Source organism: Pseudomonas phytophila, assembly GCF_025643095.1.
Taxonomy (GTDB): Bacteria; Pseudomonadota; Gammaproteobacteria; order Pseudomonadales; family Pseudomonadaceae; genus Aquipseudomonas; species Aquipseudomonas quasicaspiana.
On record NZ_CP081201.1, the window covers coordinates 398205 to 512623 of the forward strand.

At 57.2% G+C, this 114419-nt stretch carries 105 protein-coding genes, 1 tRNA gene, 1 pseudogene and 1 riboswitch (2 of these 108 cut by a window edge); of the genes and pseudogenes, 61 read left to right on the forward strand and 46 right to left on the reverse strand.

The window, feature by feature from the left end:
- On the reverse strand, positions 1 to 1163 hold the 5' portion of the coding sequence (locus K3169_RS01820; RefSeq protein ID WP_122395387.1) for an adenosylmethionine--8-amino-7-oxononanoate transaminase. It extends 244 nt beyond the left edge of the window; 1163 of the gene's 1407 nt are visible here — the first part of the coding sequence; it begins with the start codon at positions 1161 to 1163; its stop codon lies beyond the left edge, outside the window.
- 379 nt (positions 1164 to 1542) lie between these two features.
- Here K3169_RS01820 and K3169_RS01825 point away from each other — a divergent pair, with 379 nt between their 5' ends.
- The gene (locus K3169_RS01825) at positions 1543 to 3402 is read left to right on the forward strand and encodes a flavin monoamine oxidase family protein (RefSeq protein WP_263269736.1); all 1860 of its coding nucleotides are present in this window, start codon (positions 1543 to 1545) and stop codon (positions 3400 to 3402) included.
- A gap of 284 nt (positions 3403 to 3686) precedes the next feature.
- Here K3169_RS01825 and K3169_RS01830 read toward each other — a convergent pair whose 3' ends face one another.
- Positions 3687 to 4037, reverse strand: a complete 351-nt coding sequence (locus K3169_RS01830) for a hypothetical protein (RefSeq protein ID WP_164581488.1) — start codon at positions 4035 to 4037, stop codon at positions 3687 to 3689.
- Positions 4038 to 4513: 476 nt separating this feature from the next.
- On the opposite strand from K3169_RS01830, the gene K3169_RS01835 reads away from it, so the two are divergent.
- Both K3169_RS01835 and K3169_RS01840 read left to right on the forward strand, forming a co-directional pair.
- A complete protein-coding gene (locus tag K3169_RS01835) occupies positions 4514 to 5062 on the forward strand; it encodes a cytochrome b (protein WP_027902550.1) in 549 nt (182 codons plus the stop codon).
- 27 nt (positions 5063 to 5089) lie between these two features.
- A complete protein-coding gene (locus K3169_RS01840) occupies positions 5090 to 5668 on the forward strand; it encodes a YceI family protein (protein WP_027902551.1) in 579 nt (192 codons plus the stop codon).
- Between the two features lie 234 nt (positions 5669 to 5902).
- Here the strand turns inward: K3169_RS01840 and K3169_RS01845 are convergent, their stop codons facing one another.
- The 3 genes from K3169_RS01845 to ahcY all read right to left on the reverse strand — a co-directional run bounded on the left by K3169_RS01845 (position 5903) and on the right by ahcY (position 10670).
- Positions 5903 to 7810 (reverse strand): DEAD/DEAH box helicase, encoded by a 1908-nt coding sequence (locus tag K3169_RS01845; protein ID WP_231676101.1) that lies wholly within the window; start codon positions 7808 to 7810, stop codon positions 5903 to 5905.
- 420 nt (positions 7811 to 8230) lie between these two features.
- Positions 8231 to 9076 (reverse strand): methylenetetrahydrofolate reductase [NAD(P)H], encoded by an 846-nt coding sequence (gene metF, locus K3169_RS01850; protein ID WP_027902554.1) that lies wholly within the window; start codon positions 9074 to 9076, stop codon positions 8231 to 8233.
- 184 nt (positions 9077 to 9260) lie between these two features.
- On the reverse strand, positions 9261 to 10670 hold the full coding sequence (gene ahcY, locus K3169_RS01855) for an adenosylhomocysteinase (RefSeq protein ID WP_027902555.1): 1410 nt from the start codon (positions 10668 to 10670) through the stop codon (positions 9261 to 9263).
- Positions 10671 to 10692: 22 nt separating this feature from the next.
- Positions 10693 to 10798: riboswitch (S-adenosyl-L-homocysteine riboswitch) on the reverse strand.
- A gap of 272 nt (positions 10799 to 11070) precedes the next feature.
- On the opposite strand from ahcY, the gene K3169_RS01860 reads away from it, so the two are divergent.
- Entirely contained in the window at positions 11071 to 11475 is a 405-nt protein-coding gene (locus K3169_RS01860) for an acyl-CoA thioesterase (protein ID WP_122806071.1), read from the forward strand.
- 195 nt (positions 11476 to 11670) lie between these two features.
- On the opposite strand, the gene K3169_RS01865 is transcribed toward K3169_RS01860, so the two are convergent.
- From K3169_RS01865 to K3169_RS01905, 9 genes are all read right to left on the reverse strand, one after another.
- Positions 11671 to 12732 carry an alpha/beta fold hydrolase gene (locus K3169_RS01865; protein ID WP_263269740.1) on the reverse strand — a complete coding sequence of 354 codons (1062 nt, stop codon included), beginning with the start codon at positions 12730 to 12732 and terminating at the stop codon, positions 11671 to 11673.
- A 56-nt stretch (positions 12733 to 12788) separates the two neighbouring features.
- A complete protein-coding gene (gene otnI, locus K3169_RS01870) occupies positions 12789 to 13577 on the reverse strand; it encodes a 2-oxo-tetronate isomerase (RefSeq protein ID WP_027902558.1) in 789 nt (262 codons plus the stop codon).
- A 21-nt stretch (positions 13578 to 13598) separates the two neighbouring features.
- Positions 13599 to 15059 (reverse strand): SLC13 family permease, encoded by a 1461-nt coding sequence (locus tag K3169_RS01875; RefSeq protein ID WP_263269743.1) that lies wholly within the window; start codon positions 15057 to 15059, stop codon positions 13599 to 13601.
- An 85-nt stretch (positions 15060 to 15144) separates the two neighbouring features.
- Positions 15145 to 15798 (reverse strand): aldolase, encoded by a 654-nt coding sequence (locus tag K3169_RS01880; protein ID WP_099267870.1) that lies wholly within the window; start codon positions 15796 to 15798, stop codon positions 15145 to 15147.
- A complete protein-coding gene (gene otnK / locus K3169_RS01885) occupies positions 15795 to 17087 on the reverse strand; it encodes a 3-oxo-tetronate kinase (protein ID WP_263269744.1) in 1293 nt (430 codons plus the stop codon). The genes K3169_RS01880 and otnK overlap by 4 nt, the downstream gene beginning before the upstream one ends.
- Positions 17088 to 17097: 10 nt before the next feature.
- Positions 17098 to 18048, reverse strand: a complete 951-nt coding sequence (ltnD, locus tag K3169_RS01890; RefSeq protein ID WP_255880163.1) for an L-threonate dehydrogenase — start codon at positions 18046 to 18048, stop codon at positions 17098 to 17100.
- A gap of 248 nt (positions 18049 to 18296) precedes the next feature.
- Positions 18297 to 18587, reverse strand: a complete 291-nt coding sequence (locus K3169_RS01895; RefSeq protein WP_231676109.1) for a DUF2845 domain-containing protein — start codon at positions 18585 to 18587, stop codon at positions 18297 to 18299.
- Positions 18588 to 18590: 3 nt separating this feature from the next.
- Positions 18591 to 19412 (reverse strand): DeoR/GlpR family DNA-binding transcription regulator, encoded by an 822-nt coding sequence (locus K3169_RS01900; RefSeq protein ID WP_027902564.1) that lies wholly within the window; start codon positions 19410 to 19412, stop codon positions 18591 to 18593.
- A 172-nt stretch (positions 19413 to 19584) separates the two neighbouring features.
- Complete coding sequence (locus K3169_RS01905; RefSeq protein WP_411567039.1) at positions 19585 to 21414, reverse strand: sigma 54-interacting transcriptional regulator; 1830 nt, start codon at positions 21412 to 21414, stop codon at positions 19585 to 19587.
- A 297-nt stretch (positions 21415 to 21711) separates the two neighbouring features.
- Here K3169_RS01905 and cynS point away from each other — a divergent pair, with 297 nt between their 5' ends.
- Positions 21712 to 22152, forward strand: a complete 441-nt coding sequence (gene cynS, locus K3169_RS01910; protein ID WP_027902566.1) for a cyanase — start codon at positions 21712 to 21714, stop codon at positions 22150 to 22152.
- A 59-nt stretch (positions 22153 to 22211) separates the two neighbouring features.
- Positions 22212 to 23024, forward strand: a complete 813-nt coding sequence (locus K3169_RS01915) for a formate/nitrite transporter family protein (protein WP_122705822.1) — start codon at positions 22212 to 22214, stop codon at positions 23022 to 23024.
- Between the two features lie 61 nt (positions 23025 to 23085).
- Here K3169_RS01915 and K3169_RS01920 read toward each other — a convergent pair whose 3' ends face one another.
- On the reverse strand, positions 23086 to 24354 hold the full coding sequence (locus K3169_RS01920; RefSeq protein WP_263269749.1) for a cation:proton antiporter: 1269 nt from the start codon (positions 24352 to 24354) through the stop codon (positions 23086 to 23088).
- 367 nt (positions 24355 to 24721) lie between these two features.
- Between K3169_RS01920 and K3169_RS01925 the strand changes: the two genes are divergently transcribed.
- Positions 24722 to 25468, forward strand: coding sequence for a response regulator (locus tag K3169_RS01925; protein WP_263269750.1), 747 nt, complete (start codon positions 24722 to 24724; stop codon positions 25466 to 25468).
- 29 nt (positions 25469 to 25497) lie between these two features.
- Entirely contained in the window at positions 25498 to 26838 is a 1341-nt protein-coding gene (locus K3169_RS01930) for an ATP-binding protein (protein WP_263269752.1), read from the forward strand.
- A 336-nt stretch (positions 26839 to 27174) separates the two neighbouring features.
- On the opposite strand, the gene K3169_RS01935 is transcribed toward K3169_RS01930, so the two are convergent.
- Positions 27175 to 29145, reverse strand: a complete 1971-nt coding sequence (locus K3169_RS01935) for a TonB-dependent receptor domain-containing protein (protein ID WP_263269754.1) — start codon at positions 29143 to 29145, stop codon at positions 27175 to 27177.
- Positions 29146 to 29482: 337 nt separating this feature from the next.
- On the opposite strand from K3169_RS01935, the gene K3169_RS01940 reads away from it, so the two are divergent.
- From K3169_RS01940 to K3169_RS01950, 3 genes are all read left to right on the forward strand, one after another.
- Positions 29483 to 30322 carry an EamA family transporter gene (locus K3169_RS01940; protein ID WP_263269756.1) on the forward strand — a complete coding sequence of 280 codons (840 nt, stop codon included), beginning with the start codon at positions 29483 to 29485 and terminating at the stop codon, positions 30320 to 30322.
- A gap of 10 nt (positions 30323 to 30332) precedes the next feature.
- A complete protein-coding gene (locus K3169_RS01945; RefSeq protein ID WP_027902573.1) occupies positions 30333 to 30734 on the forward strand; it encodes an MAPEG family protein in 402 nt (133 codons plus the stop codon).
- Positions 30735 to 30803: 69 nt separating this feature from the next.
- On the forward strand, positions 30804 to 31259 hold the full coding sequence (locus K3169_RS01950) for a c-type cytochrome (RefSeq protein ID WP_263272187.1): 456 nt from the start codon (positions 30804 to 30806) through the stop codon (positions 31257 to 31259).
- Positions 31260 to 31409: 150 nt separating this feature from the next.
- Here the strand turns inward: K3169_RS01950 and K3169_RS01955 are convergent, their stop codons facing one another.
- Together K3169_RS01955 and ligB are read right to left on the reverse strand one after the other, a co-directional pair.
- Positions 31410 to 31820, reverse strand: a complete 411-nt coding sequence (locus K3169_RS01955) for a DUF1090 domain-containing protein (protein ID WP_027901294.1) — start codon at positions 31818 to 31820, stop codon at positions 31410 to 31412.
- 56 nt (positions 31821 to 31876) lie between these two features.
- Positions 31877 to 33550 carry an NAD-dependent DNA ligase LigB gene (gene ligB, locus K3169_RS01960; protein WP_263269762.1) on the reverse strand — a complete coding sequence of 558 codons (1674 nt, stop codon included), beginning with the start codon at positions 33548 to 33550 and terminating at the stop codon, positions 31877 to 31879.
- A gap of 187 nt (positions 33551 to 33737) precedes the next feature.
- On the opposite strand from ligB, the gene K3169_RS01965 reads away from it, so the two are divergent.
- Positions 33738 to 34358, forward strand: coding sequence for a LysE family translocator (locus K3169_RS01965; protein ID WP_263269763.1), 621 nt, complete (start codon positions 33738 to 33740; stop codon positions 34356 to 34358).
- Positions 34359 to 34537: 179 nt separating this feature from the next.
- On the opposite strand, the gene metK is transcribed toward K3169_RS01965, so the two are convergent.
- Both metK and K3169_RS01975 read right to left on the reverse strand, forming a co-directional pair.
- Positions 34538 to 35728, reverse strand: coding sequence for a methionine adenosyltransferase (metK, locus tag K3169_RS01970; RefSeq protein ID WP_027901297.1), 1191 nt, complete (start codon positions 35726 to 35728; stop codon positions 34538 to 34540).
- A 20-nt stretch (positions 35729 to 35748) separates the two neighbouring features.
- On the reverse strand, positions 35749 to 36744 hold the full coding sequence (locus K3169_RS01975) for an ArsR/SmtB family transcription factor (protein WP_099267885.1): 996 nt from the start codon (positions 36742 to 36744) through the stop codon (positions 35749 to 35751).
- A 259-nt stretch (positions 36745 to 37003) separates the two neighbouring features.
- Between K3169_RS01975 and tkt the strand changes: the two genes are divergently transcribed.
- From tkt to K3169_RS02015, 8 genes are all read left to right on the forward strand, one after another.
- Positions 37004 to 39001, forward strand: coding sequence for a transketolase (tkt, locus tag K3169_RS01980; RefSeq protein WP_099267886.1), 1998 nt, complete (start codon positions 37004 to 37006; stop codon positions 38999 to 39001).
- 138 nt (positions 39002 to 39139) lie between these two features.
- Positions 39140 to 40189, forward strand: coding sequence for an erythrose-4-phosphate dehydrogenase (gene epd, locus K3169_RS01985; protein WP_099267887.1), 1050 nt, complete (start codon positions 39140 to 39142; stop codon positions 40187 to 40189).
- Positions 40190 to 40205: 16 nt separating this feature from the next.
- Positions 40206 to 41369 (forward strand): phosphoglycerate kinase, encoded by a 1164-nt coding sequence (locus K3169_RS01990; RefSeq protein ID WP_027901301.1) that lies wholly within the window; start codon positions 40206 to 40208, stop codon positions 41367 to 41369.
- Between the two features lie 28 nt (positions 41370 to 41397).
- Positions 41398 to 41622, forward strand: a complete 225-nt coding sequence (locus tag K3169_RS01995) for a hypothetical protein (protein ID WP_027901302.1) — start codon at positions 41398 to 41400, stop codon at positions 41620 to 41622.
- Between the two features lie 90 nt (positions 41623 to 41712).
- On the forward strand, positions 41713 to 41910 hold the full coding sequence (locus K3169_RS02000) for a hypothetical protein (RefSeq protein WP_099267888.1): 198 nt from the start codon (positions 41713 to 41715) through the stop codon (positions 41908 to 41910).
- Positions 41911 to 41963: 53 nt separating this feature from the next.
- On the forward strand, positions 41964 to 42290 hold the full coding sequence (locus tag K3169_RS02005; RefSeq protein WP_263269766.1) for an MliC family protein: 327 nt from the start codon (positions 41964 to 41966) through the stop codon (positions 42288 to 42290).
- Positions 42291 to 42406: 116 nt separating this feature from the next.
- Positions 42407 to 43471, forward strand: coding sequence for a class II fructose-bisphosphate aldolase (gene fba, locus K3169_RS02010; protein WP_027901305.1), 1065 nt, complete (start codon positions 42407 to 42409; stop codon positions 43469 to 43471).
- Positions 43472 to 43698: 227 nt separating this feature from the next.
- The gene (locus K3169_RS02015; protein ID WP_099267889.1) at positions 43699 to 44226 is read left to right on the forward strand and encodes a hypothetical protein; all 528 of its coding nucleotides are present in this window, start codon (positions 43699 to 43701) and stop codon (positions 44224 to 44226) included.
- A 49-nt stretch (positions 44227 to 44275) separates the two neighbouring features.
- Here K3169_RS02015 and K3169_RS02020 read toward each other — a convergent pair whose 3' ends face one another.
- From K3169_RS02020 to K3169_RS02065, 10 genes are all read right to left on the reverse strand, one after another.
- On the reverse strand, positions 44276 to 44653 hold the full coding sequence (locus K3169_RS02020) for a hypothetical protein (RefSeq protein WP_263269767.1): 378 nt from the start codon (positions 44651 to 44653) through the stop codon (positions 44276 to 44278).
- 586 nt (positions 44654 to 45239) lie between these two features.
- Positions 45240 to 46772 (reverse strand): amidase, encoded by a 1533-nt coding sequence (locus K3169_RS02025; protein ID WP_263269768.1) that lies wholly within the window; start codon positions 46770 to 46772, stop codon positions 45240 to 45242.
- 219 nt (positions 46773 to 46991) lie between these two features.
- Positions 46992 to 47474 carry a hypothetical protein gene (locus K3169_RS02030; RefSeq protein WP_263269769.1) on the reverse strand — a complete coding sequence of 161 codons (483 nt, stop codon included), beginning with the start codon at positions 47472 to 47474 and terminating at the stop codon, positions 46992 to 46994.
- 257 nt (positions 47475 to 47731) lie between these two features.
- The gene (locus tag K3169_RS02035; RefSeq protein WP_231677333.1) at positions 47732 to 48490 is read right to left on the reverse strand and encodes a DUF1828 domain-containing protein; all 759 of its coding nucleotides are present in this window, start codon (positions 48488 to 48490) and stop codon (positions 47732 to 47734) included.
- Positions 48480 to 49031, reverse strand: a complete 552-nt coding sequence (locus K3169_RS02040) for a hypothetical protein (protein ID WP_263269770.1) — start codon at positions 49029 to 49031, stop codon at positions 48480 to 48482. The genes K3169_RS02035 and K3169_RS02040 overlap by 11 nt, the downstream gene beginning before the upstream one ends.
- Before the next feature lie 202 nt (positions 49032 to 49233).
- A tRNA-Phe gene (locus K3169_RS02045) sits at positions 49234 to 49309 on the reverse strand.
- Positions 49310 to 49410: 101 nt separating this feature from the next.
- Complete coding sequence (locus tag K3169_RS02050) at positions 49411 to 49683, reverse strand: oxidative damage protection protein (protein ID WP_027901312.1); 273 nt, start codon at positions 49681 to 49683, stop codon at positions 49411 to 49413.
- Positions 49680 to 50747 (reverse strand): A/G-specific adenine glycosylase, encoded by a 1068-nt coding sequence (gene mutY / locus K3169_RS02055; protein ID WP_263269773.1) that lies wholly within the window; start codon positions 50745 to 50747, stop codon positions 49680 to 49682. Before mutY ends, K3169_RS02050 begins: the two co-directional genes overlap by 4 nt.
- A 144-nt stretch (positions 50748 to 50891) precedes the next feature.
- Positions 50892 to 53111: an AsmA family protein gene (locus K3169_RS02060; RefSeq protein ID WP_263269775.1), complete on the reverse strand. Its 2220-nt coding sequence runs from the start codon at positions 53109 to 53111 to the stop codon at positions 50892 to 50894.
- Between the two features lie 108 nt (positions 53112 to 53219).
- Complete coding sequence (locus K3169_RS02065) at positions 53220 to 53618, reverse strand: PanM family protein (RefSeq protein WP_263269777.1); 399 nt, start codon at positions 53616 to 53618, stop codon at positions 53220 to 53222.
- A 255-nt stretch (positions 53619 to 53873) separates the two neighbouring features.
- On the opposite strand from K3169_RS02065, the gene K3169_RS02070 reads away from it, so the two are divergent.
- From K3169_RS02070 to hisF, 6 genes are all read left to right on the forward strand, one after another.
- Complete coding sequence (locus K3169_RS02070; RefSeq protein WP_027901316.1) at positions 53874 to 55535, forward strand: OFA family MFS transporter; 1662 nt, start codon at positions 53874 to 53876, stop codon at positions 55533 to 55535.
- A gap of 264 nt (positions 55536 to 55799) precedes the next feature.
- A complete protein-coding gene (hisB, locus tag K3169_RS02075) occupies positions 55800 to 56393 on the forward strand; it encodes an imidazoleglycerol-phosphate dehydratase HisB (protein ID WP_027898918.1) in 594 nt (197 codons plus the stop codon).
- Positions 56393 to 57031 carry an imidazole glycerol phosphate synthase subunit HisH gene (hisH, locus tag K3169_RS02080; protein ID WP_027898919.1) on the forward strand — a complete coding sequence of 213 codons (639 nt, stop codon included), beginning with the start codon at positions 56393 to 56395 and terminating at the stop codon, positions 57029 to 57031. The genes hisB and hisH overlap by 1 nt, the downstream gene beginning before the upstream one ends.
- A gap of 5 nt (positions 57032 to 57036) precedes the next feature.
- Positions 57037 to 57297, forward strand: a complete 261-nt coding sequence (locus K3169_RS02085; protein ID WP_027898920.1) for a DUF2164 domain-containing protein — start codon at positions 57037 to 57039, stop codon at positions 57295 to 57297.
- Between the two features lie 106 nt (positions 57298 to 57403).
- Positions 57404 to 58141, forward strand: coding sequence for a 1-(5-phosphoribosyl)-5-[(5-phosphoribosylamino)methylideneamino]imidazole-4-carboxamide isomerase (gene hisA, locus K3169_RS02090; RefSeq protein ID WP_027898921.1), 738 nt, complete (start codon positions 57404 to 57406; stop codon positions 58139 to 58141).
- Positions 58142 to 58272: 131 nt separating this feature from the next.
- Positions 58273 to 59043, forward strand: a complete 771-nt coding sequence (gene hisF, locus K3169_RS02095; protein ID WP_231672185.1) for an imidazole glycerol phosphate synthase subunit HisF — start codon at positions 58273 to 58275, stop codon at positions 59041 to 59043.
- Between the two features lie 410 nt (positions 59044 to 59453).
- On the opposite strand, the gene K3169_RS02100 is transcribed toward hisF, so the two are convergent.
- Positions 59454 to 60512 (reverse strand): IS110 family transposase, encoded by a 1059-nt coding sequence (locus tag K3169_RS02100; RefSeq protein WP_231678247.1) that lies wholly within the window; start codon positions 60510 to 60512, stop codon positions 59454 to 59456.
- 258 nt (positions 60513 to 60770) lie between these two features.
- Entirely contained in the window at positions 60771 to 62279 is a 1509-nt protein-coding gene (locus K3169_RS02105; protein ID WP_263269782.1) for a trypsin-like serine peptidase, read from the reverse strand.
- Positions 62280 to 62488: 209 nt separating this feature from the next.
- On the opposite strand from K3169_RS02105, the gene K3169_RS02110 reads away from it, so the two are divergent.
- On the forward strand, positions 62489 to 63265 hold the full coding sequence (locus K3169_RS02110) for a substrate-binding periplasmic protein (protein ID WP_099267900.1): 777 nt from the start codon (positions 62489 to 62491) through the stop codon (positions 63263 to 63265).
- Between the two features lie 166 nt (positions 63266 to 63431).
- Here K3169_RS02110 and K3169_RS02115 read toward each other — a convergent pair.
- The 4 genes and pseudogenes from K3169_RS02115 to gpmI all read right to left on the reverse strand — a co-directional run bounded on the left by K3169_RS02115 (position 63432) and on the right by gpmI (position 68579).
- Positions 63432 to 64224, reverse strand: a pseudogene (locus tag K3169_RS02115) (divergent polysaccharide deacetylase family protein).
- A gap of 3 nt (positions 64225 to 64227) precedes the next feature.
- Positions 64228 to 65550 carry a S41 family peptidase gene (locus tag K3169_RS02120; protein WP_099267902.1) on the reverse strand — a complete coding sequence of 441 codons (1323 nt, stop codon included), beginning with the start codon at positions 65548 to 65550 and terminating at the stop codon, positions 64228 to 64230.
- Positions 65551 to 65580: 30 nt separating this feature from the next.
- Positions 65581 to 66903 carry a murein hydrolase activator EnvC family protein gene (locus K3169_RS02125; protein ID WP_027898926.1) on the reverse strand — a complete coding sequence of 441 codons (1323 nt, stop codon included), beginning with the start codon at positions 66901 to 66903 and terminating at the stop codon, positions 65581 to 65583.
- A 143-nt stretch (positions 66904 to 67046) separates the two neighbouring features.
- Entirely contained in the window at positions 67047 to 68579 is a 1533-nt protein-coding gene (gpmI, locus tag K3169_RS02130) for a 2,3-bisphosphoglycerate-independent phosphoglycerate mutase (protein WP_263269783.1), read from the reverse strand.
- A 206-nt stretch (positions 68580 to 68785) separates the two neighbouring features.
- Between gpmI and K3169_RS02135 the strand changes: the two genes are divergently transcribed.
- Genes K3169_RS02135 through secB form a run of 3 tightly spaced genes read left to right on the forward strand, consistent with a single transcriptional unit; the run spans position 68786 to position 69987 of the window.
- The gene (locus K3169_RS02135; protein WP_027898928.1) at positions 68786 to 69199 is read left to right on the forward strand and encodes a rhodanese-like domain-containing protein; all 414 of its coding nucleotides are present in this window, start codon (positions 68786 to 68788) and stop codon (positions 69197 to 69199) included.
- Between the two features lies 1 nt (position 69200).
- Entirely contained in the window at positions 69201 to 69449 is a 249-nt protein-coding gene (gene grxC / locus K3169_RS02140) for a glutaredoxin 3 (protein WP_027898929.1), read from the forward strand.
- A gap of 49 nt (positions 69450 to 69498) precedes the next feature.
- A complete protein-coding gene (secB, locus tag K3169_RS02145) occupies positions 69499 to 69987 on the forward strand; it encodes a protein-export chaperone SecB (RefSeq protein ID WP_027898930.1) in 489 nt (162 codons plus the stop codon).
- A 179-nt stretch (positions 69988 to 70166) separates the two neighbouring features.
- On the opposite strand, the gene trmL is transcribed toward secB, so the two are convergent.
- Positions 70167 to 70622 carry a tRNA (uridine(34)/cytosine(34)/5-carboxymethylaminomethyluridine(34)-2'-O)-methyltransferase TrmL gene (gene trmL, locus K3169_RS02150; protein WP_027898931.1) on the reverse strand — a complete coding sequence of 152 codons (456 nt, stop codon included), beginning with the start codon at positions 70620 to 70622 and terminating at the stop codon, positions 70167 to 70169.
- On the opposite strand from trmL, the gene K3169_RS02155 reads away from it, so the two are divergent.
- From K3169_RS02155 to K3169_RS02185, 7 genes are all read left to right on the forward strand, one after another.
- Complete coding sequence (locus K3169_RS02155) at positions 70621 to 71061, forward strand: hypothetical protein (protein WP_099267904.1); 441 nt, start codon at positions 70621 to 70623, stop codon at positions 71059 to 71061. The two genes, trmL and K3169_RS02155, sit on opposite strands and share 2 nt — an antisense overlap.
- 896 nt (positions 71062 to 71957) lie before the next feature.
- The gene (locus tag K3169_RS02160; protein ID WP_263269785.1) at positions 71958 to 73322 is read left to right on the forward strand and encodes an OprD family porin; all 1365 of its coding nucleotides are present in this window, start codon (positions 71958 to 71960) and stop codon (positions 73320 to 73322) included.
- A gap of 167 nt (positions 73323 to 73489) precedes the next feature.
- Entirely contained in the window at positions 73490 to 74128 is a 639-nt protein-coding gene (locus K3169_RS02165; RefSeq protein ID WP_263269786.1) for a peroxiredoxin, read from the forward strand.
- 341 nt (positions 74129 to 74469) lie between these two features.
- On the forward strand, positions 74470 to 75435 hold the full coding sequence (locus tag K3169_RS02170) for a sulfonate ABC transporter substrate-binding protein (RefSeq protein WP_231677317.1): 966 nt from the start codon (positions 74470 to 74472) through the stop codon (positions 75433 to 75435).
- A 27-nt stretch (positions 75436 to 75462) separates the two neighbouring features.
- The gene (ssuC, locus tag K3169_RS02175; protein ID WP_027902267.1) at positions 75463 to 76260 is read left to right on the forward strand and encodes an aliphatic sulfonate ABC transporter permease SsuC; all 798 of its coding nucleotides are present in this window, start codon (positions 75463 to 75465) and stop codon (positions 76258 to 76260) included.
- Complete coding sequence (gene ssuB, locus K3169_RS02180; RefSeq protein WP_027902266.1) at positions 76257 to 77072, forward strand: aliphatic sulfonates ABC transporter ATP-binding protein; 816 nt, start codon at positions 76257 to 76259, stop codon at positions 77070 to 77072. Before ssuC ends, ssuB begins: the two co-directional genes overlap by 4 nt.
- Before the next feature lie 38 nt (positions 77073 to 77110).
- Positions 77111 to 77326, forward strand: a complete 216-nt coding sequence (locus K3169_RS02185; protein ID WP_020291765.1) for a molybdopterin-binding protein — start codon at positions 77111 to 77113, stop codon at positions 77324 to 77326.
- 256 nt (positions 77327 to 77582) lie between these two features.
- Here the strand turns inward: K3169_RS02185 and K3169_RS02190 are convergent, their stop codons facing one another.
- A complete protein-coding gene (locus K3169_RS02190) occupies positions 77583 to 78428 on the reverse strand; it encodes an alpha/beta fold hydrolase (protein WP_122705721.1) in 846 nt (281 codons plus the stop codon).
- A gap of 236 nt (positions 78429 to 78664) precedes the next feature.
- On the opposite strand from K3169_RS02190, the gene K3169_RS02195 reads away from it, so the two are divergent.
- On the forward strand, positions 78665 to 79552 hold the full coding sequence (locus K3169_RS02195; protein WP_263269791.1) for a LysR family transcriptional regulator: 888 nt from the start codon (positions 78665 to 78667) through the stop codon (positions 79550 to 79552).
- Positions 79553 to 79555: 3 nt separating this feature from the next.
- Here the strand turns inward: K3169_RS02195 and K3169_RS02200 are convergent, their stop codons facing one another.
- Positions 79556 to 80200, reverse strand: a complete 645-nt coding sequence (locus K3169_RS02200) for a TetR/AcrR family transcriptional regulator (RefSeq protein ID WP_263269793.1) — start codon at positions 80198 to 80200, stop codon at positions 79556 to 79558.
- A 211-nt stretch (positions 80201 to 80411) separates the two neighbouring features.
- Positions 80412 to 81788: a glutamine synthetase family protein gene (locus K3169_RS02205; protein ID WP_099267909.1), complete on the reverse strand. Its 1377-nt coding sequence runs from the start codon at positions 81786 to 81788 to the stop codon at positions 80412 to 80414.
- A gap of 275 nt (positions 81789 to 82063) precedes the next feature.
- Here K3169_RS02205 and K3169_RS02210 point away from each other — a divergent pair, with 275 nt between their 5' ends.
- The 8 genes from K3169_RS02210 to K3169_RS02245 all read left to right on the forward strand — a co-directional run bounded on the left by K3169_RS02210 (position 82064) and on the right by K3169_RS02245 (position 91432).
- Positions 82064 to 82840, forward strand: coding sequence for a gamma-glutamyl-gamma-aminobutyrate hydrolase family protein (locus K3169_RS02210; RefSeq protein WP_263269796.1), 777 nt, complete (start codon positions 82064 to 82066; stop codon positions 82838 to 82840).
- Positions 82841 to 82874: 34 nt separating this feature from the next.
- Complete coding sequence (locus K3169_RS02215) at positions 82875 to 84233, forward strand: glutamine synthetase family protein (RefSeq protein ID WP_027900697.1); 1359 nt, start codon at positions 82875 to 82877, stop codon at positions 84231 to 84233.
- Between the two features lie 216 nt (positions 84234 to 84449).
- The gene (locus tag K3169_RS02220; protein WP_263269798.1) at positions 84450 to 85814 is read left to right on the forward strand and encodes an aspartate aminotransferase family protein; all 1365 of its coding nucleotides are present in this window, start codon (positions 84450 to 84452) and stop codon (positions 85812 to 85814) included.
- Positions 85815 to 86009: 195 nt separating this feature from the next.
- Positions 86010 to 87107 (forward strand): polyamine ABC transporter substrate-binding protein, encoded by a 1098-nt coding sequence (locus K3169_RS02225; RefSeq protein WP_263269800.1) that lies wholly within the window; start codon positions 86010 to 86012, stop codon positions 87105 to 87107.
- Between the two features lie 233 nt (positions 87108 to 87340).
- Positions 87341 to 88435 (forward strand): polyamine ABC transporter substrate-binding protein, encoded by a 1095-nt coding sequence (locus K3169_RS02230; RefSeq protein ID WP_263269802.1) that lies wholly within the window; start codon positions 87341 to 87343, stop codon positions 88433 to 88435.
- Positions 88436 to 88491: 56 nt separating this feature from the next.
- A complete protein-coding gene (gene potA / locus K3169_RS02235) occupies positions 88492 to 89634 on the forward strand; it encodes a polyamine ABC transporter ATP-binding protein (protein WP_027900693.1) in 1143 nt (380 codons plus the stop codon).
- Positions 89631 to 90551 carry an ABC transporter permease subunit gene (locus tag K3169_RS02240; protein ID WP_122397864.1) on the forward strand — a complete coding sequence of 307 codons (921 nt, stop codon included), beginning with the start codon at positions 89631 to 89633 and terminating at the stop codon, positions 90549 to 90551. The genes potA and K3169_RS02240 overlap by 4 nt, the downstream gene beginning before the upstream one ends.
- A complete protein-coding gene (locus tag K3169_RS02245) occupies positions 90548 to 91432 on the forward strand; it encodes an ABC transporter permease subunit (protein ID WP_027900691.1) in 885 nt (294 codons plus the stop codon). Before K3169_RS02240 ends, K3169_RS02245 begins: the two co-directional genes overlap by 4 nt.
- Positions 91433 to 91568: 136 nt before the next feature.
- Here K3169_RS02245 and K3169_RS02250 read toward each other — a convergent pair whose 3' ends face one another.
- Positions 91569 to 93956 (reverse strand): penicillin acylase family protein, encoded by a 2388-nt coding sequence (locus K3169_RS02250; protein ID WP_231678203.1) that lies wholly within the window; start codon positions 93954 to 93956, stop codon positions 91569 to 91571.
- A gap of 194 nt (positions 93957 to 94150) precedes the next feature.
- Between K3169_RS02250 and K3169_RS02255 the strand changes: the two genes are divergently transcribed.
- Entirely contained in the window at positions 94151 to 95092 is a 942-nt protein-coding gene (locus tag K3169_RS02255) for an alpha/beta hydrolase (protein ID WP_231678204.1), read from the forward strand.
- A 58-nt stretch (positions 95093 to 95150) separates the two neighbouring features.
- On the opposite strand, the gene K3169_RS02260 is transcribed toward K3169_RS02255, so the two are convergent.
- Entirely contained in the window at positions 95151 to 95903 is a 753-nt protein-coding gene (locus K3169_RS02260) for a DUF2059 domain-containing protein (RefSeq protein WP_027900687.1), read from the reverse strand.
- 149 nt (positions 95904 to 96052) lie between these two features.
- On the opposite strand from K3169_RS02260, the gene K3169_RS02265 reads away from it, so the two are divergent.
- From K3169_RS02265 to K3169_RS02280, 4 genes are all read left to right on the forward strand, one after another.
- Positions 96053 to 96676 carry a 2OG-Fe(II) oxygenase gene (locus tag K3169_RS02265; RefSeq protein ID WP_263269805.1) on the forward strand — a complete coding sequence of 208 codons (624 nt, stop codon included), beginning with the start codon at positions 96053 to 96055 and terminating at the stop codon, positions 96674 to 96676.
- A 221-nt stretch (positions 96677 to 96897) separates the two neighbouring features.
- Complete coding sequence (locus K3169_RS02270; protein ID WP_255878477.1) at positions 96898 to 97335, forward strand: DUF4399 domain-containing protein; 438 nt, start codon at positions 96898 to 96900, stop codon at positions 97333 to 97335.
- Positions 97336 to 97425: 90 nt separating this feature from the next.
- The gene (locus tag K3169_RS02275) at positions 97426 to 97722 is read left to right on the forward strand and encodes a transposase (RefSeq protein ID WP_095096866.1); all 297 of its coding nucleotides are present in this window, start codon (positions 97426 to 97428) and stop codon (positions 97720 to 97722) included.
- A complete protein-coding gene (locus K3169_RS02280) occupies positions 97638 to 98552 on the forward strand; it encodes an IS3 family transposase (protein ID WP_231677976.1) in 915 nt (304 codons plus the stop codon). Before K3169_RS02275 ends, K3169_RS02280 begins: the two co-directional genes overlap by 85 nt.
- Before the next feature lie 193 nt (positions 98553 to 98745).
- On the opposite strand, the gene serA is transcribed toward K3169_RS02280, so the two are convergent.
- Positions 98746 to 99975 carry a phosphoglycerate dehydrogenase gene (serA, locus tag K3169_RS02285; protein ID WP_027900684.1) on the reverse strand — a complete coding sequence of 410 codons (1230 nt, stop codon included), beginning with the start codon at positions 99973 to 99975 and terminating at the stop codon, positions 98746 to 98748.
- A 169-nt stretch (positions 99976 to 100144) separates the two neighbouring features.
- Here serA and K3169_RS02290 point away from each other — a divergent pair, with 169 nt between their 5' ends.
- From K3169_RS02290 to K3169_RS02305, 4 genes are all read left to right on the forward strand, one after another.
- The gene (locus tag K3169_RS02290) at positions 100145 to 101539 is read left to right on the forward strand and encodes an FAD-binding oxidoreductase (protein WP_122394627.1); all 1395 of its coding nucleotides are present in this window, start codon (positions 100145 to 100147) and stop codon (positions 101537 to 101539) included.
- Between the two features lie 52 nt (positions 101540 to 101591).
- Positions 101592 to 102257, forward strand: a complete 666-nt coding sequence (locus K3169_RS02295) for a fumarylacetoacetate hydrolase family protein (RefSeq protein WP_027900682.1) — start codon at positions 101592 to 101594, stop codon at positions 102255 to 102257.
- A 175-nt stretch (positions 102258 to 102432) separates the two neighbouring features.
- A complete protein-coding gene (locus K3169_RS02300; RefSeq protein ID WP_263269809.1) occupies positions 102433 to 103353 on the forward strand; it encodes an SdiA-regulated domain-containing protein in 921 nt (306 codons plus the stop codon).
- 300 nt (positions 103354 to 103653) lie between these two features.
- Positions 103654 to 104556, forward strand: coding sequence for an SdiA-regulated domain-containing protein (locus K3169_RS02305; protein WP_027900680.1), 903 nt, complete (start codon positions 103654 to 103656; stop codon positions 104554 to 104556).
- A 166-nt stretch (positions 104557 to 104722) separates the two neighbouring features.
- Here the strand turns inward: K3169_RS02305 and rpiA are convergent, their stop codons facing one another.
- Entirely contained in the window at positions 104723 to 105394 is a 672-nt protein-coding gene (rpiA, locus tag K3169_RS02310) for a ribose-5-phosphate isomerase RpiA (protein WP_027900679.1), read from the reverse strand.
- A gap of 232 nt (positions 105395 to 105626) precedes the next feature.
- Between rpiA and ilvA the strand changes: the two genes are divergently transcribed.
- Complete coding sequence (gene ilvA, locus K3169_RS02315; protein ID WP_263272191.1) at positions 105627 to 107141, forward strand: threonine ammonia-lyase, biosynthetic; 1515 nt, start codon at positions 105627 to 105629, stop codon at positions 107139 to 107141.
- A gap of 159 nt (positions 107142 to 107300) precedes the next feature.
- On the forward strand, positions 107301 to 107729 hold the full coding sequence (locus tag K3169_RS02320; RefSeq protein WP_263269811.1) for a DUF2269 domain-containing protein: 429 nt from the start codon (positions 107301 to 107303) through the stop codon (positions 107727 to 107729).
- A gap of 155 nt (positions 107730 to 107884) precedes the next feature.
- On the opposite strand, the gene K3169_RS02325 is transcribed toward K3169_RS02320, so the two are convergent.
- The gene (locus K3169_RS02325; RefSeq protein ID WP_231678184.1) at positions 107885 to 108541 is read right to left on the reverse strand and encodes an HAD family hydrolase; all 657 of its coding nucleotides are present in this window, start codon (positions 108539 to 108541) and stop codon (positions 107885 to 107887) included.
- Positions 108542 to 108683: 142 nt separating this feature from the next.
- Here K3169_RS02325 and K3169_RS02330 point away from each other — a divergent pair, with 142 nt between their 5' ends.
- Positions 108684 to 109163 carry an RNA pyrophosphohydrolase gene (locus K3169_RS02330; protein WP_027898512.1) on the forward strand — a complete coding sequence of 160 codons (480 nt, stop codon included), beginning with the start codon at positions 108684 to 108686 and terminating at the stop codon, positions 109161 to 109163.
- Positions 109164 to 109184: 21 nt separating this feature from the next.
- A complete protein-coding gene (gene ptsP / locus K3169_RS02335) occupies positions 109185 to 111464 on the forward strand; it encodes a phosphoenolpyruvate--protein phosphotransferase (protein WP_231678185.1) in 2280 nt (759 codons plus the stop codon).
- Between the two features lie 1104 nt (positions 111465 to 112568).
- Here ptsP and K3169_RS02340 read toward each other — a convergent pair.
- Positions 112569 to 113315: an NRDE family protein gene (locus tag K3169_RS02340; RefSeq protein WP_231677868.1), complete on the reverse strand. Its 747-nt coding sequence runs from the start codon at positions 113313 to 113315 to the stop codon at positions 112569 to 112571.
- 203 nt (positions 113316 to 113518) lie between these two features.
- Here K3169_RS02340 and lgt point away from each other — a divergent pair, with 203 nt between their 5' ends.
- Together lgt and K3169_RS02350 are read left to right on the forward strand one after the other, a co-directional pair.
- Positions 113519 to 114331 (forward strand): prolipoprotein diacylglyceryl transferase, encoded by an 813-nt coding sequence (gene lgt / locus K3169_RS02345; protein ID WP_027898510.1) that lies wholly within the window; start codon positions 113519 to 113521, stop codon positions 114329 to 114331.
- A 52-nt stretch (positions 114332 to 114383) separates the two neighbouring features.
- Positions 114384 to 114419: the start of a thymidylate synthase gene (locus K3169_RS02350; protein ID WP_263269816.1), read on the forward strand. It continues 936 nt past the right edge of the window; the window shows 36 of its 972 coding nt (coding positions 1-36); the start codon lies at positions 114384 to 114386; the stop codon falls past the right edge of the window.

Sequence of the window (114419 nt, forward strand, 5' to 3'; positions counted from 1 at the left end):
GTGGCTTTGTCCTGAACCATCTCGATGGCCAGCGCCATGCCGGTCTGACGCACTTCAGCCACATGCGGATGATCCACCAGATGCGCGGTGGCGGTGGCCATACGCTGGGCCAGGGCTTTGTTGCTTTCGATGACGTTGTCTTGCTCGAAAATATCCAGTGTCGCCAATGCCGCTGCGCACGCCAACGGGTTGCCGGTGTAGCTGTGCGAATGCAGAAAGGCGCGAAGCGTCGGGTAGTCGTCGTAAAACGCGTCGTACACGTCGTCGGTTGTCAGCACGGCCGCCAGTGGCAGATATCCGCCGGTGAGCGCCTTGGACAGACACAGGAAGTCCGGGCGGATACCGGCTTGCTCGCAGGCAAACATGGTTCCGGTGCGGCCGAAACCTACGGCAATCTCGTCGTGGATCAAATGCACCCCGTATCGGTCACAGGCCTCACGCAGCAGCTTGAGGTACACCGGGTGATACATGCGCATACCGCCTGCGCCCTGAATCAATGGCTCTACGATGACGGCAGCTACCGTGGCGTGGTTCTCGGCCAGCGCATGTTCCATTGCAGCGAACATATTGCGCGAGTGTTCTTCCCAGCTCATGCCTTCGGGGCGGTGGTAGCAATCCGGGCTTGGCACCTTGATGGTGTCCATCAGCAGCGCTTTATAGGTTTCGGTGAACAACGGCACGTCGCCCACTGACATCGCGGCCATGGTTTCGCCGTGATAACTGTTGGTCAGGGTGACGAAGCGCTTCTTGTCCGGCTGGCCGCGGTTGAGCCAATAGTGAAAGCTCATTTTCAGCGCGACTTCGATGCAGGACGAACCGTTGTCGGCATAGAAGCAGCGGGTCAGACCATCAGGCGTCAGTTTGACCAGCCGCTCGGACAGTTCAATCACCGGCTGGTGGCTGAAACCGGCAAGGATCACATGTTCCAGTTGGTCGACCTGATCCTTGATGCGTTGATTGATACGCGGGTTGGCGTGGCCAAACACATTGACCCACCAGGAACTGACGGCGTCCAGATAGCGTTTGCCTTCGAAGTCTTCCAGCCACACACCCTCACCACGTTTGATCGGAATCAGCGGCAGGCTTTCGTGGTCTTTCATCTGGGTGCAGGGGTGCCACAGAACCTTGAGGTCGCGCTGCATCCACTGATCATTCAGGCCCATTGGTTTTCTCCGGATAGCGACTCGCATGGTGCGAGGACGAGCAATCGCGCAAGCCTATGCAATGCCCGGCTACGGGACAACCTTTAGTGCCAATTGGTTTTGGATGCGAACGCTTTCGTGCAGAAAACACAGATCCCGTAGGAGCGCGCTTGCCCGCGATGCGGTGTGTCAGCAAAAAACGTATTGCCTGAATTGTCGCCATCGCGGGCAAGCGCGCTCCTACAGAAAAAACCATTCATTCAGATAGTTTTTTTATGTTTGACAGGCGCCCGATGGACATCACTGGTAGCCCTGCTGCGGCTGGCGTATCCTTCGCGCCTCTGTGACGTATCGAGCGTCATTTACCGAAACCTCCCCTGCTTTTTTCGGAGTCTGCTGAATGCTTTCTGGTTGGCTGCGCGCCTGTGCGCTCGTTTTAGTTGGGCTGGTCAGCGTTTCGGCGCTCGCTAATGAAAAACAAAAGACTGCGATCGTGGTTGGTGGTGGGCTTTCGGGCCTGACAGCGGCGTACGAGCTGCAAGCCAAAGGCTGGCAGGTCACGCTGCTGGAAGCCAAACCCGCGCTGGGCGGCCGCTCCGGTCTGGCTACCAGCGAATGGATCGGCAATACCAAGGCGCAGCCTGCGTTGAACCAGTATCTGGAGCGCTTCAAGCTGGCCACGGTGCCTGCGCCGGAGTTTGTCCGCACGCCGGGTTACCTGATTGATGGCGTTTATTTCAGCAAGGCCGATCTGGCGCTCAAGCAACCGGCGACCGCCGAGGCGATCAAGCGCTACGAGGAAACCCTCGACAATCTGGCGCGCTCCATCGACAACCCGGAAAACCCGGCGGCCAACAGCACGCTGTTTGCACTGGATCAGATCAACGTGGCGAACTGGCTGGATCGTCTGACCCTGCCAGCCACCGCTCGCCAGTTGATCAATCAGGAAATTCGTACCCGCTATGACGAGCCGTCGCGCTTGTCGCTGCTGTATTTCGCACAGCAATCCCGGGTTTATCGCAACGTTGACGACCGTGATCGCCGTGCAGCGCGTCTGCCAGGTGGCAGCGCGGTACTGGCTGAAGCGTTCGCCAAGCAAATCAAAACCATCAAGACCAACTCACCGGTTTCCGCCATCGTTCAGGATAAGGACGGCGTAACGGTCAAGGCGGGCGCAGTCGGTTACAGTGCTGATTACGTGGTGCTGGCCGTGCCGCTTCGCGCATTGAGCAAGATTCAGATGACGCCTGCGCTGGATGCCCAGCACATGGCGGCGATCAAGAGCACCAACTACGGTTGGCGCGACCAGATCATGCTCAAGTTCAAGACGCCTGTGTGGGAAAGCAAGGCTCGCATGTCTGGCGAGATCTTCAGCAACACCGGTCTGGGCATGCTGTGGATCGAGCCAGCAACCAAGGGCGGCGCCAATGTGGTGATCAACCTGTCCGGCGATAACGCGCGGATCATGCAGGCCTTTGGCGACAAGCAATTGGTAGATCAGGTACTGATTCGCCTGCACACGTTCTACCCACAGGCTCGCGGCGCTTACACCGGCTACGAGATCCGTCGTTACAGCGTCGACCCGTCCACTGGTGGTTCCTATCTGGCATTCGGACCGGGGCAGATCAGCAAGTTCTGGCGTGTGTGGGAAAAGCCGATTCTGCGCGTAGCCTTTGCCGGTGAGCACACTGATACGCTTTACCCTGGCACGGTAGAAGGCGCTTTGCGCACAGGCCAGCGTGCCGCCAGTCAGGTCCAGGATCTGGCCGCTGGCAAGTCGTTCGAACCTGTGAAAATCGTCCCTGCGCCAGCACCTGCAGTGAAGAAGGACGAAGGTGGTTTCTTCAGCAATATGTTTGGCGGTTCGTCTGACAAGGCTGAAGCCAAAAAGCCTGAGCCAGCCAAAGCGGCTGATGAGGCCAAAGCTAAGGAAAAAGGTGGTTTCTTCTCGTGCTGGTTCGGTTGTGCTGAAGAGCCTGTCGCCAAGCCCGTCGAGAAAGCTCCTGAGCCAGCACCTGCTCCCGCTCCTGAGGCTGTAGCTCCGGTGGTTGCACCTGTCGTCGCACCGGTCAAGGCCGAGCCTGCCAAGGTCGAACCCGCTAAAAAGGCACCGGTGAAAAAGGCTGAGCCTGCCAAGAAAGCTCCAGCTAAAGAAGCTGCGAAAAAGGCCCCTGCCAAAACCCCGGCCCAGATTGAAGCTGACAAGAAAGCAGCTGCTGCCAAGGCGAAGGCCAAAGCCGCTGCTGAGGCTAAAAACTGATCGGACTGAAGTAGCAAAAGAAAAGGGCGCGATCTTGAGATCGCGCCCTTTTTCGTTTTGCTATTTTTAGGTTTGTTACCGGCAAACTCAACTTCTGAAAGAAATGCCCCTTCTCCCTGACTTTGCGCTGTCTTGCAGAAAACGGATACCTGTAGGAGCGCGCTTGCCCGCGATTGGGTTTTCAGTCGATGAATATATCGCCTGTGCTCACGCGATCGCGGCAAGCGCTCCTACGGGTCGGTGTTGGCGGGAGGAGGCAATGCCTACAAAAATCTGGAAACCGCTTATTTTGCGCCCGTCGTCGCGAAGCTCTTGGCGCCTTCAACGCGCCGATCTTCTTTGAGAACCCACTGCGGCTCGCTTCTGCACTTGTACTTCACGCCTTTACGTCGCGTGATAGTGCTCACCTTGGTCATGCATTCTTCCCGGGATGCGTAGGCGTCTCCTGCCTTTCGCTCTTCCACACAGCCTTCCATACCACTGCACATTGTCATAACGACAAAATAAACAGTCATCATCGCGGTGTTGCTCCATTGATCGATGCGATCTAAAAGTCCTGCTCCGGTACTCGTTACTGTCTGAAGACGGGTTGCAGTGATTGATTTGGGCTTGGTGCAAGAGAGGCACAGGCTCATCCCTTGTAGGCCTGTGGGAGATGCTGAGGCTTATTCAGGTCGGTAACAATGGCCTAATGCTTCCATCTGTCGGAATAACGTCACTCATTGCGAATTCATTGGATGGTGTCATTTTAATGAACATGGTTTTAGTCATTAATTTGACCTTTTGAGGGTTTTTAGCCTTCTTTGACGGGAGGTCAAGCAGGTAGTGCATCGGCCGAGGATTTAGGGCGAAGTGCCGCTCATCGCAGTTGAAAGGCCGATGGTCATGGCAAGGTTTTGTTACGAAGCAATTCTCGCGATGCTGGGCTTGAGTAATACGCGGGTTATCGCTTTTTCGTCTATCAATGACAGTCAGCATTGAATGCGGACGCGGCGATGGAGCTGATGAAAAACGTAACAATCGTATTATTCGATACTTCAAAGCGAAATTTTGCGCTTTCATTCGATAGATAAAAAGCTAGTCTGGCATCAACTCCTACAGGGTAATGGCAATGCAGTTACGCAACTCATCCTCTCGCTACGGTCTGGTCAGCATGGTGCTGCACTGGGGCGTTGCTGTTGCAGTGTTTGGTTTGTTCGCGCTAGGGCTGTGGATGGTAGGTCTGGATTATTACGACACGTGGCGTAAGGCCGGGCCCGATCTGCACAAAAGCATTGGCATCACGTTATTCGCCTTTATGTTGTTCCGCATTGTCTGGCGCCTGCTCAGCCCGCCGCCGCCGTCTCTCGCCAGCTATGGCAAGTGGACGCGAATCGGCGCGCACGTTGGGCATATGTTTCTTTATGTCGGTCTGTTTGCTGTGATGTTCGCCGGTTACCTCATTTCCACCGCCGACGGCGTGGGGATCCCGGTATTTGGCCTGTTTGAAATACCTGCGCTGTTCAGCGGTTTGCCTGATCAGGCCGAAACCGCTGGCTGGATTCACTTGTACCTGGCTTGGGTACTGGTGGTCTTCGCAGGGCTGCATGGTCTCGCTGCACTGAAACACCACTTCATTGATCGCGATGTGACCCTCAAGCGTATGCTGGGTCGCGCTTAATTGTTCAACCAAAACGGGAATAAAAGCATGTTGAAGAAGACTCTCGCCGCACTGGCTCTTGGTACTGCACTGTTGTCTGCCGGTCAGGCGATGGCCGCTGATTACGTGATCGACAAAGAAGGCCAGCACGCTTTCGTTGACTTCAAGATCAGCCACCTGGGCTACAGCTTCATCCACGGTACGTTCAAGGACTGGAGCGGCAAGTTCAGTTTTGACGCTGCCAAGCCTGAAGCCAGCAAAATCGACGTTGAGCTGAAAACCGCCAGCCTGTTCACCAACCACGCTGAGCGCGACAAGCACATCAGCAGCAAGGACTTCCTGGACGTTGCCAAGTTTCCTGAAGCCAAGTTCGTCTCTACCGCGGTCAAGTCTACCGGCGCAAAAACTGCTGACGTGACGGGCGACCTGACCCTGCACGGCGTGACCAAGCCGATCGTGATCAAGGCGACTTTCAACGGCGAAGGCAAGGATCCATGGGGCGGCTACCGTGCCGGTTTCAACGGTACTTCGACGCTTAACCTGAATGACTTCGGCATCAAAGGCCCAGGTCCTACCTCGCAAACTCTGGACCTGGAAATCAGCTTCGAAGGCGTTCAAGCCAAGTAAGCTTTCCGGTTGATCAAAAACGCCGACCTCAGGGTCGGCGTTTTTTTGTCTGAAATACAACGATTGACTGTGGGAGCGAATTCATTCGCGAAGGCGGCGTCTCAAACGACGAATATGCATTGGATGTACTGGCCTCTTCGCCAATGAATTCGCTCCCACAAGGATCGGCTTCAACAGGGTTTCACACACAAAAACGCCCCGAACCAGTCGGGGCGTTTTTTGTTCCGGCCTTGCTTAACCTTCGCGGTTGCGGGTCAGCAGGGCTGGTTTTTCACCGCGTGGGCGGGTTGGCAACTGATCGAGTTGTTCAGCGGACGGGAACCGGTCGCTTTTCGACTCTTTGTGCATGATCTTCGGTTGCGGCTGGCTCTGGCTGTCGCGAGGACCGCGAACTGCCGGTTCCTGACGGGCCGAGTCATCGCGTGCCGGACGGCGGTTGCGCGGGTTCTCGTCACGGCGAGCCTGACCATCGCGTGGAGCACCGTTACGAGGGCCGTTGCGCTTGGCTGGTGGCGTACCGGTGGATGCACCACCGCCACTACTGCGCGGACCACTTGGGCGCGGGGCGCGAGCGGCTGGAGCAGCGCCGGTACCCGTGCTGGCTGCCGGAGCGCCAGGACGACGACCGCGGCTCTGGTTCTTGTCCTTATACGGACTGACGTAATCAGCGCGGTTGCCGAAGTTATCCACTTCGTCATCCAGAAACTCGTCCGGGGCGCGATCTGCAGCCGGGCGCGGTGCAGCTGCGCGAGGATTTGACGCACGCTGTTCGCGAGCCGGAGCACCTTCACCGCGAGGCTTCTGTTGTTCACGCGGCTTGCGGGCCGGACGTTCACCAGCAGCGGCTGCCGGTTTTTCCTTGCCCTTATCTTTGCCTTTGTCTTTGCGACCACCGCCACCGCCGTTCGGACCATCGCCACGAGGGCCGCGCGGATTGCGTGGGTTACGCACGTCCGGACGCTCGCGAACTTCAGGCTTCTCGGCTTCTACTGCGGACATGTCGAAGCCCATCAGATCGCCATCGGCAATCTTCTGCTTGGTCATGCGCTCGATGCTTTTGAGCAGCTTTTCTTCGTCCGGAGCAACCAGCGAAATCGCTTCGCCGTTACGGCCTGCACGGCCTGTACGACCGATGCGGTGAACATAGTCTTCGTCTACGTTCGGCAGTTCGAAGTTGACCACGTGCGGCAACTGGTCGATATCCAGGCCGCGAGCGGCGATGTCAGTCGCAACCATGATGCGTACTTCACCGGCCTTGAAATCGGCCAGCGCTTTGGTGCGAGCGTTCTGGCTCTTGTTACCGTGGATCGCCACAGCGGTAAGACCGTGTTTGTCCAGGTACTCGGCCAGACGGTTTGCGCCGTGTTTGGTGCGAGTGAAGACCAGCACTTGCTCCCAGGCACCCTGAGTGATCAGGTGCGCCAGCAGCGAACGCTTGTGGTTGGCGGGCAGGCGGAACACGCGTTGCTCGATACGCTCGACCGTGGTGTTCGGCGGCGTGACTTCGATGCGCTCCGGGTTGTGCAACAGCTTGCCTGCCAACGCCGTGATGTCGTTGGAGAACGTCGCCGAGAACAGCAGGTTCTGACGCTTGGCGGGCAGACGTGCGAGCACTTTCTTCACGTCGTGTACGAAGCCCATGTCGAGCATCCGGTCGGCTTCATCGAGCACGAGGATTTCAACGTGGGACAGGTCGACACTGCCTTGACCGGCCAGATCGAGCAGACGGCCAGGGCAGGCCACCAGCACGTCTACGCCACGGGCCATGGCTTGAACCTGTGGGTTCATGCCGACGCCACCGAAGATGCAGGCGCTGACGAACTTCAGATCGCGGGCGTACAGCTTGAAGCTGTCATGCACCTGAGCGGCGAGTTCGCGAGTCGGGGTCAGGACCAGTACGCGCGGTTGGCGCGGGCCGTGACGTTGAGATTTGTCCGGATGACCGTTGGGAAACAACCGTTCCAGAATCGGAAGGGCGAAACCACCGGTTTTACCAGTACCTGTCTGGGCGGCAACCATCAGGTCGCGACCTTGCAACACGGCGGGAATGGCCCGCTGTTGCACCGGAGTAGGCTGGGTATAGCCCGCTGCCTCGATGGCGCGAACTAGAGCCTCGGAGAGACCGAGGGAAGCAAAGGACATGAGTAATCCTGTTTTAGTTAGAGCTTATGCTCAAAGGGAAGTCTTGCCTGGCGCGAATGGCGTTCAGGCTTCGTCGAAACTGCCTGAGCGTCGACCATGCTGTTCGGTGAACAGGGTGATCGCGGCTCGGTGTTTTCGTTCAAGCTTTGGAGAACGCAGTCCCGTCCGGTCCTGCTGGGCCTTCAGTGCATCTCGTGACGCTGCGCAATAAAAGAAGATGCGCTATTGGCGTGATCGAGGAGCCTGAAACAAGACCGAGCATCCGGGCGTAAGCCTGGCGGGAAGGCCGGAGTATAACAGAGCAAACGCCAAGCGCTGCTTTCCTGCTGCTCAACGGTGTCTATACCGGTGAATGCGGCAGTTGTCTGGAAGCGCTGGCAGGTCACAATGCGCGAAACCTGCCAGCCACGCAACCTCCGCTTAACGCGGCAACTTCAGGTTGTTCCAGACCGCCAGGCTCGGTTCAGCCTGGTTCAGGGTATAGAAGTGAAGCCCTGGCGCGCCACCTTGCAGCAGGCGTTCGCACATCTCGGTGATGACTTGTTCGCCAAACGCCTGGATGCTTTGCACGTCGTCGCCGTAGGCTTCCAGCTGCTTGCGGATCCAGCGCGGGATTTCCGCACCGCAGGCATCGGAGAAGCGCGCGAGCTTGCTGTAGTTGGTGATCGGCATGATGCCCGGCACGATTGGCAGGGTAACGCCTTTCTTCTGCACGCGTTCCAGGAAGTGGAAGTAGCTGTCGGCGTTGAAGAAATACTGGGTAATTGCGCTGTCGGCACCGGCCTGGGCCTTGTGCACGAAGTTCTTCACGTCGTCATCGAAATTGCGCGCCTGAGGGTGCATCTCAGGATAAGCCGCTACTTCGATGTGGAAATGGCTGCCGGTTTCTTCACGAATGAACGAAACCAGGTCGCTGGCGTAGCGCAGTTCACCGCTGGACATGCCCATACCCGAGGGCAGGTCGCCGCGCAGTGCAACGATGCGCTTGATACCGGCTTCCTTGTATTGGTTCAGCAGAACGCGCAGGTCATCCTTGCTGTCGCCAACGCAGGACAGATGCGGTGCGGACGGTACTTTTACTTCGTTTTGCAGCTGCATGACGGTGTTGATCGTACCGTCGCGCGTGGATCCACCGGCACCATAAGTGCAGGAGAAAAAAGCGGGGTTGTAACTGGCTATCTGACGAGCAACGTTCAGAAGCTTTTCATGGCCAGCCTCGGTCTTCGTCGGGAAGAATTCGAAGCTGAAGCTGCGGTCTTGGGACATGGTGGAGGGAACCTCCAGCTACAAGCTGCAAGCTAAAAGCTGCAAGAGGGCAATGCGCCCAATCTTGTCACCAAAGCTTGCAGCTCACGGCTGCGTAAAAACGATAAAGAAACAAGCGCCAAGCCCAAGCCACAAGTAAATGAAACGCTTTTACTTGCCGCTTGAAGCTTGAAGCTACCGCTGCTTAGTAGCGATACGCGTGCGGCTTGAACGGACCATCAACGGTCACGCCGATGTAGTCGGCCTGGGTTTTGGTCAGTTTGGTCACAACGCCGCCGAAGCCGCGAACCATTTCCAGGGCCACTTCTTCGTCAAGTTTCTTCGGCAGTACTTCAACGGTCAGACGCTCGGCTTTTTGAGCCGGGGACAGATCGGCGTACTTCTGACCGAACAGGAAGATCTGCGCCAGAACCTGGTTGGCGAACGAACCGTCCATGATGCGGCTTGGGTGACCAGTGGCGTTACCCAGGTTAACCAGACGGCCTTCGGCCAGCAGGATCAGGTAGTCGTCGTTCTGGGCATCGAATGCGCCAGGGCCGGTACGGTGGATCTTGTGTACCTGTGGCTTCACTTCTTCCCATGCCCAGTTCTTGCGCATGAAAGCGGTGTCGATTTCGTTGTCGAAGTGACCGATGTTGCAGACCACAGCGCGTTTTTTCAGCGCTTTGAGCATGTTCGAGTCGCAGACATTGACGTTACCAGTGGTGGTCACGATCAGGTCGATCTTGCCCAGCAGTGCTTTGTCGATGCTTGCTTCGGTGCCGTCGTTTTCACCGTCGATGAACGGCGAAACCAGCTCGAAACCGTCCATGCAGGCTTGCATGGCGCAGATCGGATCGACTTCGGTCACTTTAACGATCATGCCTTCCTGACGCAGGGATTGAGCCGAGCCCTTGCCCACGTCGCCATAACCGATAACCAGTGCTTGCTTGCCCGACAGCAGGTGGTCAGTACCACGCTTGATAGCGTCGTTCAGGCTGTGACGGCAGCCGTATTTGTTGTCGTTTTTGCTCTTGGTCACCGAGTCGTTAACGTTGATGGCCGGGATTTTCAGCTCGCCTTTGGCCAGCATGTCCAGCAAGCGGTGAACGCCAGTGGTGGTTTCTTCGGTCACGCCGTGAACGCGGTCCAGGATGGCCGGATATTTCTTGTGCAGCAGCTCGGTCAGGTCGCCGCCGTCGTCGAGGATCATGTTGGCATCCCAAGGCGCGCCATCTTTCAGGATGGTTTGCTCAAGGCACCACTCGTATTCTTCTTCAGTCTCGCCTTTCCAGGCGAAAACAGGGATACCGGCAGCAGCAATGGCAGCAGCGGCCTGGTCTTGAGTGGAGAAAATGTTGCAGGACGACCAGCGAACTTCGGCACCCAGGGCAACCAGGGTTTCGATCAGTACGGCAGTCTGAATGGTCATGTGTATGCAGCCGAGAATCTTCGCGCCCTTGAGCGGTTGCTCGCCGGAGTATTTGCGGCGCAGGCCCATCAGTGCAGGCATTTCGGATTCAGCGATGATGGTTTCGCGACGGCCCCAGGCAGCCAGGGACATGTCGGCTACTTTGTAGTCGGAAAAATCTGCGGGCGTAAGTACTGCACTCATTAGAGAGTCTCCATTCGTAGTGTGCGAATGGGCGCCGTTGTGCGTTTAAGGTTCGACAGGGACAACCCGGTCAAACAACGCCCCATCCGAGCCTGACAGGAAAACCTGCTGCAGCGCCCCTCGGACAGGTGGCGGGAACGGTATCAAGTGAAGATGACCGTTTTGAAACGGTGGGGATTATAGCCAAGCTGACTCATCTTCCCAATGTTTTCTATCGGCGGATGCTCGGCGAACTTCAATCTGATGATTGAAAAAGTGCAGTAAAGCGGACGGAGGGTACGGCTGTAACGTGCTCAATCCAGCGTAGCCTTATCAATTCAATAGAGGGCGATGACTGTGCTGATATCAGCTGTGTCTGCCATGATGACCGGCATCAATCCGCAGACGATCAGGAGCAGACATGAACTTCCACACTCGCAAGTGGGTTAAACCTGAAGACCTCAACCCCAACGGCACCCTGTTCGGTGGCAGCCTGTTGCGATGGATCGATGAGGAAGCAGCGATCTACGCCATCGTGCAACTGGGCAACCAGCGCGTGGTGACCAAGTACATTTCAGAGATCAACTTTGTCAGCGCTTCGCGTCAGGGCGACATCATCGAGTTGGGTATCACCGCCACCGAATTTGGCCGCACTTCGATCACCCTGACCTGTCAGGTCCGCAACAAGATCACCCGCAAGAGCATCCTGACGGTTGAGAAGATGGTGTTCGTCAACCTCGGCGAAGACGGCCTGCCAGCGCCGCACGGCAAAACCGAAATCACCTATGTGAAAGATCAGTTCAAGGAAGAGTCGATCGACGAATAAACCGAAGCGGCCGGTCTTGTCTGGAAATGCGGTCTCCTGTGGGAGCGGTGCTTGCCCGCGATAAGGCTGGACGCGGTTCACTTAAGATCGCGGTGTCCCTATCGCGGGCAAGCACCGCTCCCACAGGGTTTTGCGTCGTCTATCAGCTCGCAGGCAAACATCGAGTCTCCCGCTGAAAGATAGATCTCAATACCATCAAGGCCGCGCCGTTGCCTTCATGAACTCACTCAGCGGTTCAGCATAAAAGCGAGCCATGTTGGTCGTGCCGTGCCCGCGGGTTTCTGCGCTGGCAGGGATCAACACCAGACGCGCGTTTTTCAACTGAGCGAGTGATTTCTGCATAGTCCCGGTCTCAGGTGGATTACGCTCGTCGTCGGCACTGTTGATTGCCAGTACTGGCGCTTTGATCGCCGATAGCTTTGGCGAGACATCGTAGTCCGCCGAGGACTGCCATTGGTAAATGAAATCGTTGGCATCCCCTGGCAGCGGCGCTGCCAGCTTTTCATCAACCAGTTTGTCTGCCTGAGCTCGCGTTGGCGCCAAAGCCTGATAAGCAAGGGTGCCACCGCTGGTACCGAAGCCAAACATCACATTAGCCAGACGCAACGAAGGCGGCGGGCTGGTGTAGTTGCCTTCGTTCCAGGCCGGGTCCTGCTTGATGGATTCGATCAACATGCGCCGCATGATCCAGTTGCGCGCCGACATCGCGGTAGGTTGCGAAGCCATCGGTACCAGCGCATCCATCATGTCCGGCCATTTCTGGCCCCACATCCATGTCTGCATGCCGCCCATGGAGTTGCCCATGACCAGCCGTAAATGCTTGATGCCCATGCCTTCGGTCAGCAGGCGATACTGCGCCTCGACCATGTCGTCGTAGTTGTAGGCGGGAAACTTCATGCGCAAACCGTCAGAAGGCTTGCTCGACTTGCCGACGCCGATGCCATCGGGGGCAATGATGTAGTACTTGCTGGCGTCCAGAGGCTGCCCCGGACCAAACAGCTCACCCCCGAATTCCTTGCCCAGCATGTCACTGGCCGGGCGATTGGTGCCGTGCAGATAGAGTATCGCCGGGTTCTTCGGATCGCCGACGGTGATGTAACTCATCCGCAGGTTATCCAGTTTTTCGCCGGTATGGAAAGTGAAGCTGGGGGCTGTCCATACCGCCTCAACTGCGGCTGGAACACTCGCCGCGAAGGCCATTCCCGTCTGCGCCACGATCAGCAGCGCAGCGCACAGGCCACCTTTGAATCCTCGCATGTTCAGTTCCTCTTTTTGTTTTTATGAGGTGAAGCTGTTGCCAGGGCCGACTGTACTCAGCGCTTGAGGCTCTGCCAATCGCGCAACCATTGCAGACCGGTGCTGGTGTCGCCTTTGGGGCGATATTCGCAGCCAATCCAGCCGGTGTAACCCAGGCGATCGATTTCTTCGAACAGCCAGTTGTAGTTCAACTCGCCCAGATTCGGCTCGTGTCGATCCGGCACACCGGCGATCTGGATATGGCCAACGCCAGCGAAATCGCGACGCAGTTTTGAGATCACATCGCCTTCGACGATCTGGCAATGATAGAAGTCGAACTGCACCTTGAGGTTGGCAGCGCCCACTTCTTTACAGATGGCTTGCGCCTGATCCTGACGATTCAGGAAGAACCCCGGCATGTCACGGGTATTGATCGGCTCGATCAGCACCGTGATGCCTGCCTTGGCAGCTTGTTCAGCGGCGTAGGCGAGGTTTTCCAGGTATACCGCCTGATGGCGTGCACGAAGCTCTTCACTGGGGAGCAAACCCGCCATCACGTGAATCCGGTCGTTGCCCAGCACGTTTGCGTATTCCAGCGCGCGGGCGATGCCGGTACGAAACTCTTCTTCACGACCTGGCAACGAAGCAATGCCTCGTTCGCCTGCTGCCCAGTCACCCGGCGGTGCATTGAACAGCGCTTGCACCAGTCCGTTGTCACTCAGGCGCTGCTTGAGCTCCTGAGTGCTGTAGTCATACGGAAACAGATACTCGACGGCGCCGAAACCATCGGCGGCCGCTGCGCTGAAGCGCTCGAGAAAATCATGTTGCGGGTAGAGCATGCTGAGGTTGGCAGCGAAACGAGGCATGTTAACTCCAGTCTTGTTGGATCAGACGAATGGCCAGATCACCAGGGTCGCGAGGAAGCCCAGGGTGCCGAGGATAGTCACCAGCACGGTCCAGGTACGCAGGCCGTCGGCGACATTAAGGCCAGCCAGTTTGGTGAACATCCAGTAACCGGCATCGTTGATGTGCGACATTGCCAGACCGCCACCGCCCATGGCCAGACACAGCAGTGCCAGGTGGTTTGGTGTCAGGTTCAGGGTTGCGATCAGCGGGCTGAGAATACCGGCAGTGGTCACCAGTGCAACGGTGGTGGAACCTTGTACGGCACGCAGCAGCAGGGTCAGCAGGAAGCCCAGTGCCAGAACCGGCAGGCCGGTAGTGCGCAGCGCTTCGGAGACGACAGCGCCGATACCGGTATCAACCAGCACTTTACCAAACACGCCACCTGCACCGGCGATCAGGATAACCATGGCCACGCCCGGCAGTGCCGAGCCGATCACGTCAGACACCTGGGTGCGGCTCCAGCCACGGCGAGTACCCAGCAACCATGCACACAGCAGGGTGTCGATCAGCAAAGCAACCAGAGGCGCGCCCAGCACAGTCAGAACACTGCGCAGCGTCGAATCGACAGGCAACATGGTGGTAGCCAGTGTGCCCAGCAGAATCAGTACGATCGGCAGCAGGATCAGGCCGATGATCAAACCGAAGCCAGGCGCCGGAGCAGGCGGCAGTGATGCGGCAAGACTGCTGGCGCTTTCTTCCAGACCCGGCTTGTTCGAGTGCGCCGCTTCGCTGCTGGTGTTGGAGTAGTCGCCGTTATGCCAGGCTTGCAGGTCGGTGTTGGTCATATGCGGGCCGTAGACTTCGGCACGGATATCGTCGGTCATCGGGTAGAACTTGCGTGTCATGCGACCCGCGATGAAGTAACCGACCAGGCTCAGGACCGCAACCATCGGAATACCAAACATCAGTACGCGACCCAGGTCGGCACCCAACTGACCGGCAGCGGCCACAGCGCCCGGATGCGGCGGCAGGAAGGCATGCACCGCCAGCAATGCCGCACACATCGGCAACGCGAACAGCAGCAGTGGTTTACGTGCTGCACGGGCTACGCCGTAGGCCAGCGGCATGAGGATGATCACGCCCACTTCGAAGAACACCGGAATACCGACGATGAAACCGGCAACGGTCAGCGCCAGCGGAGTACGCCGGTTGCCGAAGCGTTTGATCAGGGTTTTTGCCAATGCCTCGGCACCACCGGACAGCTCGATGATGCGTCCGATCATCGCGCCCAAGGCAATGATGATCGCAATGTGACCGAGGGTTTTGCCCATGCCGCCTTCAATGGTGGCAACCAGATCAGCCGGCTTCACACCTGCGACCAGCGCAACAATGATGCTCACCAGCATCAACGCCACGAACGGCTGGAATTTGTACTTGAGGACCAGGAACAGCAGCAGCGCGATGCCCGCGCCAGCGATCAACATCAGCATTAGTGGCGTCATACTTTAAAGTCCCATTGTTATTGTTTTCCGGCTGGGCCGGGTCTTGTCGGGGGCCGCTGAACGGCCCTCAATCAAATGCCTTGAACTACCACTTGGCCCCAAAAACCTCACGCAACTCTTCCAGAGCAGCCGGGTCGAGTGGCGCGGGTTTCGGGTTGCTCATCAACCAGAGTCGAGCGGTCTCTTCCAGTTCTTCGAGGGCGTAGGCGGCCTTGGCAACCGAGCTTTCCCACATAACCGGTCCGAGCCGTTCGAGCATCACGCCGCGCACACTGTTGGCCAGTTGCGCGACGCGCTGGGCGACTTTCGGCGAGCCGGGACGCTCATAACCAATGAGTGGAATCTGCCCGACTTTCATCACCTGATAAGGCGTCAGTGGCGGCAGGATGTTGTCCTCCTGCCAGACGCCCGCCAGGGTCAACGCAACCAGATGCGTGGAGTGGGTATGCACCACGCCGCCCACACCCGGGTTGCGGTCGTAGACCTCGCGATGCAGCGCGAGGGTCTTCGAAGGTTTGCTGCCCGACACCCATTCACCGGCCAGATTGACCTTGGCGATTTCGGTCGGATCAAGGCGACCCAGGCACGCGTCAGTTGGCGTAATCAGCCAGCCGTCATCGAGCCGCGCGCTGATGTTTCCGGCGCTGCCGACGGTGTAGCCACGGCCATACAACAGTCTGCCGATGTCGCAGATCTCTTCGCGAAGCGTGTTCTCCGTACGTTGGTTTTCCGCACTCATACAGATTCCCCCGCCAACTGCTTGAGGGCCTTGCTGAAGAAGTCGCGGCCACCGAAGTTGCCGGATTTCAACGCCAGGGCCAGCGGCTGGTTGCCGCTGCTGACAGTTGCCGGAACACCCGGATCAATCTGCGCGCCGATTTTGAGCAGTTGCACACCCAATGCCTGAACTACAGCGCCCGAAGTTTCACCGCCCGCTACGACGAAGCGGCGCACGCCTGCATGCAGCAGGCCTTTGGCGATCTGTCCCAGGGCGTCCTCAACCAGCGCACCCGCACGTTCAACGCCCAGTTGTTGCTGAACGGCTTTGACTTCGTTTGGCGAACTGGTGGCGTAGATCAATACCGTTTCACCGGCTTTGCGAGCGAACTCCAGCGCCTGTTCAACCACCGGACGGCCAGCGGCCAGTTCCAATGGGTTGATACGCAGGGCAGGGCGATTGGCTTCAAGCCAGGCCGCGACCTGACCATTGGTGGCGACCGACGCGCTACCTGCCAGCACCACTTCACCCCCCTCAACCGGCTCCAGTTTTGCGGCATCGATGTCGCGCAATTTGCCAGCCTTGCGGAAGTTGCCCGGCAAGCCCTGGGCCAGACCTGAACCGCCAGTGAGCAAGAGCAGGTCGGCGCAGGCTTCGCCCAAGGTATAGAGATCGGCATCGGACAGCGCATCGGCAATCGCCATGCTCACACCGTCGGCGCGCAACTCGGCAATCTTGCTGCGCACGCCTTCAACGCCTTTGGCGATGCTGTCGTAGCGCAGCAGGCCGACTTTCTGTTGGGTTTGCGATTGCAGCACACGTACCAGATTGGCGTCGGTCATCGGCGTCAGCGGGTGATGCTGCATGCCGGATTCGTTGAGCAGTTGGTCCTGAACGAACAAGTGGCCACGGAAGATCGTGCGGCCGTTTTCCGGGAACGCCGGGCACGCCAGGGTGAAGTCGCCGCCGAGCTTTTTCAGCAACGCTTCGCTGACCTGGCCGATGTTGCCCGCAGCCGTGGAGTCGAACGTCGAGCAGTACTTGAAGAAGATCTGCTCGCAGCCACGCTCGCGCAGCCATTCCAGCGCAGCGAGGGATTCCTCGACCGCTTCGGCGGCAGGCGTGGTGCGGGATTTCAAAGCAATGACGATGGCGTCAGCGTCCAGATCGGCCGCCATTTCAGCGGTCGGAATGCCGATGCTTTGCACGGTACGCATGCCGCCGCGCACCAGCATGTTGGCCAGGTCAGTGGCGCCGGTGAAATCGTCGGCGATGCAGCCCAGCAACGGGCGCACAGGAGAATTACTCATCGGTTGCCCCTTAAGCTTGTTCTGGCTTGGCTTTCGGCAATTCGATGCCCGGGAAAATCTTGATCACGGCGGAGTCATCTTCACGACCGTAACCGGCGCTGGAAGCCTGCATGAACATCTGGTGTGCAGTGGCCGACAGCGGCAGCGGGAATTTGCTGGTGCGAGCGGTATCCAGTACCAGGCCCAGATCCTTGACGAAGATATCCACAGCCGACAACGGCGTGTAATCCGCCTTGAGGATGTGCGGCACGCGGTTCTCGAACATCCACGAGTTACCGGCACTGTTCGTGATCACTTCGTAAAGTGCGTCGGCGTCGACGCCCTCACGCAGACCCAGCGCCATGGCTTCGGCACTGGCGGCGATGTGCACACCGGCCAGCAACTGGTTGATGATTTTGACTTTCGAGCCAAGGCCGTGAACGTCGCCAAGGCGATAAACCTTGCCTGCCATGCCGTCGAGAATCGCTTGGGCCTTGGCGTAGGATTCAGCCGGGCCGGAGGTCATCATGGTCATCTGACCGGCAGCTGCTTTAGCTGCGCCGCCAGAGATCGGCGCATCAAGGTACAGCAGGCCTTTGTCGACCAGACGTTGGCCGAGCTCGACTGCGAAGGTCGGCGCGACGGTGGCGCAACCGATGACCAGGCTGCCAGGGCGCAGTGCTGCGATGGCGCCGTTCTCACCAAACAATACGGTTTCGGTCTGCTCAGCGTTGACAACGACGGTGATGATCACATCACACGCGGCTGCCATGGCAGCAGGGGATGCACAGGCAACGCCGCCTTCGGTGGCGAACTGCTCGGTTACTGCGCTGCGGACATCACACGCATGCACATTGAAACCACTGCGCAGCAACGAGCGGGCAATGCCCAAGCCCATCGCACCCAAGCCAATAACGCCGACGTTCTTGTTAGTCATGCTGTTTTCCTCGGATGGTTGCCGATGCTCGTCACTGCCAGCAATCGGTCGAATTGTTCTGATCTGTGAATCCGATAGTGAATCAGTGAGCAAATAATGTGAAGTATTATTTGTTGTTCACATGGATTCACATTGGTGTCTGTGTTGAATCCCTGTGGGAGCCGAGCTTGCTCGCGATAAGGCTGGACGCGGTTCACTTTAGATCGCATCGCCCTTATCGCGAGCAAGGTGTAGCGCCACCCCGGTCGCTCCCACAGGAATGTGAATCACCGCAGATCAGGGGGATGGGGGAATTACTTGCTGCTTTTGATCTGAACGAGTCGGCCATCAATGAACCGCAGGTTGCGGTACATGCCGTTCTCTGGCCCGTAGACCCAGGTTTCGACTGTGACGGCGCCGTGTATCAGCTGGCCATTGGCGGCCAGTGCAGGCGGGGTGATCTGGCGCTCGGCAGGCGGGCCGCATTTGCGCAGCACCTCCACAGCCAGGTCGCCTTCATCGATCAGGGCGCTGTTGCAGCGCATCGATGCGTGGGCGCTTCCACTCAGCAAGGCCAGGGCGACCAGTAATGAGCGGATACCCATGATTCAGCGCTGTCCGGCCGCTGGCGCCAAGAGCAATTCGACTCGATGCTTGCGAATGCCGTCAGCCGCCGCTTCAGCCAAGGCTGCATCACTGATGATGATGTCGAACTGTTCCAGCGCTGCGATCTTGTACATGCCAAAAGTGCCGTACTTCGAGCTGGTCGCCACCAGCACGGTTTGCGATGCCGACTGCATGGCGGCTTGCTTGACCTCGACCTTCAGCGCCGAAGGCGTTGTCGTGCCGCGCTGCAAATCCCAGGAACTGGTGGACATGAAAGCGATGTCAGTCGCCAGCTGGCGCAAGGTCGCGGCAGCGAGACCGCCGACACACGAACGGTTGGGATGATCAAGCAAACCGCCCGTGTGGATCACATCCACATGCGTGGCATCGGCCAGGGCGTTGACGATCCCGAAGTCATTGGTGACCACGGTCATGCCTGATAGCGCCGCAATGTGCGGGACAATTTCCAGGGTGCTGGTGCCGGCATCCAGGTAAATCGTCATGTCGTCGTGCAGCAAGCCGGCGGCCAGTCGGGCCATGCCCTGTTTCTGCGGCAGTTCGACCACGGCTTTGGATTGATGGCTGGGTTCGCTGTGCAACTGGCTGGCGATACGTACGCCACCGGTGACCGAATAGGCACGGCCTTCCTGTTCCAGAAGGGCGATATCGCGGCGGATGGTCATGTGCGAGCAATCGAACATTTCCACCAGTTGGTGCACGCTGAGCACCTGATGTTTGCGCAACTGACGCAGCATCAACTCCCGACGCTGATCGGGAATCATCGGTGTGCCGCCAACGACGGCGATCTCCTCTTTGCTGGACATGCGTGCTCCTGAGCTTCGGTATAACCGCCAGTACGGGCTGGCGGTCGTGGCATCTTAGCCAATCGAGTCACGCATGACAGCAGGTAAGCGCTACAGGCTGCACTTTTGCTCGAGACTGGCAGTGGCCTGTTGATGCGAAATCCTTGGGCTGGCGCTCTTTCAAAGGCGTTTTTTATTGACGTTTTTTATAAACCCTGGGGTCGATACCCCACTTGTGCAAACGCGAGGCGAGGGTGGAAGGTTTAAGTCCCAGTAGTTGCGCCGCGCCGCCTTCTCCCGACACCTTGCCCGCCGTGCGTTTGAGCATTGCGATGACATTGGCTTTGAGTTGCAGTTGCAGGTACTCGTCGCGCAGTGGTTCAACCGCGTCGGATGGATCGGTGTTCTCGGGCATGGGCGTTTGGGGAAGCAAATCGTCGAAGCGTAAAACGCCGTCCTGGCTGATGATCATCTGGCGCTCAATGACGTTCTCCAGCTCCCTGATATTTCCGGGCCACGAATAACGCTTCAGTACCTGCAACTGTGCAATGGGCAGTCTTACCCCCGGCTTGTTGAACGACTGGCGTGCCCTGTGCAGGAAGTGGCTGGCGAGCAAAGGGATATCCGCCACACGCTCGCGCAGCGGCACCGACCTGATCGGAAACACGTTCAAGCGAAAGTACAGGTCTTCCCGGAAAGCGCCCACTTTGACCATTTCGTGCAGATCACGATTGGTCGCTGCAATAACCCGCACGTTCACCACGCGAGTCACGTTGTCGCCCACGCGCTCGAATTGCTGTTCCTGCAAAACCCGCAAGAGTTTGCTCTGTAGCTCCAGCGGAATTTCCCCGACTTCATCGAGAAACAGTGTGCCGCCGTCGGCGAGTTCAAAGCGTCCGATGCGATGACTGACCGCCCCAGTGAACGCCCCTTTTACATGTCCAAAAAACTCGCTTTCAAACAGGTCACGTGGAATCGCCGCGCAGTTCACCCTGATCAACGGGCGATCGCTGCGCAGGCTGCTGGCGTGAATGGCGCGTGCGATGAGCTCTTTACCGGTACCTGATTCACCGCTGATCAGCACGTTGGCGTCAGTAGGGGCGACCAGCTCCAACTGGCGTATCAGGTGCAAAACGACAGGGCTTTCGCCGACGATATTGTGATGATTGCGCTCCGCTTTTATCTCTTCCTGAAGGTATTGGTTTTCAAGCTCCAGACGCTGTTTGAGCTGTTCCACCTCGTTGAGCGCCTCAAGCAATCTGCGCTCTGCCTGCTGACGCTCTCGAATGTCACGAAACAGGACCACAGCGCCCACCAGTCTTCCCATCTCGAAAATCGGCGTGCTGGTGTATTCGACGGCGATGGCTTCGCCGTTCTTGTGCCAGAACACTTCGTTATCGACGTGATGGACATGACCGTCACTGAACGAGGCATGAATAGGGCATTGCTGAACGGGATAGCGGCTGCCGTCGCCATGGGTGTGATGGAACAGCTGATGCGCGTCACGACCAATCATGTCACTGGAATTCCAGCCAAGAATGCGCTCGGCGGCCGGGTTCATAAAGGTTGTCTCGCCTTTGGTGTCTAGGCCATAAATCCCCTCGCCGACAGCGCCCAGAATCAACCTGTTCTGGCGTTCAATGCGCTCGAAAACCTGAGAAATCCGCTCCCAGCCAACGTGCCCAAGTCGATGCTGGCGGCGGGCTTCAGAGCGATTGCGGCGCTTTTCCAGAATATCGCGTGCCTGAAGCAACAGCAGGATGCCCCTGCCATCGGGCAATACGCTGGAGCTGACCTCCACTGCATGCTGACTTCGCGAGATATCCAGCAGGCTGAGGTCGTCCGACCATGCCGAGCCTTGGGTCAGCGTCTCGTCGGTAAAGGTGACCCACTGCGGTAATCCATCCCCCAGAAAGTGACTGAAGCGAATATCGCCAAGATCACTTTCAGCGCATCCCAGCAACGTCAGCGCGGCTCGATTTGCCTGGATCAGCCGGTCCGCTGGCGGATCAATGATCAGCATGGGGTGAGGTGCGTGTTCGAACGCCTCGTCTGCAAAGTTCTGCGGCATTTCGTTGCCCTCGTCGAGCTCGTATCAGCGGATCTGCGTGGCTACTAAGTACGAGATATCGTAAAAATTTTCACTAAAAATCGCGATTTACGATATTTCGCAAAATCGGTTTGAGGATTGATTTCTGAAATTTCTATATTTTTCATATGGATAGGGATCAATCTGCGGGTGGCATGGATTTCGCTCTTACCTCTTCAATCACAACGCGCAGTGGCGCGTTGGATCAAAATTTTCAGAGGAAGCAGAGCTATGAATAAAACAGAGATGCACCACCTGTTGATGGCTGCCAAAGCTCGCAAAGGCATGAGCTGGGATGAGCTGGGAGAGGCGGTTGGTAAAGGTTCGGTATGGGTGGCGTCTGCTTGTTATGGCATGAACAGCGCTACACCTGAAGTCGCTGCACGCATTTGCGAAGTGTTGGGAGTAGATGAGGAAGTGGCCAGCGCACTGACGGTATTCCCTAAAAAGACTTGGGATCAGACTATCCCGCAAGACCCAATGATCTACCGACTCTATGAAATCGTCGGCGTTTATGGCGACACCCTCAAGGACGTGATTCAAGAGAAGTTCGGCGACGGGATCATGTCTGCCATCGACTTTTCAATGCATGTCGACAAAGTCGAAGACCCCAAGGGCGATCGGGTGCGTGTGACCCTCAACGGAAAATTCCTGCCTTACCGCGCCTGGTAACGGCGACAACCTCCACTGATCCCACGCGGACTGCGAAGTACGCAAAAAGGAAAGCGCCAATGTCTTATTTGCTCCCCTCCGAATTCGTCACAAAGATGATTGATGCCGGTGAATCCAAGGTTCACATGGCAACGCGTGACACGCTGATCCGCGCGTTTATGGCGGGCGCAATACTGGCATTGGCGGCCGTATTCGCTGTGACGATCGCGGTACAGACCGGCTCGCCATTGCTGGGCGCGGTGCTCTTTCCCGTCGGGTTCTCGATGCTCTATCTGATGGGCTTCGACTTGCTCACCGGTGTGTTCGTGCTTACGCCGCTGGCACTGCTCGACAAGCGTCCGGGGGTCAACATCAACGGTATTTTGCGCAACTGGGGTCTGGTGTTTGCTGGTAACTTCGCAGGCGCGCTGACCGTTGCGTTCATCATGGCTTTCGTCTTTACCTACGGGTTCAATGCAGATCCTGGCGCTGTTGGTCACAAAATCGCCAGCATTGGCGAGTCCCGCACGCTCGGTTATGCCGAGTACGGCACAGCGGGCTGGGTGACGATCTTTCTGCGTGGAGTGCTTTGCAACTGGATGGTCTCGATGGGCGTGGTAGGTGCCATGATTTCCACGTCAGTGAGCGGCAAAGTAATCGCTATGTGGATGCCAATCATGTTGTTCTTTTTCATGGGCTTTGAGCATTCGGTGGTGAACATGTTTCTGTTCCCATCGGCCATGATCATGGGCGGCGGATTCTCGGTCATGGACTACCTGGTCTGGAATGAAATCCCGACGGTGCTCGGTAATCTGGCGGGTGGCCTCGCGTTTACCGGGCTTACGCTTTACTGCACTCACGCCAGGACCGCCCCCAAGCGCACGTTTTCCTGATGTCGCGTTTCTCAAGCTGCATGACCACTCAGCGGGAGCCGAATGGTCATGCGCTGGCGGCTTAGTGCCCTTCGTTTTGCTCTTGTGGCGGCTGTGTTTCACCACGAGTAACCGCTTTGACCAGCTTGCCAATGCTCAACCCCTGCAACAGGATCGACGACAGCACCACGATGTAAGTGATGCTCAGCAGCAAGTCGCGCTCCGGCCCCAGTGGCAAGGCCAGCGCCAATGCCACGGAAACACCACCCCGCAAACCACCCCATGTCAGGATGCGGATCGTGCCTTTGGGTACGGTGCGCCAGTGGCGCATTAGCAGAATGGCCGGTGCCACGGTCACAAAGCGCGACAGCAGGATTGCTACCGCCAGCAAGCCTGCCGCCAGCATGTGCGACCAGGAGAATGGCAACAGCAGCAGCTCCATGCCGATCAGGGCGAAGAGCAGGGCGTTGAGCATGTCATCGAGCAATTCCCAGAAACCGTCCATGTAGCGACGAGTCATGTCGTTCATCGCCAGATTTCGGCCAAGGTTGCCGATGATCAGACCCGCGACAACCATCGCAATCGGGCCTGATACGTGCAGCTCGGAGGCCATGGCCGAACCGCCAATCACCAGTGCCAACGTCAGCATCACTTCAATCTGATACTGCTCGATGCTCTTGATCATCAGGTACACGGCGTAGCCGATCAGCCCGCCGAACAGCACGCCACCGATAGCCTCGTGGACGAACAGCATGGCGGTTTCGCCGACGCTGGGGGTTTCACCCAGTTGCGCAATACCCAGCAACACGGTGAACACCACAACCGCCGTGCCGTCATTGAACAGCGACTCGCCAACAATCGTGGTTTTCAACGGCTTGGACGCATTGGCGGTCCGCAACACCCCGAGCACCGCAATGGGGTCGGTCGGGGAAATCAGTGCGCCGAACAGCAGGCAGTACAGGAAACTGACGTGCCAGCCGAACCAGCCAAAAATCCAGTAGGCCAGGGTGCCGATCACGGTGGTGGCAATCAACACACCGAAGGTTGCCAGCAAGCCGATGGGCCAGCGGTAACTTTTCAGGTCGGAGAGATTGACGTGCAACGCGCCCGCAAACAACAGGAACGACAGCATCCAGTTCATCAGCAGATCGCCGAAATCGATCTGGCCGATCAACTGTTGGACGCGCTCCTCAAGACCGGGAAAGCCGATGAAACTCAGGCCTTGCAGGATCAGTGAAAACATCAGCGCAGTGACCATGACGCCGATGGTGGGCGGCAGGCCGATGAAACGAAAGTTCACATACGTGAGCAGCGAGGTGAGGCAGATAAAAGCAGCAACGAGTTCAAGCATCAGTCTTCCTGTTATTGCGATTCAAAGCGTGCCCAGAGGTGATTTGGACTTGAAGCGGGCAAGGGTTTGATGGGCCGCTGGCGTGTGCGGACACATATTTTTCCATATCCATGGGAGTGGCATTGACCACAGCAGGCCGACAGCGTTGCAAATGAGTGCCTGATAGTGGCGCATCGGCTATGATCGCGGCTCGTTAATGGGAATCATCCGCAAATGTGATGAGGCGGTGAGTTTCTCCTGTGGGAGCGAATTCATTCGCGAAATGGACCGTACATTCGATACATCTCATCGCCTGTCACGCCGTCTTCGCGAATAAATTCGCTCCCACAAGTCACCATCGCAGTCTGTCGAGAGCCGAGCTTCATTGATGCTAGATCCAGCCCTGAACCCACCACGCATCCTCGTGGTCGACGACCACCGCAAGATCCGCGATCCGCTGGCGGTGTATCTGCGTCGCCATGCGTTTGATGTGCGCACCGCTGAAGATGCGGCCGGGATGTGGCAGTTGCTCAAGCAGCAGTCCTTTGATGTGGTGGTGCTGGACGTGATGCTGCCGGATGGCGACGGCTTTGAGCTGTGCGGGATGTTGCATCGGCGGGCCAACATTCCGGTGATTTTGCTGACCGCTCGCGACGCCTCGGCTGATCGGGTGAAAGGGCTGGACCTGGGCGCGGACGATTACGTGACCAAACCCTTCGAACCGCGTGAGCTGGTTGCCCGAATCAACAGCGTATTGCGTCGGCGCGGTACGCCAGTAAGCGTTGATCAGGCATTGAGTGCCTCATCCACACAGCGTTATGAATTCGCCGGTCTGAGTTTCACCACGTCCACTGAACAACTGCTGCGCGCTGACGGCAGCCAGGTCCAGCTCAGCACTGCCGAAAGCAGACTGTTGACTGTATTCCTGAAGCATCCCAATCAGACGCTTGATCGCCAGCGTCTGCTGGATATGACGGCGCGCCCCGGCAGTGATGTTTATGATCGCGCCATCGACCGCCAGATCAGTCGCTTGCGTCGCAAGCTGGTGGACGATCCATTGCAACCGCAATTGCTGCGTACCGTCTGGGGCGGCGGTTACGTGTTGGTGGCGGATGTCCGCGTGCAACAACTGTGAAGTGGCCAAGCCGTTGCTGGCCCAAACGCATGACCCACCAATTAGGCCTGCTGCTGTTGCTGGCGCTGTTGGCATCCAATGGCATTGCCATGCTGTTTTTACAACGTACCGGCGCGCTGATTCACCCGCTGTCACGCACCCTCACTCTTGAGCGATTGACCACGGCGTACCATGTCGCCCATGAGCTGTCAGCGGTTGATGCGTCCCGGGTGTTGGCAACTATGGAAACGCAAGATGCTCGCTTCTGGATCGCTCGAGAGCCCGACGTCAGTCCTTTTGATATGCACAAGGAAGAGCGGCGTCTGGCGCAGGAACTGCGCTCACGTCTGGAACTGACGCCGGACATGGCGGTGAATATCCAGCTCGAACGAGTCACCGGTGGCCCGGCTCGGGGAGCGGTGTTTTTCCGGGCAGGTTGGGCTCCGCTGCGTTTACGCACCAGCATCGTATTGCCCGATGGGCAGACGCTCAATTCTTTGCAGCATCCGGCGGGGGCCTATGAGTGGAGCCGGTTGCTCGCCTACACCTTGCCGGTGACTACCATCCCGGTCCTGCTGATCGTGATTTTCTTCATGCGCCGGATCGTACAGCCGGTCAAGACCCTGGCCGAGGCGACCGAGCGAGTCAGCCGAGGCGAATGGATTGCGCCGCTGCCGCTGTCTGGCCCACAGGAAGCTCGGGATCTGACCACTGCGTTCAACGTGATGCAGGAGCGCATTGCCCGTCATGTGGAAGGTCGAACCCGAATGTTGGCAGCCGTGAGCCATGACCTGAACACACCGATCACTGAACTGCGTTTGCAAGTTGAATTGATCGAAGACGGTCCGTTACGCGATGACATGCTGGAAAGCCTCGATGAACTGCGGGCCATGGTGCGCGAGACGCTGGATTTCGTGCGTGGCGATGCGGTTCAGGAAGCGACGGTGACGGTATCGCTGAACGAGATGCTTGATGATCTGGCACGACGTTATCGGACGATGGAACAGCCGGTGACGTGGCAGGGTAGCGAGCAGATCAGTTGCCGCTGCCGACCTCTGGCGCTGAAACGGGCGTTAACCAACCTTATTGATAACGCGTTGTGCCATGCCGGTGATGCGCAGATCAGCGTGAGTCGTGAGGGAGTTGGGATGATCCGTCTGGAGATTCTCGATCACGGACCGGGGATTGAACCGGGGTGGCTGACGCAGGTGTTCGAGCCGTTCGTGCAATTAGGCCGCGGCGGGGCGGGTATCAGTCAGGGCGGCGGGCTAGGCCTGGGGTTGGCCATCGCTCGGGCCTGTATTCAGGCACATGGCGGGGAACTGGTATTGGAAAACCGCCCACCTGCCGGGTTGTGCGCGGTAGTGCGATTGCCTGCTGCGACGGTTTAGAGAAATGTTCTCCACTTGAAATAGGGATCTGTGGGAGCGGTGCTTGCCCGCGATACATGAGACGCAACTAGACGACATACCGCGTTATCGTTTATCGCGGGCAAGCACCGCTCCTATCAAAAAAAATATAACTATCTGATTTGGAATGCTTTTTACTGTAGGAGTGAGCTTGCTCGCGATAGCTCCAGTACAGGCAATATATTCATCGACTGACAGGCCGAATCGCGAGCAAGCTCACTCCTACAGGGTCCGTGTTTGCTGCGCGACAGCGTGGTGTCAGGGACACCGGGGCGACTCCCACAGGGGAATATATTTCCATCCACAGTGAGTGCGGCCTTAAAACCGCACTGTCGTTGACGCCCAAAGCGTGCGGCCGTAGTTCACGGTGCCGTAGGTTTCGTCATCCAGGCGCTTATCGGTCAGGTTGTACAAAGCGGCGTTGAACGAGACGTTTTTGGTCAGCTCATACGAGCCGCCGAAGTCTGCCGTGGTGTATCCCGGTGAGGATTCAGCGGTGATGGTGTTGCCGTATTCTTCACCGTAGTAATTCACCGCTGCCCAGAGCTGTGTCTTGTCGGACAGCGTCCAGTCAGTGCGTACGTTGGCTTTATGCTTGGGCGTCAATGCCAATGGTGCGCCTGCGTTGGCACCGGATTTTTGCTCCGAGTCGGTGTAGGTGTAGTTGGCTTTCAGTGCCAGCGCAGACGTGATGTCCCAGCGTCCGTTCAGCTCCGCGCCCTGAATAACCGCTTTGTCGACGTTGACCCGTTCCATGATGATGTACGGACCGAAGAACTGATCGGTGGTCACCGTGGACAACTTGTCCTTGAAGTCGTTGTAGAACACTGTTGCGCCAGCCGACAGGTTATTGCGATTGGACCACAGTGCCGACAGCTCGTAGTTGGTGCTCGTCTCAGGCTTGAGGTCCGGGTTACCGAGCATCGCGAACGTGTTGCGGCGCAGTACGGCGTAGTCCTCGATTACTGCACGCAATTCCGGAGCCTTGAAGCCGCGAGCCACGCCGCCTTTGATGGTCCAGTCGTCGGTTGCATGCCACACGCCATAAACACGCGGGCTGAAATGCACGCCGTATTGTTCGTGGTGGTCCATACGCAGGCCGGTGGTCAACGAGAATGTGTCGGTCATCGCCCATTCGTTTTCGGCGAACAGCGCTTTCTGCACCACGGAGTACTCGTAGTTCACACGGTCGCCCAAGCCTTGGTTCCAGTCGGTGACCGTGGTTTCGTTCCATTGCAGTCCGGTAGTGGTGATGTTGTGCTCGGTCGGGATCACCAGCTTGGCGTCGAACACCGAGTTCTTCACAGTAGGTTTGCGACCCAGGACGTCGCGCTGTGTTGCGCTGGCTACGCCTTTACGGCTGGATTCTTCCTGGGCGAACGAAACGTCCGACGTGGCCCAATCCCAACGCCCCTGGTGAGAGATCGACCAGTGATCACGGTTGTTTTCCTGCTCGCGAGTTGCCCAGTTAGGACTCACGCCGTCGCCGTTTTTAAGGCGGGTGGCACCGGCCTCCAGCAGGATGTCGTGGTCGATGGTGGGGGTGAAAGCCAGGCGTGCGGTCAGGTCCTTATGGTCGGCTTTGCTGAAACCATTGGTTTCCTCCACGTCATCGTCAGCCTGGCGATCCAGATAGCGACCCCAGACTTGCAGCCCCAAGGTGTCCTGAATCAGCGGACCATTGAGGTAGAACTGGGTTTGTCGTGCATTGCCCTGATCGCTGTGCTGGCGTGCCGAATAGTCGTAAGTGACCGAGCCACCCCATTCGGTTGAGACTTTGCGGGTAATGACGTTGATAACGCCGCCGATGGCATCCGAGCCATACAGGGAGGACATCGGGCCGCGCACCACTTCGATCCGTTCGATGGCTTCGGCGGGCGGGATGAAGCTCTGCTCGTAACCCGAGTTGCCGTTGACCCTGGATTCACGAGCGCTCTGGCGTTTGCCATCGACCAGAATCAAGGTGTAATCAGCCGGCATGCCGCGTATCGAGATGTCGGTTTCGTTGGCGCCTCCATTGACGGTCACACCTTCAACGTCGCGCAGGGCGTCCGTCAGATCGCGAAACGAACGCTTGCGCAGTTCATCGCCGGTAATGATTGTCACAGAAGCCGGTGCATCCTCTACGCTCTGCTCATAACCGGCAGCGGTAACGGTCACATCTTCCAGAGTGATCGCCGGGGCGGCGGTGTTTTCTTGAGCCTGAACGCAGGCGCTTTGGGCGATGAGGCACGCCAACGCGAGCTTCGTCATGGCGACAGTGGGTCGCAAACGAAAAACAGAATGCATGGAACTTCCTTACGATGCGTGGTTAAACGTTAATCGTAAGGATTCTCATTGGCGAAGGTTGGACAAGGTGTGACAGGACAGTGCCTTTGAGTGTAATTCGCGATTTACTGGGCTGAATGCTGCTTTATTGTGGGAGCGAATTTACGCCAGCTTGAGGTTCACGCGAACTGTGGGACCGAATTTATTCGGGGAGGCGGCAGTTCAATCAATAGGGATATGTCGAATGTTCTGGCCTCTTCGCGAATGAATTCGCTCCCACATGGGCTAAATGTTCACCATGAAATATCGTGGTGTCCGGAGACCTGCCATTTACGAGTCCTGAAACAGGGAGAGCGTTTTGCTGGCTACGGCTTTGGTGTTGATCGCGGCGATACTGCACGCGACGTGGAATACCCTGATCAAATTCAGCGGTGAGCGTTTGTTGGTCATCGCCAGTATGGATTTTGTGGCGTTGCTGTTTGCGGTGCTGGCGGTAGCGTTCGTTGAGCCGCCGTCTGCTGCCATCTGGCCATGGATGATCGCCTCGGCGTTGTTCGAGTTGCTGTACCGGTATTTGCTGATTCAAGCCTACAGAGTCGGCGACCTCGGGCTGGTCTATCCGCTGATGCGGGGGCTGTCGCCGTTGGTGGTGCTGGCCCTCACCTTGATATTTGTCGGAGAAGAACTGAGCACCCAGCAAATCCTTGGCATTCTGCTGATCCCTTGCGGCATGATCTGCCTGCTCTGGCAGGGCGGCGGTGGTGATCGACTGCCCTGGTCGCTGCTGCCGGTGGTTGCGTTGATCGGGGTGTGCATCGGTTGCTACACCTGGATCGACGGCCAGGCTCTGCAGATGGGCGTGCATCCGCTGGATTATCTGGTCTGGCTCACGCTGATCAGTGCCTGGCCGTTTCCGTTGCTGGCAATCACCTACAAGCGAGCACCGTTCAGCCTGTTCTGGCGTGAGCAGTGGCGGCTGGGATTAAGCGTCGGCTTGTGCGTGTTGCTCAGCTACGCTCTCGTTTTGTGGGCCATGCAGTTGGGCTCGGTGGCGGAAGCTGCGGCCTTGCGCGAGGTCAGTGTGATTCTGGTAGTGCTGTTTGGTATGCGCTATCTGAAAGAACCTTTTGGCCGGCCCCGCCTCTTAGCATGTGGGCTGGTTCTGCTCGGCATGCTGGTTATGAAAATCAAACTATAAGGATTCTGCTATGACGGTTGCATTCTGGTGCGTATTGGTCGCGATTCTTCTGCCGATCGTTTGTGCAGGCATCGCCAAGTTTTCCAGTGGCAAGTTCAATGGCAAGCACAATCACAACCCGCGTAATTTCCTGAATAACCTCGAAGGTTTGCCTGCGCGTGCCAATGCGGCGCAGCTCAACAGCTTCGAGATCCTGCCGGGCTTTGCCGCCGCAGTGATCATCGCCCATATTGCGGGTAATGCGCAGTTGGTGACAATCGACGTGGTTGCGGTGCTGTTCATCACCAGTCGACTGCTCTACATCATTTTTTATCTGGCTGACTGGGCTGCACTGCGCTCGATCGCGTGGTTGGCAGGTATTGGCTTGATCATCGGGCTGTTCATCGCCTCAGCAACGCCGCTGCCTGCCTGACTGCGGCAATCCAGCGCTTGGTCTTTAAAGGACGGCCGAGGATACTGGCCGTCGTTTCTGCGGACCCTGCTGGATACAACGTTGAAAAGATTGTGTGTTGTGCTGCTCGCCTGCCTGACGCTGAGTGCGTGTGGTGGTGTAGACCCGAACTCGCCATTGGCCCAGCGCAAGGCAATCTTCAAGGACATGCTCAAGACCAGCGAAGACTTGGGTGGCATGTTGCGGGGGCGGGTGGCGTTCGATGGTCAGCGATTTGACGAAGGCGCGGTCAAGCTCGACAGCCTGTCTCACCAGCCGTGGAAACAATTCCCGCAAGTCAAAGAGACCGATCACACCAGCTCCACGGACGCCGTTTGGCAAAAGCAGGCGCGTTTTCAGGAACTGGCGCGTTCGCTGGAGTCGGCGACTGCTGAATTGGTCGTCGCGAGTAAGGAGCGCCCTTTCAAATCCAGTACCCTGACACCGGCCATGAACAAGGTCCAGGCGGTGTGTGAGGCGTGTCATAAAGAGTTTCGTGATCATTGAAATTGATGCAGCCGCAGGGTCTGTAGGAGCGCAGGAGCAGCGCGAGGCCGCGATAGCGGTGTGTCTGACAGAACGCTATCGCGGCCTCGCGCTGCTCGTGCGCTCCTACAGGGAATACATTTGAGTTCAAAGTATTGCGCAGTACTGGATTCAATCCTGTGGCTGAAGGTCTTCCAGTTCTGTCTGGGCTTCTTGCAGTTCCTTGCGGGATTCGGCCAGTTTGTCTTTGCGCTTGTTGATTTTGTCCGGGTCGCCCTTGCTCATGGCTTTGCTCAGGTCAGACTCGCGCTTTTTGACTTCGCGCTTGGCGTCCAGCACCTTCTGTTCGTGTTCCTTGAGCAGCGAAGCTTCGGTGCAGTTCGCGTTGTTTTCGCTCAGGGCTTTTTCCAGACCGGCTTGCTGAGGCTTGTCGCCCTCGGTTTTTGCTTCTTCAATCTTTTTGCTGATTTCCTGACTTTTGACCACACATCCGCTGGCTTCCGGTGCTGTTTCAGCTGCCAGAAGCGGGGTCGCGAGCAGGCTGCAGCAGGTCAGCAGAACCAGTGGTGAAAAAACCTTCATATGAACTCCTTTTGAAAACCATAACGTCCGGGCTTGATGATTAAACGCCCGGCACTTTAAAAACCTGAAATACCCTGGGCTCGTAATTGCTCAGCCAAGGCTTGAACCTGAGGATGCTGGAAGAAGGCGACCAACTGACTGGCACGACCCGAGCCTATGCCCGGCTCCATTTGCCATTGCTGCGCCGTTCTCTTCTCCAACTCACTCCACTGCTCGCCCAGATGAGCATTCCCCGTGGGCGGCAGGCCGATAGCCTTTAGCCACAAAGCAAACGGCCTGGTGCGAGCCTCCTGCAAACTGTCGAGCAGTTTAGCGCTGCTGCGCTCACCGAGCCCGGAAATGTTAGCAAGCTGTTCTTTTTCAAGGGTCAGCCAGTCGAGCAAACCGTTGATTTTCCCGGCGCTGATCAGGTTGTCCCACGTACCTGGACCGACTCCGGTCAGCGCCAGACCTTTCTTGCCGCTGAGCCAGGCAAGTCTTGCGCGAAACTGGCTTTCACAGCCTGGGCCGGGTTGCCAGCAACTGAGGGCATGAAAGTCTTTGGCCTCGGGAATCTGCAAGTCGCTGCGCTCGACACTGCGTGACACGACGCTGTCCAGTCGCGGGATGGTCAGGCCTGCAAGACTCACCGACACTTGATCGCCGGGTCTTATATCCAGCGTCTGCCAGCGTTGCAGCGAACCCACACTGATGCGACTGATCTGCCGGTCATCCAGGCGCACAGGCTCCAACTCCAGCACGGGGGTTATCTTGCCGCTACGGCCGATGTTGAAGTTGACCTTGCGCACTTCCGCCAGCGCTTGAGCAAACGGGTATTTCCAGGCCGCGATCCAATAGGGTGCCTTGGCTTGCCAGCGCTGTACCGGTGGACGCTCCCCCTGACGGATGATGACGCCATCAGTAGCAAACGGCAGCGGGTTGCGATACCAGTGCTCGCGCCAGTGATACGCCTGAGCAAAGCTTTCCAGCGGCTGGCTGTATTGAGCGCTGTCACCGAAACCCAATGCGTTCAAGCCTGTCATGCGTTCGGTCATGGAGATCGGTCCCGCGGGCCAGTCCCACACGAACAAGCCGATCAGGTCGGCCTCTTCGGTGTGTAATTCGTTACGAGCCAGCATGCCGGCGACTTTGCTGCGCGCGTTCACACTCCCGGCCCGGGCTTGCACATGGTTTTCCAGACGCAGATATAACTCACCTTGCAGCACCAGGGTTTCCTGCCAGGGCAAGTGCGCAGGAATGGCTGCGATGTGTTGCGCGTGTCCGGTCCAGTCCTGTCCCGCAACGCCATCGCCGCGACTGATCACTTGAGCCAGTTCTCCGCGCTCATAGACCAGGGTTACCGCTACCCCATCAATCTTGGGTTGAATCCACAGGTCAGTGCGACCCTTGAGCCAGTCGCGCACTGCGGCTTCATCGCTGAGCTTGTTGACGCCCGTGTGCGGAACAGGATGAGGAACCGTCCCTTTGGCAGTTTTCAGCGGGTTGTCGGCTTCGCTTGTTGGTTTGGCAAAACATGATCGCCAGAACTCAAGCCGCTGGCGGGATTGGTCATAAATTTCATCGGCAATCAGCGAAATGCCTTGGCGGTGATAGCTGTCATCCCAGGCGGCGATTTGTGTTTGCAGGGTGGTGATTGAGTGCCGGGCTTTGGCGGGCGTCCAGTCGGGGCATGAGCTGGCATGGGTCGTAAGGCTGGCGATCATGAGGGTGATTGCGGTCAATATGCGCATCGAAGCATCCTTGCTTGAAGAGGTGCAGGTGAGGCTAGCCAGCGCTGGATGACATGTCTGGTTGCGCTGATTACTGAATCATTCAGCCAGTACAGATGGGGCTTTTTTGATGCGCGACTGTGTCTTTGAAGAGTGAAAAGCTGCCTGCACTATTACGATTCTCTTATCCAAGTGCTGATGGTGATTCATGGATATCTCGACTCTGGCGGTTTTCGTACCGGCCTGTTTTGCGCTGAACATGGCGCCCGGCCCCAACAACCTGCTTTCGATCAGTAACGCGACCCGTTATGGCTTTGCCCGGGCCTGTATTGGCGGGCTGGGGCGTTTGCTGGCCTTCGCCATCATGATTGCGCTGGCGGCGGTGGGGCTGACTGCGGTGCTGCACACGTCGGAGTGGTTGTTCCATGCGATCAAGATCATCGGTGCGGCGTACCTGTTTTATCTGGCAGTGCAGTTGTGGCGGGCGAGCCCTGAGGAAGAGGGCGGAGTGATCGGTTCGGGCAAGGGCCTGTTCAGTCTGGCGCGACAGGAGTTTCTGGTGGCTATCGGTAATCCGAAGGCGATTCTGTTGTTTACCGCTTTCCTGCCGCAGTTCGTAGATCAGGCTGGGTCCGTGACGGAGCAGTTCGCGGTACTCGGCGTTTTGTTTCTGGTGCTGGAATGCCTCGCGATTGCGATCTATGCCTGGATGGGCCTTCACGCCCGCCGACTGTTTGCGCGGCCCAGTGGCAAGCGATTGTTCAATCGTGTGTGTGCGGGTTTGCTGGCCAGTGCGGCTTCGGTGTTGTTGGTGGCCAGAAGGGCTTAGAAACTGAAATGGAATTTCCTGTAGGAGCTGCCGAAGGCTGCGAATGTATTCTTCTGACACACTGCCATCGCAGCCTTCGGCAGCTCCTACAGGTCCCGGATTTAACTGGCTAAAACCAAAAAGCCCCTGACGACCTCGGTCGCCAGGAGCTTTTTGTTACGCCTGAAACTTAAAGCGTATTACAGACCGGCAGCGGCGCGCAGGGCGTCGGCACGGTCGGTTTTTTCCCAAGTGAACGTGGTGAACGTATCGTTACCAACGGTCTTGGTTTGCGGCGTGCGACCGAAGTGGCCGTAGGCTGCGGTTTCCTGATACATCGGGTGCAGCAGGTCGAGCATGGTGGTGATCGCGTATGGGCGCAGGTCGAAGATGTCGCGGACCAGTTTGATGATCTTGTCATCGCTGATCTTGCCGGTGCCGAAGGTGTTCAACGAGATCGAAGTCGGTTGTGCGACGCCGATAGCGTAGGAAACCTGAATCTCGCAGCGCTCGGCCAGGCCAGCGGCAACGATGTTCTTGGCAACATAACGGCCAGCGTAAGCAGCCGAACGGTCAACCTTGGATGGATCCTTGCCGGAGAACGCGCCACCGCCGTGACGGGCCATGCCGCCGTAGCTGTCGACGATGATCTTGCGACCGGTCAGACCACAGTCACCTACCGGGCCGCCGATGATGAACTGGCCAGTCGGGTTGATGTGGAACTGGGTGTCCTTGTGCAGCAGCTCAGCTGGCAGCACGTGCTTGACGATCAATTCCATCACGCCTTCGCGCAGATCGTTGTAGGAAACTTCAGGGTTGTGCTGGGTCGACAGAACGACGGCGTCGATGCCGACGACTTTGCCGTTCTCATAGCTGCAAGTCACTTGCGACTTGGCATCCGGGCGCAGCCAAGGCAGCAGGCCGGATTTACGGGCTTCAGCCTGACGCTTCACCAACTGGTGCGAGAACGCGATTGGCGCAGGCATCAGTTCAGCAGTTTCGTTGCTGGCGTAGCCGAACATCAGGCCCTGGTCGCCAGCGCCCTGATCTTCAGGCTTGGCACGGTCAACACCCTGGTTGATGTCAGGGGACTGCTTGCCGATGATGTTCATCACGCCGCAGGTAGCACCGTCGAAACCGACGTCGGAGCTGGTGTAGCCGATGTCGCTGATCACATCACGAACGATCTGCTCGAGGTCAACCCAGGCGCTGGTAGTCACTTCGCCAGCGACGATGGCAACACCGGTCTTGACCAGGGTTTCAACGGCTACGCGAGCGTGTTTGTCCTGAGCAATGATTGCATCCAGAACCGCATCGGAAATCTGGTCGGCGATTTTGTCTGGGTGCCCTTCGGACACGGACTCGGAGGTGAAAAGGGAGTATTCGCTCATCTCTACGGGTTTCCTGAATTTTACCGATGGTGAGTGTTGCCAGCCGGTCGCTGAAAATGGCGGACCTGAATCTGGAAACCATTACGTAAGCCTACATAGAGGCTTTCCCCGGGAACTAGCCCCGCAGCGATGGCCCAACGGGCCAGATCTTCCTGTTCAAACCCTAACCAGAGATCGCCACAGGCCTCCTTGGCCCAGCTCTGATCGTGGCTACACAAGTCTGTCACTAACAGGCTACCGCCCGGTTGCAACAGAGTTGCCAGTTGTTTGAGTGCATCTGCCGGTGCAGCGAAATGGTGCAGTACCATGTTAAGCACCACGCAATCGGCGCTGACATCCACGGCATTCAGTACATCGGCGAGTTTCAGTTCTACATTAGCCAATGCCTGTGCAGCGCAAAGCTGACGGGCTATTTCCAGCATCGCCGGGCTGTTGTCCAGCGCCGTCACGTGCCGAAAGCGCCGTGCCAGGTCTGGCAGAAACCCGCCATCTCCCGGCCCGACTTCCAGAGCCGTCGCTTGTGGCCCGAAGTTCAGCTTGTCCAGCAACGACAGCAGGCTTTCCCGATACTGGGCAAGCCCGGCGATCAAGTCTTGCTGGGCGCGAAACTTTTCCGCCGTACGGGCGAAGAAATCCTGACTGGCGTTGGCCCGTTGACGATGCACCAGGCCGATACGCGACTGCACATCGCCGGGCAGAGCCAGCATGTCGACTTCATCCAGTATGGCTGCATGCAATCTGCCACCCGGTTGTCCGGTATGGGGCAGGGCGCGTCGGTAGAAAATGGCATTGCCTTCGCGTCGCGTTGCAACCAGATCCGCCTGGGCCAGCACCTTGAGATGGTGGCTCATGCCGGACTGACCAATGGCAAATATCTGCGCCAGTTCCAGCACGCCGAACGAGTCGTTGGCCAATGCGCGCAATACATTCAATCGCAGCGGGTCGCCGCCGGCCTTGCACAAGGCAGAAAGGTCGTCGCTGTCGTCGTGGCGAATTGCAGGTACGCGCAGGTTCATAGGGCTGGCAGTCTAGTTAGCGACCGGGTATGTCGCAAGGGCAATATCAAAAAGTTTTGATATTGGTTGATGGGCGGCCAGTTCAGGGCTGCCTGGGCCGTTGTTCCGGGGCGGGAGTGCATCGTGGATGAACAAATAACGAAGCGCGGGCAGGAAAAACAACCACAAGCCGCTATCTTTCATTGCTCCCAGGCAGTGCCTGAGGGAAAATGCTCGCCTTTTTCAGATCCATTCTTTTCCAGTTCTCAGGAGATCAGCGATGCCCAGCCGTCGTGAGCGTGCCAACGCCATTCGTGCACTCAGCATGGATGCCGTGCAAAAAGCCAACAGCGGCCATCCCGGTGCCCCTATGGGTATGGCGGATATCGCCGAAGTACTTTGGCGCGACTATCTGAAGCACAACCCGAGCAACCCGGCTTTCGCCGACCGTGACCGTTTCATCATGTCCAACGGTCATGGTTCGATGCTGGTTTACTCGTTGTTGCACCTGACCGGTTATGACCTGTCCATCGAAGACCTGAAAAATTTTCGCCAGCTGCACAGCCGCACGCCGGGTCACCCGGAATTCGGTTACACCCCGGGCGTAGAGACCACCACCGGCCCACTGGGTCAGGGTTTCGCCAACGCCGTGGGTTTCGCGGTTGCAGAGAAAACGCTGGCGGCCCAGTTCAACCGTCCAGGCCACAACATCGTTGACCACCACACCTACGTGTTCATGGGTGATGGCTGCATGATGGAAGGCATCTCCCACGAAGTCGGCTCGCTGGCCGGCACGTTGGGTCTGAACAAACTGATCGCTTTCTACGACGACAACGGCATCTCCATCGATGGCGAAGTTGAAGGCTGGTTCACCGATGACACGCCGAAGCGCTTCGAGTCCTACGGCTGGCTGGTCATCCGCAATGTTGATGGCCACGATGCCGAAGAAATCAAGATTGCCATCGACACCGCTCGTAAAAGCGACAAGCCGACGCTGATCTGCTGCAAGACCACGATTGGTTTCGGTTCGCCGAACAAGCAAGGCAAGGAAGAGTCCCACGGCGCTCCGCTGGGTGCTGAAGAAATCGCCTTGACCCGTGCTGCCCTGAAATGGACTCACGGTCCATTCGACATTCCGGCTGACATCTACGCTGAGTGGAACTGCAAAGAGAAAGGCCTGGCGACCGAAGCCGACTGGGATCAGCGTTTCGCTGCCTACTCCGCCGAATTCCCTGAGCTGGCCAACGAGCTGATCCGTCGCATGAGCGGCGAGCTGCCAGCTGACTTTGCGGAAAAATCCGCTGCCTACGTTGCTGAAGTCAACGCCAAGGGCGAAACCATCGCCAGCCGCAAGGCCAGCCAGAATGCACTGAGCGCTTTCGGTCCGTTGCTGCCTGAGTTCCTCGGCGGTTCGGCTGACCTGGCCGGTTCCAACCTGACCATCTGGAAAGGCTGCAAGAGCATCACCGGCGAAGACGCCAACGGCAACTACCTGCATTACGGCGTGCGCGAGTTCGGCATGGGCGCAATGATGAACGGTATCGCCCTGCACGGCGGCTTCGTCCCTTACGGCGCGACCTTCCTGATCTTCATGGAATACGCCCGCAATGCGGTGCGCATGTCCTCGCTGATGAAAAAGCGCGTGCTGTATGTGTTCACCCACGACTCCATCGGTCTGGGCGAAGACGGCCCGACGCACCAGCCGATCGAGCAACTGACCAGCCTGCGCACTACGCCGAATCTGGACACCTGGCGTCCTGCGGATGCTGTGGAATCGGCAGTGGCCTGGAAGTACTCCATCGAGCGCAACGACGGCCCGTCGGCGTTGATCTTCTCCCGTCAGAACCTGACTCACCAGGCTCGCGACGAAGCCCAACTGGCGGACATCGCTCGTGGTGGTTACGTGCTGCGTGACTGCGTTGGCGAACCAGAACTGATTCTGATCGCTACCGGTTCGGAAGTGGGTCTGGCCGTTCAGGCATTCGACAAACTCAGCGCTCAGGGTCGCAACGTGCGTGTGGTTTCCATGCCATGCACCAGCGTCTTCGATGCTCAGGATCCGGGCTACAAGCAAGCGGTTCTGCCGCTGCAAGTCAGCGCTCGTATCGCCATTGAAGCTGCTCATGCGGACTTCTGGTACAAGTACGTCGGTTTGGAAGGTCGCGTCATCGGCATGACCACCTTCGGCGAGTCGGCCCCTGCGCCAGCCCTGTTCGAAGAGTTCGGCTTCACCCTGGAAAACATCCTGGGTCAGGCTGAAGAACTGCTGGAAGACTGATAGCGATTTACCTGCTGAAGCGGACCCTTGTGGGAGCAGGGCTTGCCCGCGATAAGGTCACACGGTGCTTGAGACCGAGTTGACCTTATCGCGGGCAAGCGCGCTCCTACAGGTTCAGTTGAAACCCGTGAGAACCCCATGCCCCAGCACCGCCCTTACAAAGTTGCACTCAACGGTTACGGCCGTATTGGACGTTGCGTCGTGCGCGCGCTTTGCGAGCGAGGGGCCAAGGCCGGGTTTGAAGTGGTTGCCATAAACGATCTGGCCGACATGGCCAGTCTCGAATACCTCACGCGCTTTGACTCCACACACGGCCGGTTCCCCGGCGAAGTGCGGGTCGAAGGGCAATACCTGCACATCAATGATCACAAGATCAGAGTGCTGCGCAGCGAGACGCCGGAAGGCGTCGACTGGGCGGCGCTGGAAGTTGATCTGGTGCTCGAATGTTCAGGCGTCTACAACACCCGTGAAGACGGCCAGCGCTTCATTGACGCTGGCGCGCCACGGGTGCTGTTTTCCCAGCCGATGGCCAGCGAAGTCGACGTCGACGCCACGATTGTGTTCGGCGTCAATCAGCAGAAGCTGACGGGGCGCGAGCTGTTGGTTTCCGCCGCATCCTGCACCACCAACTGCAGCGTGCCCTTGCTGCGTCTGCTGGATCAGGCTGTCGGGCTGGAATACGTCACTATCACCACGATCCACTCGGCGATGAACGATCAGCCGGTGATAGACGCCTATCACCATGAGGATCTACGCCGTACGCGGTCGGCTTTCCAGTCGATTATTCCGGTGTCCACTGGTCTGGCGCGCGGTATTGAGCGGCTGCTTCCGGAACTTGCGGGCCGAATTCAGGCCAAAGCAGTTCGCGTGCCGACGGTAAACGTGTCCTGCCTCGATATCACTTTGCAAACCGCGCGTGATACCGATGCCCTCGAGATCAACCGCCTGCTCCGCGAGGCCGCCACCAGTGGCCCGTTGAAAGGACTGTTGGCCTACACCGAGTTGCCGCACGCCAGTTGTGATTTCAACCATGACCCTCATTCGGCCATCGTTGATGCGAGTCAGACGCGAGTTTCCGGCCCGAGGCTGGTCAACGTGCTGGCCTGGTTCGATAACGAATGGGGCTTTGCCAATCGAATGCTTGACGTCGCTGAGCACTTTTTGCGCGTCGCAGACCCACAACATTAAAAACAGGGATTCACTCATGACCGTGTTGAAGATGACCGAGCTCGACCTGCAAGGTAAGCGTGTATTGATTCGCGAAGACCTCAACGTCCCGATCAAGGACGGCAAAGTCAGCAGTGATGCGCGCATCCTGGCGTCGTTGCCAACCATCAAGCTCGCGCTGGAAAAGGGCGCAGCCGTGATGGTCTGCTCGCATCTGGGTCGTCCAGTCGAAGGTGAGTTCTCTGCCGAGAACAGCCTCAAGCCGGTTGCTGAATACCTGAGCAAGGCTCTGGGCCGTGAAGTGCCACTGGTTTCTGACTATCTGGACGGTGTTGACGTTAAAGCGGGCGACATCGTGCTTTTCGAAAACGTACGCTTCAACAAGGGCGAGAAAAAGAACGCTGACGAGCTGGCGCAGAAATACGCTGCCCTGTGCGACGTCTTCGTGATGGACGCTTTTGGCACCGCCCACCGCGCTGAGGGCTCGACCCATGGTGTGGCCAAATTCGCCAAAGTCGCTGCAGCAGGCCCGCTGCTGGCTGCAGAGCTGGAGGCGCTGGGCAAAGCCCTCGGCGCTCCGGCCCAGCCAATGGCCGCCATCGTTGCCGGTTCCAAGGTATCTACCAAGCTCGACGTGCTCAATAGCCTGAGCGCCATCTGCAACCAGTTGATCGTCGGTGGCGGTATTGCCAATACGTTCCTGGCTGCGGCAGGCCACAAGGTTGGCAAATCGCTGTACGAGCCGGACCTGCTTGATACCGCCCGTGAAATCGCCGCCAAGGTCAGCGTGCCGTTGCCGGTGGACGTAGTCGTAGCCAAAGAGTTCGCTGAAAGCGCAGCCGCAACGGTCAAGTTGATTGCCGACGTTGCTGATGACGATATGATTCTGGATATCGGCCCGCAAACTGCAGCGCACTTCGCCGAATTGTTGAAATCTTCCAAGACTATTCTGTGGAACGGCCCGGTAGGTGTGTTTGAGTTTGACCAGTTCGGCGAAGGCACCAAGACCTTGGCTAAAGCCATTGCCGAAAGCTCGGCGTTCTCCATCGCAGGCGGTGGCGACACGCTGGCGGCGATCGACAAATATGGCGTAGCGGATCAAATCTCCTACATTTCTACCGGTGGTGGCGCATTCCTGGAATTTGTCGAAGGCAAAGTCCTGCCAGCCGTGGAAGTGCTGGAACAACGTGCCAAGGCCTGAGGATCAGGCTTTGCAAAAGGGAAATGAAATGCTCAGGCCGTTACCACTGCTCATGATTGCTGCACTGCTCGCTGGCTGCGCCAGCAAGCCGGAGGCCGACGAGGTTGTGCGCGAGCCTGCGCTGGTTCAATTGAGCTGCTATCAGGCGAACTGGCAGGCCGAAACCGTGCCGGTGATCTATAAGCGCGGCGGTGAAGCGGTGCTGGATAAGTACGAGTTCATGCCTAATCTCGGGCCAGTGGCCTGTCGTTAAGCGTTGATCGCAGGGATGAGTTTGGCAACATCTTGGGCCAGCGGTGGTCACTTAAGGGTGGATAACTCTTTTTGAACAAGGAATTTCGCCATGAAGATCGCCGCCGTTGCCCTGTTGAGTTGTGTGATGTTTGCCGGATGCAGCAATTCTGGCCCGCGTGCCAAGGCTTGTGAAGTATTCAGCCCGGCGTCCGTAAACGTGCCGACGACCCAGAGTTCTCAACGGGTTGAAGCGCTGGCTACGGGTGAACCGGCCGATGATCGGAATCAGGAACAGAACTGCCCCTGAAGGTTGAAGCGACTGGCATGAGCCCCGCTTCCCGGGGCGGGCCAGGAGAAGTAATGAAAGGCTTGATTGCCCTTGCGACATTTGCAGTGCTTGGTGGTTGCGCCAGCATGAAGGCTCCGGAAACGGGTAATACCTGGACAAGTTGGGTTTGCGACAGCAAGGCTCAGGTCCATTGGCGTTACGTTGACAAGGCCAAGGCCAAGGCCGAAGTCGATGTACGTTTGAATGAAAGCGATCAGGTCTTCCGGCTGACTGCCGAGCCTGGTTCGCCATCGCTGTACAGTAATGGTGTGCTGGCTTTCCAGAACAAGGGCGACGAAGGCCTGGTGTACTGGGACGCTACAAACGATTTGATCGGGCGCGGTTGCAAGAAGCGTTGAAAAAGCTGCACCGATGATTCACCGCATAGCCTGCGGGCTCATGCGTAGAACTTTAATAGCAGCCGCCGCTACGGCAGGTTTGCACGATAACGACCCTACCGGGAGAGAGACAGACAATGGCACTTATCAGCATGCGCCAGATGTTGGACCACGCAGCCGAATTCGGTTATGGCGTCCCAGCTTTCAACGTGAACAACCTGGAACAAATGCGCGCCATTATGGAAGCGGCCGACAAGACCGATTCCCCGGTGATCGTTCAGGCCTCGGCCGGCGCCCGTAAATACGCTGGCGCGCCGTTCCTGCGTCACCTGATTCTGGCCGCGGTTGAAGAGTTCCCGCATATCCCGGTGGTCATGCACCAGGATCACGGCACCAGCCCTGATATCTGCCAGCGTTCGATTCAGCTGGGCTTCAGCTCGGTGATGATGGACGGCTCGCTGGGCGTGGACGGCAAAACGCCGACCACCTACGAGTATAACGTTGAAGTGACCCGTCGCGTGGTTGCTTTTGCTCACGCCTGTGGCGTTTCGGTTGAAGGTGAACTGGGTGTTCTGGGCTCGCTGGAAACCGGTATGGCTGGCGAAGAAGACGGCGTTGGCGCTGAAGGCATGCTCGATCACAGCCAGATGCTGACCGATCCGGAAGAAGCCGCTGACTTCGTCAAGAAAACCCAGGTTGATGCACTGGCTATCGCCATCGGCACCAGCCACGGTGCTTACAAGTTCACCAAGCCGCCTACCGGTGACATCCTGGCGATTGATCGCATCAAGGAAATCCACAAGCGCATCCCGAACACTCACCTTGTGATGCACGGTTCGTCTTCGGTCCCGCAAGAGTGGTTGAAAATCATCAACCAGTACGGCGGCGAGATCAAAGAAACCTACGGCGTACCAGTCGAAGAGATCGTTGAAGGCATCAAGCACGGCGTGCGCAAGGTCAACATCGACACCGACCTGCGTCTGGCCTCCACCGGTGCTATCCGTGAGTTTATGGCCAAGAACCCGGGCGAGTTCGACCCACGTAAGTACCTGGCCAAGACTGTAACGGCCATGCGTGACGTGTGTATCGCTCGCTACGAAGCGTTCGGTACTGCTGGCAACGCATCGAAGATCAAGCCAGTGTCTCTGGACGCGATGTTCGAGCGCTATGCTCGCGGCGAACTGGATGCCAAGATCAACTGAGTGATGGTTGATTGAGCAATGAAAAAGCCCGCAGCAATGCGGGCTTTTTTGTGGGGGCGTTTAGGAGGTCGTTTCCTTGTCGATGGGAGTGTGAGTGTTTTAACGCTGCCAGGAAACTTAAGTTACATCTTTGGCCAGTCCGGCATTTAGATTGGCTGATACATAACTGCGCCTGCTTCATTCTTTTGCCGATATAGATATTGATCTGTCTCAAAAAGGAAATGAAGATGGCTATTAATATCAGCGGTGCGGGTTCAATCACCTATGTGCCAATGGAATATGTATTCAAAATAAAACAACCAGAGATGGTAGAAAACGAATACACGGTAAATGATGACGAGGCGGCGCGAGAAATCATGAAGAATGTCGGGATTGTGGATCTCGACGGTCTAAAGTCGCTTCTCGAGGGGCTGGACATGACTTCAATCAGTACACGAGAGCTGAGTAGTTTGTGTGCGGGCCTCAATAAGTTGGGCTTTAACGATGTAAGCGCTTATTTTTTTCTGGCTGAAGGGAATGAGGATTCAGGATTTGACGGAAGATCTCGTAACCTGGATGTCAAGTTCAATGCAATCCCTTTGGTCTACGAGAAACTCCAAGGGCAAATTGACTTTGCTGCCACAGAAGGGCTGAAGGGCGACAAGGCGTATGGTCGAATTTTGAGTGGCATTGCCAATGCGAATCATATAGTCGCCGCACTCTCCTATTTCGTGAAAACTGCACATAAACTCCCCTCAATAAATGAGCAAGCATGATCTGCAGATCAATGCGCCTTTGCCTGAGCGCCGGCGCATTGACAGGCAGTTATCGTGTTATGGCTATGCTACCGTTGTAGGCCCAAGGGGTTTCATGATGGTTCTGATGTTTAACCCTGAAGGTGCCCTCGGTCGTTACCTGCGAGATATATCCACCGGAAGATTCAGCGATGGGTCGCCACTGTCCATTCTCCAGTTTCTCAATACGCATTAACGGTGCGAAACCTCCATTTTCGGATCGAACCTTGGATACGATCAACACCGAACGACAGGTAGGTCCATTAGCGATTGTGACCGGTCCATAGGAAACCACGGTTTTATTTGCAGGGATAACACCCGAGTAAGGATTGCTGATAGTCAGGCAAGCGGCTTCAGCTTGTGACGCCAGTGCCAGGGTGACCAAGGATGCTAGTAATGTCTTTTTCATAATGTTCTCGCTTAATATAAGTCGGTTGAAGTTGTGTTATTGAATTCGAACGAATCCACGCGGGAAATTTATTCCGCAGGTAGGAAGGTTCTTTGATGTGAGGCGTTATTTGTAGGATGTTTCTTACATGTATTTATTCTTTTCCGTTTTTGAGGTGTGACTGCACGTAATCTTTTTCTGATTAGAAAATCAACCCTTAAACTGAAAGTTTATCCGAAAGGATGGTGCGCACGCGAAAGTGGCCTTTGCAGGCTGACATTGAGACGTGATTTATTTGTTTGATACAGCGAAAGACTGGTAGGACCGAATTTATTCGGGAAAGCTATATTTCAGGCGGCACAGAGGCTGCGGATGTCCCAGCCCCTTCGCGAATGAATTCGCTCCCACCGGAATTGTGCTGGCGCTCGTGATTTGGTTTCTTCACTCACGAATTTATCGCCTGAATTGACGCTACCGCGAGCAAGCTCATTCAGCGAAATGCAAATCAATGGGTTGAAATGTATTTTTTGTAGGAGCTGCCGAAGGCTGCGAAGCATTTCTCCTGATACAACGCCATCGCAGCCTTCGGCAGCTACAGGTTCAATGTTTAAACCGATGACGCCTCGGTTGTACTCACTGTCCCTGCCTCACCCGAAGCCAGCGGCGGCGCCGTGACGATGGATTTCAGGTCAATTTGGCTCTGCACCAACTTGTCGATGTCCGGCTTGGGGCGCTGCAGCTCCGGGTTGCTCTCGGTCGCCCGCTCTATCTGTTCGCCACACGCCAGCAGATAGGCGTCAGCGCGGAATGCGCCCACTACTTGCAGGCCGAATGGCATGCCTTTGTGGTCAACGCCACAGGGCAGCGACAGGGCGGGGTTGGTCGCCAGCGTGACGACATAGGTCAGGGCCAGCCAGCGGTAATAATTCGCCAGCTCTTTGCCATTGATGCTCTTCAGGTAAAGGTCTTGCCAAGGGAAGGGCGACACAGGCGTGGTGGGCGACAGTATCAGGTCGTAGTCCTCGAAAAGTGCCTGGAAGCGGCGATAGATCCGGGTCTGTTCCGTGGCGGCCCAAGCGCAGTCTTCCAGGGTCATGCGCATGCCCATTTCGTAGTTGGCGCGCGGGTTTTCGCCCAGGGAGTTCGGATCTCGCAGATATGCGTCGCGAGTGCCTGCGACAAAGCTTTCAGCCCTTAAAACATCGAAGCAACGATCCGTTTCACCAAGCTCCATCTGCACTTCATCGCAACTGCGAAACAAGAGTCGCAAGGCGTCGATTTTGCGGCGGAACACCTGACGAATATTGTCATCCACGTCGCAGCAACCGAAGTCTTCGGTGTAGCCGACACGCAAGGTGCCAAGGTCAACGTCTGGCAGCGCGCTGAAGAGGTTTTTGTCGACCTCGTAGCTCAGCGGTTCGCTTACGTGGAAACCGGCCGTAGCTTGCAGTTGCAGCAGCGTGTCAGCCACTGTGCGCCCCATGGGTCCGACGACCGAGATGGGTGTCCAGCCCAGCAGGCGTCTTTCGCTGGGTACCAGGCCTGGAGAGGGGCGCAGGCCCACTACGCCGCATTTTGCTGCGGGGATGCGCAATGAGCCGCCCGTGTCCGAACCACTGCACAATGGCAGCATGTCGGTGGCCAGTGCAGCAGCCGAGCCACCGGATGAGCCTCCGGCATTGACTTCAGGGTTGAACGGGTTGCCTGTAGCGCCCCAGACGTCATTACGGGTGTTGGCACCTGCGCCCATTTCCGGCACGTTGGTCTTGCCGGTGACAATCGCCCCGGCGGCTCGCAGTCTGGCTACGAGTGTGTTGTCTTTGGCCGGAATGTTATTGCGGTAAAGTGGCGAGCCGTAGGTGGTCAGCAGACCCGCTGTGGCTTCCAGATCCTTGATGCCAATCGGCAAGCCATGCAGCAAGCCAAGAGGTTGCCCCGACAACACCGCTTGCTCGGCTTCGCGCGCCTGCTCACGGGCTTGATCGAAGCAGGTGGCGGTCACGGCATTGACGTAGGGATTGACCCGCTCGATGCGCTCGATGCACGCGTCCATCAATTCCACAGGGGAAATCTGTTTGCTGCCGATCAGGCGGCGCAACTCAACGGCGGTTTTTTCCACAAGCTCATCGGGACGGCGCATTCGGAATACCTGGCAACAGTGATTGTTGCCTCGAATCTAGAGCAGACCGAGGCTTGCCACAATTTCAAGTTTTCGAATGTTTTATTGCTGTTTCGGCATGGGAGGTTTTGCTGTGCGAGACTGCTGTAGGAGCTGCCGAAGGCTGCGAAAGTATTTCTTCTGGCACACCGCGATCGCAGCCTTCGGCAGCTCCTACACAACCATGGCTCTGGGTTCGGATCACGAAGCCTTCTGGTCTCGCACCATCAACAACCGCGACGCATCGTTGTAATCAGCCTGGAAGGCAGGGCTGCTGATCCATTCGATGGCGGCATCTTCGTCTTCATCGTGGAACATTTCGCGGTAGGTGATCAGCAGGCCCATCATGAAGTCAGTGGCTTGCTCTTCGTCTTCCTCGGCAATGACCAGCGCAAGGACCGGGTATTGCAGGAACACGGCGCACATCGCCAATTGGCTGATGGACTGCGCTTGCTTCATGGTCTGGAACAGGTCGTCGAAGTCAGCCGGATCAAAGCCGTTTTCCACGATGTCTTTAAAGTCGAACGTGCTCAGATCAATTTCGACGTCATCGAAAGGCTGGTCGACCAGCGGTGATGCAAAAATCGGGTGCACCACTTTTTTGCCCGGCTTTTGCGAGCGGTTCTGCTTGGCCTTGGCTTTCGCCCGTTGGGCGCGTTTTTGCTGTTTATCTGGCGAAGCCATGAGCATGAGTCCTGTTGCGGCGAGTGATGACAGGCCGCTATTGAAGCGCAGAACTGTGTGAATCACCAAGGTCTGTGTTTTTTTACAGCGTCCGCACGCAGAGAGGCTCGTTGCTGGCGGCGCTGACGTTCATTCCCCTAAAGAGCGGCCACAGCTCGTCGGGGGTATCGACTGAAAGCTATCCGGTTGAAGGCGCGTTACCTCGTCGCGAGGTGCGTCAGCCGCGTTTATTGAGCGGGAGCTTGCTAGTCCGGTCTTTAGTGCTGCGCCTCTGAGGAGGGGCCTCTTTTCTCAAGGTCAGTAAACAAAACAGCTTTCACTAGCGACGAAACGATTCCACATTCCGTAGTGGCTAGCGCCCTGTCAATCCGGTCGTCAATTATGACCAATAGATCCTGACCGCCGGAGTATGGGCTGCTGATGACATCGCCGGCTTTGCGCATCACGCCGCCTGTGGCGTTAGCGTTCGGGTTGATGGCATCGACCAGTAAGTTGTCGAGTTGGAAATCAAAGTGATGTTCGCGTTGGGACATGCCTCGAACCTTGGGATTTAGCGTTAGCCTCGCGTTCGGTTTCCATTGGCGTAACAGCATCGCTACTTCGTCAATGAAGGTATTGGTGTCAACCGGTGCGCAGAGCGACTCCCTCTCATAGCTAATGACAGAAAGAATGCCCTCAAGGTAGCGAGCTATAAGCCTGGGTGCATCATCCTTGGGGCCGGACGCCTTGATCTCTCCGTCGTCACTGATACCCATCTCGAAAAGCTCGAGTCGGTTACGAATTGATGCCCAGCGACGCTTGTCGCCGACAGCAAGGCCAACCCCCGTCAGGTGCGCAAGGGTGTCGCCGTTGTCACTAAGTACCAGCGCATTACCGTGCTCAATTACGTAGAAGGCAACCGGCTCACCATCTGAGAATGAGAATGACGTGTCGACCTCGAGCACCGATCCGTGATGCCGTCCCTGAACAGACCTGCATTCAAAACCCAGATTATTCATCAGCCAGTTACATTCCATTATCGTCACCAAATGGGAAGGGCATCGCCGCGTCCAATGCGAGATTCACTCTAGTGCAAAAAAACTCCAGCCATCCGACGTAGTTTGTGCAGTCCATATCGCTTTGTACAGGCAGGATTCTGGATTCTCCAAGGTGCTCGTGCGGGCCAAAGAGCCGTGGCGGCCCATTGTGTGATCGCTTTGCTTTTGGCACGACTTCCAATTGGTAGATGCGCCGCTTTTTCTGTCTGCTCAGCCGGAACAGTGTGAACGTATATTTGCACCGGTCCGCAGTCAGGCCCACTCGCAAGTGGATTTCAACGGTCAGGCCCGGAATGCTCAACCCTTCTTCATCGACCGGGCGGAACGCTATTACCTTGAAGGCAAGGTTGGTCTCCTTCCCCTCAAATGAAAGCTCGCCTGCATAGGATTTGCGCAGCCTGATTAGCTCAATGTCATCCATTTCTTTGATGCTCTGGACCGATATCGATAGTTGGTTGCAGCTTGATCCTCGCTTGGTGAATTGCGCGACGATGAATCTGGCCAGCAGAATACGGAGCACGACCGGATTTTGCTGTCAGTCCATTCCGTTTCTGGCGTGTGGCTTTTCCCGATAGGGAGGAGGGCTTGAGGGGAAGACGCAGGGGGGGAGCAGGAGTGAGGCTTTACGATTTACAGGCAGCAAACCGCAGCCATAAAAAAACCCGCACTAGGCGGGTTTCTTTATTTTTCAGGTGATGCTTGCACCACCTGAAATCAATTAGTGGTGCCCAGAGACGGAATCGAACCGCCGACACGGGGATTTTCAATCCCCTGCTCTACCGACTGAGCTATCTGGGCAACGGGGCGCATTAGACGTGTTTTTCAGGGGGTCGTCAAGCATGTTTTTAAAAAAATCTGAATTATTACCGTCGCTTACGACCCGCACTGCTTGAAACGCTTTATTTCTCGGGGGGAACGTAGCCTTCGGCCTGCGCGTATTCTTCGCCGGACAGGAACTTGTCCATCTGGGTCTGGAGGAATTTGCGATCTTCGGCATTCATCATGTTCAGACGCTTTTCGTTGATCAGCAGGGTCTGGTGTTTCTGCCAGTCGGCCCAGGCTTTTTGTGAAACGTGGTTGAAGATGTCTTCACCTTTGGCGCCAGGGTATGGGGCGCGTTCCAGGCCTGGCAGTTCTTCTTTGTACTTGCGGCACATTACGGTGCGGGTCATGACGACTCTCCTGCGTTCAATACGTCGGCTGCGCGTTTCAGCAGCTTCTTCACCGGGGCAGCAAGGCCCAGGCGCGGCGGGGTGGCGAGGTTATACCAGAGCCAGTCGGCCTCGGCCACGTGATGAGCTGACTCCTCGACCCTGACAAGCCACGGTTCGATGCTCAGTTGGAAGTGGCTGAAAGTATGGACCAGCCCCGGGAGTTCCTGATGTTGGCCCAGTTCCAGCGAGTGTTGCACTGCCAGATGCTGCAGGTCATCGAAGTCATCCAGCTCCGGCAAGCTCCACAGGCCGCCCCAGAGACCGGTAGAAGGACGGCGATAAAGCAGAATCGCGCCGTCGCGGTTGGCAAGCATTGGCATGAGCGTGCGCTTTTGCGGGACTTCCTTGCGCGGTTTGGGGATGGGGTAGCGAGTTTCCAGACCGAGCAGATGCGCTTCGCAACCGGATTCCAGCGGGCATAGCAGGCAGCTCGGTTTACTGCGAGTACATAACGTGGCACCGAGATCCATCATTGCCTGGGTGTAGTTGTTCACCCTGGCGTGTGGCGTGAAGCGCTCTGCGGTGGCCCACAGTTGTTTTGCGACCTTCGGCTCCCCCGGATAACCCTCCTGCGCCGTAAAACGCGCCAGAACGCGTTTGACGTTGCCGTCGAGGATCGGCGCGCGCAGGCCCATGCTCAGGCTGGCAATGGCCCCGGCGGTGGACAGGCCGATGCCGGGCAGCAGGATCAGTTTTTCCACGTCACGCGGGAATTCGCCGTCGTGATCCGCGACCACGATCTTTGCGGTTTTCTGCAGGTTGCGCGCCCGGGTGTAGTAGCCGAGGCCGGTCCACAGATGCAGCACTTCGTCTTCGGGCGCTTCGGCCAATGCCTGCACGGTGGGCAGGGCATCCATGAAGCGGTCGAAGTAATTCAGTACGGTGCTGACCTGGGTTTGCTGCAGCATGATTTCCGACACCCAGACCCGATACGGCGTGATGCCTTGCTGCCAGGGCAGGTTATGTCGCCCATGGCGGTCGTACCAATCAAGCACAGCGCTGGAAAATTGCTCGGGTTGCATTGCTGATCCGGTTTTGATGAGTAATCCAGGTCTTCGCCTGTTCGGGGTAGGAGCGCGCTTGCCCGCGAATGCGTCAGGTCAGGCGACGATATTGTCGCCTGACAGGTTGAATCGCGGGCAAGCGCGCTCCTACAGATGTTGTGTTTAACGTTTGAAAAGTCCGCGCAGGGCGTCTTTCAATTCCGGGCTGACTTTGTCGCCGAGTTTTTCTTCGATCTTCTCGCCGATCTTGTCACCCGCCATTTTCGCGGCGATCTGGCCCAGGCCTTCCTTGTCGAGACGGCAAGCCTTGGCGCCCAGTTCCAGCGGGCCGCGACACTGCACGGGCCACTCGATTCCGACGTAGCGAGGGTTCACTTCGCAGGCCGGGTCGGGCATTTCGGTTTTGTCGCCTTCGATGATGATGCCGACGCGGTAGTGCATGCCCAGCACGCGCAGGTCCACATCGCCATTGCCGTTGACGGTCAGGCCCGGAATCTGGACCTTGAGGTCGGGGTTGTTGGCCACGCCGTTGCGGAACACCAGATTGCCGTTGAGCTGCTTGAAAGGGGTGTCCTTGCCGCGTGGCTCACCGCTGAGTGTTTTGCGGTTGAGTATCGAGATGCCCTGGCAAAGCTGTTGCTCAAGGTTGGCGTTAACCAGCACGCCGTTGGTGAGCATGAAACTGGCCGTACCGTTCAGGCTGTCGATCAGGGCTTTTTCGCTGTTGCCTTTGCCAGTCAGATTACTGTTGAGGGTCAGCAAGCCTCTGACGGGCGGATTTTGATCCTGACTTTGCAGGAAGCGCTCGACCGGAACCTTGTCGACTCGCGTCTGCAGGCTCAGCAGCGGCAGGTCCGGGCGCACATCAAGATTGCCCTTGACCTCGAAGTTGCCGCCGTAGAGATCTCCGCGCAGGCTGTCGACCTTGACCTCGCCATTCAGGGCCTGGGTTTTCAATATGGCATTCTGGATTTGCAGCTTCTCGATCGTCAGGGCGCCGAAGCTGATGTCGGCGTCCACATCAAGCTTGCGCATGCGCTCCAGGGGCAGCAGTTTGGCGGTGCTCCATGCGGCTTTTGTCGGCTGATCCGGCAACGGCGTCGTGCCTGCGCCAGCCACGGCAGCGGCTTCGCTGTTCTGTACTTCAGACTTGCGTGCCGCGCTTGCGCCTTTTTTCTCTTCGCTTTCAGCCGGGCGATAGCGATCGGCGTTGAACGTGTCCGCTTTGAGTTGCAGGCGCAGCGCCTGTTTGGCGAAGTCTTCCAACGCAACGCGACCGGTGAAGGTGCTGTCGTCAACTTTCAGGTTCAGCTCTTCAAGTGCCACGCTGTTCGGCGTGCCGCTGATGCGGGTGATCATGCCCACCTGGCTCAGGCTGCCTTCTGCCATGGCCGGGAGTGGATGGCCAACGCTGTCGAGGAACGTCCGCAGGTCAAACGGTGCAACGGACACTGCGCCGCTGACTTGCGGTGTTTTGTCCAGGTCGCGGGCGCGGAACTCGCCGAGAGCGCGCAGCTGGTTGGCGGACAACTTCATGTTGGTCCATTCAGCGACGTTTGCCGCCAGATCAACCAAGAGCTGGCCTTGTGCAGCGAAAGTTACCGTCTTGCCCTGCAATGGCTCGCCCGATGCTTCGCCGGACAAACGCATGTCGCCAAACTGGTAGCGCTTGAGGGCGCGATCCAGACGCAGTTGACCAACCAGTTCGGTCTTGGCGCGCATCACGGGTTGAGTGGTGCCAAGGAATGCGGTCAGTTTGATCGGAATGTCAGCGCCTTCATGCACCGCGCCGGTGCTGAGCTGGATGCTTTCGGCAGTGAACGACTGACCTTTGCTCGCATCGACGTAATCCACCCGGGCGTTGTTCACGGTGAGGCTGTCGATATCAAGTTTGATCGGCTGGGAAGGCTTGTCCGGTTTGACTGCCGGAGCTTGTTCGCCATCGGACGGAGGCGTGCTGGTGGCTACGTCAGGGGTGGCCGGTTTGCCAATGTCTTCCCAGTTGCCATGGCCGTTTTCGTCGCGGCTCAGGCTCAGATTCAAGCCTTCAACGCGGACGTCGCTCATCTGCACCTCGCGACGCAACAGCGGCAGTACACGAACGGACAGGCCCAGCATCTGCAAATCGGCAAAAGGCTTGGTCGGGTTGTTCAAGGTCGCGACGCTGGCTTCGTGCAACTCAAGGCCGAGCCAAGGGAACAGGCTCCAGCCGATATCACCGTTGAGTGTCAGTTCAACGTGCGCCTTGTCACGGGCCAGTTGGCGAATCTCGTCTTTATAGTCGTTGGGATCAAACAGATGGGTCAGGGCAAAGCCGAGAGCCACGATGATCAGCAACAGCCCGAGAACAAAAAGTCCCAGGATTTTGCCGAACGCTTTCATGGGCGAGTCCTTGTATTCGAACGTTTAAAATTTGCCCGCGAGTATAACCTCCTGACGCAGGTGCAGGGCTTTGGATGCCTCAAGCGCTACCCTGTTCAGCTTTTTCGGCTAATAGAGCACGAGCGACATCTGAAGTTTGGCCGCCAGAGCCTGGACTTCGGGAGGTTCGGCGGTTGCCAGCAAGCGTAGCTCGCAGCCGGACTGTCGGGCCGACTTTTGCGCCTCGCTGATCAATTGTTCGGCGAAACCTCTCCGGCGCGTCGGGCTACGTACGCATAAGTGCGACAGCTCCCACGTCATCTCGTGACGTTTCAGCCGGGCGGCAGCCACCAGTCGGTCATTGAAGCGAGCAACGACGAGCGCATTTTCCTCAAGACAGCTTTCGATCAGTTGCACCGCGTCAGCAAAAGGCGTGAACAACCAGGAGGGTGCGTCCCGGTAAATCTTCTGCAAATCCGCTTGATCCTGATAGGTGGCCGACTGGAGAAACTCAACGACGATAGGCATGAAATGTCCTCTGGCGACGGGCGGCACCGGCGATTGTGCCCTAAATACAAGAGGCAAAGCGCTGGCGTCAAAAAAAGTGATGTCAAAACGCCTTTTTTTAATTGACAGGTGATAATCTCGCGCCGTTCGTTAATCCGGTGCGTCTATTTGTCACGTATTCGGGAACTCTGCCGATAAAACGGTCGTTGCCTGCGTGCACGGAGGCTGTGGGTGGAACGTCGACACCTTGTGAGCATCTTTTCTGGGGATATAACAATGAGTACAAGCACTGCGTTGGGCGGTTCACCCGCACAGCCTGCGTTCTTGTCCAAAGAGCGCATCATCGCCAAGCCGGGTTTCAACCGCTGGCTCGTACCACCTGCGGCATTGGCTATCCACCTGTGCATCGGCATGGCGTATGGCTTCTCCGTGTTCTGGCTGCCGTTGTCCAAGGCAGTTGGCATCAAGGCTCCAGTAGCCTGTGCACCTGACATGAGCTTCTTCGCACAGATTTTCTCGTCTGCCTGCGACTGGCCCATCTCCATGCTGGGCTGGATCTACACCCTGTTCTTCATCTTCCTGGGCTGTTCGGCTGCCATCTGGGGTGGCTGGCTGGAACACGCAGGCCCGCGTAAGGCCGGTGTTGTATCGGCATTGTGCTGGTGTGGTGGTCTGCTGATATCTGCGTTAGGGATTTATACCCACCAGATATGGCTGATGTGGGTCGGCTCCGGGGTGATCGGCGGTATCGGTCTCGGGCTGGGCTATATCTCGCCGGTTTCGACCCTGATCAAGTGGTTCCCGGACAAGCGCGGTATGGCTACCGGCATGGCGATCATGGGCTTCGGTGGCGGCGCGATGGTAGGTGCTCCACTGGCCGCAGCGTTGATGAACCATTTCGCTTCGCCTGAAGGCGTGGGCGTTTGGCAGAGCTTCGTGGTGATGGCGGTGATCTACTTCATCTTCATGATCGGTGGCGCATTGTCCTACCGTGTTCCGCCAACCGGCTGGAAACCAGAAGGCTGGACCGCACCGGTCAAGAAAGCCAGCAACGCGATGATCACCAACCGTCATGTACACGTAAGTGTGGCCTGGAAAACGCCGCAATTCCGTCTGGTATGGCTGGTGCTGTGCCTCAACGTTTCGGCAGGTATCGGTATTCTCGGCATGGCTTCGCCGCTGCTGCAGGAAGTGTTCGCCGGTAAACTGCTGGGCCTCGACCTGGCGTTCAACCAGCTTGATGCTGTTCAGTTGGGCCAGATCGCTGCCATCGCTGCGGGCTTCACCGGTCTGTTGAGTCTGTTCAACATCGGTGGTCGCTTCTTCTGGGCTTCGTTCTCGGACTACCTGGGTCGTAAAAACACTTACTTCGTGTTCTTCGCTCTGGGCTTCCTGCTCTACGCGCTGGTACCAAGCCTGAGCCACATGGGCAGCGTCGCGCTGTTCGTAGCGGCCTTCTGCGTGATCCTGTCGATGTACGGCGGTGGTTTCGCGACGGTTCCGGCTTACCTGGCTGACCTGTTCGGTACGCAAATGGTTGGCGCGATCCACGGTCGTCTGCTGACTGCCTGGGCTGCGGCGGGCATCCTCGGTCCGGTTCTGGTCAACTACCTGCGTGAATATCAGCTGAGCCACGGCGTTGCCCGTGCCGATGCTTACGATATGACCTTGTACATTCTGGCTGGCCTGCTGGTGCTGGGCTTCATCTGCAACCTGCTGGTTCGTCCGGTGGCTGACAAGTACTTCATGACTGATGAGGAACTGGCTGTCGAGCAATCCTACGGCATGGACAAAGGTGCGGATCACACCACCGTTCTTGAGTGGAAAGCCGATCCGGGCAGCAAGCCACTGGCTATCGCCGCCTGGCTGGCTGTAGGCATCCCGCTGGCGTGGGGCGTCTGGATCACTCTGCAGAAGACTGCGGTGTTGTTCCACTAAGCTGGCTTAAGGGCATCCTCGTTCCGGTATTTGTTGGAGCGAGGCTTGCCCGCGAATCGGTCGCCTCGGTACGTCAGATCGATCCCGTTATCGTTCTTCGCGGGCAAGCCTCGCTCCAACAGGGGTGTGATTTGCCCGTTTATTCACCTCGGCGAACCGTAATTCGTCGTCTTCTCTCTTTCCCTTCTTCTGTTTGCTTCATGCCAGCCGGTTCTGGGCCTATAATGCTCGCCTTTTTCGCCCAATGATTTTGCGGAGCTGGTGATGGCCGAACGTAAGGCGTACGTCGAGCGTAATACTCTGGAAACCCAGATCAACGCTTCGATCAACCTGGATGGCACCGGAAAGGCCCGATTCGATATCGGCGTGCCTTTTCTTGAGCACATGCTCGACCAGATCGCCCGTCACGGGCTGATCGATCTGGATATCAACTGCAAAGGCGACCTTGAGATCGACGATCACCATACGGTGGAAGATGTCGGTATCACTCTGGGTCAGGCTTTCAGCAAAGCTATCGGCGACAAGAAAGGCATCCGTCGTTATGGCCATGCCTACGTGCCGCTCGATGAAGCGTTGTCGCGTGTAGTGATCGACTTCTCGGGGCGTCCGGGCCTGCAAATGCATGTGCCGTATACCCGCGCTGTTGTGGGCGGCTTTGATGTAGACCTCTTCCAGGAGTTTTTCCAGGGCTTCGTCAACCACGCCAATGTGACGCTGCACATCGACAACCTGCGTGGCACCAACACACACCACCAGATTGAAACCGTCTTCAAGGCCTTCGGTCGCGCACTGCGCATGGCGGTTGAGCTGGATGATCGTATGGCCGGGCAAATGCCTTCGACCAAGGGTGTGCTCTGATGCAGACAGTCGCAGTCATCGATTACGGCATGGGCAACCTGCACTCGGTTGCCAAGGCGCTTGAACACGTTGGCGCTGGCCGGGTGCACATCACCAGCGACGCCAATGTGATTCGTGAAGCCGACCGCGTGGTGTTCCCCGGTGTCGGCGCGATTCGTGACTGCATGGCTGAAATCCGTCGGCTGGGCTTCGACTCGCTGGTGCGTGAAGTCAGCCAGGATCGGCCGTTTCTCGGTATTTGCGTTGGTATGCAGGCGTTGCTCGACAGCAGTGAAGAGAATGGCGGCGTGGATTGCATCGGCATGTTCCCTGGCCAGGTGAAGTTCTTCGGCAAGGATCTGCATGAAGACGGCGCGCACTTGAAGGTGCCGCACATGGGCTGGAACGAAGTTGCGCAGGCAGTGGATCACCCGCTGTGGCACAGCATTCCGGACATGGCGCGTTTTTACTTCGTGCACAGCTTCTACATTGATGCGGCCAATCAGCGTCAGGTGGTCGGTCGCGGTCATTATGGCGTCGACTTTGCCGCGGCGCTGGCTGACGGTTCGCGCTTTGCTGTGCAGTTTCACCCGGAGAAGAGCCATACCCATGGCCTGCAGTTGCTGCAGAACTTCGCCGCGTGGGACGGTCGCTGGTAATCGTTATGGCCAAGGGTAAAAGCAAGCCGCCGATCCTGACGCTCAGCCCCGAGCACGAGCAGCAGGCCATCGACAAGCTCAAGCGGCTGTTCTCTCAGCGTTTCGAACTGGACCTTGGTTCATTCGAAGTCGCCGAGGTGCTTGAGTTCTTTACCAGCGAGATTGCCCCGCATTATTACAATCGAGCGATTTTCGATGTTCAGCAGCACCTCAAAGAGAGGTTCGAAAGCATCGAAAGCGATTTGTGGGCGCTCGAGAAGAATTGAATAGAAGCAGCTTCAAGCGACGAGCCTCAAGCTGCAAGAATTGTCGGGTACGCATGCTTGCAGCCTATGGCTTGCAGCTTGTGGCTCTTTTGACGAAGGAAAAAGCATGCTGATCATCCCCGCTATCGATCTCAAAGACGGTGCCTGTGTGCGTCTGCGCCAGGGCCGGATGGAAGATTCCACCGTATTTTCCGATGACCCGGTTGCCATGGCTGCCAAATGGGTCGAGGGCGGTTGCCGTCGTCTGCATCTGGTTGACCTGAACGGCGCGTTCGAAGGTCAGCCGGTCAACGGCGATGTGGTTACTGCCATTGCCAAGCGTTATCCGACCCTGCCGATTCAGATCGGTGGCGGTATTCGCTCGCTGGAGACCATCGAGCACTACGTGAAAGCGGGCGTTAGCTACGTGATCATCGGTACCAAGGCCGTCAAAGAACCCGAGTTTGTCGCTGAAGCCTGTCGCGCATTCCCTGGCAAAGTGATTGTCGGTCTTGATGCCAAAGACGGCTTTGTGGCGACTGATGGCTGGGCTGAAGTCAGCACTGTGCAGGTCATTGATCTGGCCAAGCGTTTCGAAGCTGACGGTGTCTCTGCCATCGTTTACACCGACATCGCCAAAGACGGCATGATGCAGGGCTGCAATATCCCGTTCACGGCTGCGCTGGCTGCTGCGACGCGGATACCGGTGATTGCTTCCGGTGGTATCCATAACCTGGGCGACATCCGCGCATTGCTGGATGCCAAGGCTCCGGGAATCATCGGCGCAATCACAGGCCGTGCGATTTACGAAGGTACGCTGGACGTGGCTGAAGCTCAGGCGTTGTGCGATAGCTACCAGCGCTAAGCCATTTCGGTAGGAGCGAACTTGTTCGCGAGAGGTCGGGCCATTCAGCATCTATGGAGCCTGACGGAACGCCTCGCGAACAAGTTCGCTCCTACCGGGATCCCGGCAGGACAGAAATCGGAGATAACCTAATGGCCCTGGCCAAACGCATCATCCCTTGCCTGGACGTCGACAACGGTCGTGTGGTCAAGGGCGTCAAGTTCGAGAATATCCGTGACGCTGGCGATCCGGTTGAAATTGCGCGTCTGTACGATGAGCAGGGCGCCGACGAAATCACCTTTCTGGACATCACGGCCAGTGTCGATGGCCGCGATACCACCCTGCATACCGTCGAGCGCATGGCCAGCCAGGTGTTTATCCCGCTGACCGTGGGCGGTGGCGTGCGCACCGTGCAGGACATCCGCAACCTGCTTAATGCCGGTGCCGACAAGGTGTCGATCAACACTGCTGCCGTGTTCAATCCGGAGTTCGTTGCCGAAGCCGCTCAGCATTTTGGATCGCAATGCATCGTTGTCGCTATCGACGCCAAGAAGGTCTCGCTGCCGGGTGAAACCCCGCGCTGGGAAATCTTCACCCACGGCGGTCGCAAGCCGACGGGTCTGGACGCTGTGCTGTGGGCCAAGAAGATGGAAGAGCTCGGCGCCGGTGAGATTCTGCTGACCAGCATGGATCAGGACGGCATGAAGAATGGCTTCGATCTGGGTGTAACCCGCGCAATCAGTGACGCGCTAGGGATTCCGGTCATCGCCTCGGGCGGTGTTGGCAATCTTCAGCATCTCGCTGACGGTGTGATCGAAGGCCACGCCAGCGCGGTATTGGCGGCGAGTATCTTCCACTTCGGTGAATACACCGTGCCGGAAGCCAAGGCCTACATGGCCAAGCGCGGCATCGTGGTTCGCTGAGGTCTCACGACACCGCGCAGAACCTGTGGGGAGGTTCTATGTTTGTCTGCAAGCGTGCTCTTGATCTTGTAGGACCGGCTTTAGCCGGGAGAGCGGTATGTCGCCAAAGAAAATTTAGTGAATATCCCGACTTTCTCCCGGCTAAAGCCGGTCCTATGTATGGACTCGCCCCTACATTCAACCTGCTTTTGAACACTGCTACCCGGTTGCATCTATGTATAAGGCCTATTCGAGGAAGCATCATCAGCTTCTGGCCAACATTGGGTGAGCTCGCGGTATGCCAATTACGATAAGGCCTCAAAAGGGCCAGTAGGACCGTAGGCATCTATCCACGACGGTCTGACCAAGGGTCAATGTTCTTAAGCAGCGGTTGAGGTGACCCAGCACCCCGGTGGCAGAACTCTGTTTTTTCAATGATTCATCGTCGCCTCCTGGCAACCCGCTGGCTGGCGACTATAGGTCTGATCGTTTTGCAGCAGCACCCAGACGATTCGCAGGTTTCGGTTGGCCAATCTGACGGCGGCTCCCTTTTGACCATGCTGGCTTAACCAGCGTCTCAAACGGCGATCATCCGGATGTTCAGAGTCAGGCCGCACCTGCCTTAACACAGCGTGCGCTCCCTGAATTGAAAGGCTGCGAATGTAGCCATCACCGCGTTTGCAAATTTTGCCCAGCCGAACTTTTTGTCCGCTGCTGTTTTGCTCAGGAACCGTACCGAAGTAGGCTGCGAACATTCGTGCATTGGCGAAGCGCCCAGGTTCAGTTTGCTTGGCCAGTAGCGCTGTAGCGATGACAGGACCGATGCCACGTACTGTCATCAGGCGCTTTGCTGTCTTGTCTTCGCGCGCGGCAGCTTCCAGACGCCCCGTCAGCACGTCGATACGTTCACCCAGCTGACTCCATTCGCCCAGCAGTTCGTCGACCAACTCGCGCAACATATCTGGCAATGGCTGGGTTGCGTCTTCCAGTATGCGTGGGACATTTCGGCTTAGGGCCACCGCCCCTTGCGCCATGGCAATGCCTTGTTCCAGCAGCAACCCACGTATCTGATTACCCATTGCGGTGCGCCGCTTTACATACCCTTGCCGAACACGATGCAGGGCCTGCATGGCCAATTGCGCGTTACTTTTGACGGGCACTGAAGCAATGTTTACATCTCGTCCCGAGCGCAATATCGCCAGGACATCGTTGCGGTCATTCTTGGCGCCGCTGCGATGATTGGCGACATGTTGCGCCGGTAAAATTCGCGCCTGATTGCCCTGAGCTTGCAGCAACTGCGCCCAAGCCTGTGCGCCAGGGCCGGTTTCCATCAGCACCGTCACGCTTGACGGCAGTTTTTGTAAAAAGGCTACAAAGGCTTCGCGTGACTTGATTCGCTCTTCGTAAATGACCTGACCAAGGGCGTCTTCTCCGGCTATCTGGAATACGTTCTTGGCAAGATCTACAGCCACTGTTGAACAAGCCGACACATCGGCTGAAGACAAAGCGTTACTTTTGATCGTATGCTTTTTCATGGACTCGCCCTCGCTGTCGTTGGCTTCTTAAGAATGCCACCGTGGCGCTACTGACGCCTCGGCTTGGGCGAGTCCATCCAATTACGGGATGCGTGGGTTCTGTGTGTGGTGCTTGCCCGCGATGAGGGCGCAAGCACCGCTCCCACAAGTTCTCCGTTTGCAGTGTGATAGTGCAGTGTCAGCGCAGCAGAGCTGTTACTTAGCGTTGCATACTCAAGCGCCCAGCAAATCCATCCTTGGCGCTGAGCGTTGCCCCGACATATCAAATGCCTTGGTGCACAGTTTCACTGGCAGTTCGCTTGCGCCAATTTGCACGTCATCGAAGGTGATCGCGTAACCCTCCGGTTCATCACAGTCGGTTTCTGATTCTGCTCCGGCCTTGTATTCATAAGCGCTCAAGGTCGGGTTAGAAAAGTGCCACTGAATGCTGTGATCTCCGTTGTTCTGCCTTGTGATATCGAATTGCGGCGCTCTTGTCGGGCCGGGCTCAGCAATTTCCGTCGCGATTACCAGCGGGCTTTTCATCATGGCTACTGTGGGCGACTGTTCGGATGAGTCGACGCCAACGATACACAGCAGATAGATACCCGGCTCTGCGCCTACAGGGTCGTTGATCTGTGCGTCTTCTGCGCTCATTACGTCGCTGTAATGGTTCGGGCTTTCACAGAGCTGTGGGTCCCGCACGGATTTGTAGCGGTAGAGCGGTTGGTCGAGGCTGAATGCGAATTGCCAGGTGGGCAGTGTCGCGCTGCCGTCTGCATCGTATTTCACCCGCTGGTAATAATTCACCATTGGCCGTTTCTGGCTAAAGGTGACGCTTGGCATCAAATCACATCCAGCGGTGCTGGCCCTGAATAGACCTTGAGCGAAGCAGTGCTGCAGGTGAGCCGTCGGGCTGGCGTAATTAGTGCCTGCGGACCAATGCGGCCAACCATTTTTAAGCTCGCAGGGCGCGTCTTCCATGCAGCGGTTTTCAGGCAAAGAGGTCGCCGTACTGGTAGAGACAACTCCCAATACTTCATTCGAATAGCGGTCGAGCAATGGGCTGCCTGAACTTCCAGGTCTCAGCCCTTGGCAGTTATCTTTATAAAAGCCTCGATGGATAGCCGGTTGTTCGATCAGCGTTTCGATGGACACGTGGCGGCAGGTTGATAGCCGCAAGCCTCTCTCCGGGTATTGAGTCGGTGCGCCAACGATCAATAATTCTGCGGCTATTGCAGGTGTCGAGGTCTTCAACTGCAATGGCTGGATACCGTTGTCCATCAAGGTCTGCAGGCTGGCATCAAGTTCGACGATCGCCATGTCCAGGCCGCGCAGGCGGCTCCAGGCGACTTGCTTTAGCGCGTAACGCCGGTGATCGTTGGCGGTGTCGTGAAAGTAGTTGAAGTCGATGTGACCGTCGCTGGCTTGATGAGCCACCACGTTCATACTGTCAAACGAGACACAGTGGGCGCTGGTTAAAACATAAGCGGGGCCTGACGTGCCGGTGTCGTGATCCCTAGTATCGATCAAGGTCGCCGTGCAGTGCGAGTCTGGATGGCTAGCGTTAATGATCAGGCGACCTATGCCTTTCCAGTGATCGTTCTGGCCGTTACTGTTTTCCAGCAGCAGTGAAGGCGCGAGGTTTTCGCGTCCGTTGCCATAATCTTTCGAATGCACGACAGGTGCCAGGGCGAAAGCGAGCAGGGCGGCGATTGTGATGCCGGTTATCTGGATATTCATGACAGACCTTTGCGGTTGTTCACGGCGATTCATTTCGCGGTGAAGTTCTGTCCGGCAGGTAGTCAGAAGCCTCCCCCCTAGCGGGAGTAAATAATTATCGAAAATCTTTTTTATCTGTTTGCGCGACTCTGTTGGCAATACGCCATGTGTGCTGGACAAGCGCTTTTGAGCGCTGCACTCTGTCTGCCGTCAGCGTATGGAGAGCGCCAATGTTCAAATCTCGTTTTATTGCCCTAACGGCCTTCAGCGCTCTGGTTTTTAGCGCCACTGAGGCTGCACTGGCCGATGACGCCATTGAGGCACCGGGACGCGACTCCATTGTGCTGATGACCGAAAATCTGCCGCCTTACAACATGGCAATCGACGGCAAAAACTTCGCTCAGGAAAGCAACATTGAAGGCATCGCTGCGCAAGTGGTGCGCGAGACGTTCAAGCGTGCAGGGATCAGCTACAGCATGACGTTACGGTTCCCCTGGGAGCGTATCTACAAGCTGGCCCTGGAAAAGCCAGGCTACGCGGTGTTTTCTACAGCGCGTTTGCCTGAGCGGGAAAAGCTGTTCAAGTGGGTCGGACCAGTGGGTTCCTACGACTGGATCCTGCTCGCCCGTGCCGATAGCCCTATCAAACTGACCAGCCTGGAGCAGGCCAAGGGTTACCGGATTGGTGCTTATAAAGGTGACGCCATTGGTGAGCGACTGCTGGCCCAAGGGCTGAACCCGATCCTGTTGCTGCGCGATCAGGACAATGCCAAAAAACTGGTCAACGGGCAGATAGACCTGTGGGCAGCGGGCGATCCAACAGGGCCTTATCTGGCCAGAATAGAAGGCGTCACCGGCCTCAAGACCGTACTGCGGTTCAATCACGCTGATCTGTATCTGGCGCTCAACAAGGCGACGCCCGACGAAGTGGTGAACAAGTTGCAGGCGTCGCTGGACCAGCTACGAGCGGAAGGGGTTGTGGACAAGATCCTGTCCCAGTACCGGTAAGACCGCATTTTTAATGTTGGAGCGCGGTCAATGGTAAGAGCCGAGCTTGCTCGCGAAGAACGATGGCACGGATTTAAGCCCCGCCGCCGCCAAGTCGCAATAAGGGGCTGCCTGACATATCGCTTCGCTAACAAGTTCGCTCCTACCGTTTTAACGATTCCGGTTTTTACCGGTAAACCCCGTTTTTGCCATGCGCAGCCGTCGCCTGATTACCCCCGCACGCTGATCATCTGGCGCAAGTCGATCCACTCGATGCCCTGCGCTTTGAGGCGCGGCAGTTCGCGCTCCAGCACGTCGAGCGTCACCGGGTAAGGATGACCGATCATCACCGCCGAGCCCTGTTTGCGGGCCAGCTCAATGGCTATTTTCAGTTGCCGGGTAATGGCCTCAGGCGTGCGCTCATCATCGAGAAAGACATCCCGGGACACGCTGGCCAATCCTATTTTTTGTGCCTCGGCCGCCGCCACGGTTTTCGCGCTGGTGCGGCTGTCGACGAATAACAGGTGACGGCGCTGCAGCTCGGCCATCAACCATCCCATGGCGACCGGTTCGGCGGTCATGCGGCTGCCCATGTGGTTATTGATCCCGGCGGCATAGGGGACTTTGAGCAGCGCAGCGTTCAGCCTGCTTTCCAGTTCGGCAAGGGGAAGTTCGGGATGCCACGCATAGGGACCGGTTGCCGGGTCCATGGGCATGTGCAGAATGACGATCTTGCCAGCACGATGCCCCTGACGAGCAAACTCGGTGGCATGAGGGGTATCCGGCATGATCGCCAAGGTGACGGGGCCGGGGAGGGCAAGCACGCGTTGATCCCGGGCCGGATTCTGGCCCAGGTCATCAATGATCAGTGTCAGGAAAGCAGGCTGAGGTTTGCTGGCCTGCGTCGCTGGCGCTGCGTGAGCAACGCCAGTGAGTACGCAAAATGCGGCCAGCAGCCAACGAGACAGGAGCACACGCATCGTTTAGTTGCCGCGCGTGATACTCAGGCCCTTGAGCAGGCTCAGCGCCTGGCTGAGCTGGAAGTCATCGTCCTGCGGGCGAGCCTTGGCGGCAGCACCTTTGACTGTTGGTTTGTCAGCGCCGCCATTACCGTTGCCCAAGTGACCGAACAGATCGGCTTCCTTGTACGCTTCACCGTCAGCTTCGTTGGTGACCTTGGCGCGACGCACCACGATATCCGGATTGATGCCCTGCGCCTGAATCGAGCGACCGTTAGGCGTGTAATACAGCGCCGTAGTGATCTTCAAGGCGCGGTCATTATTCAGTGGCAGCACGGTTTGCACCGAGCCTTTACCGAAGCTGTCAGTGCCCATCAGGATGCCGCGTTTCTGGTCCTGCAAGGCACCGGCGACGATTTCCGAAGCAGAAGCACTGCCGCCGTTGATCAGCACCACCAACGGTACGCCTTCGCTGGCATCGGCCGGATCAGCCGAGAAGCGCAGTTCGGAATTGGCAATACGGCCCTTGGTGTAAACGATCAGGCCCTTGGTCAGGAAGTGGTCAGCCACTTCAACGGCCGACTGCAGCACGCCGCCAGGGTTGTTACGCAGGTCAAGAATCAACCCGCTCATTTTCTTGCCATTGTCTTTGCGGAACTTGGCCAGCGCTTTGCCGACTTCGTCACCGGTCTTGACCTGGAACTGGGTTATGCGGATGTAGCCGTAACCGTTCTCCAGCATCTGTGCCTTGACGCTCTTGACCTGAATCGTCGCACGGGCAAGCGTCACGTCGAACGGGTTACCGCCGTCGCGAACCAGCGTGAGAGTGATCTTCTCGCCAATCTTGCCGCGCATTTTGTCGACCGCTTCCTGCATGGTCTGACCTTGCGTCGGTGCACCGTTGATCTTGACGATCAGGTCACCGGCCTCGATGCCCGCCTTGGACGCCGGGGTATCGTCGATAGGGGAGACGACTTTCACGAAGCCATCTTCGACGCCGACCTCGATGCCCAGTCCGCCGAACTCGCCGCTGGTGCTTTCCTGCAGTTCCTGGAAGTCTTCCGGACCGAGGTAGGCCGAATGCGGGTCGAGATTGCTGAGCATGCCCTTGATGGCATTCTCCAGCAGCGTCTTGTCGTCCACCGGTTCGACATAAGCGGCTTTGACCCGGTCCATGACCTCGGCAAAGGTGCGCAGCTCATCTAGCGGCAAAGGCGCTTTGGCGGTGTTCGCAGCAGCCGGTGCGGTGGCTGGCGCAGCTTTGACTTCTGCAGCCTGAGCCAGTGGAGCGCCGATAACGACGGCAATAGCAAGGGCCAGCGAGGTGAGGCGGGACAGATACGGCATGTCTAACGAACTCCTGAAGGTGGAACCGACTTATCCTTGAGTGCGGCACCATTGGGCCGGATCACTAGGGCGACCCTGCTGACGAATAGCGAAATACAACGCCGGTGTGTCCTGTCCACCACTGTTGCCAACAGTAGAGATGGCTTCACCGGCTTTAACAATGTCCCCGGCGGCTTTGAGCAATGTCTGATTGTGGCCATACAGACTCAAATAACCGTTGCCATGGTCGAGAATGACCAGAAGCCCGGCGCCGCGCAACCAGTCTGCGAAGACCACCCGACCGCCGTGCACAGCATGAACCTGACTCCCCGCCGAAGCGCTGATCATTACGCCGTCCCACGTGGAACGAGCGTCATCACCGCGGGCTTCACCGAAGCGTGCCAGTAATCGACCATCAACAGGCCAGGGAAGTTTGCCTTTGACTGCAGAGAAAGCTCCGCCGTATGAAGCGCCAGCACTGGAAACCATGGCGCCTGGCGCTTTGGCCGGACGTTTTGGTGCATCATCGCTGTCGGTTCGGCTGCTGCTTTTGCTACTGCTGTTGGCTTGCGCCTGGGCTTCGCGCTGACGTTTTTCTTCAGCCTCACGCTCAGCGACCAATGCTCTCTGTCTGGCTTCTTCAGCCTCTTTGGCCTGACGTGCAAGGGTTTCTTCGATGGTTTTCAGAACTTTGCCCAGTTCAGCTTGTTCCTGCTGCCGTGCCTGAAGCTTCTGATCCCGCGACTTGTAGTCCTGATTTAGCTTTGCCAGTGCCGCCTGGCGTTCCTGGCGAACCTTGTCGAGTTCTTCGTGCTGGGTTTCCAGCGAACTCTTCTGCACCAACAGTTGTGCCTGTTGCAGGTCGATATCTTTTTCAACGCCTGCGAGCTGGCGCAGTGTTTCATTAAAGGTGCGCAGCTGAGTCAGGCGCGCCTGGCTCATGTAATCGTAGTAGGTCAGCGTCCGGGCGAATTTTTCCGGATGTTGTTGGTTGAGCAGCAGCTTCAAGTATTCCTGACGACCGCTTTGATACGCAGCCCGGGCCTGAATGGCGATCAGCCGTTGTTGCTCAACGCGTGCGCTCTGGAGTTTGCTTTTTTCCTGGTTCAGCCGATTGAGCTCGGCTTCGGTCTTTTTTAGTTCCTTTTGCAGGACCTCGACCTGCTTTTCCAGCTTACCCATTTCGGTTTCAGTGCCACGCAGGTCCTTCTGGACGCCGGCTTTCTCTTTCTGCAAGTCGCCAAGCGCTTTTTGCAGCTCGGTGACATCCTGACGCGCTGCGTCAATCTGTTTCTGGGTGAGCGCCCGCTGATCGTCGGCAAACGCCGGATTGAGCAGGCAGATCAAAGCAAGGGTGATCAAGGCGCGAAGCATGAGGGTGGGCGATACCGAGGAATTGTGAAAAAAAGTGTCAGGCTTAGTATGCCCGCCACACGCTGCAAAAAAAACGCCTCGTATGAGGCCTGACAGATAAAAAACCGGCATATGGCTAAGCGACATGCCGGTTTGGAGCGTTTTTACGCGTCAACAAGGATCGAATGGCCGGTCATTTCTTCCGGTTTTTCCAGGCCCATGAGTTTCAGCATGGTTGGCGCGACATCGGCCAGAACTCCGCCTTCGCGCACTTTCAGATTGCGCTTGCCTATATAAACGAAAGGCACGGGTTCGGACGTGTGCGCGGTGTGCGCCTGGCCGGTGTGGTCATCGGTCATTTGCTCGACGTTGCCGTGGTCAGCCGTCAGCAAGGCTTCGCCGCCGACTTTTTCCAGCGCCTCGGTGATGCGCCCGACGCAGACGTCCAGGCATTCAACGGCCTTGATTGCTGCTTCCATGATGCCGCTGTGGCCCACCATGTCGCCGTTGGCGTAGTTGACGATAATCACGTCATAACGTTGGTGCTCGATGGCATCGACGATTTTGTCGGTGACTTCCGGCGCGCTCATTTCAGGCTGCAGATCGTAGGTCGCGACTTTCGGCGACGGGATCAGGATGCGCTCTTCGCCCGGGAACTCTTCCTCGCGGCCGCCCGAGAAGAAGAAGGTCACATGCGCGTATTTTTCGGTTTCCGCGATGCGCAGTTGGGTCTTGCCGTTGGCGGCCAGGTATTCACCCAACACGTTTTTCAGGCTCCCTGCTGCAAACGCGGACGGCGCAGGGATGCTGGCTGCGTATTGGGTCAACATCACATAGTTGACCTTCGGCTGGCGGGCGCGCTCGAAGTCCTTGAAATCGTCTTCGACGAATACACGGGTGATTTCCCGGGCACGGTCGGCACGGAAGTTCATGAACACCACGGCGTCGCCGTCTTCCACTGTGACCTTGTCACCAATGCTGGTGGCTTTGACGAACTCATCGTTTTCGCCGCGCTCATAGGCTGCTTCAAGGCCCGCTACGCTGCTGGAGGCATTGAATTCCGATGCACCATCAACAATCAGGTTGTACGCCGCTGATACACGGTCCCAACGATTGTCGCGGTCCATGGCGAAGTAACGACCAATGATGCTGGCGATCCGGCCTTTGCCCAGGCGGGTAAAAGTGGAGTCCAGCAGTTCGAGGGATTTCTGCGCGCTGCGCGGTGGCGTATCACGACCGTCGAGGAAGGCGTGCAGGTAGATTTTTTCTGCGCCGCGCTGGGCGGCCAGTTCTGCCATGGCCACCAGGTGATCCTGATGGCTGTGAACGCCACCGTCCGACAGCAGGCCGAGAATGTGTACGGCCTTGCCTGCACCAACGGCTTTATCCACTGCGCTACAAATAGTGGGGTTCTGGAAGAACTCGCCATCGCGAATGGCTTTGGTGACTCGAGTGAAATCCTGATAAACCACGCGCCCGGCACCCAGGTTCATGTGGCCGACTTCGGAGTTGCCCATCTGACCGTCCGGTAGACCGACATCCATGCCCGAACCCGAGATCAGGCCATTGGGCATCGACTTGTACAGGCGGTCCATGACCGGCATTTTGGCTGCCAGAATGGCGTTGCCCTCATGGCTCTCGCTGTGTCCGAAGCCGTCCAGAATGATCAGGACCAAAGGTTTTGGCGTGGTAGTCATAGATCCCACTCGTGGCTGAAAAAGTAAGTTGGAGAACAGATCGGCATTTTAGGGGCTGTTGATCTGCAATTGCGAGCCGCGATACCGGAGTTATCGGTTCTGGCGCGATGTCGTATGGGCTTGATCGACGTCATTGTCTGACGGGCTTTGGCCGACCTTGGCTGCTGTGTATACTGGCCGACATTTTAACGCCCTGGAACCTACTGATGCTTCAGCACCTGCTTGCTTTTGCTACCAACCACTATTTGATCACTGGCGCTTTCATCATTTTGCTGGGGATGCTGATCGCCTACGAATTGAGCAAGGGCGGTCGCAGCCTGAGCACAGGTGAACTGACCGCGCTGGTCAACAAGGATCAGGCCGTGATCATCGATATCCGCTCCCCCAAGGATTTCGCCACAGGTCACATCGTAGGTGCCCTGAACTTCCCGAACGACAAGGTCCTGACCCGCACCAGCGAGCTGGAAAAGCACAAGGCCAAGACTCTTATCATCGTCGACGCAATGGGCCAGCAGGCTGGCTCCGTCGCGCGCGAGCTGCTCAAATCCGGTTTTACGGCTGCCAAGCTGTCCGGCGGTGTATCCACCTGGCGCGCAGATAATCTGCCTTTGGTGAAGTGAAATGGCTGAAGTCATCGTCTATTCCAGCGATTATTGCCCTTACTGCACTCGCGCCAAGCAATTGTTGCAGAACAAGCATGTGGCTTTCGAAGAGATCAGAGTCGATGGCAAGCCGCAAGTTCGCGCCGAAATGGTGAAAAAATCCGGCCGTACCTCTGTTCCGCAGATATGGATCGGTACGACCCATGTAGGTGGATGCGACGATCTTTTTGCCCTGGAGCGCGCCGGCAAGCTTGATGAGCTGCTCTGAGCCTGACTCCAACCCTCTTTCCAGAACTTAAACGTTAAAAGGACCCGAGATGACTGATCAACCGACAAACGGCACCGCTACCAACGAAGAAGATGCTCCGCAATTCTCGCTGCAGCGTATCTACGTTCGCGACCTGTCGTTCGAAGCGCCAAAAAGCCCTGCAATCTTCCGTCAGGAATGGACGCCTACCGTCAGCCTCGACCTGAACACTCGTCAGAAGCCGCTGGAAGGTGATTTCTACGAAGTGGTGCTGACGTTGTCGGTTACCGTCAACAACGGTGACGAAGTGGCTTTCATCGTTGAAGTGCAGCAAGCCGGCATCTTCCTGATCAAAGGCCTGGATCAAGGTTCGATGAGCCATACGCTGGGTGCGTTCTGCCCGAACATTCTGTTCCCGTATGCTCGCGAAACCATCGACAGCCTGGTCGTCCGTGGTTCTTTCCCGGCGCTGATGCTGTCCCCGGTGAACTTCGATGCCCTGTACGCGCAAGAACTGCAGCGCATGCAGGCTGCTGGCGAAACACCTACTGTTCAGTAAGTGTTTTAGCTGGACCCAAAAAAGCGCCTTTTGAGGCGCTTTTTTGTGGGTTATGAAGGCGTTGGAATATGACCTGTGGGAGCGAATTCATTCGCGAAAGCGGTGAGTCAGGCTCCGATGATGGTGACTGACACACCCGCCTTCGCGAATGAATTCGCTCCCACAGGGAAAGACCACGTCTACTTGAATCCCAACTGCCGCCAGCCTTCATACACTGCCACGGCAACGGTGTTGGACAGATTCAGGCTCCGACAACCCTCACGCATCGGCAAGCGCAGTCGCTGATCGGAGGGCAGGGCATCCAGAACTTCAGCAGGCAGGCCACGGCTTTCCGGGCCGAACAGGAAAGCGTCACCTTCCTGAAAGCTGGCGTCGTGGAAGGGGCGAGAGCCTTTTGTGGTAAAAGCAAACAGCCGCGGATGACCGATGCTTTCCAGGCAACTGGCGAGGTCGGGATGGGTCTGCAAAGTGGCGAACTCGTGATAATCGAGCCCGGCGCGGCGCAGGCGTTTGTCATCCAGTTCGAAGCCCAAGGGCTCGATCAAATGCAGGGTGCTGCCGGTATTGGCGCACAGCCTGATGACATTGCCGGTATTCGGCGGAATTTCTGGTTGAAAAAGGATGACGTGAAACATGCACGGCTCCGAGCTGAAGAATGGGGAGCATTCTACCCCTGAAGAGGACCCGCGGCCGAAGCTATGGCCAAAGGTTCTGGGTTCGCTGGCAATTGTCGGGCTTTTGGTCGGCTTGATGATCGGGCGTCTTACCGAGCCGACTCCGCTGGAACTGCTGCAGATAGAGGAACAGCCGACCGGGCTTGCCTTGTGGTTCAACCGTGAACCTGAGGTTGTGCCTGAGCACCAGGACGGAACGTTCGCCATGCGCTTTGCGGCCAAAGGTCAGCCGTGGAGAGGGCAACTGAAGGTCAACGGAAAGGATGTGCGCTGGAAGCTGGAGCGGGACAAGAAGGATTTGCTGCTGACTCTGCTGGCGGCCCGTCCTCTGCACGGCGACTTGCGCGGTGCGGAGCTGGACGGGCGCTGGAGACTGGAGGTCAGTCTCCGAGAGGAATAAAAGAGGGGAATCCCCGGCCTGCCTGTACCAAGGTCCCCAAAACTGGTGATACGTAACCTATTGCAGGCGTCGTGCCAGTTTTGAAATTTCTGCTTTCAAAAATATTTGCCTGTCCTGTTTCGTGCCCCCCAAGCCCGTGTTTTCGGGCTTCTCGAGTGTTTCATTCACTTATCAAATGTGTGTTCAGCGTCCATTCAGGCTGCCGGATCGGGATGGGCCTGAGTTTTGCCGAGCGCAAAAATCGCTTCGTTATGGTGCAAACCTGGCGTTGGATGCACGGTTTTAACGTTTCCCAATTACGCCGCACGACAACAATTTCCCGATTTTGTTCGCTGCGCTCGCTGTCAGGTGCCCTCCCGCAGCCCCAAAATCGGCCGACAGATGGTCCTGAAACGGCCGATTAAAACTTTTCTCAGAACAAATTTTACGGGGCTGCGTTCGGGTGATGACAACTGTAACAATCGGTGATGTAACCTCTGCGCCTCAATGAATGCGGGGTTTTGAGTGTTTGTTGAACTGTTTTGGGTGGGCTGATTCCGGAGAGCATGCAGGTCGCTTTTCGCTTTCCGTTCGACCAGTCAGAATGATCTGACGAACGGCAGTGAAATATTATTTAGGAATTAGTGAAACAGCTCGATACACTCAATGACGGATGGATCCGACATGGTATGTGACATATAACCGACAGGTCTTAAAAGCTCAGTAATAATTCTTTTTCGATTTGTTAAATGTTCACTACCCTGCGACCACCGTGACCGGTGGGTCATTGGTCTTGAGGCGCTGATTAACCATTGGCTTCGGTCGGGTTTAGCGCTAACCGTAAATTTTTGGGTCAGAGCGTCCCAGGGCCTCGGCACCAGAAATTATAAAAAATTAAGATTCACGAGGAGCGATTCATGAAGAAGTCCACTCTGGCCATGGCTGTAGCCTTCGGCGTTATGGCTCAGCAGGCCGGTGCAGCAGGTTTTCTGGAAGACAGCAAAGCGTCCGTTAGTTCGCGTACTCTGTATTTTGATAACGATTTCCGCGAGTCTGGTTCGGCTGACAACAACCGCGAAACTGCTACTGGTTTGAAATTTGACTACCTGTCTGGTTTTACTCAGGGCACTGTGGGCTTCGGTCTGGATTTGCAGGCATTGGTTGGCGTGCATCTTGATGGCGGACGCGGCAGTCACGCAGCGAACGGTGGCATCTCCCCTACCGATTTTGACAGCGAAGGCCGTGCCCGTTCTGTAAATGAGTGGACTCGTCTAGGCGGTAACGCCAAGGCTCGCTTCTCCAAAACTGAACTGCGTCTTGGTAACGCTTTGGCACCTAACCTGCCAATCCTTGTATCCAATGATGGTCGTTTGCTGCCGCAAGCTTTCCAAGGCGGCGTGGTTACTTCGAAAGAAATCGATAACGTCACTCTGACTGCTGGTCAGCTCAGTAAGGCAATCGGTCGTGCTTCCAGCAACTGGACCGATCTTTCTGTCAATGGCGGTACTGAAGGCAGCAACACGTTCCGCTTCGCTGGTGGTGATTGGAAGGTCACTAAAGACCTGACCCTGCAGTACTACTACGCCAATCTGGAAGATTACTACAAGCAACACTTCCTGGGCCTGATACACGTACTGCCTCTTGGCGAAGATCAGTCGTTCAAAACTGATCTGCGTTACTTTAACAGCAGCTCCGATGGCAAGAACGGTGACACTGGCTACATTTTCAACAACAACAACGGCTACGCCAAAAATCCGGGTGAGGTTGATAACCAGACTTGGTCTGCGATGTTTACCTACTCCTTGGGTGGTCATGCATTCTTGGTTGGTCACCAACAGGTTGGCGACGACGGAGGCATGGTGTTCCTGAACCAAGGCAGCGTTACCAAAAATGGTACCAATATCAACGAAGGTAACGGGGGCGCTAGCGTTTACCTCTTCACCGACGCCATGGTCAACAGCTTCACCCGTGCCGGTGAAAACTCCACCTTTGGTCAGTACTCCTACGACTTCGCTCGTGTTGGCGTTCCAGGCCTGAAGGCAGCGATTGCCTATATTCACGCTGAAGACATCAAAGGCGTTCAAGGGACTGTCAACGAGGGTCGTGAATTCTCCGAGTGGGAACGCGACATGCGTGTTGACTACGTAATCCAGAGCGGTCCTTTGAAAGGTTTCGGTACCACTGTCCGTCACGGTACCTATCGTGCAGATGGCGATCTGAACAACTCGGCCAACACCGATCAAACCCGCGTCATCTTCAACTACACCTACGCTTTCAAATAAGCCTGGTCAGTTGAAAAGGAACCCCGCTTCGGCGGGGTTCTTTTTGCCTGAAATTTGATATCTCCAAACGCTATATTCAAAGCGTTATCTATTCTTTTTAATTTCTAACGAAGGGGCGCAAAGTGGCTTCAATGAATGAGCAAACATCACAATAAGGAGCCACATCCATGAGCTTGCGACTTGGCGATATCGCCCCTGATTTTGAACAGGATTCCAGCGAAGGTCGTATCCGGTTTCACGAATGGCTGGGTAACAGCTGGGGCGTGTTGTTCTCCCACCCCGCTGACTTCACCCCGGTCTGCACCACCGAATTAGGTTTCACCGCCAAGCTCAAGGACGAGTTCGCCAAGCGCAGCGTGAAGGCCATTGCGCTCTCTGTGGATCCAGTCGATTCCCACATCAAGTGGATCGACGACATCAACGAAACCCAGAACACTACCGTCAACTTCCCGATCCTCGCGGACGCAGATCGCAAGGTGTCCGAGCTGTACGACCTGATCCACCCGAACGCCAGTGAAACCCTGACCGTACGCTCTCTGTTCGTGATCGATCCGAACAAGAAGGTGCGTCTGACCATCACTTATCCGGCCAGTACCGGGCGTAACTTCAACGAGATTCTGCGGGTCATCGACTCCTTGCAACTCACCGACAACCACAAAGTCGCCACGCCCGCTAACTGGGTCGACGGTGATGACGTGGTGATCGTGCCTTCGCTCAAGGATGAAGACGAGATCAAGCAACGCTTTCCAAAAGGCTATAGAGCCGTCAAACCGTACCTGCGTCTGACGCCACAGCCTAATCGCTGAATCACCCCTCCACGACAGATGGGGTTAGCTTGGGCCGATTCGTCGGCCCTTTTTTATATGTCTCGAATAACACTGGATCCCCTTGTGGGAGCAGAGCTTGCTCGCGATAAGGGCGGCACAGATATCAGGTCAATCGCGTCCAGTCCTATCGCGAGCAAGCTCTGCTCCCACAAAAATCATGCAATCCCTTCATATGCATTTAAAGAATAACCAAATGAAAAAATAAGATTTATGGATATAAAAAATCACTGATATGGTCACTGCAATTCAACAAAACCCTCACACCTTACTCGTCCGCCAACGGGCCAGCAGGTGCCACTGAATTAGCAAAGGAGCGCGCCATGCGCACAGCTATTTTGCGTCAAGGTTTGGTCGCTCTGTTTGCCGCAGCGGTCGCCTTCGGCGCTGTCACCCAGGCACAGGCCGAGACCTTGCGTATCGGTTATCAGAAATACGGCACGCTGGTGCTGCTCAAGGCCAAAGGCACGCTGGAGAAGCGTCTGGCCGAGCAAGGCGTGCAAGTGCAATGGACCGAGTTTCCCGGGGGCCCTCAGTTGCTTGAAGGTCTGAACGTCGGCTCCATTGATTTTGGTGTGACGGGCGAAACGCCGCCGGTGTTTGCCCAGGCTGCGGGTGCTGATCTGGTGTATGTCGCTTACGAGCCTCCCGCGCCGACCAGCGAAGCGATTCTGGTACCCAAGGATTCACCGATCACTTCCGTAAAAGAGCTCAAAGGCAAGAAAGTCGTCCTCAACAAAGGCTCCAACGTGCATTACCTGTTGGTTAAAGCCCTTGAAGATGCGGGCCTGAAATACACCGATATCCAGACTGTGTTCCTGCCGCCAGCCGATGCCCGCGCGGCATTCGAGCGTGGCAGCGTTGATGCCTGGGTTATCTGGGATCCCTACCAGTCAGCTGCCGAGCAACAACTGCAAGCGAAAACCCTGCGCGATGGCACCGGGATTGTGGATAACCACCAGTTCTATCTGGCGACCAAGCCTTATGCTCAGAAAAACCCGAAAGTCGTTCAGGCGCTGATTGAAGAAGTTCGCGCGGTAGGGGAGTGGTCCAAGGTTCACCCCGAAGAGGTGACCAAACAGGTTGCTCCTCTGCTCGGTCTGCCTGCGGATATCACCCTGACGTCGGTCAAACGCCAAGGCTACGGAGCGCTGTTCCTGACGCCGCAAGTGGTCGCCTCGCAGCAAAAAATCGCTGATACGTTTTATCAGCTCAAGTTGATTCCAAAGCCGCTGAACATCGCGGATGTGGTCTGGACGCCGCCCGCCGCCGTCGCGAAAGCGCCGTAATCAGTCGGACCCTGAGGAGACAACTCCATGAGCACTAGTGCTTCGCAACGAACAATCCAGCGCCTCGCGCCTTGGGCTCTGCCGATTCTGCTGCTGGCTATCTGGCAGCTGTCGGTCAGCGCTGGCTGGCTGTCCACCCGCATTCTGCCTGCGCCGAGCGCGGTCATAGAGGCGGGCGTCAATCTGGTTTCCAGTGGTGAAATCTGGACCCATCTGGCAATCAGCGGCTGGCGCGCAGGCGTCGGCTTCGCTATCGGTGGCGGCATTGGCCTGGCACTGGGTTTTATCACCGGCCTGTCGAAATGGGGCGAACGCCTGCTGGACAGCTCGGTACAGATGATCCGTAACATCCCTCATCTGGCGCTGATCCCGCTGGTGATTCTGTGGTTCGGCATCGACGAAACCGCCAAGGTCTTTCTGGTCGCATTGGGCACCTTGTTCCCGATTTACCTGAATACTTATCACGGGATTCGCAACATTGATCCCGCGCTGGTCGAGATGTCCCGCAGCTATGGTTTGTCCGGCTTCGGTCTGTTCTGGCATGTGATTCTGCCAGGGGCGATGCCTTCGATTCTGGTCGGCGTGCGCTTCGCATTGGGCTTTATGTGGTTGACGCTGATCGTCGCTGAAACCATTTCTGCCAGCTCCGGTATTGGCTACCTGGCAATGAACGCCCGGGAATTCCTGCAAACGGACGTCGTGGTACTGGCCATCGTGCTGTACGCAATATTGGGCAAGCTGGCCGACCTGGCTGCGCGTGGTTTGGAGCGCGTTTGCCTGCGCTGGCACCCGGCCTATCAAGTGACTAAAGGCGGTGCCGCATGAGCAGCTTGAAACAGCAACAGCCCGCGCATCTGCTGCGCGGCATCCCTCTGGCGGTTCAACAGCTGAAGAAAGCGTTCGGCAGCCGTGAAGTGTTGAAGAACATCGATCTGCACATTCCGGCCGGGCAGTTCGTTGCCGTGGTCGGCCGCAGCGGTTGTGGCAAAAGTACGCTGCTGCGTTTGCTGGCCGGGCTCGACAAGCCAACTGCCGGGCAACTGTTGGCGGGTTCTGGTGCATTGGCTGACGCCCGTGAAGACACGCGCCTCATGTTCCAGGAAGCGCGTCTATTGCCCTGGAAGAAGATCATCGACAACGTCGGCCTCGGTCTCAGCGGAGACTGGCGCGGTAAAGCACTGGAAGCTCTTGAGGCGGTGGGCCTGGCCGAACGAGCCGAGGAATGGCCAGCGGCATTGTCCGGTGGGCAGAAGCAGCGTGTGGCTCTGGCTCGTGCGCTGATTCACCAACCACGCCTGCTGTTGCTCGATGAGCCACTGGGGGCGCTGGATGCCTTGACCCGTATCGAAATGCAGCAACTGATTGAAAACCTCTGGCGCAAACATGGCTTCACCGTGTTGTTGGTGACCCATGACGTCAGCGAAGCCGTTGCGATTGCTGATCGCGTGATTCTTATCGAGGAAGGGCGTATCGGCCTGGACTTGCTGGTTGATCTGCCGCGCCCACGTGCCCGCGGCTCGCATCGTCTGGCCAACCTTGAAGCGCAAGTGCTCGAACGAGTGCTGTCGTTGCCTGGCTCGCCTCCTGAACCTGATCCCGTTTCACCGCTGCCTACGCAACTGCGTTGGGCCAATTAACCGACCGTTACCCATCAATCCCACACAGGAAGATCATCATGACTATTAAAGCCATCAACGTTCGTAACCAGTTCAAAGGCACCATCAAGGAAATCGTCGAAGGCGACGTACTGTCGGAAATCGACGTGCAGACTGCTTCGGGTATCGTGACTTCAGTCATCACAACCCGCTCGGTAAAAGAGCTGGAGCTGGTGGTAGGCAGTGAAGTGATCGCGTTCGTGAAATCCACCGAGGTTTCCATCGCCAAGCTGTGACCGATGCGCAAAAAACAACCCCGGACGGTGAATGCCCTCCGGGGTTTTTTGTTGGAGCGCATGGCTGTAGGAGCCCTCCCTTCATGCAGACAGCGCTGTCGCCCTGCTAAAAAGGAGTCTGTGGGAGTGAGCTTGCTCGCGATAGCGTTAGATCTGTTAAGAAGATGTCATCTGACCTGACGCTATCGCGAGCAAGCTCACTCCTACAGAAAATCGTCTAAAACTCAGATGGTTATTGATGATAGTCCACGAGCTGCTACAGGAGATTGTGTTTGTGGATAAACGCACTGGCCTTCTCGGCGAACATCAGCGGTTGATCTTCCATCAGAAAATGACCCGCATTGTCGATGAGCTGCAACGTCGAGCCGGGAATGTCGCCGTGCAAGCGGTGGGCGTAACATGATGGTTGCCATTCATCCTCGGCACCCCAAAGGATCTGCACCGGAATGTTCAGCTCGGGCAGGCGTTGCGCGAAGTCTTCCGTGTAGCGCGAGTCGTAATGCGCGACCTGATTCTTGTAAAAGCCTTGCTGGCCGATGAGGCCGGTGATCGGTGCCAGGTAAGCCTCAAGCAACTCGCCTTCCATGATGCTCTTATTGAAAACCGCCATACGCAGTTGGCGGATCATTAATTGCCGGTGTTCGTCTGCGTCCATTACGGCGTGTTCTGCGTAGTGCGCACGGATGTGCTGCCAGCTTGCAGATGGCCACGAGTCATAGCTGACGATATCGGCAATGGTCAGGGACAAGAAGCGTTCAGGTGCTTCGATTGCCAACCGCAGCGCAACGCCTCCGCCAATGTCGTGGGCGACTACGTGGGTGCGCTCCAGCCCCCAGTGATCCAGCAACTGTTCCACCAGGATCCTTTGGGCTGCTACTGACGTGTCCTGATCTTGCGGAAACTCCGAGGCGCCAAAACCCAGCAAATCGAACAGATGCACTTTCAGCCCGGCAGCTACCAGTTCGGGGACAACGTTGCGCCAGATGATCGAGTGCGCAGGCGTGCCGTGCAGCAGCACAACCGGCAGCCCTTCGCCGTGGCAGCCAGTAGCGATACGTCGCCCTTCGATGATCACCTGATGATTGAGCAGTGGGTTGTTCATGTGCGTGGTCTCCGAGACGTTGATGACGGATTCAGCGTATCGAAGGGGTTTTCATGACGCCAATGACAACTTATGCTGCTGGAATTCGATTTTTGTCATGCTGGTGTTCTGCATTCTCTGTGGGAGCCGGGCTTGCCCGCGATAAGGACACCCCGGTTTAGAAGCCACACCGCGTCGCCTGCATCGCGAGCAAGCTCTGCTCCCACACACACACACTTGGGTAACCACAAGAAAACATGAATCAACGCCTCCCCATCGACGTTCTCCGGGCTCTGCGCAGCATTGTCGAGCTGGGCAGTGTGACCCGCGCAGCCGAAAGCCTGAACCTCACTCAGTCGGCGGTCAGCTGGAAGATCAAGCGATTGGAGAAGCAGCTCGGACGTCCGCTGATTTGTCGTGAAGGCCAGCGTCTGGTTGCAACCAGCGACGGTGCCGAGTTGCTGATTCATGCGCGGCGCATCCTCAATTCCCACGACGAAGCGCTGGCGCTGTTTGCGCCATCTACCCTTGAAGGCACTGTCCGACTGGGCGTAACCGAGCAGGCTTCGCTCACCCAGCTGTCACCGATATTGGCGAAGTTCTCCAGGCAGCACGGCAATGTCGACGTTCGTGTCGTCGTCGAGCAGAGTCAGGCGCTGCGCGAGTCGTTGATCAACGGCACGCTGGATCTGGCCTTGCATCAGGATTTCGCTCACGGGTTGAGTACTGAGGATCACTTGCTGTGGAGTGAGCGGCTGAACTGGTGCGTGCCTGCCGGTTGGGAATACAGCCCTGACACGACGGTTTCTCTCGTGACTTACGGGGCAGGATGTTTCTACGGCAATCTGGCGCAGGATCGTCTTCAGGTAGCAGGCATTCGCTGCAAGGTGGCGGTGCAGTGCCCCTCGACTGAGGGCGTGTTGTCGGCCATATCGGCGGGCCTGGGCATCGGGTTGGTGACGGCGGGCAATGTCGACAAACGCGTCGAGATCAATCATTTGTTCGAGCGCAGTATGCCGTTGCCAGAAGTGGCTAACGTGTTGCGTTTTAGCCAGCGCAAGCACGATCCGGTGTTACAGGCATTGCAGCAGATGCTGGCTCAGACGTTGACGCGTGTCAGGAACGAGTCGCCCATTCCTGCGTGAAAATCAAGCCGTCAGGGGCTGCTCTCTTTTCGGCAGGCAGGGCGGTAAATACAGCCCGATATACGCATCAAACACCCGCATCCCTTCCTCCGCCATGCGTGGGGTGATTTCGTCATGCAATTGCATGGAGCGCGCGTACACCCGGTCGCCCAGCTCCATGGCCAGGGCGAACACGTCAACATCGCCCGGTAATACCGGCAGCGCGAAGTGTCGCTCAAAGACCTCGAGCATCAAGTGCCCCAGTTCGATGTCGTGCTGACGGTCCGCCTGAGTGATTTCAGTCAGCCCGTGCTGGGCCAGAATCAACTGGCGGGCAGCCGCGTCGGCGTTGTAGATGTCGAGCATGCGCTGTTCGACCACGCGTGACAGATCACGCCAGGTCGTGAGCAAGTTATGTTCGATGGGCGCTTGCAGGCTGGCGCGAAACGCGGCGTGGATGTCTGCCGTCAGCGCTTCGAGCAGGGCGGGAACGCTGGCGAAAAAGTGGTACACGGACGATGGCGGAATCTGCGCCCGCTCGGCCACGCTGTAGATCGACAGGCTTGCGACACCTTCAGCCGCCAGCAACTCGCGTGCGGCTTCAAGGATCGAGCCGATCCGGGCCTGACTGGCTGCGCGGGGTTTGCGGGAGGTGACGGGGCGGGTCATGTGGCGTTCTCGTGGGCGGGGCTGCGGAGATTGTACAGCGGTGATGGATTCAATGCTTTCGCGAATGAATTCGCTCCCACGGGGATCACATCGCACATCTGTGGGAGCGAATTCATTCGCGAAGAGGCCGGTTCAGACGCAGAAAGCTCCACACAAAAAAACGCCGAACAACCTTTCGGTTATGCGGCGTTTTTACTGTTCACATCAGTCGTTAAACGGTATGCAGGTACCAGTTGTACTCAAGGTCGGAGATGGAGTGTTCAAACTCTTCCAGCTCACTTTCCTTACAGGCGACGAAGATATCGATGTATTTAGGATCGATGTACTTCGCCATGACTTCACTGTCGTCCAGCTCCCGCAATGCATCGCGCAGGTTGTTGGGCAGGCTTTGTTCGTTCTGCTCGTAAGAGTTGCCCGATACCGGCGCGCCTGGTTCGATCTTGTTGGTCAGGCCGTGATGCACGCCCGCCAGAACAGAAGCCATCAACAGATAAGGGTTGGCGTCGGCACCCGCAACACGGTGCTCGATACGTACCGCGTCGGCAGTGCCGGTTGGTACTCGTACGGCCACGGTACGGTTATCCAGGCCCCAGCTCGGGGAGTTGGGCACATAGAACTGAGCACCAAACCGGCGATACGAATTTACGTTCGGGCAAAGGAACGCCATCTGTGCCGGTAGGGTCTCGAGCACACCGCCGATGGCATGACGTAACGCGGCGTTCTGCTCGGGATCCTCGCTGGTGAAGATATTCTTGCCATCGCGATCCAGGATCGAGATGTGTACATGCAAGCCGTTGCCTGCCTGGCCCGGGTAAGGCTTGGCCATGAAGGTGGTGTCCATCTCATGGTCGTAGGCGATGTTCTTGATCAGGCGCTTGAGCAATACCGCGTAGTCGCACGCTTTGATCGGGTCGGCAACGTGATGCAGGTTGACTTCAAACTGGGCCGGAGCACTTTCCTTGACGATGGCGTCAGCAGGAATCCCTTGCTCCTTGGCACCTTCCAGAATGTCCTGAAGGCAGTCGACGTATTCGTCGAGGTCGTCGATCAGGTAGACCTGTGTCGAGTGCGGGCGTTTGCCGGAAATCGGGGAGCGGGGTGGTTGCGGACGGCCGTTCACATTCTCCTGATCGATCAGGTAGAACTCCAGCTCGAAAGCGGCGCAAATCGTCAGGCCCATTTCGTCGAACTTGGTCACGACCTGGCGCAGCACTTCGCGCGGGTCAGCGAAAAACGGGTCACCTTCCAGTTCGTGCATGGTCATCAACAATTGCGCGGTAGGGCGCTTCTGCCAAGGCTCATTGCACAGGGTGTCGGGGATTGGATAGCAGATTCGGTCAGCATCACCGATGTCCAGACCCAGGCCGGTACTTTCGACCGTCGAGCCATTGATATCCAGGGCAAATAAAGAGGCAGGCAGGTTAATGCCCTTCTCGTAAACCTTATGGAGGCTGGTGCGTTCAATGCGCTTGCCGCGCACCACACCATTCATATCTGCAATCAGAAGGTCAACGTACAGAACCTCAGGATGTTCCTTAAGGAACGCGTTCGCTTCGTTAAGCTGAACGGCACGCGGGGGTACCGACATGATGCAACACCTTTGTTGTTAAAAATATCAATCATTGAGCTTTACGGGTTTCAGTCAATCCGAAAGCCATGATGAAGTCAATAGAGCCTTCCCTTGCCCCGAAAGGGCGCAAAAAGGCCGTTTTTGCCGCAATTCAGGGCAAGTATTTGACAGCGGAAGGCTACGGATTACGGGGCTTTCACGGTGCCTGTTCGATTTCTAAAGGCCTGTTGTGTAAAAAAACGAACAAGGCTAAGCTCGATTGCAACCCAGAACAGCAACAACACGGGGGTCCCATGTCACGCCTGCCCTTGATCGGCGTCACCGCCTGCACCAAGCAGATCGGTCATCATGCTTATCATGTTTCTGGCGACAAGTATGTCCGCGCGGTAGCAGTGGCTGCCAGGGGCATGCCGTTGATTCTGCCTTCACTTGGCCCCTTGCTGGACCCCGCTGACATTCTTTCCAGTCTCGATGGACTGCTGTTTACCGGTTCGCCTTCCAATGTCGAACCCTACCACTATAGTGGCCCAGCCAGTGCGCCGGGTACTGCTCATGATCCCGAACGCGACCGCACCACCTTACCGCTTATTCGTGCTGCCGTGGCAGCCGGTGTTCCGGTTTTAGGCATTTGCCGTGGTTTTCAGGAGATGAATGTGGCGTTTGGTGGCAGCCTGCATCAGCGTGTCCATGAAACTGAAGGCTTCATGGATCATCGTGAACCCGACAATGAGCCGGTTGAAGTCCAGTATGCGCCAAGCCATTCCATGCGCGTTCAGCCGGGAGGCGTACTGGATACGCTTGGGCTGGCGAGTGAAATCCGCGTCAATTCGATTCATGGACAAGGTATCGCGCGTCTGGCACCGGGCCTGCGGGTTGAGGCCCTCGCACCCGATGGCCTGATTGAGGCCGTCTCGGTCCAGGGCAGTCCGGGCTTTGCGCTGGGCGTGCAATGGCATCCCGAGTGGCAAGTTACGGCGAACCCTGATTACCTTGTCATCTTCCAGGCGTTTGGCGATGCCTGCCGTAAACGAGCACTACAACGCGACGCCGATGCGTCAAATAACGCCTGATTCGCGATCAGGACTCTGACCACCTGAGGTATTTATGAGTACCAACCTCGACCAGCTCACCGATTGGTTGAAAGAACACAAGATCACCGAAGTCGAATGCATGATTGCCGACCTGACCGGGATCACTCGCGGCAAGATTTCTCCCACCAACAAATTCATTGCCGAAAAGGGCATGCGCTTGCCGGAGAGCGTATTGCTGCAGACGGTGACCGGTGACTACGTCGAAGACGACATCTATTACGAATTGCTCGACCCGGCAGACATCGATATGTTCTGCCGTCCGGATGCCAACGCAGTTTATGTAGTGCCCTGGGCCATAGAGCCCACCGCGCAGGTCATCCATGACACCTACGACAAGCAGGGCAACCCCATTGAGCTGTCACCGCGTAACGTCTTGAAGAAAGTCCTCAAGCTCTACGCGGATCAAGGCTGGCAGCCCATTGTTGCGCCGGAGATGGAGTTTTACCTGACCAAGCGCAGCGATGACCCCGATTACCCGTTGCAGCCGCCAGTCGGGCGTTCCGGGCGTCCTGAGACGGGTCGTCAGTCTTTCTCCATCGAAGCGGCCAACGAGTTCGATCCGCTATTCGAAGACGTCTATGACTGGTGCGAACTGCAAAATCTCGACCTGGATACACTGATCCATGAAGACGGCACGGCGCAGATGGAAATCAATTTCCGTCACGGTGACGCCTTGTCGCTGGCCGATCAGATTCTGGTATTCAAGCGCACCATGCGCGAAGCGGCCCTCAAGCACGATGTCGCAGCGACGTTCATGGCCAAGCCGATGACGGGCGAGCCTGGCAGCGCCATGCATTTGCACCAGAGCATCATCGACATCAAGACCGGCAAGAACATCTTCTCCAATGAAGACGGGACCATGAGCGAGCTGTTCCTGCAGCACATCGGAGGCTTGCAGAAACTGATCCCCGAGCTGTTGCCGCTGTTCGCGCCTAACGTCAACTCGTTCCGCCGCTTCCTGCCCGATACTTCGGCACCGGTAAACGTTGAGTGGGGCGAAGAAAATCGTACGGTTGGCTTACGTGTCCCGGATGCCGGCCCGCAGAACCGTCGTGTGGAGAACCGCTTGCCCGGCGCCGACGCCAACCCTTATCTGGCGATTGCCGCGAGCCTGTTGTGCGGCTTTATTGGCATGGTTGAACACATCAACCCGAGTGCTCCGGTCGTCGGCCGTGGTTACGAACGGCGCAACCTGCGTCTGCCGTTGACCATTGAAGATGCACTGGAGCGGATGGAAAACAGCAAGACCGTCGAGAAATACCTGGGTGAGAAATTCATCAAGGGCTACGTCGCGGTCAAACGTGCCGAGCATGAAAATTTCAAACGCGTCATCAGTTCGTGGGAGCGCGAGTTCCTGTTGTTTGCGGTTTGATACAAGGCACTCAGATCTGAAGTGAACGCTGGACCTGTGGGAGCGAGGCTTGGTCTGGGCGGCATTCCGACGATAAGAACACCTCGGACTCAAGTGAATCGCGTCCAGCCTTATCGTCGGAATGCCGCCCAGACCAAGCCTCGCTCCCACATCAAAACCGTGTTCCAGCTTGGATGCTCTTAAGCACTACAAGCTAAAAGCATATGGAGTTGTGTAATGAGTTCCAAAAACCCGCAAACCCTCGAATGGCAGGCCTTGAGCAGTGAGCATCACCTGGCCCCGTTCAGCGATTACAAGCAACTCAAAGAGGTTGGCCCGCGGATCATCACCCGCTCAAGCGGGGTTTATCTGTGGGACAGCGAGGGCAACAAGATCCTCGATGGAATGTCCGGCCTGTGGTGTGTCGCCATCGGTTATGGCCGCGAAGAACTGGCCGATGCAGCCGCAAAGCAGATGCGCGAACTGCCGTACTACAACCTGTTCTTCATGACGGCTCACCCGCCGGTGCTGGAGTTGGCCAAAGTCATCTCCGAAATCGCCCCTGAAGGCATGAACCATGTGTTCTTCACCGGTTCCGGCTCGGAAGGCAACGACACCATGCTGCGCATGGTTCGCCACTATTGGGCGATCAAAGGCCAGCCGAACAAGAAAACCATCATCAGCCGGGTCAACGGTTACCACGGCTCGACAGTCGCGGGCGCAAGCCTGGGTGGCATGACCTACATGCACGAGCAGGGCGACTTGCCGATCCCGGGCATCGTGCATATCCCGCAGCCGTACTGGTTTGGTGAAGGCGGTGACATGACGCCGGACGAGTTCGGTATCTGGGCTGCCGAGCAACTGGAGAAGAAAATTCTCGAACTGGGCGAGGACAACGTCGGTGCGTTTATTGCCGAGCCAATTCAGGGTGCGGGCGGCGTTATCGTGCCACCTGATACCTACTGGCCTAAGGTCAAAGAGATCCTCGACAAGTACGACATCCTGTTCGTCGCCGACGAAGTGATCTGTGGGTTTGGCCGTACGGGTGAGTGGTTTGGTAGCGACTTCTACGGCCTCAAGCCGGACATGATGACCATCGCCAAAGGCCTGACCTCGGGTTACATCCCCATGGGCGGTTTGATTGTGCGTGACGATGTGGTGGCGGTGCTCAACGAAGGCGGCGACTTCAATCACGGCTTTACGTATTCAGGGCATCCGGTGGCTGCGGCCGTGGCGCTGGAGAATATTCGCATCCTGCGCGAAGAGAAAATCGTCGAGCGCGTCAATGCGGAAACGGCACCATACTTGCAGAAACGTCTGCGTGAGCTGAGCGATCATCCGCTGGTGGGTGAAGTCCGTGGTGTGGGTCTTTTGGGGGCTATTGAGCTGGTCAAGGACAAGACAACCCGCGAGCGTTACACCGGCAAAGGGGCTGGCATGATTTGTCGAACCTTCTGCTTCAACAATGGCCTGATTATGCGGGCTGTAGGCGACACCATGATTATCGCGCCACCGCTGGTGATCAGTTTTGCGGAAATTGATGAGTTGGTCGAGAAAGCCCGCAAGTGCCTGGATCTGACGTTGGCCGAGCTGCAAGGTTAGGCCGGTCTTGAACTGTGGGAGCCGGGCTTGGTCTGGGCCGCATTCGGACGATAAGGCTGGACGCGATCTAAAGTGAACCGCGTCCAGCCTTATCGCGGGCAAGCCCGGCTCCCACATGAAAGCTTGAAAGCGTGCCCCGGAAATTGCCAGACTAATGGCTAGAAGCCGCTACCTAATAACACTGGAGTTGTACACATGAAGAAATTTGGCAAGACCCTCCTCGCTTTGTCCCTCATGGGTGTTGTGGCCGCCGCTGCGCAGGCTGACGACAAAGTGCTGCACGTGTACAACTGGTCCGATTACATCGCCAAGGACACCATCTCCAAATTCGAAAAAGAGTCGGGCATCAAAGTCGTTTACGACGTGTTCGACAGCAACGAAACCCTGGAAGCCAAGCTGCTTGCCGGCAAGTCCGGTTACGACGTCGTCGTGCCGTCGAACAACTTCCTGGCCAAGCAGATCAAAGCCGGCGTTTACCAGCCGCTGGACAAGTCCAAGCTGTCCAACTACAAAAACCTGAACACCGACCTGCTCAAAGCCGTGTCGGTCAGCGATCCGGACAACAAGCACGCCTTCCCATACATGTGGGGTTCGATCGGTATCGGCATCAACCCGGACAAAGTCAAAGCTGCACTAGGTGCAGACGCTCCGGTCAATTCCTGGGACTTGCTGTTCAAACCAGAGAACGCCGCCAAGCTGAAATCCTGTGGCATCAGCTTCCTCGATTCGCCAACCGAAATGCTGCCGATTGCCCTGCACTACCTCGGTTATCCAACCGACAGCCAGGACAAGAAACAGCTGGCTGAAGCCGAAGCGCTGTTCCTGAAAATTCGCCCTTCGATTGGTTACTTCCACTCCTCCAAGTACATCTCCGACCTGGCCAACGGCAACATCTGCGTCGCCGTGGGGTACTCGGGCGATATCTATCAGGCCAAATCCCGCGCTGAAGAAGCCGGTGGCAAGGTGAAAGTCAGCTACAACATTCCGAAAGAAGGTGCTGGCAGCTTTTACGACATGGTGGCAATCCCTAAAGACGCGGAAAACGTCGACGGTGCCTACAAGTTCATGAACTTCCTGCTGCAGCCGGAAATCATGGCCGAGATCACCAACGAAGTGCGCTTCCCGAACGGTAACTCGGCGGCAACGGCCCTGGTCGATAAAGACATCACCAGCGACCCGGGCGTTTACCCGCCTGCTGATGTGCTGGCCAAGCTTTACGCCATCGCTGACCTGCCAGCCGCCACCCAGCGGATCATGACCCGCAGCTGGACCAAGATTAAGTCGGGTAAATAATCCCGGCTGACGGAAAACCTGTAGGAGCTGCCGAAGGCTGCGATAGCGGTGTGTCAGAGACATTGCATCGCAGCCTTCGGCAGCTCCTACAGGTAAGTCCAAGGCACTGTCACATAAAGTTTTTTTGCGATACGCGGTCAACAACGGTAAGTTGCGCCCCCGGATTTTTCCGACCTGATCTGCTCAACTTTCCGACACGGGCACCAGACCCCACCTCAAAAAGGATTGTTCACGTGTCTATTTCTTTATTTGCCAAATCCATGCTCGCCGCCGCCACGCTGACAGCTACCATCGCAGCGCACGCCGCACCCACCGTGCATATTTATAACTGGTCCGATTACATCGGCAAAACCACCCTCGAAGACTTCGAAAAAACCACCGGCATCAAGCCGATGTACGACGTGTTCGACTCCAATGAAACCCTGGAAGCCAAGCTGCTCGCGGGCCGCACGGGCTATGACGTTGTCGTGCCGTCCAACCACTTCCTCGGCAAGCAGATCAAAGCGGGCGCGTTCCAGAAGCTCGACAAGAGCCAGCTGCCGAACTACAAGAATCTCGACCCGGCGCTGCTCAAGCGTCTGGAGAAAAACGATCCTGGTAACCAGTACGCTGTGCCGTACCTGTGGGGCACCAACGGCATCGGTTACAACGTCGAGAAAGTCAAAGCGGTGTTGGGTGTCGACAAGATCGACTCCTGGTCGGTGCTGTTCGAACCTGAAAACATCAAGAAGCTGCAGAGCTGTGGCGTAGCCATGCTCGATTCTGCCGATGAAATGCTCCCGGCGATGCTCAATTATCTGGGCCTGAACCCCAACAGCACGAACGAAGCCGACTATAAAAAGGCCGAAGCCAAGCTGATGGAGATTCGTCCTTACGTGACCTACTTCCACTCCTCTAAATACATCACCGATCTGGCCAATGGCGATATCTGCGTAGCGGCCGGTTTCTCGGGCGATGTGTTCCAGGCCAAGTCCCGGGCAGAGGAAGCAGGCAAGGGCGTGAACATCGCCTACAGCATCCCGAAAGAGGGCGGCAACCTGTGGTTCGACATGCTGGCGATCCCTGCGGACTCGAAAAATACCAAGCAGGCCCACGCATTCATCAATTACATGCTTGAGCCTAAGGTGATCGCTGAGGTCAGTGACGAAGTGGGTTACGCCAACCCGAACCCGGCTTCAGACGAATTCATGGACAAGGACATTCGCGCGGATGAGGCGGTCTATCCGTCCAAGGAAGTGCAGGAGCGCCTGTACGTCAATTCCGAGTTGCCGCCGAAGATTCAGCGCGTCATGACGCGCAGCTGGACCCGAATCAAATCCGGTAAATAAAAGACCCCGCGCCCGGTCATGCAGACCGGGCTGCAAACCAGTTGGGAGTTTCACCCATGGCAGTTGCCTCCGGCGCCTACAAGAAATCACTCGAAGGCGATCAGCAACCCAAGCAGGTGCTGGTCAAAATCGATCGGGTCACGAAGAAATTCGATGAGACGATTGCCGTGGACGACGTGTCCCTGCAAATCAACAAGGGCGAGATTTTCGCCTTGCTGGGCGGTTCCGGCTCCGGCAAGTCAACGCTGCTGCGCATGCTGGCCGGTTTCGAGCGGCCGACAGAAGGGCGGATCTTCCTCGATGGCGTCGATATCACCGACATGCCGCCGTACGAGCGTCCGATCAACATGATGTTCCAGTCCTACGCGCTGTTTCCGCACATGACGGTGGAGCAGAACATCGCGTTCGGTCTTCAGCAGGACAAGCTGCCCAAGGCGGAAATCACCGAGCGCGTCGCTGAAATGCTCAAGCTGGTGCAAATGACCCAGTATGCGCGTCGCAAGCCTCATCAATTGTCTGGCGGTCAGCGTCAGCGTGTGGCGCTGGCTCGTTCCCTGGCGAAGAAGCCCAAGCTGTTGTTGCTCGACGAGCCGATGGGCGCGCTGGACAAGAAACTGCGTTCGCAGATGCAATTGGAACTGGTGGAGATCATCGAGCGGGTCGGCGTGACCTGCGTGATGGTGACCCACGACCAGGAAGAAGCCATGACCATGGCTGAACGCATCGCGATCATGCACCTGGGGTGGATCGCTCAGATCGGCAGCCCGATCGACATCTACGAAACCCCGACCAGCCGCCTGGTCTGCGAATTCATTGGTAACGTCAACCTGTTCGAAGGCGAAGTGATCGAGGACATGGAAGGCCATGCCCTGATTCGCAGCCCCGAGCTGGAGCGCAATATCTACGTCGGCCACGGCGTGACGACCTCGGTGGAAGACAAACACATCACCTACGCGTTGCGTCCGGAGAAACTGCTGGTCACCACAGAGCAGCCGAGCTTCGAATACAACTGGTCGCGGGGCAAAGTCCACGACATCGCGTATCTGGGCGGCCATTCGGTGTTCTACGTGCAACTGCCGTGCGGCAAGCTGGTGCAGTCGTTCGTTGCCAACGCCGAGCGCCAAGGCACACGACCGACCTGGGGCGATGAAGTGTTTGTCTGGTGGGAAGACGACAGCGGCGTGGTATTGCGCTCATGAAGATACGCAAAATCAAGCGTGCTCTGGGGCGGATAACCCCCAACGGCCGGCAGCTCGTCATTGGAGCGCCGTTCCTCTGGCTGTTTCTTTTCTTTGCTCTGCCGTTTCTGATCGTCATCAAGATCAGTTTTGCCGAAGCCGACGTGGCGATTCCGCCCTACACCGAAATCTTCAGCTACGCCGAGCAGAAGTTCGAGGTCATCCTCAACTTCGCCAACTACGCGTTGCTGACAGGCGATGACCTGTACATTTCGGCGTATCTGGGCTCGCTGAAAATGGCGTTCTTCAGCACCTTGCTGTGCTTGTTGATCGGCTTCCCGATGGCCTATGCCATTGCGACCGCACGCAAGGAACTGCAAACCGTGCTGTTGCTGTTGATCATGATGCCGACCTGGACCGCGATTCTGATCCGGGTGTACGCGTGGATGGGCATCCTCAGCAATAACGGGCTGCTCAATGCGTTCCTGATGTGGCTGGGCCTCATCGACGAGCCGTTGCAGATTCTGAATACCAATCTGGCCGTCTATATCGGCGTGGTGTATTCGTACCTGCCGTTCATGATCCTGCCGCTGTACGCCAACCTGGTTAAACATGACGCAAGCCTGCTTGAGGCGGCGTCTGACCTGGGCTCGAGTAACTTCAACAGCTTCTGGAAGATCACCGTGCCGCTGTCCAAGAACGGGGTCATTGCGGGTTGCATGCTGGTGTTCATTCCGGTGGTTGGTGAGTTTGTTATTCCTGAGCTGCTGGGCGGGCCGGAAACCCTGATGATTGGCCGCGTGTTGTGGCAAGAGTTCTTCAACAACCGTGACTGGCCGGTGGCTTCGGCGTTGGCGGTGATCATGCTGTTGATCCTGATCGTGCCGATCATTCTGTTCAACCGCAGTCAGGCCAAAGAGCTGGAGGGCAGGGCATGAGAGGCTTTCGATTCTCAAACATGATGCTGGTCCTTGGGCTGCTGTTCATCTATGCACCGATGGTGATTCTGGTCATCTACTCGTTCAACGCCTCCAAACTGGTCACGGTCTGGGGTGGCTGGTCGGTGCACTGGTATGTCGGGCTGCTGGATAACTCGCAACTGATGGGCTCGGTGATGCGCTCTCTGGAAATCGCCACCTACACGGCGATTGCAGCGGTAGCTCTGGGTACCATGGCAGCGTTCGTGTTGACCCGCATCACACGCTTCAAAGGCCGCACGTTTTTCGGTGGGCTGGTGACGGCGCCGCTGGTCATGCCTGAAGTGATTACCGGCCTGTCGCTGTTGCTGCTGTTCGTGGCCATGGCCCAGTTGATCGGCTGGCCGCAAGAGCGGGGCATCGTCACCATCTGGATCGCTCACACCACGTTCTGCGCGGCTTATGTGGCCGTGGTGGTTTCGGCACGGTTGCGTGAGCTGGACTTGTCCATCGAAGAAGCTGCCATGGATCTTGGTGCGCGGCCCTGGAAGGTGTTCTTCCTGATCACCATCCCGATGATCGCGCCTTCGCTGGCGGCGGGGGCCATGATGTCTTTTGCGCTTTCGCTGGACGATCTGGTACTGGCGAGCTTTGTCTCTGGTCCGGGTTCAACGACCTTGCCGATGGAAGTCTTCTCCGCTGTACGCCTGGGTGTTAAGCCGGAAATCAACGCCGTCGCGAGCCTGATTCTGCTGGCCGTTTCGTGCGCAACTTTCCTGGTCTGGTTCTTCAGCCGCCGTGCCGAGCAACAGCGCAAGAAAGCCATCCAGCAAGCCATCGAAGAAAGCGCGGCTGATAGCTACAAACAGCCCGACCCACGCCGCGCGGCTGCGCCGGTTTAGTATCAGTTGGCACGACGTGAACCTAGTGGGAGCGAATTTATTCGCGAATGCGGTACATCAGACAAAGATATTTTGAATGTGCCGCCCATTCGCGAATGAATTCGCTCCCACAGGGTAAATCTCCGCCGCCGCTTAATCAGTGCCCCGGCATCAACCTCAAGGTGCCTTGTGCATTCTTCGCCACATCCTCTTCGCTCAGATGCTGCGGCACGTACTCGCCGTTGATGTAGGTCTGTGCCTGATCCGAATAATGCTTGTCGAACAGCACGCCGCTCTGTCCGACGGGGTTGATGCCGAGCGCGTGGGCCGGGTCGGCGAAGTCGATCAGGCGGCGGGTTGAGGGGCCGTAGGTCACTGGCCAAGGCGCAGGTCCGATGCGTGACGAAAGATTGTTCGGCACTTCATGAGTGCCTGGCGCTGCGAACGGACCGACGTTTAATAGCGTATCCAGCGGCTTTTGCGTGCCCAGCGGATGAGCGTGGGTCAGGGTGTGGGCTTTGCCCCAGCGCCATTCGTCCGCGTTGAGCCCATATGTGGATTTCAGGTGCGACACCGTGGCGTGCCACGCGACTTTGACGGTGTTGGCGCGGTTCTCTTCGAGCGGCGAATTACGATTGTTCCACCACGGCGAACTGGCGTCGGCGGCTACGCGGGGCAGGGCAGCATCGATCACCCTTGTTGATAGCAGCGTTTCAAAGAGACCATCGCCCAGCTCATCGTGGAAGACTTCTTCGCTCAGGTCGAAGAGGAACTGGTTGAATAACGTCGCGCCTACCGAATCAACCGTGTAGTCGCCTTTCCAGTTGGCCAGTCGCTCTACCAGCGCTTTCTCTTCCGGGTCACTGATGACCTCGCGGAGGACTGGAAGCAAAGGCTGTAAAACCCGATTGGCATACTCAGTTTTCGTGCCCAGTTGCAGCGCTTTGCTGTTGTCCAGACCCCATTTCACCGAGGCATCACTCAGCTGTTGGTTCAGCTGTTGGCCGCGATCAGCCAGGTTGTAGTAACCGGGGATTTGCATGCCGGTGGGCGAGAGTGGCTGGAAGTTGGCCGAGACGATGTAGCCGCGCGCAGGGTTCTCTTCCTGAGGGTTGGCGCTGAAGGGGTAAAAGCCCAGCTTGTCGGCTTGCTCAGTGCTGCCATCGAGGATGTAGTTCGGGTTGACCCCTTCCGGGCGAACAGGCAGCTGCGCCGCGGCCCACCAGCCGATATCGCCTTTGGCATTGGCCCAGACGATGTTCAGCCCCGGTGCCTGAATTTTCTCGGCCGCGGCGCGCATTTTATCCAGCGTATCGGCACGGTTTACTTCGTAGAAGCCTTCCAGAATCGGGTTCTCCGACTCCAGGAATGACCACCACATGGCAACCGGTGTGGTGCTTGCGGTGACACCCATCACGTCGTTGACGATCGGACCATGAGGCGACCTGCGCAGCGTCAGTGTGACCGGCGCTTCGCCTTTGACCGTAATCTGTTGTTCGGTGGTGGTCATGTCGACCCACTCCCCGTGATACCAGACTTGATTGGGGTTCTGCGGATTGGTCTTCTCGGCAATCAGGTCCAGGTCATCGTTCTGGAACATGGTCAGGCTCCAGCCGAAGTCCATGTTGTTGCCCAGGAACGCGAAAGGGTTGAGCGCTTGATGATGACCGTACAGCTCAAAGCCCGGCGCGGACAGATGGGCTTCGTACCACACCGCCGGCACCGAGAAGCGGATGTGCGGATCGCCCGCCAGTAACGGTTTGCCGCTTTTGGTTCTATTGCCGGAAACCGCCCATGCATTACTGCCTTCGAACTGAGGTAAACCCGCTTTTTCAAGTGCCTGGCTGCTCAGGTACGCGAGCTGATTGAGGTTTTTCCAGTCGCTGCTTGAAAGCCTGGCTGGCTGATCAAGAACGCCCTGTGGCTGCCAGTCGAGGTCGAAGACTTTCAGGTAGTCGGCACCCAGTTCGTCACGCACGTAGGTCAGCAAAGGCTCGGTACGAAAGGCAGCGGCAAAACTGTAGGCCATGTAACCGCCGACGCTCAGTGTGTCCTCTGCGGTGAACGGTCGTTTGGGGATGCCCAGCAGATCGAACTCCAGCGGTTTGGCGTGGCTGTCCTGATACTGGTTGATGCCGTCAAGGTAGGCTTGCAGGGCTTTCCAGGTCGGTGTGTCTTTGTCGTGGCGGGCGACATAGTCGTCGGCGTGTTCACGAATACGCAGGCTGCGGAACAGCTTGTCCGTCGCGACCAGTTTTGGGCCCAGCACTTCAGCCAGTTCGCCCCGTGCCAGGCGACGCATCATCTCCATCTGGAACAGTCGGTCCTGAGCTTGCACATAACCCAGTGCGCGATACAGATCAGCTTCGTTCTCGGCGCGAATATGCGGCACGCCGCGCTCGTCATAACGCACGCTGACTGGCGCCTGGAGGTGAGCGAGGGATAGCTCACCGTCACGCTGAGGTTGCTTGCTGTGCAGATACCAGGCGCTCGCGCCAATGACGAGGGCGATGATGAATACAAGGATAGACAGGCTGCGTTTCATCCGGCTTCTCAGATAAGGCGACAAGGCGCGATTGTAGGCATATTGGAGGGCATGTTGGACGGCTAGACGCATTGATTCACATTTGAATGCAATCCTGTGAGAACCATTTGCAGCTGTTTGGGCGGGCCCGGCTTGCGATGTTCAGGGATACAGCTGAATATCCCTGCACCGTTTATCGTCCTTCCGGAAAACCCATGTCTGCCACGTTTGACCCCGACGCCCTGCGCAACAGTCTGAAACCGTTGAGCGCTGCCCAGCCGCTGTCTGCGGAGGGTTTGGCGTACCAGCGCTTTTACGTGCTGGACAGGTTGGGGCTGGAGCGTCCACTGCGCACCTGGCTGGGCAGAATGGATGTGGGTGGTTATGAGATTGTCGGGCAGGTCTGGATTCCGGATAAACCCGTGGCGACGTTGTTTTTCATGCATGGCTTTTATGACCACATGGGCCTGTTCCGGCATGTGATCGAGTGGGCGCTGAGCAAGGGTTTTGCGGTGATCTCGTGTGATTTGCCCGGTCACGGCCTGTCCAGCGGTGCGCGCGCCAGCATCGACGACTTCGCCGAGTATCAGGCCGTCCTGCAACGCTTGTTCGAGGAGGCACGCACACTGCAGTTGCCCACGCCATGGCACCTTTGCGGGCAAAGCACGGGGGCTGCGATTCTGATCGACCATTTGCTTGATCGTGGCGTTGAAAGTCCCGCTCAAGGTCAGGTCATTCTGCTTGCGCCACTGGTCAGGCCTCGGGCGTGGGGGTGGTCAAAGCTGAGCTATCAACTGCTCAATCCCTTCGTCACGGGCATCGCCCGGCGCTTCAGCGAAAACTCCAACGCCCCTGCGTTTCTGCCGTTTCTGTTGGCAGATCCCTTGCAACCACGTCGTTTGCCGACTGCCTGGGTCGGCGCATTGGCGCGCTGGATCAAGCGCATAGAGTCCGCCCCTTCAAGCTCACGCAGCCCGATCATTATCCAGGGTGACGCCGACATGACCGTTGACTGGCGTCATAACCTGAAAGTGCTGAACGAGAAATTTGCGGAGCCAAAAGTGCTGATGATCGACAATGCGCGCCATCATCTGGCGAACGAAACGCCTGAGACTCGCGCACTTTATTTCGCGTTTCTGGACCGCCAGATGGGCTGATGTTATTCCGCGACAGAGCTGCGGGTCTTGTCATCGGCAGGCTGAAAAAACGGGGTTTTTAAGGTGCCAGGCTCGACGAGCTTTGCCCAACGGCCAGCCCGGCGCGTATCGCCGCCAGTGCGGCCTGGTAGTAAGCCTTGCCGTCGGCGGATTCAGCAAAAGTGGAAAACTCTTCCAGTTCCGGATCGGAGAGGTCGCGGTAGACGTAGAGCAAGGTGTTGTTCATGTCTGCCTCGATCTGCGCCATTAGACGTTCGCGCTGACCGTCGAGCATGCCCTGAGCCTGACCGCCGCCCAGCAATCCAGGAATCATTTGGCTCAGGCTGTCGGCGGCCACACCGGCAATCGCCAGACTGACTTCAGCACCTGCCTGCTTGGCGGGCAGTGCCTGGGCGAGGTGACCGATCAACAGTTGGCGAGTAGCGTCGGCCTGAATCTGTGGCAGGCCTTTGGCATTTTTTGCCAACTGGTCAGGGCGAGTGGCGGTCAATTCGGCGTTGACGATCTTGCGCCCCAGCGGAGACTGGAAGAACTGCAGCGCAGGGTTGGGGTTGCGCAGACTTTCGCGCAGGCGCTGTTCGGCGCGTTGATCCATGGCTTGAGGGGCGAAACGCTGATTGCTGTTGTTGACCAGCGCTTGAAATACCGCAGGTGGCAGGCTGTTGCGATAGCGTTGTTGCGCAGCTTTGAGGGCGTCGTTGAAATGCGCGCGCTGTTCTGGCCAGCCGGCGACCTTGTACAACTGGTCATAGCTGTCTGCCCAGGCGGGCATCGTGCAGAACATCAACAACACAACAAACAAACGGCGCATAGGGACTCCTGTCGGCAGGTCGCTATTGTCCCGGTGGTTACGGGGCTTTGTCGAGTTATGAGTTTGCCGCCCCTGTGAAATTTCATTCACTTAGTGGTCAGTCGAGTGCGGACACTTCCCGATTCCCGGGCGGCTGGATACTATGCGCCATGCAAATCGTCTCTGATCATCCGCTGCTGCTTCGAATCGTCGACGACCTCGCTGCCCGCGGCTGGTCGCAGCAAAATATTTTCTTGCCTGAAAGCCTGACGCTGGAGCTGGCCGACGAGTGCCGCACGCGTGCCGCCGAAGGTGAACTCGCGCCTGCTGCTGTCGGACGCGGGCCATTTCAAGAGATTCGCGAAGGGATTCGTGGCGATCATATCCAGTGGCTGGAGGCCGGGCAGTCTGAGCCTTGTGATCGTTATCTGGGGTTGATGGACAGTCTGCGTCAGGCGCTGAATCGCGGTTTGTTTCTGGGGCTGGAAGACTTCGAAAGCCATTTCGCTCTGTACCCGCCAGGGGCGTTCTATCTCAAGCATGTGGATCGCTTCCGCGACGACGACCGGCGTATGGTCTCAGCGGTGGTTTATCTGAACAACGCCTGGCTGCCGGAGCATGGTGGACAGCTGCGCATGTTCCTCGATGACGGCGTGGAATATGACGTGCAGCCAACCGGTGGCTGCCTGGTGGTATTCATGTCTGGGGATATCCCCCACGAGGTGATGCCAGCCAGCCGTGATCGGCTTTCATTGACTGGCTGGTTTCGTCGACGTGGGGATGGGGTGTTTTAAGCGCCTCTCAGTCGTGCAACAAACGCTTGACCTGTAGGAGCTGCCGAAGGCTGCGATAGCGGTCTGTCAGGATGAATGCTTCGCAGCCTTCGGCAGCTCCTACAAAACGATGTTTGCATGAAATCTTTGTCATAAAGCCTGCTTCTCCAGAACGTTAAGCCAGTGCCGCGCTATGGTTACAGGGATGCCATTCAAGGGCTGACTGCCTGACTGGAGAACCCATGAAAACCCTTTCTGCAAAAACCGCTCTCGCAGGCCTGCTGTTCGGGGCGTCGCTGATGGCCAGTGCTGCCGACGTACCGCGCACGCCATCACCTGCCGGGGCCGAGGTGTACATCATTTCGCCTAAGGATGGGGAGACGGTGCCGGGGACGTTCAAGGTCCAGTTTGGCCTCAAGGGCATGGGCGTAGCGCCTGCGGGTGTGGACATCCCCGAAACTGGCCATCACCACTTGCTGATCGACGTCAAAGACCAGCCGGACCTGAATGCACCGCTGCCAATGACTGACAACATCCGTCATTTCGGTAAAGGGCAGACCGAAACTGAAGTCACTTTGCCGCCTGGCCCTCACACCTTGCAGTTGCTGGTGGGAGACAAGAGCCACATTCCGCTGAATCCTTCGGTTGAATCGAAGGTGATCAGGGTGAATGTGAAATAGTTGGGCTGGCAGTTAACCCTGTAGGAGCGCGCTTGTTGTGGCTCAATATTTATGGACCATGATGTAGGAGTATCAACCTAAGGAAGCATCATGGGATTTCGGGTCGTTACAGCCGAAGAAAAAGCCGAGGCTATTCGCCTTGTCGTTGAGTTGAATTACTCAGTGCCTAAAGCGTGTGAGCAGACTGGCGTAGGGCCTACCGCGTTGCGGCGCTGGGTTTCACGGTGGCGCAAGGAGCAGGTAGGAGCCGCGCAAACTACCCGGCCTCAGGATCAAGATCTCATCGACTCGCTGCAGGCCAGATTGGCACTGCTGGAGGCCGAGAACGATGTTTTAAAAAAGCAGTTGCCCTCTCATCTAAAGGTGCTGTTTGGCCGAAGAAAATGATTGAGGGCGCTACAAAGAAGCTGTCGGTTCGACGCTTGTGCTGCGTACTGAGCATACCTCGCAGCAGTTATTACGCCATGCGTCGGCCTCGAGCTAAACGCAGTATCGAGCCGCAGTTAGAGAAGAAGATCCGGCTTTTGCACAAAGAACATCGAGGCGCGCTGGGCAGTCGCGGATTTGTTAAAGCGCTGAAGGCACAAGGCGTCCAAATGGGGCGTCATCGTATGCGCAGCTTGATGAAGAGTCTGGGTTTGGTGAGGCGTCGGGCACAGCATGCGCACTATCGACGGGCTACCAAACCGTCCAACATTGCGCCCAATGTGCTGGCACGACGCTTTAACCCTGAACATCCCAACACGTTCTGGGCGGGAGACATTACCTATATCCGTGTCGGTGGTAGTTGGCTGTACCTGGCAATTGTGATGGATCTTTTCTCGCGCAGGATCGTTGGCTGGGCGTTTTCAAGGACGGCCGATACCGAGCTTTCATTGCAGGCTTTACGACTTGCGGTGGGGCTGCGCCGACCTTCTTCCGAGCTGGTGTTTCACTCGGATCAGGGATGCCAATACACCGCTGACCGCTTCGTTAGCTATCTGGCCGAGAAGCAAATCGTGCAGAGCATGAGTCGGCGCGGAAACTGTTGGGACAATGCGGTAGTGGAACGCTACTTCCGATCACAGAAACACGATTGGTCACCTGAGAACGGTTACTCGAATCACTTCGAGGCAGAACGAGACGTGATGGATTTTATTGCTCACTACAACCATCGACGTTGCCACTCTGCCTCGAATAACCTGCCGCCAGCTGTTTTCGAAAAACTGGCGGCCTAACACTCCTACGGAACGGTCCAAAAAAACTGGACCATTACAGCTTGCCCGCGATTCGGTCTGTCAGTCGATGAATGTATCGACAGTACAGACGCCATCGCGGGCAAGCGCGCTCCTACAGGTCATAAGCTGGTGCAGAAATCACGGACACAAAAAAGGAGACCCGAAGGTCTCCTTTTTGTTGAGCCAGAACCGCTTAGAACAACACGCGGCTACGGATCGTACCTTTGACGTGTTGCAGCTTTTCTTGAGCCAGATCGGAATACTCGGCATCGACATCGATAACCACGTAACCGACTTTCTCGTTGGTCTGCAGGAACTGACCGGAAATGTTGATACCGTTTTCGGCGAAGACCTTGTTGATCTCCATCAGCACGCCCGGGATGTTCTCGTGGATGTGCAGCAGGCGGTGCTTGCCAGGGTGAGCAGGCAGGGCCACTTCAGGGAAGTTGACCGAAGACACCGACGTACCGTTGTCGCTGTATTTGACCAGCTTCTCAGCCACTTCCAGACCGATGTTGGCCTGAGCTTCGGCGGTGGAACCACCGATGTGCGGGGTCAGGATCACGTTGTCGAGGCCGCGCAGCGGGCTTTCGAAGATGTCATCGTTGGAGCGAGGCTCAACCGGGAACACGTCGATAGCCGCACCGATCAGGTGCTTGTCCTTGATGGCGTCCGCCAGGGCGTCCAGTTCAACGACCGTACCGCGAGCGGCGTTGATCAGGATGCTGCCCTTCTTCATCGCACGGATTTCTTTCTCGCCAATCATCCACTGGGTGGACGGCAGCTCAGGCACGTGCAGCGAAACGATGTCAGCCATACCCAGCAGTTCGGTCAGGCTGGTGACCTGAGTCGCGTTGCCCAGTGGCAGCTTGGTCAGCGGGTCGAAGAAGAACACCTGCATGCCGAGGCTCTCAGCCAATACGGACAGCTGAGTACCGATCGAACCGTAGCCGACGATGCCCAGTTTTTTGCCACGGATCTCGAAAGAGTTGGCAGCGCTTTTGATCCAGCCGCCACGGTGGCAGGATGCATTCTTCTCCGGGATGCCGCGCAGCAGCAGGATCGCTTCGGCCAGCACCAGTTCGGCGACCGAGCGAGTGTTGGAGTACGGCGCGTTGAACACTGCAATACCGCGCTCGCGGGCCGCGTCCAGATCAACCTGATTGGTACCGATGCAGAAGCAGCCGACCGCGACCAGTTTCTTCGCGTGATCGAACATTTCTTCAGTCAGTTGGGTGCGAGACCGGATGCCGATGAAGTGAGCGTCGGCGATCTTTTCTTTCAGTTCGGCTTCCGGCAGAGACTTGGTGTGGTACTCGATGCTGGTATAACCGGCTGCCTTGAGGACATCCACAGCGGATTGATGGACGCCTTCGAGAAGAAGGAACTTGATCTTGCTCTTGTCGAGGGAAGTCTTGCTCATCTGCTTTAACCTGTGTCCCGGAGAAATTTGGCAGTAAGTGAAGCGGTCGCGAATCGGGCCGTCAGCTCGATTGGCGGGGGGCGTATGCTAGCATATGCACCCCGCGAAACCCCATTCCTGGACGTGAAGCGTTCTCAGGATGACCATGAATTGTTCGAGAGTTCTGTCGATGATCCATTCTGCGCTGGTAGATGAACTGAAGACCCTGGTTGAGCCTGGAAAAGTGCTGACCGATGCCGCATCCCTTGAGACTTACGGCAAGGACTGGACCAAACAATTCACACCTGCGCCCGTTGCCATCGTCTTTCCCAAGACCATCGAGCAGGTTCAGGCCATCGTCCTGTGGGCCAATGAACACAAGGTCGCGCTGGTCCCGTCTGGCGGCAGAACCGGGCTGTCTGCGGCAGCGGTCGCGGCCAATGGGGAAGTGGTGGTTTCGTTCGATTACATGAATCAGGTGTTGGAACTGAACGTCACCGAGCGCACAGCTCGCGTCCAGCCGGGCGTCATCACCCGGCAACTGCAGAACCTGGCGGAAGAAAACGGCCTTTACTATCCGGTGGATTTTGCATCGTCGGGTTCCAGCCAGATTGGCGGCAATATCGGCACCAATGCTGGCGGGATCAAGGTTATTCGCTACGGCATGACCCGCAATTGGGTCGCTGGCCTGAAAGTGGTGACTGGCAAGGGCGACATCCTTGAGTTGAACAAGGACCTGATCAAGAACGCGACCGGCTACGACATGCGCCAGTTGTTCATCGGAGCTGAAGGCACGCTGGGCTTTGTCGTCGAAGCCACCATGCGCCTTGATCGCGCGCCCAAGAACCTGACGGCGATGGTGCTGGGCACTACCGATTTCAACTCGATCATGCCGGTGCTGCACGCCTTTCACGGCAAGCTGGACCTGACGGCGTTCGAATTCTTCTCTGACAAGTCGTTCGCTCGCGTCATGGCACGCGGTGATGTGCCGTCGCCCTTCGATACGCCTTGCCCGTTCTATGTGCTGCTGGAATTCGAGGCCACCACCGAAGATCTGGCCAATGAAGCATTGGCGACGTTCGAGCATTGTGTCGAGCAGGGCTGGGTGCTGGATGGCGTGATGAGCCAGAGCGAGCAGCAACTGAAAAACCTGTGGAAGCTGCGCGAATACATCTCCGAAACCATTTCCCACTTCACGCCCTACAAGAACGACATCTCGGTGACTGTGTCGAAAGTGCCGGCGTTCCTGGGTGAAATCGATGCGATCGTTGCCGAGCACTACCCCGATTTCGAGGTGCTCTGGTACGGCCATATCGGCGATGGCAACCTGCACCTGAACATCCTCAAGCCTGAGGCCCTCGACAAGGAAGAGTTCTTCGTCAAGTGCGCCAGGGTCAACAAATGGGTGTTCGAAACCGTTCAGAAATACAACGGCTCGATTTCCGCCGAGCATGGTGTAGGCATGACCAAGCGTGATTACCTGACGTACAGCCGCTCGCCGGTGGAAATCGAATACATGAAAGCCATCAAGGCGGCATTCGATCCGAACGGCATAATGAACCCCGGAAAAATCTTCGCTGTTTAATTGGCCGTCACTATTTATAGTGGCGTGACCACAACGAGACCAAGGAGCCGCCATGAGCTATCAGCATAAGTATGTCGACGGAACGAGTATCCACTTTCCTATGGGCAAGGCGGTTTGCGTAGGTCGCAACTACGCCGAGCACGCCAAGGAACTGAACAACGCCGTGCCTACCGAGCCACTGCTGTTCATCAAGCCAGGCAGCGCCGTTGTTGCACTGGAAGGTGGTTTCACCATCCCCGCCGATCGTGGCGCAGTGCACTACGAAGCTGAAATTGTCGTGCTGATCGGCAAGCCGTTGACCAAGAACCCGACCCGCGAAGAAGTGCTGGACGCGATTTCCGGTTTTGCTCCCGGCCTGGACCTGACCCTGCGGGATCTTCAGACCAAGCTGCGCGACAAGGGCTATCCATGGGAAGAAGCCAAGTCTTTCGACGGTGCCGCTGTTATCGCTCCGTTCGTTCCGGCTGAAACCTTCTCTGACCTGACCGACATCGGCATTCGTCTGACCATCAATGGCGAAGTCCGCCAGGACGGTAACAGCCGCGACATGCTCAACCCTATCGTGCCGGTGATTCAGCACATGGCAGCCTGCTTTTCGCTGCAGGCCGGTGACGTCATCATGACCGGCACTCCGGCAGGCGTTGGCCCGCTGTTGGCTGGCGATGAGCTGGTGATTGAGCTGGTTGGTCAGAAAGCCTTCGAAAGTAGCGTTCGCTGATTACCAAAGCGTGACTAAAAGCCGTCTGCGATGCGCATCGCAGGCGGTTTTTATGTTTTTTACCGCCTGAATTGAACAATTGGCGTTTTTTTCACAATTGATCTGGATAATCCGGCCTCCAGTTCCCCGCTTGGGGCACTGTGCCATCGGATGTTATCCATACTCGGGAACGCTCATGACCAACCCTTCATCGTCGACCAAAACGTCACGTCGCCTACCTCGCCCGCGCTGGTACGTCTGGCTGTTGCTGGTTGTGGTGATTGGCGGCGTCGTTGCCCATGTAATGCATTGGGATGATCGTGGTCGGCTGTGGCTGGGTGAGCGCTTTCAGAGTCTTGCCGATCGCAAAGCCAGTGTCTGGCTGCCTGACTACGTCGTCGACATCGACGCCAAACCGCTTCCTGGCATGGAGGACGATGAAGCGTCGGATGTGTCTTATAACCCGGTGACCAAAACACTCTTTGCGGTCATGGGCAAGCATCCGTTTCTGGTTGAATTGACCCTCAAAGGCGATGTGCTTCGCAAGATCCCGCTGGTGGGGTGGAGTAATCCTGAGGCGGTTGCGGTGATGGAGAATGGCTTCATGGCTATCAGCGATGAGCGCCAGCATCACCTGACTATCGTCAAGGTCACGCCGGAAACCACCACCCTGAACATCGCTGATTTTCGGGAGTATGACCTCGGTCCTTCCGATAACCAGAATAAAGCGTTCGAGGGCACTGCCTGGGATCCGCGTCGCCAGCAATTGCTGCTGGGGGAAGAGCGCCCCGCTGCGATATTCACTTGGGAAAGCGATGGTAGCGACGTCTTGAAAGGTGAGAAGCAAAAGGTCGAGAGCAAGTCTCTGGATATGCGCAATCTCTCCTCGTTGACCGTTGAGCCCCGCACCGGGCACACCCTGGCCCTGTCCGCAGACTCACACATGCTGCTGGAACTGGATGAAAACGGCCAACAGGTCAGCTTCATGACCTTGCTGGGTGGGTTCAACGGTCTGAAAGACACCATCCCGCGTGCTGAAGGCGTAGCGTTTGATGACGACGGCAGCCTTTACATCGTCAGCGAGCCGAACCTGTTTTATTCGTTTAAGAAGAAGTGATTCGCAGTATTTTTAGAAGCCTCGGTGGCCCCGAGACCACGCTGTGGCTGAGCAAGCAAGGCCCCTGTAGGAGTGAGCTTGCTCGCGATAGCGTCAGTTCATGCGATAAATTCGTCGACCAAGAAATCGAATCGCGAGCAAGCTCACTCCTACAGGGTCCTCTGTTTGCTGCGCGACAGCGCGGGGGGCTGGAGGACGGGGAATCCCCTACAGGGATTGGCTTGATGGCTCTGCGCCATTAAGCTTCAATTCATATTCGCATGGTATCCATGCTATCCGCCTGAACCTCGAGCAACCTGAATGCGCCTGCTTCTCTCCCGAAAAATCCTCATACCTCTGGTTATTCTTCTCACTGTATTGGCGTTTTTTGCGGGTCGTGAATATCGCGTCGTTGAGCGTGCATCCTTCAACTGGAGGATTTTGTGGCAGGGCGAGGACGCTCAGGCTATCGGCCTGGGGGGCTATAAAGTCGTCATAGAGGCTCAACCCATTGCAGGCCTTGATTCGGATGCATCGGCGCTGAGCTACGATCCAGATCGTAAAAGCCTGTTCACGGTGACTAACAAAGACGCCCAATTGGTTGAATTAAGCCTGGATGGTAGAACGCTGCGCCGCATTCCCCTGACAGGGTTCGGTGACTCGGAGGCGGTCGAATACATCAGCCCTGGCGTTTATGTCATTAGCGATGAGCGCAAGCAGCGCCTGATCAAGATCCACATCGATGATGAAACCACTTTTCTGGACGCCAAAGATGCCGAGCAACTGACACTGGGTATCGGCTCAGGTAATAACAACGGCTACGAAGGCTTGGCGTATGACACGAAAGGCCAGCGCCTTTTTGTCGCCAAGGAGCGTCGACCGGTCCAGATAATCGAGGTGCGCGGCTTCCCGTATGCAAACGTCGAAACGCCCAATGTAGAGGTGTCTTCCGACTCCCGGCGTAATGCAGAGATATTTGTGCGGGATATCTCCAGCCTGCAGTTTGACGAGCGCAGCGGGCATTTGCTGGCGCTGTCGGATGAGTCCCGACAAATCGTTGAGCTCGATACCAAAGGCCGGGCGGTTGGGAATGTTTCGTTGAGCCAGGGTTCGATGGGCCTTCGCAAAACCGTACCCCAGGCTGAAGGCATCGCCATGGATGACGAAGGTACCCTTTACGTAGTGAGTGAGCCCAATCTGTTTTACGTGTTCAAGAAGCAGTAAAGACAGACAGACGGCATTGTAATGTCCGGTGGGAGCGAATTCATTCGCGAAGAGGCCAGACCTGACACATATATGTGTATGCCAGAACGCCTTCGCGAATGAATTCGCTCCCACAGGGAGTGCATTTAGCCTAAAGCCAGTAGTTGTTTGAGGCTGCGCTTGTTATTCAGCGCGTCAGCGTCTTTACCCCTTCACTCGTCCCCAGCAGCAGCAAGTCTGCAGGGCGCGCAGCAAACAGACCGTTGGTCACAACGCCAACGATTGCATTGATCTGGCTTTCCAGCTCAGCCGGGTTGGTGATGTTCATGTTGTGTACATCAAGAATGATATTGCCGTTATCGGTCAGCACACCTTCGCGATAAACCGGGTCGCCGCCCAGTTTTACCAGTTGGCGGGCCACGTGGCTGCGCGCCATCGGGATCACTTCAACGGGGAGCGGGAACGCGCCCAGCACGGGCACCAGCTTGCTGGCGTCGGCGATGCAGATAAAAGTTTTGGCTACGGCCGCAACGATCTTCTCGCGGGTCAACGCCGCGCCGCCGCCTTTGATCAGATTCAGGTGCTCATCGCTTTCATCGGCGCCATCGATATAGAACTCCAGATCGCTGACAGTGTTGAGTTCGTAAACCGGAATGCCGTGGCCCTTGAGGCGTGCAGCAGTGGCTTCTGAGCTGGCAACCGCGCCGTCGAAGGCGCCTTTGTGCTGGGCCAATGCATCAATGAAGCAGTTGGCAGTGGAGCCGGTACCGACGCCGACGATGCTTTTGTCGTCCAGTTTCGGAAGGATGAAGTCCACGGCGGCCTGCGCCACGGCTTGTTTGAGTTGATCCTGGTTCATGCGGGCTCCACGGATGCCGAATGGTCCGGTAGGAGCGAACTTGTTCGCGAGGGGCCAGGTCTGCGTACACAGGCACGACGTCTCGCGAACAAGTTCGCTCCTACCGGTAATGTGTAAAAGGGCGCGCATTATAGCGACATGCCAGCGCCAAAGCCCCGTGATTCGTGTGGTCGCGCATCGGAGCGCGGGTTAGACTTCCCGTCCTTGCCCTTTCGCCAGTGATGTCGCCGTGATGCTTGAACAGTACGTCAAAAAAATCCTGACCTCCCGCGTCTACGATGTCGCCGTGGAAACCCCGTTGCAGGGAGCTCGTCAGCTGTCCGAGCGGCTCGGCAATCAGGTGCTGCTCAAGCGCGAAGACTTGCAGCCGGTGTTCTCGTTCAAGATTCGTGGCGCGTACAACAAGCTGGCGCAGCTAAGCCCGGAAGAACTGGCGCGGGGCGTAGTGACAGCGTCGGCAGGCAACCACGCGCAAGGTCTGGCACTGGCGGCGAAAACCCTGGGCGTTGAAGCGACTATCGTGATGCCCAAGACCACGCCTGAAATCAAAGTCGAAGGCGTGCGTTCCCGGGGCGGCAAAGTGGTACTGCACGGCGATTCCTTCCCTGAAGCACTGGCTCATTCGCTGGAACTCGTCGAAGAAATGGGCTTCGTTTACATCCATCCCTATGACGATCCAGACACGATTGCCGGGCAAGGCACCGTGGCCATGGAGATTCTGCGCCAGCATCAGGGGCCGCTGGACGCGATTTTCGTCCCGGTGGGCGGCGGTGGTTTGATCGCCGGTATCGCGGCTTACGTGAAATACCTGCGGCCGGAGATCAAGGTCATCGGGGTCGAGCCGGATGATTCCAACTGCCTGCAGCAAGCCATGGCGTACGGCGAGCGCGTTGTGCTGCAGCAGGTCGGTCTGTTTGCGGACGGCGTGGCTGTGGCGCAAATTGGTGAGTACACCTTCGACATCTGCAGGCACTACGTCGACGAAGTGATCACGGTCAGCACCGATGAAATCTGCGCGGCGATCAAGGACATTTACGACGACACCCGCTCGATCACCGAGCCGTCAGGGGCCCTGGCGGTGGCGGGGATCAAAAAGTATGTCGAGCAGGAAGCCGTCAGCGGCCAGACCTTCGTCGCCATCGACTCAGGTGCCAACGTCAACTTCGACCGTTTGCGTCATGTGGCCGAGCGCGCCGAACTGGGTGAAGGCCGCGAAGCCATCATCGCCGTGACCATTCCCGAGCAACCGGGCAGCTTCAAGGCGTTCTGCGAGGCCATCGGCAAGCGCCAGATCACCGAATTCAACTACCGTTATCACACCGACCGCGAAGCGCACATTTTCGTCGGCGTACAGACGCATCCCTATACCGACCCACGGAAAGATCTGATCACAAGCCTCACCGAGCAGGGCTTCCCGGTGATTGACCTGACCGACAACGAACTGGCCAAACTGCACATTCGACATATGGTTGGGGGGCATGCCGAGCGGGTCAGCGACGAAGTGGTGTTCCGCTTCGAATTCCCGGAGCGTCCGGGTGCGCTGTTCAACTTCCTGAACAAGCTGGGCGGCCAGTGGACGATTTCGATGTTCCATTACCGTAACCATGGCGCGGCGGATGGTCGTGTGGTCGCGGGGCTGGTGGTGCCAGAGGATGAACGGCATCTGGTCCCGGCGGCACTGGCCGAGATTGGCTACCCGTATTGGGATGAGAGCAAGAATCCGGCGTATAAGCTGTTTTTGGGGTAGGACTGACACGCGCAGGTCTATCCCTGTGGGAGCGAATTCATTCGCGAAGGCATTGGTGTAGACGATGAAATGTTTCGACTGCACCGGCCTCTTCGCGAATGAATTCGCTCCCACAGGGAATCTGCGTTAAACCAACGCCTCAACTGGAACCAACAGAAAATGGACCATCTCACCGCCCTGAAAACCCTGCACATCTCGGCGACGGTGCTATTTCTGCTCAGCGCCCTCGGTTTGACCATCTGGCTGATCAAAGGCCGCAGGGCAGGGTTTACCACCAACCACACCCGCCTGTTGCTACGTCCGCGCTTGTTTGCGTGGATTCTGATGGGGCTTTGTTTGCTGACCATGCCGATCACCGGCTGGTGGCTGGCACACCTTGTTGGCTGGCCGCTGGGGCAAACCTGGGTGCTGGGCAGCAGCGTGCTTTACACCTTCGGCGCTTTGAGCTGGCTATGGCTGGTGGTGCGCCTTAACAAGCTCCGAATTGATCCAGCCAGAGGGGGGTTAAAGTTCACCCTGGCGCTGGCGATTTTTACGGCCGTCTGTTTCATCGCCATTGCCGGTTTGATGGGGGCGAAGCCGGTTTGACAGGCGACTTCTTTGGAATGCCATCCTTTGTGGGAGCAGGGCTTGCCCGCGATAAGGCTGACTCGGTTCACTTAAGATCGCGTCCACCCTTATCGCGGGCAAGCCCTGCTCCCACAGGGAAGTGCATCCCACAGAGACCATTGCAAAGCCACAAATCATCCGCGCAGCGTAATCACCGGCCAGCCGCGACTTTCAGCCTCAGCACGCAATTTCGGGTCTGGGTCCACGGCTACCGGGTTGGCAACCTTTTCCAGCAGCGGCAGGTCGTTGAGCGAGTCGCTGTAGAAATAGCTGTCTTCCAGGCTGAACTGGTTTTCTTCCAGCCAACGGTTCAGACGTGTCACCTTGCCTTCGCGGAAGCACGGCACATCGGTGGTGCGTCCGGTGTAGCGACCGTCGACCATTTCGCATTCGGTTGCCAGCAGTGTCTCGATACCCAGACGCTCAACGATTGGTCCGGTAACGAAGCGATTGGTCGCGGTAATGACAACCAGTTTGTCGCCTGCCTCGCGATGTTTGGCGATCAGTTCCAGCGCCTTGGGCAGAATGATCGGTTCGATGCAATCACGCATGAAATCCCGATGCCACGCGTCTAGCTGGGCCATCTCGGTGCTGCCGAGGATTTCCAGGCTGAAGTTCAGGTAGTCGGTCAGGTTCAGGGTCCCGGCCAGGTAATCCTGATAGAACTCGTCGTTGCGGGTTTTGTAGGTCGCGGCGTCAAGAATGCCGCGTCCGCACAGGTAATCACCCCAGGCGTGGTCGCTGTCGCCACCCAGAAGCGTGTTGTCGAGGTCGAATAAAGCCAGGCGCATGCGGTTACTCGCTGAAATTGCTGAAAAAAGAGCACCAGAATACGAGGTTTTCACAACTCTTCACATAACCTGCTAAGCCTCGTTGCTGCTTTGATCGGCTTTGTGGAACAATGCGGTGACATGCGTTTGCGAGGTTGTTGCCGTGATCGACCCCGATGGTTTCCGTCCTAATGTCGGGATAATTCTGACAAACGACTCCGGCCAGGTCCTATGGGCTCGGCGAATCAACCAAGATGCCTGGCAGTTTCCACAGGGTGGTATCAACCCTCAGGAGACGCCGGAAGACGCGCTTTATCGTGAGTTGAACGAAGAAGTCGGGCTTGAACCTGAGGATGTGCAGATTCTTGCCTGTACTCGGGGTTGGTTGCGCTATCGTTTGCCGCAACGTCTGGTCAGGACGCACAGCCAACCGCTGTGTATCGGCCAGAAGCAAAAATGGTTTCTCCTGCGCCTGGTCTCCAACGAGCAGCGGGTGCGGATGGATTTGACCGGGAAACCGGAGTTCGATGGCTGGCGATGGGTCAGCTATTGGTATCCGCTGGGTCAGGTGGTGACATTCAAGCGCGAGGTGTATCGACGCGCACTCAAAGAGCTTGCCCCGCGCCTTTTGTCGCGCGACTGACACGGAGTTCGACCCCGAGCCATGCTCAATACGCTGCGCAAGATCGTCCAGGAAGTTAACTCCGCCAAGGATCTCAAGGCGGCGTTGGGGATTATTGTGTTACGCGTCAAAGAGGCCATGGGCAGCCAAGTCTGCTCGGTCTATTTGCTCGACCCCGAAAGCAACCGCTTTGTGCTGATGGCTACCGAGGGCCTGAACAAGCGCTCCATCGGCAAAGTCAGCATGGCGCCGAACGAAGGTCTGGTTGGCCTCGTGGGTACCCGTGAAGAACCGCTGAACCTCGAAAACGCCGCTGATCACCCCCGTTATCGCTACTTTGCCGAAACCGGCGAGGAGCGTTATGCGTCGTTCCTTGGCGCGCCGATCATTCACCATCGTCGTGTGGTGGGTGTACTGGTTATCCAGCAAAAGGAGCGCCGCCAGTTCGACGAGGGCGAAGAAGCCTTCCTCGTGACCATGAGCGCGCAACTCGCTGGTGTTATCGCCCACGCTGAAGCCACTGGCTCGATCCGCGGTCTGGGTCGTCAGGGCAAAGGTATCCAGGAAGCCAAGTTCGTCGGCGTCGCCGGCTCTCCCGGGGCGGCTGTGGGCTTTGCGGTGGTCATGCTGCCACCTGCGGACCTCGAAGTGGTCCCGGACAAAACCGTTACAGACATCAAAGCCGAGCTTGCCCTGTTCCAGACTGCCCTTGAGGGCGTGCGCAGCGACATGCGCGCATTGTCTGCCAAGCTTGCCAACCAGCTGCGCCCTGAAGAGCGCGCCTTGTTTGATGTTTACCTGATGATGCTCGACGACGCCTCGCTGGGCAGCGAAGTGACCAATGTCATCAAGACTGGCCAGTGGGCGCAGGGCGCATTGCGCTCGGTGGTCAACGAGCACGTCAAACGTTTCGAATTGATGGACGACGCCTATCTGCGCGAGCGTGCCTCGGACGTCAAAGACCTGGGTCGTCGCTTGCTCGCGTACTTGCAAGAGGCGCGGCAACAGACGCTGGTGTATCCGGACAACACGATCCTTGTCAGTGAAGAGCTGACGGCTGCCATGCTGGGCGAAGTTCCGGAAGGCAAGCTGGCGGGTCTGATTTCGGTACTCGGCTCCGGCAACTCCCACGTAGCGATCCTCGCCCGAGCCATGGGTATTCCCACGGTCATGGGCGTGGTCGATCTGCCTTATTCCAAGGTCGACGGCATCGAACTGATCGTCGACGGCTACCACGGTGAAGTCTTCACCAACCCCAGCGATGCCATGCGCAAGCAGTTCGCCAAGGTCGTTGAAGAAGAGCGTCAGCTGTCCCAAGGCCTGGACGCGCTGCGCGAGCTGCCTTGCGTCACGCTGGACGGCCATCGTATGCCGCTGTGGGTCAACACGGGCTTGCTGGCTGACGTGGCTCGCGCGCAACAGCGCGGCGCGGAAGGTGTGGGGCTTTATCGCACCGAAGTACCTTTCATGATTCAACAGCGTTTTCCGAGCGAAAAAGAGCAACTGGCGATTTATCGCGAGCAACTGGCAGCCTTCCACCCGCTGCCGGTCACCATGCGTAGCCTGGATATCGGTGGTGACAAAGCGCTGTCTTACTTCCCGATCAAAGAAGAGAACCCGTTTCTGGGCTGGCGCGGTATCCGCGTCACCCTCGATCACCCGGAAATCTTCCTGGTGCAGACCCGTGCCATGCTCAAGGCCAGTGAAGGCTTGAACAACCTGCGGATTCTGCTGCCGATGATCTCCAGTACCCACGAAGTGGAAGAAGCGCTGCACTTGATTCACCGGGCTTGGGGCGAGGTACGCGACGAAGGTACCGATGTGCCGATGCCGCCTGTAGGCGTGATGATTGAAGTACCTGCTGCTGTGTATCAGACCCGCGATCTGGCGCGTCAGGTGGACTTTCTGTCGGTAGGCTCCAACGACCTGACTCAATACCTGCTGGCCGTGGACCGCAACAATCCACGGGTGGCCGATCTCTACGACTACCTGCACCCCGCAGTTCTGCAGGCTTTGCAGAACGTGGTGCGCGATTCTCATGCCGAAGGCAAGCCGGTGAGCATCTGTGGCGAAATGGCCGGTGATCCTGCTGCTGCGGTGTTGTTGATGGCGATGGGCTTCGACAGCCTGTCGATGAACTCCACCAACCTGCCGAAAGTGAAGTGGATGCTACGTCAGATCCATCTTAGCAAGGCCAAGGAGATACTGGCGCAACTGATGACCAACGATAACCCGCAAGTGATCAGCAGCTCCCTGCAACTGGCGCTGAAGAATCTGGGCCTGTCGCGGATGATCAATCCGGGGTCTGTGAAAGGGCATTAATCGCGGTCAATTTGTTGGAGCGTGGCTTGCCCGCGAAGAACGATGACACGGTATGCCTGGCATACCGAGGTGTTTGATTCGCGGGCAAGCCTCGCTCCAACAGGCATCAAACGGTTAGCTCCACCTCACCCAATCTCCCGCCATACGGCCCGTTCAACGAAGTATTGGCTGCCGTCAGCATTGACGATCAAGCACAGAGCAGTGGGTGCATTAGTTCTTGGCTTGAAATGCTTTCCCCTGAAGGAGCCGGGCTTGCCCGCGACTCAGGCACCTCGGTGTATCAGGCATACCGAGTGATCTGTATCGCGGGCAAGCCCAGCTCCCACAAGAGATCGCATTCCGGCTGTTGAGCTGTTTTAGATCCTCAACTCCACCTCGCCCAGTCTCCCGCCATACGGCCCGTTCAACGAAGTATTGGCTGCCGTCAGCATTGACGATCAAGCACAGAGCAGTGGGTGCATTAGTTCTTGGCTTGAAATGCTTTCCCCTGTGGGAGCCGGGCTTGCCCGCGATTCAGGCACCTCGGTGTATCAGGCATATCGAGTGCTCTGTATCGCGGGCAAGCCCAGCTCCCACAAGAGATCGCATTCCAGCTATTGAGTTGTATTAGATCTTCAACTCCACCTCCCCCAATCTCCCGCCATACGGCCCGTTCAACGAAGTCTTGGCTGCCGTCATATTGACGATCAAGCTCAGAGCAGTGGGTGCATTAGTTCTTGGCTTGAAATGCTTTCCCCTGTGGGAGCCGGGCTTGCCCGCGATTCAGGCACCTCGGTGTATCAGGCATATCGAGTGCTCTGTATCGCGGGCAAGCCCAGCTCCCACAAGAGATCGCATTCCAACTGAAGAGCTGAATTAAATCTGCAGCTCCACCACACCCAGTCTCCCGCCATACGGCCCGTTCAACGAAGTGTTGGCTGCCGTCATATTGACGATCAAGCACAGAGCAGTGGGTGCATTAGTTCTTGGCTTGAAATGCTTTCCCCTGTGGGAGCCGGGCTTACCCGCGATTCAGGCACCTCGGTGTATCAGGCATATCGAGTGCTCTGTATCGCGGGCAAGCCCAGCTCCCACAAGAGATTGCATTCCAGCTGTTGAGTTGTATTAGATCTTCAACTCCACCTCACCCAGTCTCCCGCCGTATGGCCCAAAACTGTGTTCTATGAGGTGCTGGCTGCCGTCAGCATTGACGATCAGCACGGTGCTGGCCCGAGTGCCGTAGTTTGGGCTGGCGATGAACAGGCTCGACAGCAGCTTCTCGGTCTCCAGGCTGACACCTGTATCAGGCAGCTCAGTAGTTGGGGCGGTGGTCGGGTCGCTTAACAAGGCCATAAGCGCCAGTGGATTTGGATCATCCAGTTGGGTGCTCAGTGCAGTCTTGGCCTTCTCAACTTTTGGCCATGGCGTATCCAGTCCTGCGTTGGAGAGACCATAAACACCCTCATCGAGCCGACGCGGTTCAGGGTTGGAGCTGTTGAGGTAGTACAACTGCTGACGATCACCCACCAGCAAATTGAAACCGCCGTATTCGGCCGCTCTGTTCGCTACCTCTACGAGATAATCTTCAATCGAAATATCGCTGGTCAAAAATTGAGCAACCAGTTCGCCTCGTGATCTATGCCCCAGTGGCAAGCTCGGGTTGCGAATATTGGTCAGTGCTGCAAAACGCCCGTCTGCGGTGATACCAAGCCAGGTTCCGCCAGCTTCAAGGTCCCGCCCGGCGTAGACCTGAGGTGCGTCCGCCCACTGCGCGAGGGGCTGGGTCGGGCGCGCATAGAACTCGTCACGATTGGCCGCGACGATCAGCGGCTGTGTGTGAGAGGGGCGCCAGGCGAAAGCGATCAGACACATGCAGTACTCCTTTTTGAGCCACTTTACTCACACATGAGGTTTGCATCCATCGCACGCCGCTAGAGCGCCGGGCGTTGCTCCGGTAACATGCCGGTCTCTTTTCGTCATGCCCGGCCAAATAGCTGTTCAGCGCGGGTTTATGTTTCCTGCTTTAGTGTGTCTGGTTAAGTGCTCGCGAGAGCGTTCCCATTTAAGGAGTTGCAATGCTGCCTTACCCGCAGATTGACCCGGTGGCGGTGGCTATCGGCCCGCTGCAAATACACTGGTACGGTTTGATGTACCTGGTCGGTATCGGCGGCGCGTGGCTGCTGGCATCGCGGCGCTTGAACAGCTTTGATCCAACCTGGACCAAGGAAAAGCTCTCCGACATGATTTTCTGGCTGGCCATGGGCGTGATCGTCGGTGGGCGGCTGGGTTATGTGTTGTTCTATGATCTGCCCGCGTACATCGCCAATCCACTGTTGATCTTCGAAGTCTGGAAGGGCGGCATGGCGTTCCACGGCGGTTTCGTCGGAGTGATGATCGCAGCGTGGTGGTTCGGCCGACGCAATGGCAAGTCGTTCTTCGAGCTCATGGATTTCGTCGCGCCCATGGTGCCGATTGGGTTGGGTGCTGGCCGTATCGGTAACTTCATCAATGCCGAGTTGTGGGGCAAGCCGACCGATCTGCCGTGGGCAATGGTCTTCCCGCCATTCAGCGATCCGGCGCAATTGCCGCGTCATCCTTCGCAGCTTTATCAGTTCGCGCTCGAAGGCGTCGCGCTGTTCATCATTCTCTGGCTGTTTTCTCGCAAGCCTCGTCCGACGATGGCTATTTCCGGCATGTTCGCGCTGTTTTATGGACTGTTCCGGTTCCTGGTCGAGTTCGTACGGATGCCCGATGCGCAACTGGGCTACCTGGCATGGGGCTGGGTCACCATGGGGCAGATCCTCAGCCTGCCAATGATCATCGCCGGTGCAGTGCTGATCTGGCTGGCGTACAACCGCGCTCCCGCTGGCAAGAACGCGGCGGTCTAACACCGAAACGTCGGGCGTTGCAGCCCGGCGGATTCACCGAAGCAGGTAATTTATGAAGCAATATCTGGATCTGGTCGCCCACGTCATC

Bases quoted from the DNA above. Each gene is read 5' to 3' on its own strand.
- K3169_RS01825 (WP_263269736.1), top strand. From the start codon at position 1,543: ATGCTTTCTGGTTGGCTGCGCGCCTGTGCGCTCGTTTTAGTTGGGCTG.
- K3169_RS01830 (WP_164581488.1), bottom strand. From the start codon at position 4,037: ATGAGCCTGTGCCTCTCTTGCACCAAGCCCAAATCAATCACTGCAACC.
- K3169_RS01835 (WP_027902550.1), top strand. From the start codon at position 4,514: ATGCAGTTACGCAACTCATCCTCTCGCTACGGTCTGGTCAGCATGGTG.
- K3169_RS01840 (WP_027902551.1), top strand. From the start codon at position 5,090: ATGTTGAAGAAGACTCTCGCCGCACTGGCTCTTGGTACTGCACTGTTG.
- K3169_RS01845 (WP_231676101.1), bottom strand. From the start codon at position 7,810: ATGTCCTTTGCTTCCCTCGGTCTCTCCGAGGCTCTAGTTCGCGCCATC.
- metF (WP_027902554.1), bottom strand. From the start codon at position 9,076: ATGTCCCAAGACCGCAGCTTCAGCTTCGAATTCTTCCCGACGAAGACC.
- ahcY (WP_027902555.1), bottom strand. From the start codon at position 10,670: ATGAGTGCAGTACTTACGCCCGCAGATTTTTCCGACTACAAAGTAGCC.
- K3169_RS01860 (WP_122806071.1), top strand. From the start codon at position 11,071: ATGAACTTCCACACTCGCAAGTGGGTTAAACCTGAAGACCTCAACCCC.
- K3169_RS01865 (WP_263269740.1), bottom strand. From the start codon at position 12,732: ATGCGAGGATTCAAAGGTGGCCTGTGCGCTGCGCTGCTGATCGTGGCG.
- otnI (WP_027902558.1), bottom strand. From the start codon at position 13,577: ATGCCTCGTTTCGCTGCCAACCTCAGCATGCTCTACCCGCAACATGAT.
- K3169_RS01875 (WP_263269743.1), bottom strand. From the start codon at position 15,059: ATGACGCCACTAATGCTGATGTTGATCGCTGGCGCGGGCATCGCGCTG.
- K3169_RS01880 (WP_099267870.1), bottom strand. From the start codon at position 15,798: ATGAGTGCGGAAAACCAACGTACGGAGAACACGCTTCGCGAAGAGATC.
- otnK (WP_263269744.1), bottom strand. From the start codon at position 17,087: ATGAGTAATTCTCCTGTGCGCCCGTTGCTGGGCTGCATCGCCGACGAT.
- K3169_RS01895 (WP_231676109.1), bottom strand. From the start codon at position 18,587: ATGGGTATCCGCTCATTACTGGTCGCCCTGGCCTTGCTGAGTGGAAGC.
- K3169_RS01900 (WP_027902564.1), bottom strand. From the start codon at position 19,412: ATGTCCAGCAAAGAGGAGATCGCCGTCGTTGGCGGCACACCGATGATT.
- K3169_RS01905 (WP_411567039.1), bottom strand. From the start codon at position 21,414: ATGCTGATCATTGATCCGCCAGCGGACCGGCTGATCCAGGCAAATCGA.
- cynS (WP_027902566.1), top strand. From the start codon at position 21,712: ATGAATAAAACAGAGATGCACCACCTGTTGATGGCTGCCAAAGCTCGC.
- K3169_RS01915 (WP_122705822.1), top strand. From the start codon at position 22,212: ATGTCTTATTTGCTCCCCTCCGAATTCGTCACAAAGATGATTGATGCC.
- K3169_RS01920 (WP_263269749.1), bottom strand. From the start codon at position 24,354: ATGCTTGAACTCGTTGCTGCTTTTATCTGCCTCACCTCGCTGCTCACG.
- K3169_RS01925 (WP_263269750.1), top strand. From the start codon at position 24,722: ATGCTAGATCCAGCCCTGAACCCACCACGCATCCTCGTGGTCGACGAC.
- K3169_RS01930 (WP_263269752.1), top strand. From the start codon at position 25,498: ATGACCCACCAATTAGGCCTGCTGCTGTTGCTGGCGCTGTTGGCATCC.
- K3169_RS01935 (WP_263269754.1), bottom strand. From the start codon at position 29,145: ATGCATTCTGTTTTTCGTTTGCGACCCACTGTCGCCATGACGAAGCTC.
- K3169_RS01945 (WP_027902573.1), top strand. From the start codon at position 30,333: ATGACGGTTGCATTCTGGTGCGTATTGGTCGCGATTCTTCTGCCGATC.
- K3169_RS01955 (WP_027901294.1), bottom strand. From the start codon at position 31,820: ATGAAGGTTTTTTCACCACTGGTTCTGCTGACCTGCTGCAGCCTGCTC.
- ligB (WP_263269762.1), bottom strand. From the start codon at position 33,550: ATGCGCATATTGACCGCAATCACCCTCATGATCGCCAGCCTTACGACC.
- K3169_RS01965 (WP_263269763.1), top strand. From the start codon at position 33,738: ATGGATATCTCGACTCTGGCGGTTTTCGTACCGGCCTGTTTTGCGCTG.
- metK (WP_027901297.1), bottom strand. From the start codon at position 35,728: ATGAGCGAATACTCCCTTTTCACCTCCGAGTCCGTGTCCGAAGGGCAC.
- K3169_RS01975 (WP_099267885.1), bottom strand. From the start codon at position 36,744: ATGAACCTGCGCGTACCTGCAATTCGCCACGACGACAGCGACGACCTT.
- tkt (WP_099267886.1), top strand. From the start codon at position 37,004: ATGCCCAGCCGTCGTGAGCGTGCCAACGCCATTCGTGCACTCAGCATG.
- epd (WP_099267887.1), top strand. From the start codon at position 39,140: ATGCCCCAGCACCGCCCTTACAAAGTTGCACTCAACGGTTACGGCCGT.
- K3169_RS01990 (WP_027901301.1), top strand. From the start codon at position 40,206: ATGACCGTGTTGAAGATGACCGAGCTCGACCTGCAAGGTAAGCGTGTA.
- K3169_RS01995 (WP_027901302.1), top strand. From the start codon at position 41,398: ATGCTCAGGCCGTTACCACTGCTCATGATTGCTGCACTGCTCGCTGGC.
- K3169_RS02000 (WP_099267888.1), top strand. From the start codon at position 41,713: ATGAAGATCGCCGCCGTTGCCCTGTTGAGTTGTGTGATGTTTGCCGGA.
- K3169_RS02005 (WP_263269766.1), top strand. From the start codon at position 41,964: ATGAAAGGCTTGATTGCCCTTGCGACATTTGCAGTGCTTGGTGGTTGC.
- fba (WP_027901305.1), top strand. From the start codon at position 42,407: ATGGCACTTATCAGCATGCGCCAGATGTTGGACCACGCAGCCGAATTC.
- K3169_RS02015 (WP_099267889.1), top strand. From the start codon at position 43,699: ATGGCTATTAATATCAGCGGTGCGGGTTCAATCACCTATGTGCCAATG.
- K3169_RS02020 (WP_263269767.1), bottom strand. From the start codon at position 44,653: ATGAAAAAGACATTACTAGCATCCTTGGTCACCCTGGCACTGGCGTCA.
- K3169_RS02025 (WP_263269768.1), bottom strand. From the start codon at position 46,772: ATGCGCCGTCCCGATGAGCTTGTGGAAAAAACCGCCGTTGAGTTGCGC.
- K3169_RS02030 (WP_263269769.1), bottom strand. From the start codon at position 47,474: ATGGCTTCGCCAGATAAACAGCAAAAACGCGCCCAACGGGCGAAAGCC.
- K3169_RS02035 (WP_231677333.1), bottom strand. From the start codon at position 48,490: ATGGAATGTAACTGGCTGATGAATAATCTGGGTTTTGAATGCAGGTCT.
- K3169_RS02050 (WP_027901312.1), bottom strand. From the start codon at position 49,683: ATGACCCGCACCGTAATGTGCCGCAAGTACAAAGAAGAACTGCCAGGC.
- mutY (WP_263269773.1), bottom strand. From the start codon at position 50,747: ATGCAACCCGAGCAATTTTCCAGCGCTGTGCTTGATTGGTACGACCGC.
- K3169_RS02060 (WP_263269775.1), bottom strand. From the start codon at position 53,111: ATGAAAGCGTTCGGCAAAATCCTGGGACTTTTTGTTCTCGGGCTGTTG.
- K3169_RS02065 (WP_263269777.1), bottom strand. From the start codon at position 53,618: ATGCCTATCGTCGTTGAGTTTCTCCAGTCGGCCACCTATCAGGATCAA.
- K3169_RS02070 (WP_027901316.1), top strand. From the start codon at position 53,874: ATGAGTACAAGCACTGCGTTGGGCGGTTCACCCGCACAGCCTGCGTTC.
- hisB (WP_027898918.1), top strand. From the start codon at position 55,800: ATGGCCGAACGTAAGGCGTACGTCGAGCGTAATACTCTGGAAACCCAG.
- hisH (WP_027898919.1), top strand. From the start codon at position 56,393: ATGCAGACAGTCGCAGTCATCGATTACGGCATGGGCAACCTGCACTCG.
- K3169_RS02085 (WP_027898920.1), top strand. From the start codon at position 57,037: ATGGCCAAGGGTAAAAGCAAGCCGCCGATCCTGACGCTCAGCCCCGAG.
- hisA (WP_027898921.1), top strand. From the start codon at position 57,404: ATGCTGATCATCCCCGCTATCGATCTCAAAGACGGTGCCTGTGTGCGT.
- hisF (WP_231672185.1), top strand. From the start codon at position 58,273: ATGGCCCTGGCCAAACGCATCATCCCTTGCCTGGACGTCGACAACGGT.
- K3169_RS02105 (WP_263269782.1), bottom strand. From the start codon at position 62,279: ATGAATATCCAGATAACCGGCATCACAATCGCCGCCCTGCTCGCTTTC.
- K3169_RS02110 (WP_099267900.1), top strand. From the start codon at position 62,489: ATGTTCAAATCTCGTTTTATTGCCCTAACGGCCTTCAGCGCTCTGGTT.
- K3169_RS02120 (WP_099267902.1), bottom strand. From the start codon at position 65,550: ATGCCGTATCTGTCCCGCCTCACCTCGCTGGCCCTTGCTATTGCCGTC.
- K3169_RS02125 (WP_027898926.1), bottom strand. From the start codon at position 66,903: ATGCTTCGCGCCTTGATCACCCTTGCTTTGATCTGCCTGCTCAATCCG.
- gpmI (WP_263269783.1), bottom strand. From the start codon at position 68,579: ATGACTACCACGCCAAAACCTTTGGTCCTGATCATTCTGGACGGCTTC.
- K3169_RS02135 (WP_027898928.1), top strand. From the start codon at position 68,786: ATGCTTCAGCACCTGCTTGCTTTTGCTACCAACCACTATTTGATCACT.
- grxC (WP_027898929.1), top strand. From the start codon at position 69,201: ATGGCTGAAGTCATCGTCTATTCCAGCGATTATTGCCCTTACTGCACT.
- secB (WP_027898930.1), top strand. From the start codon at position 69,499: ATGACTGATCAACCGACAAACGGCACCGCTACCAACGAAGAAGATGCT.
- K3169_RS02155 (WP_099267904.1), top strand. From the start codon at position 70,621: ATGCACGGCTCCGAGCTGAAGAATGGGGAGCATTCTACCCCTGAAGAG.
- trmL (WP_027898931.1), bottom strand. From the start codon at position 70,622: ATGTTTCACGTCATCCTTTTTCAACCAGAAATTCCGCCGAATACCGGC.
- K3169_RS02160 (WP_263269785.1), top strand. From the start codon at position 71,958: ATGAAGAAGTCCACTCTGGCCATGGCTGTAGCCTTCGGCGTTATGGCT.
- K3169_RS02165 (WP_263269786.1), top strand. From the start codon at position 73,490: ATGAGCTTGCGACTTGGCGATATCGCCCCTGATTTTGAACAGGATTCC.
- K3169_RS02170 (WP_231677317.1), top strand. From the start codon at position 74,470: ATGCGCACAGCTATTTTGCGTCAAGGTTTGGTCGCTCTGTTTGCCGCA.
- ssuC (WP_027902267.1), top strand. From the start codon at position 75,463: ATGAGCACTAGTGCTTCGCAACGAACAATCCAGCGCCTCGCGCCTTGG.
- ssuB (WP_027902266.1), top strand. From the start codon at position 76,257: ATGAGCAGCTTGAAACAGCAACAGCCCGCGCATCTGCTGCGCGGCATC.
- K3169_RS02185 (WP_020291765.1), top strand. From the start codon at position 77,111: ATGACTATTAAAGCCATCAACGTTCGTAACCAGTTCAAAGGCACCATC.
- K3169_RS02190 (WP_122705721.1), bottom strand. From the start codon at position 78,428: ATGAACAACCCACTGCTCAATCATCAGGTGATCATCGAAGGGCGACGT.
- K3169_RS02195 (WP_263269791.1), top strand. From the start codon at position 78,665: ATGAATCAACGCCTCCCCATCGACGTTCTCCGGGCTCTGCGCAGCATT.
- K3169_RS02200 (WP_263269793.1), bottom strand. From the start codon at position 80,200: ATGACCCGCCCCGTCACCTCCCGCAAACCCCGCGCAGCCAGTCAGGCC.
- K3169_RS02205 (WP_099267909.1), bottom strand. From the start codon at position 81,788: ATGTCGGTACCCCCGCGTGCCGTTCAGCTTAACGAAGCGAACGCGTTC.
- K3169_RS02210 (WP_263269796.1), top strand. From the start codon at position 82,064: ATGTCACGCCTGCCCTTGATCGGCGTCACCGCCTGCACCAAGCAGATC.
- K3169_RS02215 (WP_027900697.1), top strand. From the start codon at position 82,875: ATGAGTACCAACCTCGACCAGCTCACCGATTGGTTGAAAGAACACAAG.
- K3169_RS02220 (WP_263269798.1), top strand. From the start codon at position 84,450: ATGAGTTCCAAAAACCCGCAAACCCTCGAATGGCAGGCCTTGAGCAGT.
- K3169_RS02225 (WP_263269800.1), top strand. From the start codon at position 86,010: ATGAAGAAATTTGGCAAGACCCTCCTCGCTTTGTCCCTCATGGGTGTT.
- potA (WP_027900693.1), top strand. From the start codon at position 88,492: ATGGCAGTTGCCTCCGGCGCCTACAAGAAATCACTCGAAGGCGATCAG.
- K3169_RS02240 (WP_122397864.1), top strand. From the start codon at position 89,631: ATGAAGATACGCAAAATCAAGCGTGCTCTGGGGCGGATAACCCCCAAC.
- K3169_RS02245 (WP_027900691.1), top strand. From the start codon at position 90,548: ATGAGAGGCTTTCGATTCTCAAACATGATGCTGGTCCTTGGGCTGCTG.
- K3169_RS02250 (WP_231678203.1), bottom strand. From the start codon at position 93,956: ATGAAACGCAGCCTGTCTATCCTTGTATTCATCATCGCCCTCGTCATT.
- K3169_RS02255 (WP_231678204.1), top strand. From the start codon at position 94,151: ATGTCTGCCACGTTTGACCCCGACGCCCTGCGCAACAGTCTGAAACCG.
- K3169_RS02260 (WP_027900687.1), bottom strand. From the start codon at position 95,903: ATGCGCCGTTTGTTTGTTGTGTTGTTGATGTTCTGCACGATGCCCGCC.
- K3169_RS02265 (WP_263269805.1), top strand. From the start codon at position 96,053: ATGCAAATCGTCTCTGATCATCCGCTGCTGCTTCGAATCGTCGACGAC.
- K3169_RS02270 (WP_255878477.1), top strand. From the start codon at position 96,898: ATGAAAACCCTTTCTGCAAAAACCGCTCTCGCAGGCCTGCTGTTCGGG.
- K3169_RS02275 (WP_095096866.1), top strand. From the start codon at position 97,426: ATGGGATTTCGGGTCGTTACAGCCGAAGAAAAAGCCGAGGCTATTCGC.
- serA (WP_027900684.1), bottom strand. From the start codon at position 99,975: ATGAGCAAGACTTCCCTCGACAAGAGCAAGATCAAGTTCCTTCTTCTC.
- K3169_RS02290 (WP_122394627.1), top strand. From the start codon at position 100,145: ATGATCCATTCTGCGCTGGTAGATGAACTGAAGACCCTGGTTGAGCCT.
- K3169_RS02295 (WP_027900682.1), top strand. From the start codon at position 101,592: ATGAGCTATCAGCATAAGTATGTCGACGGAACGAGTATCCACTTTCCT.
- K3169_RS02300 (WP_263269809.1), top strand. From the start codon at position 102,433: ATGACCAACCCTTCATCGTCGACCAAAACGTCACGTCGCCTACCTCGC.
- K3169_RS02305 (WP_027900680.1), top strand. From the start codon at position 103,654: ATGCGCCTGCTTCTCTCCCGAAAAATCCTCATACCTCTGGTTATTCTT.
- rpiA (WP_027900679.1), bottom strand. From the start codon at position 105,394: ATGAACCAGGATCAACTCAAACAAGCCGTGGCGCAGGCCGCCGTGGAC.
- ilvA (WP_263272191.1), top strand. From the start codon at position 105,627: ATGCTTGAACAGTACGTCAAAAAAATCCTGACCTCCCGCGTCTACGAT.
- K3169_RS02320 (WP_263269811.1), top strand. From the start codon at position 107,301: ATGGACCATCTCACCGCCCTGAAAACCCTGCACATCTCGGCGACGGTG.
- K3169_RS02325 (WP_231678184.1), bottom strand. From the start codon at position 108,541: ATGCGCCTGGCTTTATTCGACCTCGACAACACGCTTCTGGGTGGCGAC.
- ptsP (WP_231678185.1), top strand. From the start codon at position 109,185: ATGCTCAATACGCTGCGCAAGATCGTCCAGGAAGTTAACTCCGCCAAG.
- K3169_RS02340 (WP_231677868.1), bottom strand. From the start codon at position 113,315: ATGTGTCTGATCGCTTTCGCCTGGCGCCCCTCTCACACACAGCCGCTG.
- lgt (WP_027898510.1), top strand. From the start codon at position 113,519: ATGCTGCCTTACCCGCAGATTGACCCGGTGGCGGTGGCTATCGGCCCG.